At 69.0% G+C, this 115,343-nt stretch carries 79 protein-coding genes and 19 pseudogenes (2 of these 98 running past the window's edge); 51 read left to right on the top strand and 47 right to left on the bottom strand.

Going from position 1 to position 115,343, the window contains the following annotated elements:
• Positions 1-633 carry the 3' portion of an IS5 family transposase gene (locus HUT19_RS40670; protein WP_254886093.1) on the top strand. It extends 159 nt beyond the left edge of the window, so 633 of the gene's 792 nt are visible here — the last part of the coding sequence; the start codon falls outside the window, past its left edge; the stop codon is at positions 631-633.
• On the opposite strand, the pseudogene HUT19_RS40665 reads toward HUT19_RS40670, so the two are convergent.
• Both HUT19_RS40665 and HUT19_RS43845 read right to left on the bottom strand, forming a co-directional pair.
• A pseudogene (locus HUT19_RS40665) lies at positions 590-1,127 on the bottom strand (hypothetical protein). The gene HUT19_RS40670 and the pseudogene HUT19_RS40665 overlap by 44 nt on opposite strands.
• A 59-nt stretch (positions 1,128-1,186) precedes the next feature.
• Complete coding sequence (locus HUT19_RS43845) at positions 1,187-1,444, bottom strand: methyltransferase domain-containing protein (protein ID WP_254886092.1); 258 nt, start codon at positions 1,442-1,444, stop codon at positions 1,187-1,189.
• A gap of 43 nt (positions 1,445-1,487) precedes the next feature.
• On the opposite strand from HUT19_RS43845, the gene HUT19_RS40655 reads away from it, so the two are divergent.
• The 3 genes from HUT19_RS40655 (at position 1,488) to HUT19_RS40645 (ending at position 6,370) form a co-directional block, all read left to right on the top strand.
• Complete coding sequence (locus tag HUT19_RS40655; RefSeq protein WP_176186268.1) at positions 1,488-2,609, top strand: three-Cys-motif partner protein TcmP; 1,122 nt, start codon at positions 1,488-1,490, stop codon at positions 2,607-2,609.
• An 88-nt stretch (positions 2,610-2,697) separates the two neighbouring features.
• Positions 2,698-3,966, top strand: coding sequence for a tyrosine-type recombinase/integrase (locus tag HUT19_RS40650; protein ID WP_368661736.1), 1,269 nt, complete (start codon positions 2,698-2,700; stop codon positions 3,964-3,966).
• Positions 3,956-6,370 carry a site-specific integrase gene (locus HUT19_RS40645; protein WP_254886091.1) on the top strand — a complete coding sequence of 805 codons (2,415 nt, stop codon included), beginning with the start codon at positions 3,956-3,958 and terminating at the stop codon, positions 6,368-6,370. Before HUT19_RS40650 ends, HUT19_RS40645 begins: the two co-directional genes overlap by 11 nt.
• 278 nt (positions 6,371-6,648) lie before the next feature.
• On the opposite strand, the gene HUT19_RS40640 is transcribed toward HUT19_RS40645, so the two are convergent.
• Both HUT19_RS40640 and HUT19_RS43840 read right to left on the bottom strand, forming a co-directional pair.
• The gene (locus HUT19_RS40640; RefSeq protein WP_254886090.1) at positions 6,649-7,182 is read right to left on the bottom strand and encodes a tectonin domain-containing protein; all 534 of its coding nucleotides are present in this window, start codon (positions 7,180-7,182) and stop codon (positions 6,649-6,651) included.
• Between the two features lie 25 nt (positions 7,183-7,207).
• Positions 7,208-7,360 carry a tectonin domain-containing protein gene (locus HUT19_RS43840; RefSeq protein ID WP_254886089.1) on the bottom strand — a complete coding sequence of 51 codons (153 nt, stop codon included), beginning with the start codon at positions 7,358-7,360 and terminating at the stop codon, positions 7,208-7,210.
• Positions 7,361-7,744: 384 nt separating this feature from the next.
• On the opposite strand from HUT19_RS43840, the gene HUT19_RS40635 reads away from it, so the two are divergent.
• Together HUT19_RS40635 and HUT19_RS40630 are read left to right on the top strand one after the other, a co-directional pair.
• Positions 7,745-8,281: a hypothetical protein gene (locus tag HUT19_RS40635; RefSeq protein ID WP_176186266.1), complete on the top strand. Its 537-nt coding sequence runs from the start codon at positions 7,745-7,747 to the stop codon at positions 8,279-8,281.
• Positions 8,282-8,371: 90 nt separating this feature from the next.
• Positions 8,372-9,586, top strand: coding sequence for an IS30 family transposase (locus tag HUT19_RS40630; protein ID WP_254885586.1), 1,215 nt, complete (start codon positions 8,372-8,374; stop codon positions 9,584-9,586).
• Positions 9,587-9,733: 147 nt separating this feature from the next.
• On the opposite strand, the gene HUT19_RS40625 is transcribed toward HUT19_RS40630, so the two are convergent.
• The 4 genes and pseudogenes from HUT19_RS40625 to HUT19_RS40610 all read right to left on the bottom strand — a co-directional run bounded on the left by HUT19_RS40625 (position 9,734) and on the right by HUT19_RS40610 (position 12,507).
• Complete coding sequence (locus HUT19_RS40625) at positions 9,734-10,609, bottom strand: DUF5131 family protein (protein WP_176186264.1); 876 nt, start codon at positions 10,607-10,609, stop codon at positions 9,734-9,736.
• Positions 10,606-10,764, bottom strand: a complete 159-nt coding sequence (locus HUT19_RS43835; RefSeq protein WP_254886297.1) for a DUF5131 family protein — start codon at positions 10,762-10,764, stop codon at positions 10,606-10,608. Before HUT19_RS43835 ends, HUT19_RS40625 begins: the two co-directional genes overlap by 4 nt.
• 39 nt (positions 10,765-10,803) lie before the next feature.
• Positions 10,804-11,068, bottom strand: a pseudogene (locus HUT19_RS40615) (transposase); the annotation flags it as partial.
• Positions 11,069-11,244: 176 nt separating this feature from the next.
• The gene (locus tag HUT19_RS40610) at positions 11,245-12,507 is read right to left on the bottom strand and encodes a tannase/feruloyl esterase family alpha/beta hydrolase (RefSeq protein ID WP_254886088.1); all 1,263 of its coding nucleotides are present in this window, start codon (positions 12,505-12,507) and stop codon (positions 11,245-11,247) included.
• A 224-nt stretch (positions 12,508-12,731) separates the two neighbouring features.
• On the opposite strand from HUT19_RS40610, the gene HUT19_RS42495 reads away from it, so the two are divergent.
• The 5 genes and pseudogenes from HUT19_RS42495 to HUT19_RS44495 form a co-directional block, all read left to right on the top strand.
• A complete protein-coding gene (locus tag HUT19_RS42495; RefSeq protein WP_217712347.1) occupies positions 12,732-13,817 on the top strand; it encodes a sensor histidine kinase in 1,086 nt (361 codons plus the stop codon).
• Positions 13,814-14,455 (top strand): response regulator, encoded by a 642-nt coding sequence (locus HUT19_RS42490; protein WP_368661735.1) that lies wholly within the window; start codon positions 13,814-13,816, stop codon positions 14,453-14,455. The genes HUT19_RS42495 and HUT19_RS42490 overlap by 4 nt, the downstream gene beginning before the upstream one ends.
• 129 nt (positions 14,456-14,584) lie before the next feature.
• Positions 14,585-14,803, top strand: a pseudogene (locus tag HUT19_RS44500) (transposase); the annotation flags it as partial.
• Between the two features lie 76 nt (positions 14,804-14,879).
• Entirely contained in the window at positions 14,880-15,320 is a 441-nt protein-coding gene (locus HUT19_RS40600) for an IS3 family transposase (RefSeq protein WP_176186260.1), read from the top strand.
• A 325-nt stretch (positions 15,321-15,645) separates the two neighbouring features.
• Positions 15,646-15,786, top strand: a pseudogene (locus HUT19_RS44495) (IS5/IS1182 family transposase); the annotation flags it as partial.
• Between the two features lie 822 nt (positions 15,787-16,608).
• On the opposite strand, the pseudogene HUT19_RS43830 reads toward HUT19_RS44495, so the two are convergent.
• The 4 genes and pseudogenes from HUT19_RS43830 to HUT19_RS40585 form a co-directional block, all read right to left on the bottom strand.
• Positions 16,609-16,677 (bottom strand): annotated as a pseudogene (locus HUT19_RS43830) (helicase); the annotation flags it as partial.
• 348 nt (positions 16,678-17,025) lie between these two features.
• Positions 17,026-17,954, bottom strand: a pseudogene (locus tag HUT19_RS40595) (integrase core domain-containing protein).
• 80 nt (positions 17,955-18,034) lie between these two features.
• Positions 18,035-18,260 (bottom strand): annotated as a pseudogene (locus tag HUT19_RS40590) (transposase); the annotation flags it as partial.
• A 171-nt stretch (positions 18,261-18,431) separates the two neighbouring features.
• Complete coding sequence (locus tag HUT19_RS40585) at positions 18,432-19,070, bottom strand: TetR/AcrR family transcriptional regulator (RefSeq protein ID WP_176186258.1); 639 nt, start codon at positions 19,068-19,070, stop codon at positions 18,432-18,434.
• A 205-nt stretch (positions 19,071-19,275) separates the two neighbouring features.
• Between HUT19_RS40585 and HUT19_RS40580 the strand changes: the two genes are divergently transcribed.
• The 3 genes from HUT19_RS40580 to HUT19_RS40570 all read left to right on the top strand — a co-directional run bounded on the left by HUT19_RS40580 (position 19,276) and on the right by HUT19_RS40570 (position 22,967).
• The gene (locus tag HUT19_RS40580) at positions 19,276-20,022 is read left to right on the top strand and encodes an ABC transporter ATP-binding protein (RefSeq protein ID WP_176186256.1); all 747 of its coding nucleotides are present in this window, start codon (positions 19,276-19,278) and stop codon (positions 20,020-20,022) included.
• A 2-nt stretch (positions 20,023-20,024) separates the two neighbouring features.
• On the top strand, positions 20,025-22,505 hold the full coding sequence (locus HUT19_RS40575; protein ID WP_254886087.1) for an ABC transporter permease: 2,481 nt from the start codon (positions 20,025-20,027) through the stop codon (positions 22,503-22,505).
• A 324-nt stretch (positions 22,506-22,829) separates the two neighbouring features.
• Positions 22,830-22,967 carry a hypothetical protein gene (locus tag HUT19_RS40570; RefSeq protein ID WP_176186252.1) on the top strand — a complete coding sequence of 46 codons (138 nt, stop codon included), beginning with the start codon at positions 22,830-22,832 and terminating at the stop codon, positions 22,965-22,967.
• A 114-nt stretch (positions 22,968-23,081) separates the two neighbouring features.
• Here HUT19_RS40570 and HUT19_RS40565 read toward each other — a convergent pair whose 3' ends face one another.
• Positions 23,082-23,537 (bottom strand): MerR family transcriptional regulator, encoded by a 456-nt coding sequence (locus HUT19_RS40565; protein WP_176186250.1) that lies wholly within the window; start codon positions 23,535-23,537, stop codon positions 23,082-23,084.
• 92 nt (positions 23,538-23,629) lie between these two features.
• On the opposite strand from HUT19_RS40565, the gene HUT19_RS40560 reads away from it, so the two are divergent.
• From HUT19_RS40560 to HUT19_RS40540, 5 genes and pseudogenes are all read left to right on the top strand, one after another.
• Positions 23,630-24,580, top strand: a complete 951-nt coding sequence (locus tag HUT19_RS40560) for an NAD(P)/FAD-dependent oxidoreductase (RefSeq protein ID WP_254886086.1) — start codon at positions 23,630-23,632, stop codon at positions 24,578-24,580.
• A gap of 6 nt (positions 24,581-24,586) precedes the next feature.
• Positions 24,587-26,071, top strand: a complete 1,485-nt coding sequence (locus tag HUT19_RS40555) for an MDR family MFS transporter (protein WP_176186248.1) — start codon at positions 24,587-24,589, stop codon at positions 26,069-26,071.
• Between the two features lie 90 nt (positions 26,072-26,161).
• A pseudogene (locus tag HUT19_RS40550) lies at positions 26,162-26,476 on the top strand (class I SAM-dependent methyltransferase); the annotation flags it as partial.
• Between the two features lie 18 nt (positions 26,477-26,494).
• A pseudogene (locus HUT19_RS43825) lies at positions 26,495-27,094 on the top strand (leucine zipper domain-containing protein); the annotation flags it as partial.
• Positions 27,095-27,498: 404 nt separating this feature from the next.
• Positions 27,499-27,898: pseudogene (locus tag HUT19_RS40540) on the top strand (transposase); the annotation flags it as partial.
• Between the two features lie 34 nt (positions 27,899-27,932).
• On the opposite strand, the gene HUT19_RS40535 reads toward HUT19_RS40540, so the two are convergent.
• Positions 27,933-28,589: an IS5 family transposase gene (locus HUT19_RS40535; protein ID WP_176186242.1), complete on the bottom strand. Its 657-nt coding sequence runs from the start codon at positions 28,587-28,589 to the stop codon at positions 27,933-27,935.
• Here HUT19_RS40535 and HUT19_RS40530 point away from each other — a divergent pair.
• Genes HUT19_RS40530 through HUT19_RS40525 form a run of 3 tightly spaced genes read left to right on the top strand, consistent with a single transcriptional unit; the run spans position 28,534 to position 30,721 of the window.
• Positions 28,534-29,100, top strand: coding sequence for a TnsA-like heteromeric transposase endonuclease subunit (locus tag HUT19_RS40530; protein ID WP_368661734.1), 567 nt, complete (start codon positions 28,534-28,536; stop codon positions 29,098-29,100). The genes HUT19_RS40535 and HUT19_RS40530 overlap by 56 nt on opposite strands.
• The gene (locus HUT19_RS43820; RefSeq protein ID WP_254886085.1) at positions 29,097-29,489 is read left to right on the top strand and encodes a hypothetical protein; all 393 of its coding nucleotides are present in this window, start codon (positions 29,097-29,099) and stop codon (positions 29,487-29,489) included. The genes HUT19_RS40530 and HUT19_RS43820 overlap by 4 nt, the downstream gene beginning before the upstream one ends.
• Before the next feature lie 44 nt (positions 29,490-29,533).
• Positions 29,534-30,721 (top strand): DDE-type integrase/transposase/recombinase, encoded by a 1,188-nt coding sequence (locus tag HUT19_RS40525; protein ID WP_254886084.1) that lies wholly within the window; start codon positions 29,534-29,536, stop codon positions 30,719-30,721.
• A gap of 30 nt (positions 30,722-30,751) precedes the next feature.
• Here the strand turns inward: HUT19_RS40525 and HUT19_RS40520 are convergent.
• Positions 30,752-31,717: pseudogene (locus HUT19_RS40520) on the bottom strand (transposase); the annotation flags it as partial.
• Positions 31,718-32,460: 743 nt separating this feature from the next.
• On the opposite strand from HUT19_RS40520, the gene HUT19_RS40515 reads away from it, so the two are divergent.
• The 7 genes from HUT19_RS40515 to HUT19_RS40485 all read left to right on the top strand — a co-directional run bounded on the left by HUT19_RS40515 (position 32,461) and on the right by HUT19_RS40485 (position 40,911).
• On the top strand, positions 32,461-33,306 hold the full coding sequence (locus HUT19_RS40515) for a class I SAM-dependent methyltransferase (RefSeq protein ID WP_217712344.1): 846 nt from the start codon (positions 32,461-32,463) through the stop codon (positions 33,304-33,306).
• A complete protein-coding gene (locus HUT19_RS40510; RefSeq protein WP_176186240.1) occupies positions 33,303-35,660 on the top strand; it encodes a PEP-utilizing enzyme in 2,358 nt (785 codons plus the stop codon). The genes HUT19_RS40515 and HUT19_RS40510 overlap by 4 nt, the downstream gene beginning before the upstream one ends.
• Positions 35,657-36,277: a gamma-glutamyl-gamma-aminobutyrate hydrolase family protein gene (locus HUT19_RS40505; RefSeq protein ID WP_176186238.1), complete on the top strand. Its 621-nt coding sequence runs from the start codon at positions 35,657-35,659 to the stop codon at positions 36,275-36,277. Before HUT19_RS40510 ends, HUT19_RS40505 begins: the two co-directional genes overlap by 4 nt.
• Entirely contained in the window at positions 36,274-37,083 is an 810-nt protein-coding gene (locus HUT19_RS40500) for an NTP transferase domain-containing protein (RefSeq protein ID WP_176186236.1), read from the top strand. The genes HUT19_RS40505 and HUT19_RS40500 overlap by 4 nt, the downstream gene beginning before the upstream one ends.
• A complete protein-coding gene (locus tag HUT19_RS40495; protein ID WP_303332562.1) occupies positions 37,071-37,634 on the top strand; it encodes an adenylyl-sulfate kinase in 564 nt (187 codons plus the stop codon). The genes HUT19_RS40500 and HUT19_RS40495 overlap by 13 nt, the downstream gene beginning before the upstream one ends.
• Positions 37,635-37,729: 95 nt before the next feature.
• Complete coding sequence (locus HUT19_RS40490; RefSeq protein WP_176186232.1) at positions 37,730-38,794, top strand: methyltransferase; 1,065 nt, start codon at positions 37,730-37,732, stop codon at positions 38,792-38,794.
• Positions 38,791-40,911: a beta-ketoacyl synthase N-terminal-like domain-containing protein gene (locus HUT19_RS40485; RefSeq protein WP_176186230.1), complete on the top strand. Its 2,121-nt coding sequence runs from the start codon at positions 38,791-38,793 to the stop codon at positions 40,909-40,911. The genes HUT19_RS40490 and HUT19_RS40485 overlap by 4 nt, the downstream gene beginning before the upstream one ends.
• A 27-nt stretch (positions 40,912-40,938) precedes the next feature.
• Here HUT19_RS40485 and HUT19_RS44115 read toward each other — a convergent pair whose 3' ends face one another.
• Positions 40,939-41,064, bottom strand: a complete 126-nt coding sequence (locus HUT19_RS44115) for a hypothetical protein (protein ID WP_303332561.1) — start codon at positions 41,062-41,064, stop codon at positions 40,939-40,941.
• Positions 41,065-41,590: 526 nt separating this feature from the next.
• Between HUT19_RS44115 and HUT19_RS40480 the strand changes: the two genes are divergently transcribed.
• Positions 41,591-42,061: a hypothetical protein gene (locus tag HUT19_RS40480; RefSeq protein WP_176186228.1), complete on the top strand. Its 471-nt coding sequence runs from the start codon at positions 41,591-41,593 to the stop codon at positions 42,059-42,061.
• Here HUT19_RS40480 and HUT19_RS40475 read toward each other — a convergent pair.
• The 3 genes and pseudogenes from HUT19_RS40475 to HUT19_RS40465 form a co-directional block, all read right to left on the bottom strand.
• Positions 42,033-42,974 carry an IS5 family transposase gene (locus HUT19_RS40475; RefSeq protein ID WP_254886082.1) on the bottom strand — a complete coding sequence of 314 codons (942 nt, stop codon included), beginning with the start codon at positions 42,972-42,974 and terminating at the stop codon, positions 42,033-42,035. The two genes, HUT19_RS40480 and HUT19_RS40475, sit on opposite strands and share 29 nt — an antisense overlap.
• Before the next feature lie 268 nt (positions 42,975-43,242).
• A pseudogene (locus tag HUT19_RS40470) lies at positions 43,243-43,574 on the bottom strand (transposase); the annotation flags it as partial.
• Positions 43,575-43,782: 208 nt separating this feature from the next.
• The gene (locus HUT19_RS40465) at positions 43,783-44,265 is read right to left on the bottom strand and encodes an RICIN domain-containing protein (protein WP_176186224.1); all 483 of its coding nucleotides are present in this window, start codon (positions 44,263-44,265) and stop codon (positions 43,783-43,785) included.
• A gap of 508 nt (positions 44,266-44,773) precedes the next feature.
• Between HUT19_RS40465 and HUT19_RS40460 the strand changes: the two genes are divergently transcribed.
• Positions 44,774-45,307: a phosphoribosyltransferase family protein gene (locus HUT19_RS40460; RefSeq protein WP_176186222.1), complete on the top strand. Its 534-nt coding sequence runs from the start codon at positions 44,774-44,776 to the stop codon at positions 45,305-45,307.
• A gap of 24 nt (positions 45,308-45,331) precedes the next feature.
• On the opposite strand, the pseudogene HUT19_RS40455 reads toward HUT19_RS40460, so the two are convergent.
• A pseudogene (locus HUT19_RS40455) lies at positions 45,332-46,773 on the bottom strand (NF041680 family putative transposase).
• A gap of 370 nt (positions 46,774-47,143) precedes the next feature.
• Here HUT19_RS40455 and HUT19_RS40450 point away from each other — a divergent pair.
• The 3 genes from HUT19_RS40450 to HUT19_RS40440 all read left to right on the top strand — a co-directional run bounded on the left by HUT19_RS40450 (position 47,144) and on the right by HUT19_RS40440 (position 50,347).
• Positions 47,144-48,340 (top strand): IS110 family transposase, encoded by a 1,197-nt coding sequence (locus HUT19_RS40450; RefSeq protein WP_217712216.1) that lies wholly within the window; start codon positions 47,144-47,146, stop codon positions 48,338-48,340.
• Positions 48,341-48,612: 272 nt separating this feature from the next.
• Positions 48,613-48,918 (top strand): Smr/MutS family protein, encoded by a 306-nt coding sequence (locus tag HUT19_RS40445; protein WP_176186220.1) that lies wholly within the window; start codon positions 48,613-48,615, stop codon positions 48,916-48,918.
• A gap of 328 nt (positions 48,919-49,246) precedes the next feature.
• Positions 49,247-50,347, top strand: coding sequence for an amidohydrolase family protein (locus HUT19_RS40440; protein WP_176186218.1), 1,101 nt, complete (start codon positions 49,247-49,249; stop codon positions 50,345-50,347).
• Here HUT19_RS40440 and HUT19_RS44490 read toward each other — a convergent pair.
• On the bottom strand, positions 50,334-50,798 hold the full coding sequence (locus HUT19_RS44490) for a hypothetical protein (protein WP_176186216.1): 465 nt from the start codon (positions 50,796-50,798) through the stop codon (positions 50,334-50,336). The genes HUT19_RS40440 and HUT19_RS44490 overlap by 14 nt on opposite strands.
• 524 nt (positions 50,799-51,322) lie before the next feature.
• Here HUT19_RS44490 and HUT19_RS40430 point away from each other — a divergent pair.
• Entirely contained in the window at positions 51,323-53,119 is a 1,797-nt protein-coding gene (locus HUT19_RS40430; protein ID WP_303332560.1) for a glycoside hydrolase family 9 protein, read from the top strand.
• 966 nt (positions 53,120-54,085) lie between these two features.
• Positions 54,086-54,257: pseudogene (locus HUT19_RS43810) on the top strand (IS5/IS1182 family transposase); the annotation flags it as partial.
• 157 nt (positions 54,258-54,414) lie between these two features.
• Here the strand turns inward: HUT19_RS43810 and HUT19_RS43805 are convergent.
• Positions 54,415-55,385, bottom strand: a pseudogene (locus HUT19_RS43805) (transposase); the annotation flags it as partial.
• Between the two features lie 6 nt (positions 55,386-55,391).
• Between HUT19_RS43805 and HUT19_RS40415 the strand changes: the two are divergent.
• A pseudogene (locus HUT19_RS40415) lies at positions 55,392-55,739 on the top strand ((2Fe-2S) ferredoxin domain-containing protein); the annotation flags it as partial.
• Positions 55,740-55,953: 214 nt separating this feature from the next.
• Here HUT19_RS40415 and HUT19_RS40410 read toward each other — a convergent pair.
• Positions 55,954-56,575: pseudogene (locus HUT19_RS40410) on the bottom strand (putative Ig domain-containing protein); the annotation flags it as partial.
• Positions 56,576-56,615: 40 nt separating this feature from the next.
• Entirely contained in the window at positions 56,616-57,860 is a 1,245-nt protein-coding gene (locus tag HUT19_RS40405; protein WP_176186209.1) for a CdaR family transcriptional regulator, read from the bottom strand.
• A 358-nt stretch (positions 57,861-58,218) separates the two neighbouring features.
• Between HUT19_RS40405 and HUT19_RS40400 the strand changes: the two genes are divergently transcribed.
• The gene (locus tag HUT19_RS40400; protein ID WP_176186207.1) at positions 58,219-59,067 is read left to right on the top strand and encodes a DUF4394 domain-containing protein; all 849 of its coding nucleotides are present in this window, start codon (positions 58,219-58,221) and stop codon (positions 59,065-59,067) included.
• A 425-nt stretch (positions 59,068-59,492) separates the two neighbouring features.
• Here HUT19_RS40400 and HUT19_RS44485 read toward each other — a convergent pair whose 3' ends face one another.
• Entirely contained in the window at positions 59,493-59,834 is a 342-nt protein-coding gene (locus HUT19_RS44485; RefSeq protein WP_368661733.1) for a putative immunity protein, read from the bottom strand.
• Positions 59,835-60,213: 379 nt separating this feature from the next.
• On the bottom strand, positions 60,214-60,798 hold the full coding sequence (locus tag HUT19_RS40390; protein ID WP_176186205.1) for a hypothetical protein: 585 nt from the start codon (positions 60,796-60,798) through the stop codon (positions 60,214-60,216).
• A 329-nt stretch (positions 60,799-61,127) separates the two neighbouring features.
• Between HUT19_RS40390 and HUT19_RS40385 the strand changes: the two genes are divergently transcribed.
• Positions 61,128-62,279, top strand: a complete 1,152-nt coding sequence (locus HUT19_RS40385; protein WP_176186203.1) for a sensor histidine kinase — start codon at positions 61,128-61,130, stop codon at positions 62,277-62,279.
• Positions 62,276-62,932 carry a response regulator transcription factor gene (locus HUT19_RS40380; protein ID WP_176186201.1) on the top strand — a complete coding sequence of 219 codons (657 nt, stop codon included), beginning with the start codon at positions 62,276-62,278 and terminating at the stop codon, positions 62,930-62,932. Before HUT19_RS40385 ends, HUT19_RS40380 begins: the two co-directional genes overlap by 4 nt.
• A gap of 133 nt (positions 62,933-63,065) precedes the next feature.
• Here HUT19_RS40380 and HUT19_RS40375 read toward each other — a convergent pair.
• The 3 genes from HUT19_RS40375 to HUT19_RS40365 all read right to left on the bottom strand — a co-directional run bounded on the left by HUT19_RS40375 (position 63,066) and on the right by HUT19_RS40365 (position 66,386).
• A protein-coding gene (locus HUT19_RS40375; RefSeq protein ID WP_176183254.1) for an IS5 family transposase occupies positions 63,066-63,874 on the bottom strand; the annotation gives its coding sequence in 2 pieces (ribosomal slippage) (positions 63,066-63,524 and positions 63,527-63,874; 807 coding nt in all).
• A gap of 283 nt (positions 63,875-64,157) precedes the next feature.
• On the bottom strand, positions 64,158-65,534 hold the full coding sequence (locus tag HUT19_RS40370; protein ID WP_176178656.1) for an IS1380 family transposase: 1,377 nt from the start codon (positions 65,532-65,534) through the stop codon (positions 64,158-64,160).
• A gap of 132 nt (positions 65,535-65,666) precedes the next feature.
• Positions 65,667-66,386, bottom strand: a complete 720-nt coding sequence (locus tag HUT19_RS40365; protein WP_176186199.1) for a response regulator transcription factor — start codon at positions 66,384-66,386, stop codon at positions 65,667-65,669.
• Positions 66,387-66,916: 530 nt separating this feature from the next.
• On the opposite strand from HUT19_RS40365, the pseudogene HUT19_RS44480 reads away from it, so the two are divergent.
• The 3 genes and pseudogenes from HUT19_RS44480 to HUT19_RS40350 form a co-directional block, all read left to right on the top strand.
• Positions 66,917-68,100, top strand: a pseudogene (locus tag HUT19_RS44480) (AMP-binding protein); the annotation flags it as partial.
• A 636-nt stretch (positions 68,101-68,736) separates the two neighbouring features.
• The gene (locus tag HUT19_RS44475) at positions 68,737-68,958 is read left to right on the top strand and encodes an acyl carrier protein (RefSeq protein ID WP_176187907.1); all 222 of its coding nucleotides are present in this window, start codon (positions 68,737-68,739) and stop codon (positions 68,956-68,958) included.
• Between the two features lie 3 nt (positions 68,959-68,961).
• Positions 68,962-73,329, top strand: coding sequence for a type I polyketide synthase (locus HUT19_RS40350; protein WP_176186197.1), 4,368 nt, complete (start codon positions 68,962-68,964; stop codon positions 73,327-73,329).
• Between the two features lie 85 nt (positions 73,330-73,414).
• On the opposite strand, the gene HUT19_RS40345 is transcribed toward HUT19_RS40350, so the two are convergent.
• Both HUT19_RS40345 and HUT19_RS40340 read right to left on the bottom strand, forming a co-directional pair.
• On the bottom strand, positions 73,415-75,142 hold the full coding sequence (locus tag HUT19_RS40345) for a DUF885 domain-containing protein (RefSeq protein ID WP_176186195.1): 1,728 nt from the start codon (positions 75,140-75,142) through the stop codon (positions 73,415-73,417).
• On the bottom strand, positions 75,129-75,938 hold the full coding sequence (locus tag HUT19_RS40340; RefSeq protein ID WP_217712343.1) for a thioesterase II family protein: 810 nt from the start codon (positions 75,936-75,938) through the stop codon (positions 75,129-75,131). Before HUT19_RS40340 ends, HUT19_RS40345 begins: the two co-directional genes overlap by 14 nt.
• A gap of 335 nt (positions 75,939-76,273) precedes the next feature.
• On the opposite strand from HUT19_RS40340, the gene HUT19_RS40335 reads away from it, so the two are divergent.
• Both HUT19_RS40335 and HUT19_RS40330 read left to right on the top strand, forming a co-directional pair.
• Positions 76,274-83,545: a non-ribosomal peptide synthetase gene (locus HUT19_RS40335; RefSeq protein ID WP_176186191.1), complete on the top strand. Its 7,272-nt coding sequence runs from the start codon at positions 76,274-76,276 to the stop codon at positions 83,543-83,545.
• Between the two features lie 89 nt (positions 83,546-83,634).
• Complete coding sequence (locus HUT19_RS40330) at positions 83,635-84,975, top strand: condensation domain-containing protein (protein WP_176186189.1); 1,341 nt, start codon at positions 83,635-83,637, stop codon at positions 84,973-84,975.
• Positions 84,976-85,051: 76 nt separating this feature from the next.
• Here the strand turns inward: HUT19_RS40330 and HUT19_RS40325 are convergent, their stop codons facing one another.
• The 4 genes from HUT19_RS40325 to HUT19_RS40310 form a co-directional block, all read right to left on the bottom strand.
• Complete coding sequence (locus tag HUT19_RS40325; RefSeq protein ID WP_176186187.1) at positions 85,052-86,266, bottom strand: beta-ketoacyl synthase; 1,215 nt, start codon at positions 86,264-86,266, stop codon at positions 85,052-85,054.
• Positions 86,263-86,511 (bottom strand): acyl carrier protein, encoded by a 249-nt coding sequence (locus HUT19_RS40320; protein WP_254886079.1) that lies wholly within the window; start codon positions 86,509-86,511, stop codon positions 86,263-86,265. Before HUT19_RS40320 ends, HUT19_RS40325 begins: the two co-directional genes overlap by 4 nt.
• A gap of 70 nt (positions 86,512-86,581) precedes the next feature.
• The gene (locus HUT19_RS40315; RefSeq protein ID WP_176186183.1) at positions 86,582-87,583 is read right to left on the bottom strand and encodes a beta-ketoacyl-ACP synthase III; all 1,002 of its coding nucleotides are present in this window, start codon (positions 87,581-87,583) and stop codon (positions 86,582-86,584) included.
• 141 nt (positions 87,584-87,724) lie between these two features.
• A complete protein-coding gene (locus tag HUT19_RS40310) occupies positions 87,725-93,700 on the bottom strand; it encodes a type I polyketide synthase (protein ID WP_176186181.1) in 5,976 nt (1,991 codons plus the stop codon).
• A 420-nt stretch (positions 93,701-94,120) separates the two neighbouring features.
• Here HUT19_RS40310 and HUT19_RS40305 point away from each other — a divergent pair, with 420 nt between their 5' ends.
• From HUT19_RS40305 to HUT19_RS40295, 3 genes are all read left to right on the top strand, one after another.
• Positions 94,121-95,947, top strand: coding sequence for a non-ribosomal peptide synthetase (locus HUT19_RS40305; RefSeq protein WP_176186179.1), 1,827 nt, complete (start codon positions 94,121-94,123; stop codon positions 95,945-95,947).
• Between the two features lie 231 nt (positions 95,948-96,178).
• Complete coding sequence (rfbC, locus tag HUT19_RS40300; protein WP_176186177.1) at positions 96,179-96,784, top strand: dTDP-4-dehydrorhamnose 3,5-epimerase; 606 nt, start codon at positions 96,179-96,181, stop codon at positions 96,782-96,784.
• 111 nt (positions 96,785-96,895) lie between these two features.
• The gene (locus HUT19_RS40295; protein ID WP_176186175.1) at positions 96,896-97,963 is read left to right on the top strand and encodes a glucose-1-phosphate thymidylyltransferase; all 1,068 of its coding nucleotides are present in this window, start codon (positions 96,896-96,898) and stop codon (positions 97,961-97,963) included.
• Between the two features lie 83 nt (positions 97,964-98,046).
• Here HUT19_RS40295 and HUT19_RS40290 read toward each other — a convergent pair whose 3' ends face one another.
• A complete protein-coding gene (locus tag HUT19_RS40290) occupies positions 98,047-99,225 on the bottom strand; it encodes an RNA-guided endonuclease TnpB family protein (protein WP_176187905.1) in 1,179 nt (392 codons plus the stop codon).
• A 179-nt stretch (positions 99,226-99,404) separates the two neighbouring features.
• On the opposite strand from HUT19_RS40290, the gene rfbB reads away from it, so the two are divergent.
• Positions 99,405-100,391 (top strand): dTDP-glucose 4,6-dehydratase, encoded by a 987-nt coding sequence (gene rfbB, locus HUT19_RS40285; RefSeq protein ID WP_176186173.1) that lies wholly within the window; start codon positions 99,405-99,407, stop codon positions 100,389-100,391.
• Between the two features lie 632 nt (positions 100,392-101,023).
• A complete protein-coding gene (locus tag HUT19_RS40280; RefSeq protein WP_176186171.1) occupies positions 101,024-101,968 on the top strand; it encodes an FkbM family methyltransferase in 945 nt (314 codons plus the stop codon).
• Between the two features lie 157 nt (positions 101,969-102,125).
• Here HUT19_RS40280 and HUT19_RS43790 read toward each other — a convergent pair.
• A pseudogene (locus HUT19_RS43790) lies at positions 102,126-102,263 on the bottom strand (IS3 family transposase); the annotation flags it as partial.
• Between the two features lie 148 nt (positions 102,264-102,411).
• Between HUT19_RS43790 and HUT19_RS40275 the strand changes: the two are divergent.
• On the top strand, positions 102,412-103,347 hold the full coding sequence (locus HUT19_RS40275) for an endonuclease/exonuclease/phosphatase family protein (RefSeq protein WP_176186169.1): 936 nt from the start codon (positions 102,412-102,414) through the stop codon (positions 103,345-103,347).
• Between the two features lie 24 nt (positions 103,348-103,371).
• On the opposite strand, the gene HUT19_RS40270 is transcribed toward HUT19_RS40275, so the two are convergent.
• From HUT19_RS40270 to HUT19_RS40225, 10 genes are all read right to left on the bottom strand, one after another.
• Complete coding sequence (locus tag HUT19_RS40270) at positions 103,372-104,250, bottom strand: GNAT family N-acetyltransferase (RefSeq protein ID WP_176186167.1); 879 nt, start codon at positions 104,248-104,250, stop codon at positions 103,372-103,374.
• Positions 104,251-104,323: 73 nt separating this feature from the next.
• Positions 104,324-106,366 (bottom strand): condensation domain-containing protein, encoded by a 2,043-nt coding sequence (locus HUT19_RS40265; protein WP_176186165.1) that lies wholly within the window; start codon positions 106,364-106,366, stop codon positions 104,324-104,326.
• A complete protein-coding gene (locus HUT19_RS40260) occupies positions 106,363-107,349 on the bottom strand; it encodes an aspartyl/asparaginyl beta-hydroxylase domain-containing protein (RefSeq protein WP_176186163.1) in 987 nt (328 codons plus the stop codon). Before HUT19_RS40260 ends, HUT19_RS40265 begins: the two co-directional genes overlap by 4 nt.
• Positions 107,346-107,759: a DUF5990 family protein gene (locus HUT19_RS40255; protein ID WP_176186161.1), complete on the bottom strand. Its 414-nt coding sequence runs from the start codon at positions 107,757-107,759 to the stop codon at positions 107,346-107,348. Before HUT19_RS40255 ends, HUT19_RS40260 begins: the two co-directional genes overlap by 4 nt.
• Positions 107,752-108,354, bottom strand: a complete 603-nt coding sequence (locus tag HUT19_RS40250) for an ankyrin repeat domain-containing protein (RefSeq protein WP_176186159.1) — start codon at positions 108,352-108,354, stop codon at positions 107,752-107,754. Before HUT19_RS40250 ends, HUT19_RS40255 begins: the two co-directional genes overlap by 8 nt.
• Positions 108,344-110,197: an ABC transporter ATP-binding protein gene (locus HUT19_RS40245; protein ID WP_176186157.1), complete on the bottom strand. Its 1,854-nt coding sequence runs from the start codon at positions 110,195-110,197 to the stop codon at positions 108,344-108,346. Before HUT19_RS40245 ends, HUT19_RS40250 begins: the two co-directional genes overlap by 11 nt.
• Positions 110,194-111,111: an aspartyl/asparaginyl beta-hydroxylase domain-containing protein gene (locus HUT19_RS40240; RefSeq protein WP_176186155.1), complete on the bottom strand. Its 918-nt coding sequence runs from the start codon at positions 111,109-111,111 to the stop codon at positions 110,194-110,196. Before HUT19_RS40240 ends, HUT19_RS40245 begins: the two co-directional genes overlap by 4 nt.
• Positions 111,112-111,115: 4 nt before the next feature.
• The gene (rfaE2, locus tag HUT19_RS40235; protein ID WP_176186153.1) at positions 111,116-112,606 is read right to left on the bottom strand and encodes a D-glycero-beta-D-manno-heptose 1-phosphate adenylyltransferase; all 1,491 of its coding nucleotides are present in this window, start codon (positions 112,604-112,606) and stop codon (positions 111,116-111,118) included.
• Complete coding sequence (locus HUT19_RS40230) at positions 112,603-114,237, bottom strand: carbamoyltransferase C-terminal domain-containing protein (RefSeq protein WP_176186151.1); 1,635 nt, start codon at positions 114,235-114,237, stop codon at positions 112,603-112,605. The genes rfaE2 and HUT19_RS40230 overlap by 4 nt, the downstream gene beginning before the upstream one ends.
• Positions 114,234-115,343, bottom strand: the 3' portion of a protein-coding gene (locus tag HUT19_RS40225; protein WP_176186149.1) for a glycosyltransferase family 9 protein. 36 nt of this gene lie beyond the right edge of the window; only the last 1,110 of its 1,146 coding nucleotides appear in the window; the start codon falls outside the window, past its right edge; its stop codon occupies positions 114,234-114,236. The genes HUT19_RS40230 and HUT19_RS40225 overlap by 4 nt, the downstream gene beginning before the upstream one ends.

Below are 115,343 nucleotides of genomic sequence, written 5' to 3'. Positions count from 1 at the left end.
GACTTCCCGCCGTGGGACCGGGTGTATGCGTTCTTCCGCCGCTGGCGTGACCATGGTCTGGTCAAGGAGTTCCACGACCGGCTGCGCGGACAGGTCCGCGCAACGCTGGGCCGCGACACGGCACCGACGGCCGGTGTGATCGACTCGCAGTCGGTCAAGGCAGACGCCGTCGTCGGCGCCGACAGCCGTGGCTTCGACGGCGGCAAACTGGTCAACGGGCGCAAGCGGCACGTCGTGGTCGACACGCTCGGCCTGCTGCTGGGCGTGATGGTCACTGCCGCGGACACCGGCGACCGCACCGCCGCTCACGTGCTGCTCGGGCAGGTCGCCGACATACACCACCGGCTGGAACTGGTCTGGGCCGACGGCGGCTACACCGGCAGCCTCGTCGAGCACTGCCTCGCCGCGTTCTCGCTGGTCCTGGCGATCGTGAAACGCAGCGACGACATGCGCGGCTTCGTGGTGCTGCCCAAGCGGTGGATCGTCGAGCGGTTCTTCGCCCACCTGATGCGCACCCGCCGTCTGGTGCGCGACTTCGAACGCCGCACCACCAGCGCCGAGGCGATGGTCTACTGGTCGATGACCCTGCTCATGACGCGCCGACTTGTCCAGCCGGGCCCTGGGCCAGGGTGAACCGGCCCGGCTGCCGCTCGGCCAGCCAGCCCCGCGCGACCAGGCGCTTCGCCTTCGACCGCAGCGCCTCCACCTTGGTCGGCACCGCGTCCAGACCGAACATCACGGCCAATTCCTGGCAGGTCAGCGGCCCTTGATGGAGCCGGTGCCGGTTCGCGAGGGCCTCGAGGATACGCTGATAGTCCACCGACAGCACCGACCACGCCAGCCCCTCACACCACACCGGCACCCGCGACTTCGGTTTCGCCGCCTGTCTGGGCGCCGAGCGCGTGTCCGCGTCCCGTGAGCCCGGGGGCGGCCTCCTCATCAGCGATGTTGCCGTCGTCCGGAGCCAGGACGGTGCCCACTCGTCTGCGGGCGATCGCCCACTCCTGCCATTCCTGCTCGGCCTGGGCCAGCTCGGCCTGGATGCGATCGGCTTCCTCACGCAACCCGTCGACTCGACGGCGAGCGGCGAGTTCGTGCTGTTCCAGCAGTCCGACGACCGACGGCATCCGCAACCTCCCGGGGAACGACGACATGACACGCCACCACTCCCACCGAGTCACCCACGCTATGCCTGACCAGCGAAAACGCAGCCCTCAGATTCGGAACGACAACAGCCACTTAGGTCAGGTTGCCCCTCGGCGAAACGGTCAATCGCGGCTGGGAAGAGCGGATAGTCAATCTTCGGCGGCAGAGTGACGATGAGCAGCCTCCCCCCGGGTGCCAGGAGCCCGGCGAGCCCGTTGAGCGTCTTCTCCAAGTCTGTGAAGTGGTGGACTGCCTCTTTGATAAGGACGGCATCAAGTGCCCTGGGAGCGATCTTCACGCGGCCAGCCGCCGACCGTGGCGATCCTGAACAGGGGGCACGGATGGGCGTCTTATGGAAGCTGGAGCCGGCGACCGCGGCCAAGCACCGGTTGTACCAGCGATACCTGGACGCCTGGTGGCCGATTTTGCTGCAGACTTCCCAGAGCACCGGCTACTCCCGGCCCCGGGTCACGCTCCTGGACGCGTTCGCCGGCCCGGGCCGCTACGAGGACGGCGAGCCGGGCTCGCCGGTGTTCATCCTGGACCGCCTGCTCGGTCATCACCCGGTCGACCGCATGCACCTCAGCCCCAGGCGGGTGCATTTGATATTCATCGAGAAGGACCGCGCGCGCCACGAGCACCTCGTGACGGAACTCGTCTCCCGCTTCGGGCCGCTCAAGGATCTGCCGGTACGGGTGGAGGTCCGGCGCGGTGAAGCGGGCCGCGACAGCCCCGCAGTTCTCGACGAGCTCGGAGCCTGGGGCCACCCAATCCTGGGGATCTTCGACAGCTGGGGCAGCGTCAACGTGCCGTTGCACGTGATGTCCAGCATCGCCCGCAACCGCTCCAGCGACGTCATCACCACCTTCGGACCCAACTGGTTCAGCCGCCGCGAGGAGCTCAACGCCGACATCCTCGACACGGTCTTCGGCGGCCGCGGCTTCTGGACCGCGGCCGCCGACGAGCTGGGACCCGACGAGAAGTGGCTCGTGTGGCTGCGCACCTACCGGGACGCGCTGCGCCGGGCCGGATTCGGCTACCAGCTGCAGTTCGAACTCGTCCCTCGCACCGGGCAGCCCCTCTACCTCGTTTTCGGCACCGGCAGCACCGCGGGCCTGAAAGCGATGAAGGACGCCATGTGGAAGGTCGACGACCTCGATGGCGAGAGCTTTCGCGACCCCCGTACCCGAGGTGCCAAAGCAGACGGCCAGCTCGACCTGTTCCAGGCGGCGGGTCTGATCGACGACGAGCTGGCCGAACTGGTCGCCCAGCGCTTGAGCGCCGGGGCCACCACCGTGGAGGCAATCGGCGAGTGGCTGCTGACGGAGACCGCCCGCTGGATGCCGAAGCATGCCTTGAAGGCGGCCCGGCAGATGCGGCAGGACGGCGTGATCGCCGTCCAGTCGCCGGGCAAGCTCACGACGAAAAGCCGGATCAGCCTGCAGGCACAGGTTCGGGCATAGGCATCTGGTCCCAGGTGCGGCCCTGAAGGTGCCGACCGGATGCCTTCGGGGTCCGACCGCCCCACTGCTCCGTTGACTGCACTTTCTGGTGGATCTGCTGGCGATCAGTTGGCACGGGCATGAAGCATCTGTCCTTATGTTTGGGAATGCTGAGTTCACTGGTGCGCATCGGGATTTGATGGACGGCCGGACGGATCTGCCGCGGGTCGGCGCCGTGGTTGAAGGCACGGTGACGTCGCTGCCGTACGTGGTGGTCGATGGAGCGAGTCGGGAGATCGAGCCGGTCAGCCGGTACCTGCGGGATCTGCTGCTGGGCGATGTGAGACCGCTGACCTGTCGGAGCTACGGTCACGACCTGCTGCGGTGGTTCCGGTTGCTGTGGGCGGTCGACGTCGGGTGGGAGCAGGCCACCGAGGCCGAGACCGCCACGCTGGTGGGGTGGCTGCGGTCGGCGCCGAACCCGCAGCGGCAACGCCGCCGCGTGGATGCCTTGGCAGCGGGGACGGTCAATCCGAAGACCGGCAAGCCGAATCTGGGGTCCGGGTATGCGCCGCGCACTATTGCGCACAACTTGTCGGTGGTGCACGGCTTCTACTCCTTCCACCTGCACTTCGGGCGGGGACCTGTCGTCAATCCGGTGCCGGACAGCAGATCCCGCCGACGGGCCTTGGCGCACGTGTCGCCGATCGAGTCCGCCAGGCCGCATCGGCGGGCACGGCTGCGGCCGAAGGTCCCGGCCCGTCAGCCGCGGGCGATCCCCGACTCGCAGTGGGAGGAGTTGTTCGCCGCGATGCGCTGTAGCCGTGACCGGGCCCTGCTGGCGTGCTACGTCTCTTCCGGTGCCCGGGCCTCGGAACTTCTGGGTGTCCAGCTCAGCGACGTCGAATGGACCAAGGGCCAGCTGTGGGTGATCTCCAAGGGGACCCGGCTGCGGCAGGCGGTCCCCGTCTCCCCGGAAGCCCTGGCCTACCTGGCCGGCTACCTCGAGGAAGCGGGCCTGCCCGCGGGTGGCGATCCCGTCTGGCGTACCCGGCGAGGCGAGCCGAGGCCGTTGAGCTACTGGGCGACGCGACGGATCCTTCAGCGCGCCGACGAACAGCTGGGCACGAACTGGACGCTGCACGATCTTCGGCACACCGCGGCGACACGGATGGCACGTGACCCGGCGCTGACGCTGGTGGAGGTGCAGACCATCTTGCGGCACGCGCATATCAGCACCACGGCCCTCTACACGGCAGTGCGCCTGGACGACCTGCTCGATCAGCTTGCCGAGCACTACCAGCGGCCGACAGAGCCGGTCCGGTGGTCAGCGAAGTACGACGCCGACGATATTGCGGCGGTATTCGGTGACCGATAGCGCTGTCGGGCCGAACATGCGCCCGCACCTGACCTCGAACCGGATCCGCCGTCATGCTGCCGAGCCCGGCACGTCGCTGCCGGACGGGCATCTCCCCCAGATCGCGCCGGAACCGCCGCCGGTCCCGGACCGGCCTCCACGGCCGCTCGGGGAGCTGTCGTCCGCCACGATCGACCAGATCGTGGTCCTCGTCGCCGATGAGTTCACCGACGTCAGCCGCAACGCCCGGGCCGACTACAAGCACGGGATGCGCCGCCTGCTGCACCTGCTGACCGCCGAGCCGGGGCAGACCTGGCAGGAACGATGGGAGGCGGCCGGTCGCAACCAGCCCGGCCGGGCCGTCGCCGACCTCGCCGACGGCGACCCCAAGTGGCGCAGCCGGCTCACTCGGGCTGCCGGGATCGCCTTCGCCATGCGGCTGATCCAGCCAACCGAGGACGCATTCCGGGCGACCAACCCTCCGCAGTACACCGAGAAGTTCCTGGCCATCAGCCGTGATCCGCTCCTGGAGGAGTTCCGCACTCGGATGCAACGGCGCCCGGTCAGCGCCGACGGACGCAAGAGCGCGATCCGGCATCTGTGCAGGGCGCTGACCGTCTACGGGGTCGTCCTGGCCGATCTGACCCCGGGCGCGCTCGTGCACTACGCCGACGCCCGCCCCGGATGCCGGATCGCCGCCGCCTGGCCGGTGTTGCGCGACATGGGTGTTCTGCCGGCCTGGGTTCCGCAGACTTTGCAGGACGCCAGGATCCGCGGCCGCCAGTCCGTCGATGACCTGGTCGACCGCCACCAGCTACGCAACCGCGAAGTCCGCGACCTGCTGGTTGACTACATTCGCCGCCGTGCCGTCGAGGTCGACTACGGCACGCTGGACAACCTGGTGCGCAACCTGGTCCGGTACTTCTGGAAGAGCGTGGAAGAGATCAACCCGGACCAGGCCGACCTGCGGCTGAGCGAAGAGATCGTCCAAGCCTGGAAGGAGCGACTGCTCGTCCGCCAGGACGGCAAGCCCCGCCAGCACATCGACGGCCCGTTCCTCGCTGTCCGCGCCTTCTACCTGGACCTGCAGACCTGGTCGGCGGCCGAGCCCGAACGCTGGAGCCGCTGGGTGGCTCCCTGCCCGATCCGGGACGCCGATCTGCGCTGGTTCCACATCCGCCGGCGCCGCCTGCAGGAGCGGATGGCCAACCGCACCCGCGAGCGTCAGCCGCTACTGGCGATCCTTTCCGAGCACGTCACCACCGAATGGCAGCGCCTGCGGACTCTGTTGGACGCGGCGAAGCAAGCCGGGCTGGGGGAGCAGTTCGTCGTCGACGGCGTTACCTGGCAGCGCGCCGCCAGCAAGGCCACCGCGCGCCAGCCCGAACTTCTCGGCTCCGAACCGATCCGGGTGATCAACAGGGACACCGGCGAACTGATACGCCTGGCCTACGAGGAGAACAGCGCTTTCTGGCAATGGGCCGTGGTGGAGACCCTGCGCCTGGCCGGCCTGCGTCGCGAGGAACTCGTCGAGCTGACCCACCTGAGCGTCCGTCAATACCAGCGCCCTAACGGCGAGGTCGTCGCCCTGCTGGTGATCAGCCCGTCCAAGAGCGATCGCGAGCGCGTCATCCCCATGTCTGCGGAGTTGTTCCACGTCACCGCGCAGATCATCCGTCGGCACCGTGAGGAGCACGGGACCGTCCCGGTCTGCCCCCGCTACGACCAGAGTGAACGCACCTGGTGCGAACCGCTGCCCTACCTCTTCCAGCGGGTGCAAAGCGGCACCCCGCGGGCGCTGTCGGTCAGCGGGGTGCGCCAGATTGTCCTTAACGCCGCCAAGGCCCTGATCCCCACACACCCGGAGTTCGCCGAGATCCGATTCGCCCCGCACGACTTCCGAAGGCTGTTCGCCACCGACCTGGTCAACAACGGTTTGCCCATTCACATCGGCGCGGCCCTGCTAGGCCACCTCGATATCCAGACCACCCGCGGCTATGTTGCCGTCTTCGACGACGACGTCATCGCCCACTACACCGAATTCCTCGACCGTCGACGGGCCAAGCGGCCGCCGACGGAGTACCGCCGGCCGACCGATGGGGAGTGGAGCGACTTCCAGGAGCATTTTGACAAGCGCAAGGTCGAGCTCGGCTCCTGCGGACGCCCCTACGGGACCCCCTGCGCGCACGAGCACGCCTGCATCCGCTGCCCGATGCTGTCGATCAACCCCAAGATGCTGCCCCGCCTGGACGAGCTGGAGGCCGATCTGCTGGCCCGCCGCCAACGTGCGACTGACGAAGGCTGGCGCGGTGAGGTAGAAGGACTCGACCTCACCCTGAGGTTCCTGCGCAGCAAGCGCGCGCAGGCGCACCGGAGCTCCGTGATGAGCAGGGTGGACCTAGGCATGCCCGCCCTGACCCGGTAGCACTCCAGCTGCGGCGTATGACTCCGGCGGCTCCCAGATCAGCAGCACGCGCGGCTCATGAAGGGCCAGTTCTGGGTGGAGCAGGGGTAGCAGCAGGAGAGGGCCGGTTCGAAGGCATAGGCACGGGCCCGGCGTCCCTCCCGAAGGCTAGATCGTTGTCCGGGAGGGACGCCGGGCTGGGAGAGCCTGGCCAAGCGCGAGGGACGACGCGGAGGGCCGACCAAGTAATCCGTGGGCGCCCCGGCCCATCCCGGCCCGGGGCGCGCACGGAGCCGGAATCAGCTCGGCTGGTCGCCGGTGTACCGGTAGATCTCGCCGGCGCTGGTGACGTGCCACACGGTGCCGTCGGCGCCCGCGGCGATGTCGGTGGCGGATCCGGGGATCTTGACCCACGGGTTGCCGCCGCTGGAGTCGTTGTTGGTGTACCGGTAGATGCTGCCGGCGGGATCGACGCCCCACACGTTCGTCCTGGAGCCCACCGCGATGCGCTTGAGGCTGCCGGGGACGCTCTTCCACGTGGTCGAGCTGTCCTGGTCCCCGATGTACCGGTAGATCTGGTTGCCGGCGTTGACGTGCCACACGGTGCCGTCGGCTCCTGCGCCGATGTCGGTGGCGACGCCAGAGATCTTGAGCCACGGGTTGGCGTCGTTGTTGGTGTACCGGTAGATGGCGCCGGCGGTGTCCACTCCCCACACGTTCGTCCGGGAGCCCGCGTCGATGCGGACCAGGCTCCCGTTGATGCCCACCCAGTTCGTGGTCCCCTGGTCTCCGGTGTACCGGTAGATCTGGTTGCTGCCGTTGACTCCCCACACGGTGCCGTCTGCCGCGGCACCGATGTCACTCAGCCCCCCCGGGGATGTTGATGAAAGGACCGGCGTCGTAGTTGGTGTACCGGTGGACAGCGCTCGCCCGGTCGACGCCCCACACCGTCGTCCTGGACCCCGCGGAGATGGCGCTGAGACTGCCCGCGACCTTCACCCAATCCGCCATGCCGAGTGCACCCCTTTCTCGAACCGGTAGTGGCTGCCGTCCTCCCCACCGGGATGAGCGATAATGCACGCGAACATCTGTCTTGACATCAAATAAGTCAGTACATACGCGTTTAGTCTCCTATCTCGTTGCAGAGACGGAGGCCGGAGCGCCTCGGCCGCCAGCGCTTTGACCGGAAGCGCTGTCCCACCCTGAGGGGATCGACACGAGCGCTGGTCCGTGCCTCCCGCCGGGCCGGCCCTACCAACCGAAGGTAGGCGGGGCCTGCTCCTCCCGGACGGCCAGGCGTTTCTCAGGGGCGTGATGCAGCTAAATATCGCCCTTCCAGGGGGTTTGATGCAGTTAGGTCACCGCGGATCGGCTGTCGGCCACTATCCATGAGACATGACACTTCTCGAAGGAAGACGGCTCTCAGCCGCACTGGCCAGCGTTCTGCTGGCAGGTCTCTTCGTGCTCGTGGCAGGCCCTGTCCCTGCTCAGGCCGCCGCCAGTTCCCGTCTCGCAGCAGAGGGATGCAGCCAGAAGACCGACAACCGTAGTTCAGACAATTGGACAGCGGCCGAATGGAAAATCTGTGTGGGCAACTACGGGGGCCCCAACGGCGAAGCTGACGCGAAGTGCTGGGCTGGCCAGACGATCGGCTGGAGCGCGAGCCCGTGTTGGATCTCAGGCCAATTCGAGATCCTCAAGGGGGGCGACGTCATCAAGTCGGGGCCGTTCTTCCTCGATGTTCCTTTGGACGGGGTAGTCACCTCACGTCCATTCCGCTTCACCTGCCAGGGCTACGGCGAGTACACCTTCCGCACCAGCGGCGCCCAAGCCACGCTCTACGTGACGGACAAGAACGGGAACTCCTACGCCAGGCCCGGGTACCAGTCCGCGCGCATCGCGGATGCCACGGCCACGGTCACCATGTGCTGAGTTGAGTGACTTCGTTCCCTTGAACAGAGAGGGCCCCAGCCCATGCTTGGGTTCTAGGAGTCGTTGCAACACCCCAGCTCAAGGGGTGGCATGGACTTCGAGATCCGTGAGGACCGGCAGCCGCAGGGACCCAGGAAGCTCACTCGTGAGCGGGAGGCATACTTCCGGCTCATGCAGCAGGGCGTGAGCAACACGGAAGCGTGCCGGATTGTCGGGATCAACCGGCGGACCGGGAAACGCTGGCGCTACGGACGCGGCGTGTCCGGCAGCAACAAGGCGGCCCCACCGATCAACTCGGTGGGGCCGCCTTCTGCGCCGTCGCGGTACCTGTGCGAGGCCGACCGGATCCACATCGCCGACCGGCTGCGTGAGAAGGCGACGGTCCGGGCGATCGCGGCCGAGCTGGGCCGCAGTCCGTCCACGATCAGCCGGGAGATCCGCCGCAACCGGCACCCGGGCAGCGGTCAGTACCGGCCCTACGCGGCCCAGGCCCGCGCGGATGCCCGCCGGCCCCGCCCCAAGCGCCGGAAGATCAGCGAGAACCCCGAGCTGCGGGCCGCCGTCCAGGCGATGCTGGACGAGAAGTGGAGCCCGGAGCAGGTATGCCACGCTCTGCGGGCACAGTTCCCCGACCGGCCGGAGATGCACGTGGTCCACGAGACCGTCTACCAGGCCCTTTACGTCCAGGGCAGAGGCCGGCTACGGCGCGAGCTCGCCGGCACCCTGCGCTCGGGGCGGGCCCGCCGCAAGCCGCAGAAGCAGGCCAACTGCCGCCAGCCGCGGTTCACCACCCCGATGGTGATGATCAGCGAACGGCCCGCCGAGGCCGAGGACCGGGCCCTGCCCGGCCACTGGGAAGGCGACCTGATCATCGGCAAGGACGGGAAGTCCGCGATCGGCACCCTGGTGGAACGCGCGACCCGCTACGCCATGCTCCTGCATCTGCCCGGCGACCACGGCGCCGAGGCCGTCCTGGGAGCGCTGACAACCACAGTCCAGACCCTGCCCGCCCAGCTGAAACGGTCCCTGACCTGGGACCAGGGCAGCGAGATGGCCCGCCACGGCGAGTTCACCCTCGCCACCGACATCCCGGTCTACTTCTGCGACCCCGCCAGCCCCTGGCAGCGCGGCTCGAACGAGAACACCAACGGACTGCTCCGTCAGTACTTCCCCAAGGGCACCGACCTGTCCGCCCACGGCCCCGAGCACCTGGCCGCCGTCGCCGACCAGCTCAACCGCCGCCCACGCAAAACGCTCGGCTGGGAAACCCCAGCCGAGCGCCTGCATAAACTGCTCGCGGCCTGATCAACACGACCACGTGTTACAACGACCCCTAGAAACCGCCATGTGCTGCGGGCCCTCCGCCTTCAAGATCAACCTTGCCGATAACCGCTGTACCGTCGGCATATCACGAAGGGCAAGGCCCGAGAGTCACTCAGCGCCACATCCGGGTCACCCCACCACGGCCGCCGCGGCGGGATACTCATCCCAGGTCCGGCCATCGAGCAGACGACCGCCGGCCTTCGGCGTCAGCCCACCGACCTGCTTGAAGAACAGAGCCACCCGAAGCTCGACACACCGGTCTCGAATGTCGCGGACCCAGGCCAAGTCCAGCGGCCGGTGAGCCGAGCCGCTCTCGCCGCCGACGATCACCCAGTCGATCCCCGACAGCTCCAGGGACGGCACCGGCCCCAGCAACGGCTCCAGCGACAAGAACCGGACAGCAGCCGGGATACCCCGCAGCTCGTCAGCCCGCCAGCAGTACTCATCCGACTCGATCGAGGTGCCAACCCACACGTTGGACAACGGCCACGGACTCAAGGCGCCCCAATTGGCGACACGCTTGCGCACGTCCTCACGCACGGGCCTCGGCAGCGGAACAGCACCGTCCGTCGACAATCGCTCCATCTCGACCCAGACCGCGTCCACGAACTTCTGCGATTCCAGCAGGTAACGCAGACGCCGTGGCCTCTTGGTGAGCACCTGGAACTGGTGCTGCGGCGCCAGCGCCATCGTCGCGAAGATCCTGGCCACGAATTCCCTGGGGACACGAGCGTGGCCGATATCGCTCATGGAGTTCACAAACACCTTGCGCGGCCGACGCCACCGCAGCGGATCGAACAAGGAGTCCTCGTGCACCGTGACCCCGAACCCAGGGCCGCTGGTCCGCGGATCACCGTCGCGCTGGTATTTTTCCTGGCCCATTGCCTTCAGCCGCTTCGCCAGGGTCAGCGCATAGCAGTGATCGCAGCCCGGCGAGATGCGATCGCACCCGGTCGCCGGATTCCAGGTGACCTCGGTCCACTCGATAGCCGTTCCGGTACTCACCGCGCACCACCGACAGCGACCGTGCCCATCGGCTTGGTGCAGAGAAGTTTGAAGAAGAAGGCCACGTCGGCCTGCAGGCAGGCGTCCCGGATCCCCGTGACCCACTCCTGCTCCATGGGGCGGAAGCGGGGGCCGGACTCGCCTCCGGCGATCACCCAGTGAATGCCCGTCAGGTCCAGCCCGTCCAAGGGCCCGACGATCTGCGGCTCGAAGGCGCCGGCCACATCGCGGGGCACCCTTCACCTCGACCGGGCCGACGTCGGTCAGCACGGTCTTCGAGCGGGTGCCGTTACGGGAGTTGCCGCTGCTCCGGCCCGCCACGTCGTGCTTGTCACAGCCGAGGTGGCCGGTGATCTCGCCCTCCAGGGCGGACTCCAGGACCCGCTTGGCCAGCTGCTGCAGCAGCCCACCCGCCCCGGTCAACTGCAGCCCGTCAGTACAGGCGCGGTCGACCAGCATCGCGATCAACCGCTCGTCCGACACGGCCTCCGCAGCCGACTCGGCGATCGGCTCGTCCACAACCTCGTGCTCGGTGATGGCCTCGCTCATCAGGCGCCTCCTTGATCATCGGATCCGCCGTCTCTTGGACACTCCCCATGGGTCCCCTTGCTGAGGCAGTTTCAGGGGTGAGGTCGTCAGGAGGTTGAGGAGGGCCGCGTCCATGCCTCGAGATCATTCAGGGCCGCTGTGAAGTTGCCGAGCATCGGGCGCAGGTGGTCCTGGTCGAGCGCAACTAGGCCGTCGGTGTGCGCACCGCCGGGGACCATGACGCAGCGGTGCAGGCCGGCGCGTCCCGCGTGGGCGACCATGCGGTGGTAGACGTCGCCGAAGGCGGCCGGCGGGGTAAGGGCGTCGAGGCTGCCCTGGATGCTGATGAGCGGGCGCCGGATGCTGCCGGTGAGCGCGATCCGTTTCACGGCCTTGTGCACCGCCCGCGGGCGGGACGCGAAGTCGTAGTCGGTGTCGCAGCCGGCACCGGTTCCTTCGGGGCAGAACGGGGTGCCTGCCTGGGCGGGCCCGTCGTAGTCGGGGTCGAGCTCCTCGCGGACCACCCGCTGGAGGAGGTCCCATTGATTCTTGTGGTGCCATTCCCACTGACGCTCGGAGCCCTCGGGATAGCCGGCGGCGAGCATTTCGGCGTGGGCGGAGCGGTCACCCTCCTTGGAACGGGGGTAGGCGCGCAGGGCCGGGGGGAGGGTGGCGAGCAGACCTCCGTCGGTGGTGAAGGTGAGGGAGTTCCAGTCGAGGCCGCCGGTGTAGAGGCCGGGCCGGTGTTCGAGCTGCCAGCGCACGAGGTAGCCGCCCGCGGAGAGGCCGGCGGCGTAGGTGTGGCGCGGAGTACGGCCGTAGTGCTGGCCCGTCACCTGCTTGGCGGCGAGGGTGAGTTCGGTGACCCTGCGGTGCCATTCCATGATGGCGTCGCCGGGGCGGTCCCCGTCCTTGTAGATCTCGGGGCCGGTGTTCCCCTTGTCGGTGGCCGCGTAGGCGTAGCCCTTCGCGAGGATCTGGTCACTGATGATTCGGTCGTTGGCGTACTGCTCACGCAGCCCCGGCGGCCCTGCGACGACGAGCCCGCCGTTCCACTGGTCAGGCAGCCGGATGACGAACTGGCTGTCGTGTTTCCAGCCGTGGTTGGTGTTGGTCTTGGAGCTGTCGGGGAAGTAGCCGTCGATCTGGACGCCGGGGACTCCGGATGGGGTCGTGGTCCCGGGGGCTTCCAGGCCCGCCCAGTCGGCGGGATCGGTGTGCCCGGTGAGCTTTGTGCCCGTGGTGGTCAGATCGGCGAGGCGGGCGGAGACGGTGTACTCGGCCCCGGGTACCCGTATGTCGGCGGGGCCGGTCCGGCCGGCCGCCGGGACGGCCAGGACGGTTGCCATCAGCAGGGGTGCGATGGCCACGGAACGTAGGTACATGGGTCCTCATCTCGTACGTGGTGACGCTGAGAAATCTAGGAATGACAGGTCATCGGGGGTAAGTACGAAAAGGCAGGGGCGGCGGGACCGGAGGGCACATGACCTTCGGCCACACTTCGTAAGCCGGCCGGCCGCCTGGTGCAGATACGTCGCGCGCCCGCGTACGCTGCTGGGACCGTGCGTGCGCATGGGATTGCCGAGGAGGCCCGATGCCGCGTCCCGCGCCCTGGATACCCGCCGTCCTGTACGGGGTGGTGTTCGCAGGGGGGCTCTACTACGCCGCGATCGGTCCTGGCTTCGACGCGCGCACGGCCGCGTTCGCGGCGCTGCTGGGCGCGCTGGCGGCCCTCGACGGGCGGGAGTGGCGGATGCCGGCGGGCGTCGTGTTCGCCCTCAGGACTGCGCTGCTCTGCGCGGTGGCGGCTTTCGACACCTCTGGGCTGTCGCGGGTGCTGTTCGTGCTGATCCCGTTCCTGGGGTTCTTCGCGTTCGGGCCGACCGCCGGGATCGCGCTGGGGGCGGGCTGTGTGGTCCTGTTGGCGGGCGCGTTCACCCTGTGGGTGCCGGGCTGGCAGGTACGCGTCGAGTACATCTCGGACCTGCTGATGTTCGCCCTGGGCGTCGTCCTCGCGCTGGCGACGGCGGCGGTGGTCGTGCGGGAGCAGCAGGCCCGCGACCGGCTGGAGGGCACCCTCGCGCAGGTGGCGCAACTGTCGGCGGCCCGCGAGCGCAACCGGCTGGCCCGCGAGATCCACGACAGTCTCGGGCACCATCTGACGGCGATCGGCATCCAGTTGGAGAAGGCAGAGGCGTTCGCCGCGCTCGATCCGGCAGGCTCCGCACAGGCCGTGTCACACGCCCGCTGGTCCGCGAACCGGGCGCTGGACGAGGTACGGGCCTCCGTGCGGACCCTGGGCCCCGAGGCGGAGTCCGAGCCGGTCGGCCTCTCCTGGGCGCTGGCCGACCTCGTCCATCACCTGGACGTCGGCGGCGGCCGGATCTCCCTGGATGTGTCGGGCACCGAGCGGCGGCCGCTGCTGGTGCTGTACCGGGCGGCACAGGAGGGCCTCACCAACGCCTGCCGGCATTCCGGCGCAACCGAGATCGCTGTGACGGTCCGCTACGACGACCAGGGCGCGCGCCTGTGCGTCACGGACAACGGCAACGGACTGGGCAAAGCCGAGGAGGGCTTCGGTCTGACCGGGCTGCGAGAGCGGGTCCGCCTGGCCGGCGGGGCGGTGGACCTGCGCAGTTCAGACCGGGGCACCACCCTTACGGTGGAGGTGCCGTGGTGAACGGGCCCGTCGCGCAGGAGGCGCCGGAGGTACGCGTCCTCGTGGTCGACGACCAGGACCTCGTCCGCGAGGGCATCGCCGCGTTGCTCGGCATCCAGCCCGGCATCGAGGTGGTGGGCAGTGCACGCGACGGTGCCGAGGCCGTGCAGGAGGCCCAGCAGTGCCGCCCCGACGTGGTGCTGATGGACATCCGGATGCCCGGCATGGACGGCATAGCCGCCGCGGGGCTGCTCCGCTGCCGACTGCCCCAGTGCCGGATCGTGATGCTGACGACCTTCAACGACGACGAGTACGTGGGACAGGCGCTGAAGGCCGGTGCGGTCGGCTACCTGCTGAAGAACCTGCCCGCGGCGGAACTCGCCCAGGCGGTACGTCTGGCGCACGCGGGCGTCGCCCAGTTCGACCAGGGGGTCGTGGCCGCGCTGGCGGCCGGCATCCCCGCGCCCGACCTGCTGACACCCCGTGAGACGGAGGTGCTCCGGCTCATTTCCGCAGGCTCCACGAACAAGGAGATCGCCGCCCGCCTCTACCTGAGCGAGGGCACCGTCAAGAACCACATCTCCCGCGTGCTCAGCCGACTGGGCCTGCGCGACCGCACCCAGGCCGCCCTGTACGCCCGCGAGCACGGGCTCATCTGAGCCGCTTCGTCCGAGCCCCTCGGCGCAGGACAGCATGTCCCCCAAGCGGGGAAAGGGCCAACTGAAGCTTCCCCTTGTCACTGGACACCTGGAGACTGGAACGTGAGGTTCCAGAGGAAGTAGTGCCAGGTGGGTCGTCAGTACTCGAAGCGGTATTCGGAGGAGTTCAAGCGGGACGCGATCGCGTTGGCCCGCTCCTCCGACAAGACGATCACGGAGGTCGCGCGGGATCCGGGCGTGAGTGCGGAGAGCCTGCGCGGCTGGGTCGAGCGTGACCGGATCGACCGCGGGCAGGGCGGGGCAGGCGAGCTGACCAGCGCCGAGCGCGAGGAGCTCAGGCAGCTGCGCAGGCAGAACGCCGAGCAGCAGAAGACAATCGAGATTCTGAAAAAGCCGCGGCCTTCTTCGCCAAGGACAGCGACCGGTGAACGAGGTCTACCGGTTCGTCGCCGCGGAGAAGGCCGTCCACCCGGTGGCCCTGCTGTGCCGCGTCCTGGGCGTGGTCCGCTCCTCGTTCTCCGCCTGGCTGGAGGCCGAGCAGGCCCGGTCGGCGCGAGAGCGGGCCGATGAGGCTCTGGCCCACGAGATCACCGTGATCCATCTGGCTTCGAAGGGCGCCTACGGTGTCCCGCGCGTGCACGCCGAACTGCGGCGACTGGGACGGGCGGTCAACCGCAAGCGGGTGGAGCGGATCATGCGGAAACGCGGCATCGCCGGCGTCACGCGCCGAAGACGCCGCGCGCCGACCCGCCCCGACAAGCAGGCACGGCCGGCCCCGGACCTGATCGGCCGCGACTTCACCGCCGACCGGCCGGGCACGCGGCTGGTCGGGGACATCACTTACCTGCCCACTAGGGAAGGCTGATTGTATCTGGCCTGCTGGCTGGATCCGGCTACCCGCGAGGTCGTCGGCTACGCGATGGCCGACCACCACCGCGCCGAGCTCGTGGTCGACGCGCTGCGGATGGCTCACGGCCGCGGCGGCCTGCAACCGGGCTGCATCACACACAGCGATGGCGAGGACGCCCAGGGCTTCCTTCTCGGGGCCGTAGATGCGGCGGATGTTCGTCAGCTGCTGCTCGCGCGGGGAGTCGGGGTTGACGTTCTCGGGCCCTTCGGTGTCGAGCATCTCCTTGAAAGAAGTGTAGCGGGCGACGCGGACCAGGCATTCGTCCTGGGCGCACTCGCGGGCCGTCCGGGCACCCGTCGAGCACGGCTTCGCCCACCTCAAGAACTGGCGCGTCCTCGGCAAGGTACGCACCGACCCCGCCTGGGCGACCGCCCTGGTCAGGGCCTTGCTGGTCCTCACGAACCGCGAAGTCGCCCGATGACCGACGATCTTCACCAAAGTCACCTGCCGGCGACCAGCACGAGCATCCCGATACCCACGCACACCACCCCCGTAACCAGCAACTTCAGCTTGCACTCCTCTCACTGCCGTGACCCGGCCGGTCGGCGAGTGCCTGCGGCACGGCTGGTTCCGAACGGTGCGGCGCGCGGAGCCCTTGCCCGTCCGCGATGGCGCTGTGAGACTCCCGCCGTACGCTGTGTGGCGGCAGGGGCACGGTATAGACCCCGGCCCAGGCCCCACGCACCGGTTCTGTCCCGTGGACGACCACCCATCAGGAGTGGAATCCCATGCTGCGAGCGAAACGCCGGTTACTGCTGCTCGGCTTAGGCACCGTGGCCGTCATGCTGGGCACCGCCCAGGCACCCGCTACGGCGGCTGGAGTGCCGGCTTGGCCTTCGTCGGACGTGTCCCCCGCCTACTTGTCCTGTACGGTTCCGCCCGGCTACACCTACACCTCGGTTACGAACACCACGACCTGCTCCACCAGCGGTTTTGCCCCGCTCTATAACGTGGTGCAGCCCAGGACAGGCCTGTGGGCCTGTACCGTCCCACGGGGCTTCACGTACACCGCAACCTCGAGCACCATCGTCTGCTCCACCAGCGGACTGAGCACCAGTTACCTCCTCCGGGCAATCTGAGGCCAACCCACTCTGACCTGCGGTGGTCGGGACCATGGTCGGGGGTGGAGCGCCGGGCCTTTCACCGGCCGCACGACCCCAGCCGGGGACAGCACGGCCCCTGCAAGACGCGCTGTGCCCCGCACTGCGGAGTGCGGGGTACATCAGCATTCTTCGGCCGTCGTTTACCAGCGCATGCCCAACTCGTCGAGGTGGGCGCGGCGCTCCGCGCTCAGCTCGGCTGCGCGTCGGCGGGTGTTGTCGAGCCAGCTGCCGAGTTTGACTCTGTCCCGTTCGCGTGTTCGACGTGCTTGCGGGGCACCCTCAGGTGGCCCTCACGGGCATGGAACTGCCGGGCCGCGGCCAGGTTAATCGCCCACTTGTCGCCCTGGGTGCGTTTGGCGGGCTGTTCGTCCTCGCATGCCGGTTCCAGCCCGAGCGCGCTCTCGACCAACCATTGAGAGGTGTGCAAGCTGAAGTTGCTGGTTACGGGGGTGGTGTGCGTGGGTATCGGGATGCTCGTGCTGGTCGTCGGCAGGTTGAACCGCCCCGGGTTCGGTAGAGATCTCAGTTTGTGGTTATGACCTGCGGTTTTGTGGGTTTCATGTAGTGGTTGGCTCGTACTCGACGGGCGGGACGTGGCCTATCTCACCGTGGAGTCTTCGGTGGTTGTACCAGTCGACCCACTCGGCGGTGGCCAGTTCGACCTGGGAGAGCGTCTTCCAGGGCCGTTGGGCTTGATCAACTCGGTTTTGTACAGGCCGATCGTCGACTCCATCAGGGCGTTGTCGTAGGCGTCGCCGACCGAGCCGATGGAAGCCGCGATGCCGGCGGCGTCCAGATGCTCGGCGAGCTTGAACGACGTGTACTGCGACCCGGCGTCCGAGTGACGGATCAACTCGCCCGGCTGAACAGGCGGTTGGTCACGGTCGCGTTGCCAGACGGCCATGTCCAGAGCGTCCAGGACGAAGACGGTCTCCTTCACGGTGGCACATGTCCCTGCCGGTTCAGCTCGCGCCAGACCTTCCGGGCCCCATAGACACGGTAGTGAGACGTGTAGACGTCCTGGATCCGCTCCTTGAGTTCCTCGTCGCGCACGCGGCGGGCGGAGGGAGCATGGAGGCGCTTCTTGTGGGCGTAATACGTGGAAGGGGCGATCTTGCAGTCGTGCTCGGGGAGCGTCCTGCAGATCGGCTCGACCCCGCCGAAGCGGTCCCGGTACTCGTCGATGAACGCTACGAGCGCGTGTGTGGCCGGTCGAGCTCGGCCGCGAAGAAACTCGCCGCGGCCTTCAGAATCTCGTTCGCCCGCTTCAACTCGGCGTTCTCCTTCTTCAGCGCCTTGAGCTGGGCGGACTCCTCCGTCGTCGTCCCCGGCCGCTGCCCGCGTCGATCTCGTGCTGCTTCACCCAGTTCCGCAGCGTCTCGCGGGAACCGATGCCGAGCTTGTCCGCGACCGCCTGTAAGGCGGCCGTCTCGTTCGGGTAGTCGCCGCGGACTTCGGCAACCGTGCGCACCGCGCGACTGCGCAGCTCAAGCGGGTAACGGGAGGGTCATGCCATGACTCAATCCTTACATGAAATCGAGTCTCCACCTCACCCGGGGCGGTTCAGTCTCCGCCCAGCGCGAGGGCGGGCGGGCGCCACATCCAGCAGCACCTTGCCCGGATCATGCACCGCCCGCGGCTTGCGCCACGGCGCCAACGCCGCCGAGATCGCCTGATCCAGACCGGTCTTGCGGACCGTCTCCACCAGCAGCACACCGCCGGCCCGGGAGACCACCCCGCGGCCACCGCCTTCGGTACGAACACGCGGGTAGGACCCGATACGCTTCTTCACCTGGAAAGTGCTTCTTCCACGCGACGACCTGGACCCGAGACAGGTCCCATCGTTGCAGGTCAGGAGCACTCTCCGCGTTTCTGATCATCCACCGGACGCCCTGCCCCGTGAAAGCGCGAGGTTAGTGGCGGCCGAGGGTCGGAGGCCGTCGGCGAGGGTGGCGGGTCCGGATCAGATGCCTCGTTCAATCGAGTCCATGAGCCGTTGTCCGGCTTCGTGGGCTTGTACGGGAAGCAGGCCGCGCAGGGGGCCGTCGATGAGGAGTACGGCCAGGCCGTGCACGGCGGACCAGACGAAGTATTCGGCGCCGGGGCGACGGTCGGGGGGCAGGGCACCGGTCTCGACGAGGTCATCCAGAGCCGCGCTCAGAAGCTGGAACGCGGTCAGGCCGCCGGGGCCGTTGGCGGATTCGTTCTCGGTGTCGTCCATGTCGGTGGTGGAGAACGCCGCGCGAAACAGCCCCGGTTCGGCCTGGGCGAAGGCCAGATAGCTGGTGGCGAGGGTGCGGATCCGGCCGCGGGCGGACTCGACCGGGTTGTTGGCCGGCGGCAGGGCCGCCAGCTCCGTCTCCATGGCGGTGGCCAGTTGGGCCAGCGCGGCCTGGCGGATGGCACGCAGAAGGGCGTTGCGGTCGGCGAAGTGGCGGTAGGCGGCGTTGGGGGCCACGCCCACCCGCCGGGTGGCTTCGCGCAGGACCACCGCGTCCGGCCCGCCGTCGCGGACCAGTTCGAGGCCGGCCTCGATCAGCGCGTTCCGCAGATTGCCGTGCCGGTAGGTGTCGCGCTTCCCTGCGCCGGCCCTGGAAGTCATCGCCACTCCTTTTGTGGACGGCGTCCACATCTCTGTGTAGCCTACGGAACACCCGCACGCCCCATGCTGGCGCCATCATGGCGCATCAATGTGGACATCGCACACAAGTGGCATTGAGCGGCCTGATCAGCCGTCCCGCAGCACTGCGCGGACCGACAGCAGACCGACAGCGGACCGACCATCACCCTTCGATGACGAGGAATCCATGGACGATGCAGTACGGCTTGAGTCGCTGGCCAAGACCTACGGATCAGGCGACGGCACGGTGACCGCACTTCGCGATATCCACGCCTCCTTTCCGAAGGGGAGCTTCACCGCCGTCATGGGGCCTTCGGGCTCAGGAAAGTCAACGCTACTGCATTGTGCCGCTGCCCTGGACCGGCCCTCGTCGGGCCGGGTGTTCATCAACGGGACGGATATCACGGGGCTGGGCGAGACCCAACTCACCACGTTCCGGCGGGAGTCGACCGGCTTTGTGTTCCAGGCGTTCAACCTGCTGCCCTCGCTGACTGCCGAGCAGAATGTGGCGCTGCCGGTACGGCTGGCCGGGCGCAAGCCCGATCGGTGGACGGTCAAGGAGGCGCTCGCCCGGGTGGGGCTGGAGAAGAAGGCGGGGAACCGTCCCAGTCAGCTCTCCGGCGGCCAGCAGCAGCGCGTCGCCATCGCCCGCGCTCTGGTGACCCGCCCTACTGTGCTCTTCGCCGACGAACCCACCGGTGCACTCGACCTCACCGCAGGACGTGAACTGCTGGATGTACTGCGGAAACTGGTCGACGGTCCGGCAGGCGACGGACCGACCACAGTGGTGATGGTCACGCACGATCCGAACGTGGCCTCGTTTGCGGACCGGGTGCTGTTCCTCGCCGACAGCAGCCTGGTCGGCGAACTGATCTCTCCCGCGCCCGAAGCGGTCGCCGCGCGGATGACCGAGCTGGGGGCGCCGAAGTGCTAGGAGTGGCTCTCCAGACCCTGCGGGGTCGCTGGGTGTCGTTCCTCGGCACCGCGGTGGCGTTGGTACTCGGGGTCGCCCAGGTCGCGGCCATGGGCCTCCTGCTGATGACCCTGCTCGATCTGCCGGACCGGCCCGTGGAGCGGTTCGCCAAGGCCCCGGCCGTCGTGATGCCCTCCGACCCGACGTGGGATCCCGCCCACCGCGACCTCGGCGTCCGCTCGTTGCCGGAGGCCAGGGGCGTATCACAGGATCTGCTGCGGAAGGTCTCCGGCACCGGCGGCACCGTGGTGGACCGGGCCTTCTACGCCCAGCTCGAGGGCGGCCCCCGGGAGCAGATCGGGCATCCCTGGCCGGTGGCACGGTTCGGCGGGTACACGGTGAAGGACGGTCGTGCACCCGCCTCCGACAAGGAGATCGTCATCGCCTCCGGCCGGGCACAAACCGGCGACAAGGTGACCGTGCTGACCGCCGCGGGCGTCGGATCGTACACGGTCAGCGGCACCGTCTCTCCGGTCGACTGGGAGGACGCGGTCTTCTTCACCGACGCCGAAGCGGCCCGCCTCGCCCCACGGATCCAGGCTCTGGTGGCACTCGGCGCGACCGACAAGGTGCGCGAGGCTGTCGGTGAGGACGCCGAGGTACTCACCGGGCAGGACCGGCACAAGGCCGACACCAGCGAGGACCGCGACCGCGAGGCGGTGGACAACACCATCACCCTGGTGCCGGTGATGGCCAGTGTGGCAGGCACCACCGCGGTGTTCGTGGTAGCCTCCACCTTCGCCTTCGCAGTGATCCAGCGCCGCCGCGAGGTCGCCCTGCTCCGCACTGTGGGTGCCACCCCCCGACAGGTGCGCCGGATGATACGGAACGAGGCGCTACTGGTCAGTGGCTTCGCGTCGGCCGTGGGTGCGGTACTCGGCCTGTTCGGTGCCCAGTTGCTCGCCGAGATGCTGATCGGGATGGGTGTCTCCCCGCCCTGGTTCCGTATCGAACCGTCGCTGCACTGGACAGTGCTGGCGCCACTCGCGGCCGCCTTTCTGGTCGGCATCCTGGTGGCTCTCTGCGGCGTGGCCGTCTCCGCACGGCGGGCAGGCAACATCCGTCCCATCGAGGCGCTGCGCGAGGCGGCGGTCGATCACTCCGGGATGACCCCGGGGCGACTGCTGCTCGGTGCCATGGGCCTGGTGTGCGGAGTCGGGCTGACTGTCTGGATCGCGCTCGGCGACCCGGCCATGGTCCTCTCGCCCAGCGCCTACGCTCTCTCGCTGCTGGTTCCGGTACTGGCCGCCGCCGTACTCGCGCCCCTCGCCGTCGGACCGTTCACCCGGCTGCTGATGTGGCCACTGCGCCGCTGCCCGGGACCCACCGCCATACTCGTACGGGAGAGCGTGCTGACCTCGCGGCGGCGCACCGCTGCTACGGCCGCGCCGGTCCTGCTCACCATCGGCCTGACATTCTCGCTGCTGGCCACCACCGACACACTCGGTGCGGCACGCGAGAACGGATCGCACGAGCAGGTGAGATCGGACTATGCGCTCACCCCCGATGGCACGCCGGGCATCAGCCCGCAGGTCGTCGAGCAGGTCACCCGTATCGACGGCGTGCAGGTCGCGGCCCCCATCCCCACCACCATCTACACCCACGACGAGGACCGGCTGGAAGTGAACGACGGGCTCGTCGTGGACAGTGCCGCGCTGAAGCGGATGATGCACCTGACGGTGGTCGACGGCTCGTTGGACGCCCTGGACGACAACAGCACGGTCGTGGCGGATCTGTGGGGCATGGACGCCGGCTCGACGCTCAAGGTCTCGATGGCCGACGGCGAAGAGGTGAACCTGCGCATCGCGGCCACCTACCATGCGCAACGCGGCGAAGACGTCGCCTACTTGCCCCAGCGGTTCGCCAAGACCGCCGTCTACGCCCGTGACGGACTCGCGCGACACGCCTACATCGCACTGACGCCCGGCACCCACCGCGCCACCGCGACCACGGCAATCCGCAAGGCGGTCGCCGGAACCGGAGCACGCCTCATCACCAGGGACCAGCTGGTCGCCTCGGAGAGCGCGTACGCACACCACCTGACCGAGGTGCGGCAGCGCTCCGTCACCGTGATCATCGTGATGTTCTGCTTCATCGCGATCCTCAACACCCTGCTGATGGCGACCGCCGACCGGCGACGTGATCTGGCGGTGCTGCGGATGGCCGGAGCAACCCCGAAACAGGTCATGGGGTTCTTCATCACCGAATCCCTCCTGGTGGCCGCCATCGGGGTGGCACTGGCACTGATCGCGACCTCGCTCAACCTCATCGGCCTGTGGGGCGCACTGCATCAGCTGTTCGGCACAGCACCCATCACGGTGCCATACGCGACGATCACCGGCATCACCGTCATGTCGACGCTGCTCGCCGTGGCCGGGACCGTGCTGCCCGTCAGCACGGCACTGCGCGCCAGGACGGTGCGGCTCGTCGGCACCCGCGAATAGCCGCACACAGCACCGTGGCCGCAACAACCCTCCCCCGGTCCGCGCGGGACGGACGGCAGCTCATGAACGGGAGACGGAGCGGGCATGGCGAGAGGACGGCCGCCATCCGCGCGGATGCGACCGTCCACCGCACGATGCGGAGCCCACCGCCCCGCAGGAGCCGGTGACGTCCGCAACCCCTGGTGCCGTGACCGGGACAAGCCGGTCCTCAATGGCCGCGCACGCGCGAGGCCACGGGCGGCAGGCCTTCGCCCAGACGGCAGAGGGTCGGGCAGACACCGCCCGCCACAGCCCGCACCGACTGGAGGGGACCAGGGCAAGCTGGTGGCGGCCCTCGCGCTGCAGGCGTTCTTCTCCCCGGTGGAGAACCCGCAGGTGGTGACGGAGTCCCTGGAGTACCGCCCGCACGTGATCCTCCGGGGCCCGGAATGGATGCGGGTGTCGTTCTCGGGGGTCCGGTAAGGCCTGACATCCCGGTGTCTGTGGAAGCGGCCCGGGCCGCGGAGACCGGGCAGGCGCTCGGTGAAACCCCGCGAGCAGGAAAACCCCTCGCGTCAGCCGCCGCGGCGGCTGACGTCAGTGGGCGTGCCCGCGCAGTTCCACCGAGTGGACCTTCGCGGCCTCCGTTCCCCCGTTCAGCGACTCCACCAGCCGGCTGAAGCCGGGGCACTCGGTGAAGTCGTGCGCGCGGCAGCTCATCGCGTGCTCGATCAGCGTGCGCGACTCCTCGATCTCCCGAATGCGCCGCTCCAGATCCTCGTAGTGGGCGCGCAGCAGGGCCTGGCGGGCGTCAGCGTTCCGTGCGTCGAGGACGTCGCGAAGCTGTTCGAGGCTGAAGCCCGCGGCCTTGCCCCGAACGATCATGGCGACACGGGCGATATGGCGCTTGGTGTACCGGCGCCTGCCGTTCACCCGCTCAGCGGGGGACAGCAGCCCGCTGGACTCCCAGTGCCTCAGCACGTGGGTGCGCAGATCGAACCGTTCGGCGAGTTCACCGATGGTCATCGTCGGCTCCGCGTCACTTGACTTCATGTTGACATTAACTTGCAGAGTTGGGCCCAGGTCAAGCCGATCAGACACGTCACACGACACGACGGGAGCGGACACAGGACATGGACATGGGCATGGACATGAAGAATGTCATCATTATCGGCGGAGGCCCTGCCGGGATGTCGGCGGCATTGACCCTGGGCCGGACTCATCACACGGTGTTGCTGGCCGACAGTGATGACGGACGCAACGCTCCGGCCGAGGCGATGCACAACTTCCTTACCCACGAGGGCACTTCGCCCGCCGCCCTGCGTGAACTGGGCCGGGAGAACCTGACCGCCTATCCACACGTGGAAGTGCGCTCCGTGATGGTGGACTCCGTGCGCCGACTGACCGATGAGCACTTCGAGGCGACCTTGGCCGACGGCACCGTGGTGGAGTCCCGCCGGCTGCTGCTCGCCACCGGGCTGCGGGACGAGATGCCCCCCGTGTCCGGTGCCGCCGAGCTGTGGGGCAAGTCGGCCTTCCACTGCCCGTACTGCCATGGATACGAGGTCACGGGTAAGAACGTCGCGGTGCTCGGCACCGGCGGAGAACGAGTCAGGCTCGCCCTCCAACTCAGCCGCTTCGCCACCGACACGGTGCTGTGCACAGGCGGCGAGCCGCTGGAGCCGACGCTCCAGAACGTGCTGGAGACCAATGACGTCACGGTACGGCCGGAGCCGGTGACCGAGCTGGTCAGTGAGACGGGCCAACTGCGCCACATCGCCTTCGAGGGCGGCGCAACGCTGGAGCGGGACGCCGTCTTCATCAAGACCGTGCTGCACCAGCGTGCCCCCTTCGCCCAGCTCCTGGGCTGTGCCATGTTCCCCGACGCCAGCGTCGAGGTGAACGAGTTCGCCCAGACGAGCGTGCCCGGCGTCTACGCCGCCGGCGACATGGCGCGCCGCGCAACGGTACCCGCGCCCATGGCCGCGGTGATCGCGGCGGCCGCCAGCGGCACCGTGGCCGGAGCGATCATCGACCAAGACCTGCTCAGCGCCGAGTTCAAGCTGCCCAACCCGTTCGTGTCCGGGAGGGTGTGAGAGCGCATGACCGAGAGCATTCCCGCTGGGCCGGAAGAGTCCACCCGCGACACCTCCGGCCAGGAACAGACCCACCGCAGCAACGTACCGCTCGCCTCGATCGCCCTGGTCCTCGGCATGCTGCTGTCCGTGCTCGACCAGACCGTCGTGGCCATCGCGCTGCCGGAGATCACCGCTGACATCGGCGGTGCCGGAAGCTTCAGCTGGGTTGTCACCGCGTACGTGCTGGCGTCCACAGCGACCGGCACCTTCTACGGCCGGATCAGCGACCGCTACGGACGGCGTGAGGTGTTCATCGCCGCCGTCGTGCTGTTCACCGTCTCCTCGCTGCTGTGCGGCGTGGCGCAGTCGATGCCGCAACTGATCGCCGCCCGCGTGGTTCAGGGAATCGGCGCCGGCGCGCTGTTCGTGATCCCCACCGTCACCCTGTCGGAGCTGTACCCGCAGCATCTGCGCGGTAAGGTCCAGGGGCTCACGGGCGCGGTGTTCGCGCTCGCCAGCATCGGCGGGCCGCTGGTCGGCGGCGCCATCACCGACGGGTCCGGCTGGCGCTGGATTTTCTACGTCAACGTACCCATCGGCGTACTGTCCGTCGCGCTGTGCGCCATCGCGCTGCGGCTGCCGCGGGCCGGCGCCACAGACCGTGTCGACTACCCCGGAGCGGTCCTGGTGGTCGCCGCCGTGGTCAGTCTGCTGCTGGTCACCGAGTGGGGCGGTCGCGAGTACGACTGGGCCTCCGTCCAGATCATCGGTCTCGCTGTGGCGTGCGTCGCGCTGTTCACAGCGTTCGTCCAGTGGGAGAAGCGTGCCGCCAACCCGCTGCTGCCGATGCGGCTGTTCGCCAATCCCGCGCTGCGCCTGATCCTGCCCGCCACGGCCGTCCTCGGCATGCTGCTGTACGGGTCGGTGGTGTTCATGCCGACTTTCCTGCAGACCGCGTACGACTGGAGTGCCACCCGAGCCGGGCTCGCCCTGATCCCGTACTTCATCCCGTTCATCGTCGTGTCGGCGATCGCGGGCGGCAAGGCCGGCAAGAGCGGGCGGTTCAAGCCGTACCTGCTGGCCGGCGCGGTGGTGCTGATCGGGGCGTTCGTGCTGCTGGCCATGATCGACCCGGACCGGGACTACCTCTACGCGGCGGGGGCCATGGTGGTTCTCGGTGCCGGATTCGGGCTGCTGATGCAGAACTTCGTGGTGGTATCACAGAACGCGGCCGCACCGCCCGACCTCGCGGCGACCACGGCGGCCAACCTCTCCATCCGGGGACTCGGCATGGCCGTGGGCGTGGCGCTCTTCGGGAACCTGCTGGCCCGCGAGGTCGGCAATAGCCCGGTCTCCCCCGCCGCCACCGCCGAAGCGATTCCGGACGTGTTCGTCTGGGGTGTGCCGCTGGCCGTGCTGCTGCTACTGCTGCTGGTCCTGATGCCCCGCGTCGGGCCGACTCCCGCCCAGGAGAAGACGAACACCGAGGCCGAGCCCTCCACCGCCTGAACCCCTTTCGGAAAACCGACCGTTGCCCACAGGTGAGGAGAGGCCGCACGACGGCCTCCCTTCACCGCCACCACGCACCGGAGACACCCCGTCACCGTGCATCTCGGCGACGCGGCGCACCTGCCGTTGGAAGACCGCACGATGAACCTGGTCGTCACGACCCTCAGCCTGCACCACTGGAACGACGTCCCCGGCGCCGTCAGCGAGGTGGCCCGGGTGCTGAGGCCCGGGGGCCGGTTCGTGGTCTACGACTTCCGCTCGGTGACGGCCACCCTGCCGACTGAAGCCGTGGCCACGTCCCCTCAGTTCGCTGGCGCCGCGGTGGAACACGAGCTGGTCCGGGCCTTCGCCTGGGTCCCCATCCGGCCGTTCGCCCGGCTCGCCGTCCGCCTGTCGGCGGACTGACCGCCCCACCCGCCCTTGATTGCACATGTCGCAGCCGAGATGAGGGTGTCCCGGGCATGCGCTTCGAAGTGGGTCAATCGATATCTGAGCCACGGCGAACTCGAACTGGAAGACCGCTCGTCCACACCGCACCACCAGCCGACCGCGACACCGTCCGAAGTCCTCGCACTCGTAGAAGAGCTGCGCCGGATCCACAAGGTCGTCCCGCTGCCAGGATCACCTTCGAGCTGGCCCAGGCCGGAACACCAATCAGTCGAAGGACCGTGAACAGGCACTTGGCTGATACGAGCATCAACCGGCGCCGGTTCATCGACCCCAATGGCGAGTCCAACCGCCAGCCTCGGAAGATCCATGCCCGACGGCCCGGCCACATGATCCACGTCGATGTGAAGTAGGTGGGCCGCATCCCTGACAGCGGAGGCTGGTGCGCACACGGAGGCGGCAGTGACCAGGCCAAAGCCGTCAACCGGAGAAAGAAGACTGAGCGTGGTGGCTACGTCTATCTGCACTCGGCCATAGACGGGTACAAGCCGTCTCACCTACACCGAAGCACTGCCTGACGAGAAGGCCATCACCGCGATCGCCTTCCTGCACCGTGCCCGCGCCTGGCTGGCCGCCCAGCGGGAGCGAACAGTCAGTCCGGGAGGCGGTCCACGAGCCACCAGGCCGCGCTGCTGGCGGCGAGTTTACCGTCATCGCAAGGGAGGCTGGACAGCAGTGGTTTTCGGGGAACCGGTGCGGCGACAGGTGCGTTGGTGAAGGTCACGGCCCACACGAAGCCTGGCCCCCGGCCGAAGACCACTGTGTCCGAGTGGCCCGGCAGCCAGCGCAACGTGGCGTCGCGGAGCGAGGTGAGGCTGCGGCGCAGGAGGCGTCGCTTGTCGTGGTGTAGCCGATCAAGGTGAGGGGGTGCGCCGGGGGGCGTGTGCCGATGTGGCTTTCGCTCTCTGCCCGCAGGAACGCCCCACCGTGCAACTCTCCGTTGTGAACGGTCAGTTCAACGTGGGAGGTGCAGGGCGGCCCTGTCCCAGCATGACCTACTCCGGCCGCTTGAGTCACTACGTTCGGCGGACGGGCCCTAACTCGTCCGCGGTGTCGCCGAGCGGATGCTCCAGGAGCTGATCGAGGCCGAGGCCACGGCCCGGATCGGCGCGGAGTGGAACGAGCACACCCAGACGCGCACCGCGCTTCGCAGCGGCCACCGCGACAAGACGCTCAGCACCCAGGCCGGCGACCTGGACCTGGCGATCCCCAAGCTGCGGTCGGGGAGCTTCTTCCCCGCGCTGCTGGAGCGACGTCGCCGCATCGACCAGGCCCTGTACGCCGTCATCATGGAGGCCTACGACCACGGCGTGTCCACACGGTCAGTCGACGACCTGGTCAAAAGCCCTCGGCGCGGACACAGGGATATCCAAGAGCGAGTGACCCCGGTTTCGTGGAGTCCCTGAAGCCAGGCTTATGATCCTGGCGCGAAGGAGAACCACGAGCAGTGCCAGCACCACGTAAGTACCCGAACGAGCTCCCGTTTGGGCAGCACGACGAAGCCCTTGTGGCCGTCGCTGCGGCGGATGATGGTCAGTATCAGGTTCAAGGCCCTCGCGCACCAGATGACCAGCATGCCGGTGTATCCGCTGTCCGCCCACACGCGCTTGAGCCGATGATGCCGCCTGGCGGCCCGGGAGAGGAGGTCCTGGGCGGCGTCGCGGTCTGCTGTCGAGGCGGGGGTGACCATGACCGCCAGGATCAGGCCGAGGGTGTCCACCATGATGTGCCGCTTTCGGCCCTTGATCTTCTTCCCGCTGTCATAGCCGCTGGTCGCGGCCTCGACCGTCGAAGTGCCTTTCGCGGACTGTGAGTCGATCACCCCGGCCGTCGGCTCCGTATCCCGGCCCTGGGCTTCACGCATCGCGGCGCGGAGCCGGTCGTGGAACTCGCCGATCAGCCCCTGCTTCCGCCAGCGGGTGAAGAACCGGTACACCGCCTTCCACGGCGGGTAGTCCCCAGGCAGCGCGGGCCACTTCACGCCGTTGTCCACCACATATTGGATCGCGTCGAGTATGTCCCGGTGGCAGTACTCCTCCGGCCTACCGCCCCGGCCATCTGGGTCGCCCATGCTGCCGAGTCGGGGCGCAGCACGAGGGCGCTGGTGTCCGTGTCGAGGTGCCGCGGCTGTTCGCCCGCTACAGCGACGGTACGGGCCTGCTTGGCTGACTGCCCCCAGCCGTCGGGGTGCGGGCGGCGAACGGGCCCGGCGGGCTGCGCCGGTTCTTGAGGCGGCGTGTGCGCAGGCTGGCTTCAGCTACCGGCGTCTTGAGGCGCTGGAGAAGGTGCGGGCGGCGAACCTGAAGTGGCTGGCCGGCTACCGCCACCCCCGCCACCAGGGCCGTCCCGGCCTCTCGGCCTCCGTGCGCGAGGCGTTTGCGCGGCCGCTGATCGAGGGCACCGAAGCGGTCGGCGACCCGAGCGAGGTGATCCCCGCCGTCTTCCATGCCCTGTGGCACGGACAGCTCTTTGCGCCTCTGGATGTCCCGCTCAACGAATGGGTCCTCGTCAGCCCCGGGACAGGCGGTGCGGACGGCCACCGTGGCAGTGCCGGTGGCCCGGGCAACGAGGGCGGGCGGTGAGCGGGCGGCGTGGCGGGCGGCCGGTGCTGAAGGTCGGAGCCCATGTCCGCTTCCGTGAGAGCACCTGGCAGGGCATCGCTCTGGCAGGGCAGCAGATCCACCTGGCCGGTGAGACGAAAACGGACGAGACGGTCGTGGCCGGGCATCTGTTCGCCGATCGGTCCTTCGCCCTGGCGGGTGCCGAGATGCCCCAGGCGGTCACGCAGTGGGGGCTGTTCGAGACCGCACCCGAGAGCGCGCGCCGCAAGGCGCTGGCGTGGCAGCGGCACATCCGCGAGGTGGAGTCCGGCCTGCCCGAGGGGCCCGGCAACGGCGGGGTGCCCGGGCGGAATACGACCCCGGGCGGTTCACGCTCGCGCAGCGTGAGGAGGCCAAGGCCGCCGAGCTGACCGCGATCGGGTTCGGACCGGTCTCCCGCACGACGGTGCAGCGCATGCGCCTGGCCTACCGCGAACAGGGGCTGTGGGGCCTGGTCGACCGCCGCACCACCCGCCGCCCCAGCCCTACCGGGCGCACCGACGAACGCGTCATCGCCGCTGTCGAGGAAGTCCTGCGCCGCCAGCGCGGCCGCTCCAAGGGCACCATCAAAGGCCTGAAGCCCCTGGTCACGCAGATCCTGGAGGACAGGTACGGGCGCGGCACGGTGCCTGTACCGTCCCAGGCCACCTTCTACCGGCTCGTCCACCAGCTCGCCGACCCCGCCGAACATCCCCACCGCCCCGCCCGCACCCTGCCCTCCCCCGCCGACGGGCGGGCATTCACCCCGACCGTGGCGCTGCGCCCCGGCGAACAGGTACAGGTCGACACCACCCGCCTGGATGTCCTGGGCGTCTTCGACGACGGCACCACCGGCCGCCCCGAACTCACGATCGCCGTAGATGTCGCCACCCGCGCCATCCTCGCCGCCGTCCTGCGCCCGGCCGGCACCAAGACCGTGGATGCGGCCCTGCTGCTGGCGGAGGTGGCCGTCCCCCACCCGGCCCGCCCCACCTGGCCCGACGCCCTGCGACTGGCCCACGCCCAACTCCCCCAGCTTCAACGGCTGCTGACCCTGGACGAACGGCTCGAGGGCGCGGCGGCCCGGCCAGAGGTCGTGCCCGAGACGATCGTCGTGGACCGGGGCAAGGTCTACCTGTCCGCGGCGTTCACCGCCGCCTGCGAAACCCTCGGCATCAGCGTCCAGCCCACCCCGCCCCACGCCCCCGCCGCCAAAGGCATCGTGGAGCGCACCTTCGGCACCATCAACGCGCTGCTGTGCCAGCACCTGCCCGGCTACACCGGCTCGGACGTCACCCGCCGCGGGCCGGGCGCCGAAACTGAGGCCTGTTTCAGCGTCGCCCAGCTGCAGGCTCCCGCGGCGGCAAGTGGGAGATCCACACCAACCCCCACGACGCCCGCCAGGTCTGGATCCGCCTGCCCGACGGCCACCTGGCAGAGATCCCGTGGATCCACCGCGACCACATCCACAAGCCGTTCAACAGCGCCACCTGGGAGCACCTCAAGACCGTCACCGCCCGCCACGGCGACCGCGACGCCCACGAAGCCGACCTCGCCGACGCCCTCGACCAGCTCATGCGCGGCGCCCACACCGGCACCGCCAGCCCCGGCGAGCAGCGCCTGATCAGCCGTACCGCACCGCTGAAGACACCCCCGTGGCGTCGGTGTCGGACCACCACAGCCAGACCGGCTTGGGGCTGGCACCGCTGGGCAGGTGGCCAGGCGGATCACCGTCCCCTCGATGATCGGGAGAGTGCCGTCGGCCGCGGCCCAGGAAAAGCGATGGGTCAGTTTGGGATGGAGCCGGTCCCAGGAACGGGCGGTGGCGGTGCTGCCGTAGAGGCGAGTGTCGGTGACGGTCTCGGTGTCCGAGGTGCCCGAGGTGTCGGGCTGGCTGAAGACGAACTCGCCGCCGTGCCGGGGCGGGCGGCCCAGGGTCCCGGGTTGGCGGGGCGGGACGGCCCTGCGCAGGACGCGGTCGGAACGCATCCGGGCGAGCACCTGCACGGGCTGGTCGCCCAGGAGGCAGGCGAGGCGGGGTGCGTCGTACCCGGCATCCGCGATGACGAGGATGTCCGGGTCGCCGCCTGCCACTGCCCGGCGATGATCAGCCGCTCAAGCAGATCGCGCAGCTGCCGGGCGGTGGCAGTCGCGGTATCGTCCCCGGGCGTGAGGCGGAGCGCGTCCAGTGGCGTGGTCCACGAGCTGCGGCCGGGCTCGAGCGCGCAGATGATCGCGTAAGGCCAGCCGGGGACGGGGATGTGCTGGTCCTTGCCCCGCCCGTAGGTGGGGCACAGGATCCGCTGTGGTGAGGTGTGGGCGTCGGGCCGGAGCCAGCAGGTGACGTCGACGGCGAGGACCAGCCGGCCGTCTGCGGCTCGCGGCAAGGGCACCGCGGCCAAGGCCCGCCGGAGCCGGCCGGTGTCGGTACCTCCGCGAGCCACCGCCCCGTAGAGCCCTCCGTGGCCGCGGCGGCGTTCGCCCACCAGCGACAGTTCAGCCAGTGATCTCACCCGTCGCCGCACAGGACAGCATCAGCCGGCTCGAGCAGCGCGTCCGAACGAGCGGTGAGGGAGGAGTAGAACTCGCCCACCTGGCGACCGTCAGCTCTGCCACGCATCGCCGGTCACAAACTTCCATCACATGACGGAAAGTCAGCTCGCTACACCCGGAAACAGACCCCTGACCAGCGGCGATAGCGAACTGCGACTGGAGTACTAAGTCGTGGTTCCGTCATCGGAACAAGGCATGTGTCAAGCCGCACACAAGGCGCGTCCTCATGCTGGTGTCATGCGTGGCGACTCGCAGCACTGAAGAACTCAACTCCACCATTGTTCCCGGTGATTCAGGGCGGCGGGAGCACCCGTACTGCGTTCCCGCGACTCGAGCCCATGGAGACACATATGACACAGGGAGCCGAGCGTTACCCGTGGGGCCGTCGGGCAGCGCGGCTGAAGCTCGGCCGGATCGACGCCCTTCCTCGGACTGCTCGGCGCCGAGAACGCCGAACCGTCGGTCATGTCCACGGCCTTCGACAAGGCCTGCAGCTCCGTTGCCTTGGTCGCCGTACGCCCATCGACACCGCGCAACGCGGGCGAAGCGGCCGACACGCGCTGAAGACGCCTTCGGCTGAGTCGGCGAGCCGTCGGCACGACAGTGCTTCCAGGCTGCTCGTGGACGGCGTGGGCAACCAGGGCCCGGCGGCCGGAAGGATACCGGTGAGGGAGTGGCCCGGCAGAGGGTACCGATGGGGCGCTGTTTCCCGCCCGTCCGCTGCCGACGCCAGATCCGGGGATTCACAAGACCAGCGACCGTCCCACCTCTGCCCTGAAACATCTGTACACCCGCCTTCAGGAGACTGATGTGACCCAAGACCTCGCGATGTCGCCGTCCGACCGCCCGCGGAACGTACCGGCCGCGGTGGCGACGGACGTGGACGGGACCCGTTTCGACTACTCGCCCTACGCGACGAGCTACCGGCAGCGCGCCGACTACGTGCCCGCCGTCGTCACCAGCGTGCTGCGCACCGCCGGGGTGGGGCCGGGCGACCTGGTGTGCGACATCGGCGCCGGCTCGGGACACCTGACCGTTCCGCTGCTCGAAGCCGAACTCCGGGTCGACGCAGTCGAGCCGACCGCCTCCATGCGCGCGGTGGGACAGTCGCGCACCGAAGGCTACGCCGACGTGTCCTGGTACGAGGGCACCGGGGAGGAGTCCGCACGTCCTGCGGGGGTCTACCCCCTGGTGACCTTCGGCTCGTCGTTCGACCGCACGGACCGTCCCGCCGCGCTGCGCGAGACCGCACGCATCCTCGAACCCTCCGGCCACTTCGCCTGTCTGTGGAACCACCGGAACCTGGAGGACCCGCTGCAGGCACGGATCGAGGAAGAGATCCATGAGAGGGTGCCGGGTTTCACGTACGGGATCCGGCGCACCGACCAGACCGGCCTCATCGTGGCGAGCGGTCTGTTCGAGACACCGGTGACGATCACAGGCGAGCAGGTCTTTCGGCTGCCCGCCGAAGCCTGGTGCGAGGCCTGGACCTCCCACGCCACCCTGGGCCAGCAGGCCGGAGCCGGCTTCGGCGACGTGCTGGACGCCATCCGTGAGTTGGTGCGCAAGGAGGCCGGCACGTGGATCGACGTACCTTATGTGACGCGGGCGTGGATCGCGCAGCGGAAAGCGCCGGGCGGGAAGGCCCCGCGATGAGCCAGACCCGCGTCCGCCTCGGCACCAAGGCTGAGTCACTCGCACGCATGACACCACTTCTCACCACGGGCCGGATCCTGCCCCTGCTGTACGCGTCGCTGCGCGACTGGCGTGCCGATCCGGAACGGCTGCTGGACGAGCTGGCCGAGCAGGACTGGGGCGCGGACCCGGTGATCGTACGCAGCAGCGCGGTGACGGAGGACAGCGCGACGGGATCGCAGGCCGGGCGGTTCCGTTCCCTGCCCGGACGGCGGGGTCGACGGGCCGTAGCAGCGGCTGTCGAGGAGGTGTTCGCGTCGTACGACGAGGAACGCGAACTCGATCAGGTGCTGATCCAGCCGCAGTTGACGGACGTCCACGCCAGCGGGGTGGCGTTCTCGTGCGACGCCAGCAGCGGCGCCCCGTACCGTGTGGTGAACTGGAGCGAGAGCGACCGCGTCGACGCCGTGACCGGCGGCCGGGAGAACGGACTGCGCATCGCGTACGGCTCAGCCTCGGTGCCGCCCGCGCTGGCGCCGTCGCCCCTCGTGGGGTCGGTGTGGCGGCTGCTGGACGAGCTGATCGACCTGACGGGCGAGGATTTCCTCGAAGCGGAGTTCGCGGTGTCCGCGACGGGTGTCCTGGTCCTGCTCCAGGTGCGGCGGCTGACCTCGGTCGCCACGCCGGTAGGCGCGGACCGGCACCGCACCGTCTTGGCCGAGACGGCGCGGCTGGTCGCTCAATCGGCCACCGACCGCCCCAGGCTGCTCTCGGGCCGCGCGGTGTTCGGCGTGATGCCCGACTGGAACCCAGCCGAGTTGATCGGGCTGCGTCCCCGGGCGCTGTCCCTCTCCCTGTACCGTTACCTGATCACCGATCAGGTCTGGGCCAGGGCGCGAGCGCGGTACGGCTACCGGGATGTGCGCGGGGTCCCGCTGCTCGTGGACTTCTCGGGGCTTCCCTACGTGGACGTCGCGGCGAGTGTGACGTCCTTCGTCCCGCGTGACGTACCATGCCCTCTCGCCCGGCGGCTGGTCGAGCACAGGCTCGAACGCCTCGTCGCGCAGCCCCATCTGCACGACAAACTGGAATCGCGGATCGTCGTGTCCGCCCACTGCTTCCGCACACGCGAACGGCTGGCCGAGCTGGCCGACGCGGGAATCGGCCGGGCGGAGCGGGACCTGCTGGCCGACAGCCTGAGGCGGCTCACCGACCGAATGGTGAAGGGTCCCCTGTGGGAGGAGGACCTGGCCCGTCTGGATCGGCTCCGCTCCGGGGGCGTCGCACGTGTCCATGCGCCGGGCTGCGGCGGGGCCGTACCCGGCTGCTGCGGACCGGCCCTGTCCGACCAGCTGCAGAGGTGCCGGGAGTACGGCACGTACCCGTTCGCCGCGCTCGCGCGTGCCGCCTTCGTCGCCATGGACATGCTGAACGATTTGGTGGCCGAGGGCGTCCTCTCGGCCAACGACCGCGCCGCCTACGTCAGTGGCCTCGCCCTGGTCACCAGCGAGCTGCGCCGGGACTTCACCCACTTGGGCCGGGACGCCTTCCTCAAACGCTACGGCCATCTGCGGCCGGGTACCTACGACATCCTGTCACCGCGCTACGACGAGGTGCCGGAGGTCTACTTCGACTGGTCGGCGCCGCCCCCGACGGGCGGTGAGCCGGTGGAGACCGAGCCGTTCCGGATGGGCCCACGGCAGATGAGACGACTGGACGAGATCATCACACGTGAGGGCTTCACCTTCGACGCCGCCAGGCTGCTGGATTTTATATCCGCCGCCATCCGGGGCCGCGAGCGGTGCAAGTTCGAGTTCACCTCGCCTCTCAGCGACGTTCTCACCGGTGTGAAGCTGCTCGGCGAGCGGTACGGCTGCGACGCGGACGACATGTCGCACGTCCCCCTCGAGACCGTCGCCAGCCTGTCCGGCCGTCCGGAGCGGGACGCCGGCGTCCTGCACGAGGCGGTGGCTCGCGGTCATGCGGAGTATGACGTGACCCGCTCCCTCACGCTCCCCCCGCTGCTCACCGGAGAGCAGGACGTGTGGAGCTTCGAGATCCCGCAGACCCAACCCAACTTCGTCACCCGGGGCCGCGTGACCGCGCCCGTCGCCGACCTCGACGCAGGAGCCCTGCCGGACGGCTCGATTGCCGCGATCGCCAGCGCCGACCCGGGGTATGACTGGGTGTTCACTCGGGGCATAGTCGGTCTGGTGACCGCGTTCGGCGGGGCCAACTCCCACATGGCCATCCGTGCCCTGGAACTGGGCATTCCCGCCGTGATCGGCGCCGGGGAGGCTCTGTTCCGGCAGTGGTCGCGGGCGCGGGCTCTGGAGATCGACGCGGCGGCCGGTCTGGTGAGGGTACTGCCGTGACCAGGACCATGCCCCTGGTGGGCGTCACTCAACGCAGCCTGCCCGCCAACGAGTTCGGCGAACACCGCTATGCGCTCGACGCCCGCTGGTTCCCCTTCCTGGAGCGGTGCGGGGTCGTGCCCGTGCCGCTGCCCAACTCCGCGGTTCTGGCCGCGCGCACTACCGTCGGCTTCGGACTCGACGGACTCGTGCTCACCGGCGGCGACGACCTGGCCGCGTACGGCGGTCCCTCACCCGACCGGGACAGGACCGAACTGGCTCTTCTGAGCTGGGCCCTGCGTACGGGCCACCCCGTGCTGGGTGTGTGCCGGGGCATGCAGCTCATGGTGCACGCCTTCGGCGGCCAGCTGGCCCGGGTCGATGGACACGTCGCCACCCGCCATGAGGTCCGTGTCGCAGACGGCGGCCCACGGACCGTCAACAGCTACCACCGTTGGGCGGCGTACGTGGCTCCGGCACCACTGGCTCCCACTGCCCGCTGCGGGCCGGTGATCGAAGCCGTTCATCACCAAAGGGCACCAGTCGAGGGAATCATGTGGCATCCCGAGCGGGAGGAGCCCTTCGCCCCCGACGACGTCTGCGCCGTGCGGCGGCTCCTGCGGGGTGAAGACCGATGAGGGCGGTGGTGCTCGCTGCGGGCCGCGGCTCCCGCATGGGCCCGGCCACCGCCGACCGGCCGAAGTGTCTGATGGAGATCAGGGGTCGGACGCTGCTGGAGCGTCAGGTGGCGGCACTGCGCGAAGCCGGTGTCGTGGATACGTCCGTAGTCGCGGGCTGGCGAGCCGAGGCGTTCGCCGAGATCGGTCTGCCGGTCTTCCGCAACGACCGCTGGGCCGAGACGACGATGGTCGAGTCGCTCGCGGCGGCTGAGCCATGGCTGTCCCGCGGCACGGTACTCGTCGTCTACGGCGACATCGTGTTCTCCCCCGCCACCGTGCGCCGTCTCCGCGAGTGCCACGCCGACCTCGCGATCGCCTATGAGCCCGACTGGCAGGCCTTGTGGAGCCGGCGGTTCGCCGACCCCCTCGACGACGCCGAGACCTTCGTTCGTGACGCGACCGGTGCGCTGGTGGACATAGGCGACCGGCCCGCCACCACCGCGGAGGTCCAGGGCCAGTACATGGGCCTGCTGCGGATCAGTCCGGTGGGGTGGGCTGTGATGAGCCGGGCTCGCGACGCCGACCCGGCGGTGCGGGGGCTGGACATGACGGGCCTGCTGCGTCACCTCGTACGACGACGCCTGCTGCCGGTGGCGACGGTGGCCGTCGAAGGGCCCTGGTACGAGTTCGACCACCCGTCGGACGCCGAAACCGGCCTGGAGGTCATCGGTCGGCTCGATGCCGCGTCCCGCCTGCCGCTCCCCGCTCACCGCAGGGAACGCATCGGAAGCGACGCGCTGGAAGAGGGGAGATGGAGCCGGTGACCGAAGCCCATTGCGGGGCCGTATGGATCACGGGTATGTCCGGTGTGGGAAAGAGCACGGTGGCCCGCTTGGTGGCGGACCGTCTCACCGCCATGGGACGGTGCCCCATCCTGCTCGACGGCGACCGGTTGCGTGCGATCGTGCCCGTGCCCATGGGCTACGAGCCACGGGATCGGCTGCGCATGGCGCGGTTCTATGCCCAGCTCACCCATGAACTGGTCACCCAGGGACATCTCGTGCTGTGCGCCACGGTGTCCCTGTTCCACGAGGTGCATGGGTGGAACCGTGCCAACATTCCGGGCTACCTCGAGGTATGGATGCGGGCTCCGATCGAGGAACTGAGGGGCAGGGCCGGGAAGGCGGACTTCTACCCGGATCCCACCACAGGACGACGCGCACTGCCGCACGTAGTGGGCGTGCACACCACGGCCGAGTTCCCCCGCAGCTCCGACTTGGTGATCGACAACCACGGAGCGACCACCGCAGATCTGGCGGCCGACCGAATCGTCGAAGTCCTCACCGCACGCGGTGCGCACCCCGCCGAGCGATGAAACCCCGGCGTCCGCCCGCCAGGCCGGGCGGACGCCCCGAGCGGCATGCCCCATGCCGAGTACACCGACACAAAACCGAGTTGGAGATGAGCAAAGTGAGATCAGCATCGCATGCGACGACCACGGCCAAGCCACTGCTGTCCATGCTCGACGGTTTCCGGCGCACGATGGTGCTGGCCACAGCGGTACGGCTAGGTCTGTTCGATGTGCTGGCCCAACGCGGGCCGATGAGTGCCAAGGAGCTGGGAGCCGCTCTCGTCCTTCGGAAGCGACCCGCGCTCATGCTGGTGACGGCGTGCGTCTCGCTTGGGTTACTGATCCCCGAGGAGGACGGCGAGCGGTTCGGCAACAGCCCTATCAGCTCCAGGTACTTGGTCTCCTCGGAGCCCTTCTGGCTGGGCGGCTTCGTCAGGCTGATCGAGGAACAGCAGTACCCCGCGTGGGGCGAACTGTTCACCGCTCTGCGCGAGAACCGGCCGACCGTGTGGAGCGTACGCGAGAGGTCCGCCAAGTTCGCCACCGCGGGCGTCGACGAGATCGAGTTGTTCTGGAAGGCGATGCGCTCATTGTCGAGGCCCGTCGCCGACACGGTCGCACGGTCTTTCGACTTCGCTCCCCATCGCGGCCTGCTCGACGTCGGCGGCGGCCCCGGAGAACTGGCCGTGCGGCTGTGCCGACTCCACCCCGCCCTGCGCGCCACGGTCTTCGACCTGCCACCGGTGTGTGCCCTCACGGCCGGCACCCTCAAGCAGGCCGGACTGGACGACCGCATCGCCGTACACCCCGGCGACCTGATCGCCGACGAGACCCTTCCCGGCGGCTATGACGTGATCACCTTGAGCAACGTCCTCCACATGTTCGACCGGGACACTAACGAGCGGATCCTCCGCAAGTGCCATGCCGCGCTGGACGGTGGAGGAACTCTGATCATCGTGGAGGCGTTCGTCGAGGACGACGGGACGGGCCCCGCGGATGCCGCGCTGATGTGCCTCAACATGCTGGTGGACACGGTCGGGGGCGGTAACCACACGCGCGCCGAGTACGAGTCCATGCTGGCCGGTGCCGGGTTCACGTTCACGGAGCGGTTGCCGCTGGATCAGCCCGTTCCGTCAGCGGCCAGCGGCCTGCTCGTCGCCCGCAAGGCGGAGGACCGCTCATGACCGCCCGGGCCGTGGACGTCCTCGGCGTCGGCGCGGTCACGGGCTACGGCTGGGGGATGGACCCGCTGTGGGCCGGACTGCTCTCCGGCCGGACCAGCGCGCGGCCGCACACCGGACTGGGTGGTCGTTTTCCCGATCCGTGCTGGATCGCGCGCGTACCCGAACACGCCGCCCCGGAGCCGGCGGGTACCCGCTACACGCGGGCCGTGACCGCCGCCGCCGATGAAGCTATCGTCGACGCGCTCGCCAGGGGATGGCGCCCGGGCGAGCGGGTGGCGGTGGTGCACGCCACCACAGGGGCCGACCGGGAGCGCTTGCGCGCGCGGTACCTGGCTTGGGGAGAGGGCAGCGCCCGGCGCATGTTCGTCGAGCAGACGTGGACGACGAGCGGCAGCGAGGTGATGCGGCGCCACGGCTACCACGGCCCCTTCGTCATCGTAAGCACCGCGTGTTCCTCCGGCTTGCACGCACTGGCCGTCGCACACCGGCTGCTGCTCATGGGGGACGCCACGGACGCGGTGGTCGTCTCCGCTGACATCGGTGCCGACGGCGAGGAGATACGTCTGTTCTCCGAGCTCGGGGCGCTCGTGTACGACAAGTCTCCGGACGACGTCTGCCGTCCCCTGCAGTCGGGAACCAGCGGATTCGTCATGGGGGAAGGAGCCGGCGCGCTGGTCCTGTCCCGGTCCGCACGCTCCTCCAAAGAGGCGTATGCACGGCTGCTGGGCACCGCCATGAGTAATGACGCCTATCACCCGACCAGCATCGAGCCGTCCTTCACCCATGTGCTGCGGGCCTTGGACGCGTCCCTGCGCATGGCCGACGTCTCCCCGGGGGATGCCGGCTACTACGCGGCACACGCCACGGGCACCCGGGAATGTGACAACACGGACCGGGCCGCCCTGGCCCATCTGGGCGACCAAGCCGTCGCCTTCGGCTTCAAGCCCCTGCTCGGCCACACCATGGGCACCGCGCCGATGCTGGAGGCCGTCATCACCGCCAACGCATACCGCGAGGGCTTTCTGCCCGCCGTCACACCGCTGACGCAGCCGCATGCGCAGCTCGCGCCGCGGCCCGGACCACACAAGGGCGGCGTCACCGCCCAGCTGGCCCTTGGATTCGGCGGAAACATAGCGACGGCCGTCTGGGCGGAGGCGCAGAACCGGCCGCACGGCGTGCCGATGGAACGCCGCGACAAGGGACAAGGAACATCCGTGACAACAGCCCATGGGCCCATGCCCGACCCCGTGAAGCTACACAAGGAAAATGTCAGGATGCTGGGAGAGCAGGACGTGGTGGTCGCCGCCTACCCCGGCTCTGGGAACGCGCTGCTCGGCAACATCCTGATGGAACTCGGCTTCGCCCACCTCGACCCCTACACCGAACGGGTCGCCGAGAGCGGTGACGCACAGGTCATCACCGAAACGGTGGACTACCGCCGCAGGCTGTCGGCCGTGGACGCCCATGACCGTCGGACGAACAGCGTCCGGCCGAAGGCCGGCGAACTGCGGTTCTGCAAGAATCACCTGCCACCTCAGGATTTCACCGACGTACCGCTTGCCGGGGCGGTCCTGCTGGTGCGTGATCCGCGTGACGCGATCCACTCCTCCTACCACTGGTTCCGCAGCTTCGTCTCGATGTGGCTGCCGGGCAGCGACAAGGGAAAGGGAGCCTTCGAAGAGTTCCTCGACGGTCTCGGCATCAACGATGAGCCGCCCATTCAGGGCTGGGTCGACCTCTACCGGTCCTGGCACGACGCCCTGCCGGGACTGCGCCGGTCCGCGGTCGTACGGTTCGAGGATCTGAAGGCGGATCCGACGGCGGTCACACTGCGACTGCTGAGCGCCTTCGGCCTGACGCGGTCGCCGGAGGCGGTCGCGCGGGCGGTGGAACGCAGTGACTACGTGCGGATGCGGGCGCACGAGGACCGCGTTGCCGCGCAGGGCGTCCAGGACCGTGGATCAGCCGGGTGCCCGCCGCGCATCATGCGGCGCGGCAAGGTCGGCGAGTGGCGGGAGTGGTACGGCGACGAAACGCTCGCCGCACGGTTCCGGCACCCGGAACTCGTCACGGTCGCGAGCCGGTTCGGATACCAGCTCGCCGACGCGAGCGGGTGAGGGCCCCACCGGGTCACCGCATCCGGCTCAGTGCGCGGACTGGACGACGTCCTCAATGGCCTTGCCGCGCGGACGGGAGATGCCGTGCTTCTCGAAGAGCTCCGGCACACCTGCCAGCGCGGCATGGTGAAGGCGCTCTTCTGGACTCGCCAAGGCATCCGAGCCGAGGGTTGTTCAAATCTGCCCCAGCCTCCCGCTGACCATCACCGACGGCTGACCTACAGCAGACCGGGGCCTGCCCGACCGCGCCTGTCAGGGACACAGTCCGGAGACCCCGGAACCCCCAATCTATCTACCTGTGTCGATCTCATCGGCGCGGACACTCACGACAAACGGGCTGGCAGACACCACCGCCGCCACCCCGATACACAACACGCTGCACCTCGACCCCACCCCGAGGCTCTTTTTATGGACATGCCACACTGCCCACCTCGATCACACCGAACTCAAAAGAATTACCAGTTGAGTTGCAACACTTCCCATCTGAACTGCCGCATCCCAGATCAACAGCATGATGAAGTCAGAGGTGTTCACATAACCGCAGGTCACAGGACTACCTCAGACGCCATCCGCTTTCCGAACGTGATCGTTTGGTTCGGGCTGGGTGGGCATGAACTCCGGCTGGCGGCGACAGAGATGGGCGTGGTTCGTCCGTTCGTCTTGCTTGTGGAGGTGGCTCGTGCCGTCGGTGCTCGGTCTGCTGGAGGCCCGGGAGAAGAAGGTCCGGGAAGAGGTGGCACGGCTGCGGGAGGAGGCCGAGCGGGTGCAGTCTGCGCTCGGCGAGGCGGAGCGGGCACTTCAGCGTCTGGCGGATGCCCGGGTGACGGTGGCCGAGGTGCTGGCGGAGCCGCCTGTCGCGGTCGCGGAGCCGGTGGTGAGTGCGGTGGCGGGGTCGGTGGTGCCCAGACGGGTCGAGGGCATGACAGCGACGGCCCTGCCTCCGGACTACCAGCGGATCATGTCCGTGCTGGAGCCGGATGCGGCCCGGGAGGGTATGCGGTGCCAGCAGCTGGCCGCAGCCCTGGGCCTTCAGGCGGTTCCAGCGAAGGTCGAGGGGCTGCGGTCGAAGACGAAACGCCTGGTGGAGCGGGGGTGGGCACTCCAGGTGCGGGCGGGGGTGTTCACCCCGCTCGGGGCGCCGGCCGACTGAAGGCGCCCGGCCGGCGCCCGGCCAGGCGGCTCCTCATGAGCATGGTCATGGACCACAGCACCATGGCCTCGTGCATGGCGGGCAGCGTCTCGTAGTCGCGCACCAGGCGGCGCGAGCGCATCAGCCAGCTCAGCGTTCTTTCCACCACCCACCTGCGCGGCAGCACCACGAACCCGCTGGTGTCGTCGGTGCGTTTGACGATCTCAAGGGTGATCTGGAGCTTGTCGGCCGCCCAGTCGACGAGCCGACCCGCATAGCCACCGTCCGCCCAGACGAGGCGGATGGAGACGTACATGGTGCGCAGCCGCTCCAGCAAGGGCAGTGCGGCGTGGCGGTCCTGCACGCTCGCCGCGCTCACCACGACGGCCAAGACCAGGCCGAGGCAGTCCACCACCAGGTGCCGCTTGCGGCCGCCCACCTTCTTCCCGCCGTCCCACCCGGACGTCGAGCGCGGAATGTTCGCCGCTGCCCGCAGTGACTGCGAGTCCACGATGGCGGCCGTCGGGTCCGGCGAACGGCCTTCCTTCTGGCGCACCTTGTCGCGCAGCCGGTCGTGGAGCTCGGCAAGCAAGCCCGTCACCTGCCAGCGGCGGGCGAACGCGTGCACCCGCCGGTACGGCGGGAAGTCACAGGGCAGGTCGACCCACTTGACGCCGTTGTCGACTACATAGCGGACCGCATCCGACATCACGCGGTGGCAATAGCCCTCCGGCCGCCCACCCCGCCCCTGAAACCACGCGGGGACCGGCAGCAGCGGCCGGATGACCTGCCACTCCGCCTCCGTCAGGCCGGAGCCGTAACACCGCACGCGGTCCGGCCCGTCCGCCGCGTTGCCGAACCTGTGCGCGAGACAGTCACACGCCAGAGACGGCGCGTTGGACTCCAAAGACGCCAGCACGAAAGACTGCGACACAGGGTGCCTCCTGGTGCTGCTCGGTTGGGATCGCAACCCCGAGCTACCAGGAGGCCCTGCCGCTATGTCCCGACTGCCGAGAGATCACCCGAACAAAAACCGTGTTCGACTGATCAAGCCTGCCGAGCGGTAAGCGGATGGCTTCTGAGGCCGTTTCTTTCGGATCATCGTGCGGACCAGAGGAAGATGCCTGCGACGAGGAGCCCGGCCCGGTAGACGGTGGCGGTCTTCTCGTAGCGCACAGCCGCTTCACGCCGTAGCGGCGGTGGTGGTCGGCGACGAACTGGAAGCGGTTCACCAGCGCGTCTCCCCGGCGAAGTACTTCGCCGCCTTGCGCAGGATCTCGCGTTCCTCCTCCAGCTCGCGGACCTTCTTGCGCAGGGCCGCGTTCTCCGCCTCCAACGGCGTCGGCGGTTCGGCCGGCACTTCCGCCCGGCGTCCCCGCGGTCGGCTCGCACCAGCTGCCCGGACCCAGTTCCGCAAGGTCTCGGGGTTGATCCCCAGATCGGCAGCAACCTGCCTGATCGTCGCCTCGGGCCGCGACTCGTACAGCGCGACCGCGTCCGCCTTGAACTCCGGCGGATAGTTCTTCATGACCACGAGATGTCCGTTCCCAGATCCTCAGGATCCAGTGTCTCGTGTGTCCAGGATCAAGGGTCAAGGCCCGGCGCGGGAGGAATAGGCCTTGCCCTCAGGACCGCAGCGGCCCGGGTGCGTGGAAGCTGCGCCGCATTCGCGGAGCCAGCTCCGGGGGGTGCGGAGCTGGCTCCCTTGTGCTGGACCAGAACGGTGGGTGCCGAGGCAGGCTTCACACTGGGGGTGTGGTGTACCACAGCTGTTGGGCGACACCCGTTTTCTCCTGGTATTCGATGCGGTCGAAATTCTGGGTGGCGGCAAGAACATGGTGCGGGGCCGAAGCCTGCGCGATGAAAACCTGGTCACCGACCGATTCCATCAGCCACTGTTCGGTGGGGTCGAGCGCGTCGCAGGTCACCATGTCCGGGTTCTCACTGACCTGCGCCGGTGCTTGGACACACATCCCGTTGCCGACGTTGACAAGGAGGAGCCCCTGACTGGCGGGTACGAGCCTCCACTGCTGGCAGGAGCCCCCGCCGACGGGTGCCCAGGTGACAGGACCGGCGCCGGAACAGTTGGCGTCCAGCATTCCATGTACCGCCGGGTTGTAGAAAGACAGTACCTGGGTCTGCTGCGCCTGCGCTGCGGGCGCCAGTGCACCCGCGAGGGCAGCCACTGCACTCCACACGAGTACCGCTTTCTTGATGAACGACACGTTTCCCTCCTCGTGCTGAAAACATGGAAATCTTCTGTTAAGTTGCGGCGCCCAAAGGGATCGGGCCTCGTCCGGAGGGCGCGGCGTCGCGCGGCGGACGGATACCTGATCCGCGCTCCGCCCCTTCGGAGGGCGGCGTGGGCCGCGTTGCAGCGCGATCCGGAGGCCAACACGACAGACGCGGCAACAGCAGCCACACACGTCCGGATAGAAAGTCCGCCGTCGTTCACAGCGCCCAAATGGCGCGCTCACGACCAAGTGAAGCGGATTCCAGAGAACCAAAGAATCCCCCATAAGAGGGACATATAATAATATCTATTTCTCTGGGACAGAATCGCACGGAATAGCCTAGCCCCGCCGCGGTGTACAGACCCTGCGGCCGGAGACCAAGCCCATCCACTTAGCTTGTTCTTTATCTACAAGCTCAAGTTGATGTCGTGAGAGCCAGGATGCCGGTGTGGTCGTTAATGGCTTGCTGCGTTGGTCGGCGATCGGAAGACTTCCGCCCATGCCTTCGACTGCACGTGACCTGATGCTTGAACACTTCCGGTGGATCGGTGGTCACGCGAATGTGTGGGCGATCTTTCGGGATGCCAAGGCACTGGCCGCGGTGGTCGCCGCTCTCGTTGAACCGTTCCGGGATGCCCAGATCACGGCAGTCTGTGGGATCGAGTCACGGGGATTCCTTCTGGGCGGTGCCGCGGCCGTCGAGCTCGGCGTCGGTTTCGTTCCCATCCGCAAGGGCGAGGGCCTCTTCCCAGGCGACAAAGTTGTGCGTCAGTCGTCTGCCGACTACCGACGCCTTCGTCACACGCTGCGACTCCAGCGATCGTCGCTGGGGCCGGGAGACCGTGTGCTGCTGGTTGATGACTGGATTGAGACCGGTAGCCAGGCTGCGGCCGCCCAGAGCATGGTCGAGGAGTGCGGGTCCACCTGGGTGGGATGCAGTGTCATCGTCGATCAGCTCACCGGTGCGCCGAAGAACGCCCTCGGCACTATTCGAGGGCTGTTGACTGCGCAAGAACTCCCACCGTACCGATAAAGAACAAGCTGAGCTCAGCTTGATCTACCAAGATCTTCCGGGTTTGCCGATGGCCTTGAGGGTCTCGGGGCGTTTGACGGTCTTGCCGACGTCGTAGCGGGGTGCCCGGTGTTTGTTCTTGGCGCCGGGTGACCGTCCAGGGCCAGCGCCTCGGGGTTTGGGAACATGGGCCGGGCAGGCGAGGTGAGCGCGGATGTTCCTGAACCCGCGGCGGACTCGGGCCGGGGTGAGCCGGTCGGAGGTGGTGGGTTTCTCCCAGGGCCGGCAGAGATCGCTGGCCAGCGGCCGGGCGAGCCGGAGCTGGGTGTGAGCGACGATCAGGAGCCAGGTCCAGCGGTCCGCCGCCTCGGGAGTACGGAGTTTCGGAGCGGTCCAGCCCAGGGTCTGCTTCGCGAAGCGGAAGGTGTGCTCCAGATCGAAGCGGCGGAGAAATGCCTGCCAGAAGCGGTCCACGTCGTCCGGGGTGGCGCCGGTCTTGGAGGACCACAACCACACCGGCGGGGCATCCCGGTCCTTCGACAGATGCTCGACCTTCAATCGCATCAACGTCCCTTCGACCAACGGCAGTTCACCGTCGTGGTCGAGCCAGGAGGAGCGGTGGGTGAGCCGTGGATGGACCCGGGCCCATGCCTGGGTCTCAGCCTTGCCATAGTTGGCGGTGCCGGTGACCGTGGTGATCGCGGGCTCGGGCCAGGTCTCCGGCCTGGTGAAGCGGAACTCCGGACCATGCTTGGGCGGCCTGCCTTGACGCCGTGCATCCTCGGTGGCTTCGGCAAACGCATCACGCGGTCGGAGCGGACCCGGCCGACGAGCTCGACCGGCAGGTCACGCAGGACCCAGGCCAAGCGCGTGACGTCGTAACCGGCGTCGCTGACGATCACGATATGCGGGTCCCCGGTCTGCCACTGGCCTGCGGCGATGAGCCGTTCAACGACTCCTCGGAGCTGGGCGGCGGTGACCGCGGTCGCGTCGTCCGCAGGGCCGAGCCGGACCGCGTCCAGGATCGCGGTCCAGGACGTGGCGCCAGGCTCCAACGCGGCCACGAAGGAGTAGGGCCAGCCCGGAATGAACTGCGACGCCGTCTTCGCCCTGCCGTAGACGTGGCAGAACAGCCGCTCCGCAGAGCACGGCGCATCCGAGCGAAGCCACGGCGACACATCGACCGCCAGGACCAGACGCCCGCCGTCGAAACGCGGCAGCTGGAGCCCGGCCAGCGCCGCCCGCAGCCGGCCGAGGTCGATCCGGCCGTGGTTCAGGCCGCCGTACATCGCTCCGTGCCCACGCCGATGCTCGGGCAGCAGCGTCAAGTCCACCGGGGACTTCACCGCACCGTCCGCACACAGCACCGCGTCCACCAACTCGAACAACTCGTCGCGCCGGGCGGTCAGACACTCGTAGAACTCGCCCCGGAAGCATGACGCCTCCGCGAACGCTTCCCTCCGGACAGCACCAGGCAGCAGACTCACCCTCACGGCCTTCGTCGTGGTCACGTGCACCTTGATCGGAGCACAGGATCAGACGAAGGCCGCCCCCACGTCCGGCGAATCCCCAGGTGAGCGACTCAGTTCGAGACACCATTCGAGGCCGGAAGAAAAAGAACAAGTCGAGTGCGTGTCCTACGTTTCAGGGGCGGGCTCGGGCCGGTCATTCGTAGGATCGGTGGGCCCGGGGCTCCGGGTATGGCTCAGTGCGTGTCGCCGTCGGATGGCTTCAGAAACTTGGCCGCCCGGAGCCCGCGACGACTCGACCGCTGATTGGGATACGCGACTCCATCGCTTCGTAGGACAGTGCCGGCGAGGTCGTCTGCAGGGTGAACGTGACGACGAGCTGGCGGAGGTGACCGTGCCCGAGATCTGGGCCGGGTTAGACATCGGCAAGGAACATCACCACTGCGTGGTGATCGACGAGAAGGGCGAGCGACTCCTCTCCCGGCGGGTCCTCAACGACGAATCCCAGCTCCTGGAGCTGATCATCGCTGTCCTGTCCCTCTCCGAGGACGTGCTCTGGGCAGTCGACATTAACCGCGGCGGCGCCGCCTTGGTCATCGGTCTGCTGCTCGACCACGGCCAGCCGATGGTCTATCTGCCGGGCCTGGCCGTGCACCACGCCTCCGCCGCCTACCGGGGCCAGGGCAAGACCGACGCGAAGGACGCACACGTCATCGCCGACCAGGCCCGGATGCGCCGCGACCTCGGCATCCTGCGGCCCGGTGACGAGGTGGCCGTTGACTTGCGGCTCCTCATCGCCCGCCGCACCGATCTGGTCTGCGACCGCACCCGGCAGATCAACCGGCTCCGGGCCCAGCTGCTGGAGATCTTCCCCGCACTCGAACGCGCCCTGACCTTGACCAACCATGGGCCGGTCATGCTGCTGACCGGCTATCAGGCTCCGGCGGCGATCCGCCGCACCGGCGCCAAGCGCATCGAGACCTGGTTGAAGAATCGCAAGGTCAGAGGCGCCGCCGAACTGGCCCGGACAGCGGTCGAAGCGGCCCAGGCCCAGCACACCGCCCTGCCCGGTGAGAAGGTGGCCGGGAGCCTCGTGGCCCGCCTGGCGAAGGGGGTGATTGCCCTCAACACGGAGATCGCCGAAGTCGACGCCCTCATCGAGGCCCGGTTTCACCAGCACCAGCACGCAGAGGTGATCAACAACCTGCCCGGCATGGGGCCCCGGCTCGGTGCTGAGTTCATCGCCGCCACCGGCGGTGACCTGGCGCCCTTCGGCACCGCCGACCGCCTGGCCACCTTCGCCGGCCTGGCACCTGTTCCACGCGACTCCGGCCGCGTCAACGGCAACATGCGTCGACCCAGCCGTTTCCACCGTGGGCTCCTGAGAGCCTTCTACCTCTCCTCACTGGCCAGCCTCAGGGTCTGTCCGGCCTCGCGGACGTACTACGAACGCAAGCGCAAGGAAGGCAAGAACCACCAGCAGGCCCTGCTGTCCCTCGCCCGCCGACGAGTCAACGTCCTATGGGCCATGATCCGCGACGGAACGTGCTACCAAGAGGCACCTGCGGCTGTCGCAGCGGCTTGACAACGGCATTGGGAAGTCTCTGATCCTCGCGGCCTCTGATCGCTCGGCCTGTACGTGGCCCAAGCGAACTGCCTGGGTCCGGACTTCTCCACCCCTGTCGGCACCCTCCAGGTAGCCGGTGCGCTGGGTGCCCCTCAGCTGGCCGCACCAGCTAACTCTCCCCCAGCTACGGTAGGTTGGCGTGCGGTAGTTCGGACCGCGGCCGCGATCATCCCGTCTTCCCCGACGGAGGATGATGGGCCCTTAAGCATGGCTAAAGGAGACAGGTAAGAGTGATCACTGTAGATCTGCATCCGATTTTCCAGAACAACCGTGATATCGAGCTGACGCTGCGACAGACGATCTTCAAAGCGGTGCATACGGGCGAGGATGCCGTTCAGTTCATTCCGGGCAAAGGATCGGGGCAGCTTAAGCAGCGAGTACTGACGTTCCTTGCGCAGAAGCACATCAAGAAGCTGTACCACGCTGTTGAAACCCTTCCAGGCAACAGCGGCCGAGTCATCGTTCGCATGGCTCCGCCCGGGTCACGCTCCGCTGCCCCCGCGGGCGACGAGGAAGACCATGACTGGGGCATGTGATAAGGGAGTCGGCAAACAGTGAGGCCGCAGCCCGACCCCGCGCGCGCCCTCCGCGATGCGTTACGGCCATATCACCCGTCCCGTCCATGGCGTGAACCAGTACGGGTGAATCTGTATCGATGCCGGCACGACGCCTTCCCCTCGGCGGTCTGCACTCGACGCCCCGTCCCAAAAAAGCCGGACGACGGCGGGAACGGGCCAGGCCCCGCCCTGAGGACCGCGTCCGTCCGAGGTAACCGGCCTTCGAACAGGGCACGCCGTGCTGATCGCAGGCCCGCCGCCGGGCCATCGTGGTGCAGCAAGCTGGAGCTACGGATGGGATACCCGGATGCCGGAATCAACCGAGGCCATGAGTCGGCGCAGTCTGCTGATCACCGGTGGTGCGGTGGCGACCGCCGTCGCCGCGACGGGCGGGGCCAGTGCGCTGGCCAGGGAGGAAGCGGTGCCGCAGGGCTCGCAGAGCGGTGACAACGCCGGCCGGGCAAGGATTGACGTCCACCACCATTTCACCGCTCCGGCCTGGGTCGACTGGGCCGAGCGTGAGGGCCTGCTGCGGCGGCAGGAACTGCCGTGGTGGGCGCGCTGGGATCTGGACTCCACTCTGGCGCTGATGGACCGGGTGGGCATCGCAACCGCGGTCCTCAACCCGACCATGCAGGACCGGTACCGCTCCGCCGCGCAGGCCAGGGAAGGCCTCACTGTCGTCTTCGAGGCACTGGCCGAGCTGGTGGCCGCACACCCGGGCCGTTTCGCGATCCTCGGCCCTGCTGTCCTGGACCATCCCGACGTGACCACGTGGGCTCTCCAACACGCTTTCGACAAGCTCGGTGCCGTTGGAGTCAGCGTGAAAGCCAACTACAACGGTATCTACCTCGGTGATCCCTCCTACGACCGCTTCCTCGCGGAACTCGACGAACGCGCCACGGTCCTATTCACCCACCCGCTCGACCTCCCGGGCGGACCACCCGGCGTGCCCACCGTCCCCGGAATCCCGAACTTCATGTGCGATTTCCTGCTGGATTCCACGCGTGCCGCCGTGAACCTGATCCGTACCAGGACACTCGACCGCTACCCGCACCTGTCAGTCGTCCTGCCACACGCCGGCGGGTTCCTCCCTCAGATCGCCACCCGCATGAAGGCCTTCGGCAGCTTCTGCACCCCACCCCTCGATGCTGCCCGTGTACAGGACTATCTCCACCGCTTCTACTACGACACAGCGGGCCCGCTGGCCCCCTCGGCCACGCTGGTGGCCACCGCCGGTGCCGACCGGATCCTCTTCGGCACCGACTGGCCGGCGGCCTCCGCCGACATCATCACCAGCTACACGGTGCCAGCCATCGAGACCGACCCCGTCCTCACCAACCGCCAACGCCGCGGCATCAACCGTGACAACGCCCTCCGCCTCATGCCCACGCTCAAGCGCACCTAGGGCGTAACGTTTGGATCATCGGATCGTTGGCCTGATGTGTCGTTGACTGATGCGCAGTTGGGCACGGATCGAGCCGTTGCTCCCGGACCGGACGCCGATGCGGGGCGGTCGCATTCAACCCACCTCCGCCGCGTGTCACTTCTACGGCATCGATCGTCTTGTGCATCATTGCCGCAGCTTCGTCAAGTTTACGTTGACGTATGTAGGAAAGAGTCAGGCTTCCGAGAGTAAGGGCTTGACTCTTCTTCTTGCGGGCCAAAAAGTCGACGGTTGCTTCCAAAGAGTTTTGCGCACGGGTCGGCAAGCCCAAGAAGAGATAGCAGGATCCAGCCATTCGATCGTATTCACCGCCGGAGTGATATTCGGCGCCGATGTCATCTGCGTCGATGCGACGAAACTGCTGCTCCGCATTTTTCAAGGCGGCTTGGCAGCGAGCGAGGTCTCGCATCATGGCACACCCTTCCGCGACATGCAGGAGGGCCAGGCCAGACAGAGAGGGGCTGCAGCCTCTTGCCACAGTGGCCGATTCCTGAGCAAGGCCAGGCCTTTTCCAGGATCCTTCTCTCCATATAGGGCCACGTATCCCTTCCGGAGAATTGCGTAGGATTCAGCGCATAGGTCTCGCGAGTTGCGTGCCGCATGAACAGCTTCGTCGAAGTAGGCCATCGGCCCAGCAGTGTCTCGCCGTTGGCTCACATCCCAAACGAGTTGCCCCATGAAGATCGCTGATTCATCCTCAACTTCGTAAAGGGATCGCCTGGCGGGAAAACTCCTCGCGCGCTCTCTCAGATATGCAACCTGTCCATGGAGTTGCCCCGTTGTCCCAAGAAGTGCAGTTGAGGGTGATTGATCATAGGCCGCATCAAGCTGACGGAGTCTTTCACGGATACCTGCAACAGCCACAGCGTCGACATTGGCAGGGTTTTCCAGCACGTAGTCCATGCGTTCACAGGATTCTTCCGGAGGGCGGCCTGGGTGTTCTGCGTGGGCGGCGTGTCCCTCACAGGCGGCGATCCGGTGCCCCCCTACGTACCGGACACCGGCCCGCCGGTGCGGGTCAACCAGGTCGGTTATCTGCCGTTCGGACCGAAACACGCGACGGTCGTGACCGACGCGCCCGGATCGATCCCCTGGCAGGTGAACAACAGCGCCGGCGTCACCGTCACCTCCGGCACCACAACGCCGGCCGCCGGGCTGGACACATCCTCCGGGCAGCAGGTGCACACGCTGGACTTCAGCGCGGTGACGCAGGCCGGCACCGGATACACGCTGATCGTCGACGGGCAGACCAGCTACCCGTTCGACATCTCCCCCACCGTCTATGACCAGCTGCGCTCCGACGCCCTGCACTTCTTCTACCTCCAGCGCAGTGGCATCCCCATCACCGACGCGCTGGCGCCCGGATACGCACGTCCGGCCGGACACATCGGAGTCGCCCCCAACCAGGGCGACACCAGCGTGCCCTGCCAGCCGGGTGCCGGCGATTATCAGCTGGACGTGAGCGGCGGCTGGTACGACGCCGGGGACGAGGGCAAGTACGTGGTCAACGGCGGCATCGCCACCTACCAACTCCTCAGCCTGTACGAGCGGACGCTGACCGCGCCCCGCAGGCGCCAGGGTCCGCCGGGCGACGGCGACCTGCGCGTTCCCGAGCACGGCAACGGCGTTCCGGACATCCTCGACGAGGCGCGCTGGGAGCTGGAGTTCCTGCTGCGCATGCAGGTACCCGCAGGTCAGCCCCTCGCGGGAATGGCGCACCACAAAGTGCACGACGACAGCTGGACCGGACTGCCGATGGCTCCGGACCAGGATCCGCAGCCGCGTCATCTGCACCCGCCGTCCACGGCGGCGACGCTCAACCTGGCCGCGGCCGCCGCACAGGGCGCCCGGCTGTACGTGCCCTTCGATCCCGGCTTCGCCCAGCGCTGCCTGACCGCCGCCCGTACCGCCGCGCAGGCCCACCGGGAGGTCTACGCCAGCAAGGACGACACGACCGGCGGTGGCCCGTACGACGACCGCGACGTCACCGACGAGTTCTACTGGGCAGCCGCTGAGCTGTTCATCACCACCGGCGAGCAGGCGTTTCTGGACGAACCGCGGGCCTCGCCGTATGCGACCGCTGACCCGTTCCCGCCCTCAGGGTTCGGCTGGCAGCAGGTCGCCGCGCTCGGCCGGCTCGACCTGGCGACCGTGCCCAGCCCGCTGCCGGACGGCGACCGGAACGCCGCCCGTGCCTCGGTGGTGGCCGCCGCCGACCGGTACCTCCAGACGGCACAAGGCCAGGCGTACGGGATGCCGCTTGCGGACCACGAGTATGGCTGGGGCTCCAACAGTGTGGTCCTCAACAAGCTCGCCGTCATCGCGACCGCCTTCGACTTGACCGGCAACCGGCGCTACCGCGACGGGGTGCTGGAAGGACTGGACTACATCCTCGGCCGCAACGCCCTCAACGAGTCCTATGTGACCGGCCACGGCCGACACAACTCCCACAACCAGCACAGCCGCCTCTACGGTCACGCGATCGATCCGGCACTGCCGGAGCCGCCGGCCGGTTCGATCGCCGGCGGCCCGAACGTCGGTCTGGAAGATCCGAAGGCGAGCAGGTTGCTGATCGACCGCACGGTCGATCCACCCCGGAAGCCAGCGCCGCAGTTCTGCTACATCGACGACATCCAGTCGTGGTCGACCAACGAGGTCGCCATCAACTGGAACTCGGCGCTGTCGTGGGTCGTCTCATTCGCGGCCGACCAGAAGAACATCGACGTCCAGTGAACCGCCCCCGCGCGGCCAGCATGTTGTCCACGTAGCGCGTCCTCCACGCACCCATCAGCTCCGGAAGCCGCATCGTGCCACCGGCACCGAGCGTGTTCCATATACGTATCCAGATCCTGCCCGATCCGATGCACACCACACGGTGACCAGCGGCAAGTCGCTGTCCTGTCCTCTTCACCACGGATCCGGAGGCGGAAACCCCTATGAGCATAGGCATTCTGGGCACGGACGGGATGGCCACGACTTTGGGCGGCGTGTGGGTCCGCGCCAGGACACGACGTCCTCGTAGGCGGGCGCGACCGCGACCACCGCGCGGATCGGCGTGGTTCCGTCCACCTCCTGTTCGCCCGCCGCCTACGCGTATCGCCCGAAGAACCCGACGGCCCCGCTGCGGCTCATCCAGCCATATGATCATCCCCATACCTCAGCACCCTAGAAGCGCGCGCAAGCGCCACCCTACAAGTCGGCTGGCGGCACACGGAGTTGACATGCAGCCGCTGGAGGTGTTCACGGTGAAGGTCCTGGACGGCTGATGCGGAGCGGAAGCCAGCGGGTCACTCGGACTCCTGCGCGACCTCGGATGCGAGGGCCTGGCGGGACTCCGGACACGCTTTAGTTGCCCAGGCGCGCCACGCGGGCCACCTCGTGACCCTGTTACGAGCTCTGAGTCCTGAACGTTAGTCAACCCTGAAGTAGGGGCCAGGGTCCGGCGCCTGAGCGCCCGGACTCTGGTGTTTAAGCGTTCGTGCTCCGCTAATCGCGCGGGTCCGGGCCCTTTCCTGGCAACACCAGCCCATGGCCAACATGCACATACACGGGGGTCGAGTACCGACACGGTCCGGGAAACGGAAGACGGCGCACGACCGGCATCGCAGGTGCTCAGCAGATGGGATGTGGGACAGAATTCAGCGGACCTTCCAGGCCGACGCTGACGCGGAGGCCCGCATCGACTGACCGACGGTGAGCGTGGACTCCACCGTGTCGGCGAGCTCACCAGCACGCTGCCGGAGCCCGGCGACGGCCGGCACGGATACCGAGCCGACACCGTTCTGCTGCCTGGCATCGGGACGATGAGGCGATCGGCCGTTCACCGGGCGGACTCACAACGAAGATCCACCTGGCGAGTGACGGCGGCTGCCGATCGCTGGATTCTGATCACACAGGGACAGTGAGGTGGACGCTCCTCAACCGATCCCAGTCCTGGACCGCGTCCGCGCCCCGCGACCGGCCGGTGGACATCCGCGGACGCGCCCGGACCACCCTGCGGGGACAAGACACCCCCTGCAGCCATCGGGTCAAGCAGCTGTTGCGAGTGGGGAAGGTTCAGGCCGGCTGAAGGCGATCGCTTCGTCGAAGTTCTGGCGGCTGGCCAGGCAGTGGTGGAGCTGTCCGAGCATGCTGTTGAACAGATGGCGGAGGGCCGCGTGGTAGCGGTCGCCGTTGTTGCGTCGGCGGTTGTAGTGGGCGTGGGCCCCGGGGGAGGCGGTCAGCGCGGCAAATGCCCAGTGCCGCCCGGTCGCGGCCAGGCGACTGTTCTTGATCCGGCGGTGGGTGACCCGGCGGCTCTTGCCGGATTCACGAGTGACCGGGGCGCTTCCGGCATAGGCCTTCAGGCCTCGAGCCTGGCCGAACCGGGTTCGGTCGTCGCCGATCTCGGCGAGTATGCGGGCCCCGGTGAGCGTGGCCAGGCCGGGGAAGCTCGTGATGATCTCCGCGTCGGGGTGCTGCAGGAACAGGTCCTCAGTGTCGTGTGCGAGGTCGTCGCATGCCCGGCAGGCCGCGTCCAGCTGGGCGAGGAGGGCGAGCGTCTGCCGTCCCATGGCCTTCTCAACAAGAGGCGGCTGGCGGGGCCAGGTCCGGCGGAACACCTCCAGGAGCCGGTCGGTCTCCGCCTCGACGCGGCGCTGACGGCCGGCCCTTATGACGGCGGCCTTGAGGCGGCTGCGGGACAGCCGGCCCGCCTCGGCCGGGGTGGGCGCGACCGCCAGGATCGCGCGGGCTTCCCGGGACAGCAGCCGCTCGCGTTTGCCTGCGAACGCCTCGAGGATCGCGGGGTAGTACTCACGCAGGTGTGATCGGAGCCGGTTGTGGGCGCGGGTGCGGTCCCGACCGCGTCCTGCTGGGCCCGCGCGAGCACGGCGATTGCTCTGACCAGGTCGGAGTCGCCTGGCAGTGGGCGGTGGAGTTCGGCATCGGTCCGCAGGATGTTCGCCAGGACGACCGCGTCCTGGCGGTCGGACTTCTTGCGGGAGAGGATGTGCCTATCAGTGACGTGGAATCTGATCGGAGGGGCGATGCTGCTCCTCTCGATCTCACCCCCCTCGCCGAGTGCCGAGGCTGCCACTGCGGCAACCCGCGCAAGCACCTCGACACCGACCACGCCTGGCAACTGGACCGGCTGCGCGCCGGCGCGGCCGAGCACCTTCCAGGGCGTACGACGGACTGCCTCGGCTCCTGCAGCCAGGCCAACGTCACCGTCGTCCAGCCCTCCGGTGCCGGCCGTCGGGTCGGCGGCCGTGCGGTCTGAGTCGGCTTCGCCGTGGGCGACGACCGCACTGACGACCTGCTGCACTGGGCGCAGACGGGCGGGTTCGGCCTCGCCGAACCACCCGCCGCTCTTGCGCGCCCCAGCTCATCCGGCCGCCGCGCGAGGCATGCAGCCGTGAACGCACGCTGGTGAAGCCGGAGTTGACCGTCGTCAGGGCTGTGCGACTCGCCGCGGCCGGCCGTTTGGTGCAGATGTGCCGCACCACGGGCGCGAGCGGGATCCACACGCAAGGATCCCGCACACGACGGGCCGAGCCTGTCGGGTGCAGGATCAGGTGCTGCAGGGGTCAGCTGGTCGTCAGGGCGGTGTCGTCCACGACGAAGCTGGTCTGCAGGGAGGAGTCCTCGACTGAACTTCAGGGTGACCGTCTGGCCCGCCAGCACGGACAGGTCGAAGGTCTTTTGCGCGTACCCGAAGTTGTGGTTGAGGTTCGAGTACGTCGCCAGGGTGATCGAACCGGCGGTCACCGTCAGCTTGTCGTACTGGGTGCTGGAGGTGGTCTCCGAGGTGTCGATGTGCAGGTAGAAGGTGAGTGTGGCCTTGCAGCCGGCCGGGATCGTCACCGACGGGGACAGGGTGTCGGTGTGCGAGGAGCCGTAGCCGTCGAGCCAGGCGTAGTACGAGCCACTGTGGGCGGCCTCACTGGTGTCGTTGGTGATGACGCCGCTGCTCGCGCTCCAGCCGGTGCTGCCCGACTCGAAGCCTGGATTGGCCAGCAGCTGGGAGGAGGTGCAGCCACCGCAGCCGGAGCCGACGGTCCAGGTGACGGACGTCGATCCGGAGGCGCCGGCGGAGTCCTTCGCGGTGACCGTGACCTGGTAGGTGCCCGCGGTGGAGGCCGTACCGGAGATCAGGCCGGTGGAGCTGTTGATGGACAGACCGGTGGGCAGGCCCCAGGCGCTGTAGGTGGTGAGGGAACGGTGGCCACCGGCGGCGCGCCCAACGCGTTCAGTGCCACGTTCCCGACAGGTGCCGGGTGACGACGGCGCTGAGTGTGCGCACGCCCCGTGTCGAGCCGGGGGCGATCCCCGTGAGCTCGCGGACCCGACGCAGGCGGTAGTCCAGGGTGCGGGAGTGGACGTTGAGGGCGGTCGCCGTGGCACCGCGGTGCATGTCGTGGCGGTAGTACGCGTCGAGGGTGGCGAGGAGGTCGGGGCCGGTCTCCAGGCGACGGGCCACCGTGCGGAGCCAGTCGTCGACGAACGGCAGGTCCGTGACGGCGAGTTCGATGAACACATCCGCCAGGGTGTGCTGCGGCAGCCGGGCGGACGCCCGGCGCAGCGGGGCTGCCCGGCTGATCCGCCGGGCGCGGTCCAGAGCCTCGGTCAGCTCCGGCAGCGGTGCGGTGGCCGTGCCGACGGCGCAGGGGCGGCCAAGGGCGCGGGTGAAGTCCCGTACGAGATCCGGCAGGTGGTCGGGGGTGAGGTCGGGTAAGAGGCTGGGAACAATGTGCGGCGGTGCATTTTCCGCTGCCGCGGCGTCGGAGAACAAGGGAAGCAGGGCGATCAGCTCACCGCTCCCGTCGCGGCCCTCCGGTCCCCACATGACCGGTGCCTGGTGGCTCTTCACCAGCGCCTCGATCTCGTTTTCCAGGAAGCGATCGACCGTGGGCCGGTCCGGAAACCGGAACACCGTCACCGCGCAGTGCTCCGGCAGTTCTATGTCGACGGCCTCGGCGAGTTCTGCCGAAATTGGATCTCCATTGAGCAATGATCGGGTCAGCAGGGCGAGCTGTTTGGTATACGGAATACGGCGGCGCAGTACGCGCAGGAATCCCTGGCGGTAGGCAGCGATGCCGCGTTCGCCCTGCGGGGCGAACCAGCCCATCATGCGCATGAGTTCGTCGACATCGCCGCCGCGCTGGGCGTCGATCGCCTCGTTGATCTCACGCAGCATGAGCACGGTGTGCACGCGCAGTACCCGCTGCCGCGCGTCGAGCGACATCCCGGCACCCGCCCGCAGTTCCCCCATCGACGCGATGTAGTCGAGATCGTCTTCCTTCAACTCGCTGTTGTCCATGGAAAGTTCGACAGTACGGCGCCGGAACCACATCGAGTGTTCCAGCGTCTCGGCCCGTGCCTGGGAGTCCTTGTCCAGGAACCCGAACTCCGGGATCTCACGTGTGTATGTCTCGACCTCACGGCGGGCGTTGGTCGACGCCTGCCGGGCCAGCTCGGTGAAGAGGCTCCCCATGAACGCGAGCATGCCATTGCGGACGAACGGCCGACAGACGAGATCCGGACGGTGTTCATCACTCCGCACAAAACGGCGGCAAGTATATCGGCGGGGCTTTTGTCACAGTGCACAAAATTCCCGGATCGGGGCGTTCGCGTCAACCCTTCCGCTTGTGGGGGAGCTGTGAAACGGCCTTAATGAGAACCGCGTGCACGCCCGTAGGAGGAACACCGCCGGAATCATTCCGGCGCGACTCCGATATGACTGCGGTAATCAGTACGGGCGGGAGCATGGGAATTCTCAGCCAGGCGCCTCGCATGGCGCTCGCCCACACGGGAGGGAAACTCCGATGAAAGCAGGTATGAGAAGGAGAATCATGGCGGCGGTCGCGGTCGTGGTCACGTCGACGGCGCTCATGCTCGGTACACCGGGCACCGGCTCGGCCGCCCCCGTCGCCACGCCCAGCCTGCGCGCGTTCGGGATCAGCGGCGATGGCACCCTGATGGCCACGTTCACGACCGACCGGCCGCAGGTCCTCGACTGGGTCAGGGTCGTCACCGGCCTCAGCGGCGACACAGGCCTGATCGGGATCGACTTCCGGGTGCAGGACGGCCTGATGTACGGCGTCGGCAACAAGGGCGGCATCTACACGATCAAGACCCCGTCGACCACCACGGACGTCGTGGTCAGCAAGGTGTCCCAGCTCCAGTACGCGCTGAACGGCGCGAACTTCGGCGTCGACTTCAACCCGGCGGCCGACCGCCTGCGCGTGATCAGCGACTACGGCCAGAACCTGCGGCACAACCTCAACGACCACAAGACCATCCTGGACCTGAACCTCAACACCCCGCCGATCGAGGGCACGACCAAGGGTGTCTCGGCCGCCGCCTACACGAACAACGACCTCGACGCGGCCACCGTGACCACGCTGGTCGAGATCAACACGACCACCGACCAGGTCGTCCTCCAGTCCCCGGCGAACAACGGCACGCTCGCCCCGACCGGCAGCCTCGGCATCGACGCCGGAACCAACGTCGGCATGGACATCTACAGCACCCTGTCCGGCGGGAAAACGGTCGACAACGCCGCCTTCGCCTCCCTCACCCCGAACGGCGCCAGCACCCCCTCGCTGTACAGCATCAACGTCTTCACCGGCCAGGCCACATCCATCGGTCAGTTCCCGCTGAACATCACGGACCTAGCCATCTCCCTCACCGGATCCTGATCCCCGGCCGTCGGCCCACCCTCGCCGCGGCCGGCCACCGCCGGACCGCGGCGAACCGGCGTCGGCGCCGCCAAGAGGCCCGCGTCGAGCACCTACCTCTACGCGATCGCCGACGGCGAGGGCACAGGGGGACCAGTCATGCCAGTTCCAGAGGCCGGGAGCCCCCTTGCAGGGCCACGAAGAAGGTAATGGGGGCGCACCGTCTGAACGTTCAAGGTCACTCAGCGAGGGTGAGTGAACGAAGATCAGTGTCCAGCATGCGGATCAACTCACCAACCCATCCGCCGCCACTCGGCGCCGTCGGGAACCGTTTGAGCACGTCAACGACAACCGGTGTCGCACGATGCCGCGTTTGCTCAAGGTGTTCGGCATCAACGCTCCGACCGTCGTCGGTGACGAGTTCGGCCGCTCTGGCCGCGTAAGCGTCAGCTGCGAGAATGTGCTTTGACCTGGGTGGCCTTGGCCAGCGGATGCAGGTAGGCGGCGCCTGCCGCAGGCATCGCTGCCCGAGCCGCCTCGCGTGCAGCCGCAGTGTCCGCGCTCTTGGCTGCCTTGAGTGCCGCCCACGCTCTGTCGCGCAGAGCCTTCCCTCGCTCACCGCCTCGAGCGAATTCCCACGCGGCGCCGATAGCGTCTCGAGGTCGCACGTCGTCCGGCTGATCGCCCTCGAATACCTCGAGCACCACTTCCGCGCACGCTGCAGCGAACGCGGTGACCTCACGAAGATCTTGCTTACTCAGAGCGATCTCACCCACTTCCCCTGTCATGACTCCGTCCTCGACCATTGCGCTGGACAGCCAGGCGGCTGGGGCGGCTCCGGGCCGGCCCCATGCCGACTGGCCCCCGAGCAGACCGGATCGTGGAAGGCCACCCCGGCCACAACAGGCAGGACCAGTGGACCGACCGCTCTGCCAGATGACCTACTCCGCAGACTGTCGGCCTCGACCAGCGTGAGCACCCCGGAGGACTGTCACACCAGCCCTTCGACCTGCGATTTCAAGTGGGCGGAGGCTCACTGCACGCAGAAAGTGCCTTCCAGCTGGGATGGACAGAGCCTTCGGCAAGCCTCATCGTCCCAGTTCAGAAGGCACTCTCGCGTTCTCGTTCTCGGCCGGCACCCGGACCAACCTCAACCGAGAAGCTGGGTCAGCAGGGCTTGACGTACCCGACCCCGCGCCACTGGCCGTACTTGGTGCCATAGGGGGCCGGAGGCGTGGAGCCCAACCACCTCTTGTTGGCGTCGTACCAGTTCCCCACCCGACCGCGGGTCTGGTTGTTGTACCAGGATCCCCCACTGGTCCAGCCACTTGGCTTCTTATGGAAGGCGCACGAGAACCACTCGCGCTCCGCGCCTGTGTACCCGGAGCCCGAGTAGCCACACAAGGCCTTGTAGGTGCAGGTGTGGGCCGCGGCCGATGCGTCCCCGCTCTTGCCGAGCTCGCGCGCGTACTTCTCACCGGGCAGAGGCAGCAGCAGCCGGCCATCGGCGTAGCGGATCTCATTGGCAGCGGTTTGCCTGCCGCCGTCCCTGGCCAGGACCGCGTCGACTCCGTTCTGTAGCGCTGTGGCCTCCGTTGCTGTCAACCCTGCCGCCACTGCCTGGGCCCGGAAGGCGGAGCGGCTCGTGTCAGCAGAGGCGGTGCCGTCGGCGAACGCTGCTGGAGAGGTGATGACAGCAGCGATCAGAAAAGCGGAGCTGGTGGCCACCGATAGGCGGTTTCCTAATGTCATGCCGCAAGTTCCTCTCACATGGTGGGCAGACCGAGCAGGCATCTGTCTTGCTCGTGGGACAGGTCCCGGACACATCCGATGCGTCAGTGCCCGCAGGGCGGCCACTGGGGTCGTCCTGGTCTGGACTTGGCGCACATGGGAAGGGCTGTGGCGCCGACCCCGGGTGGACCCTGGTGATCCCCGAACCTACGGTCCGCCGCATACGACCCACATCCCGCGCGGGGTTGAACTCCCCTGCAGGCCAGCGCGGTAGCCGCCCGGTTCCTCCAACTTCCGCGGTACCGCAGAAGTTTGACGCCCATCCGCCGACCCGGCCCTACGCTGCTGCGATGCGGATCAGCCCCCTCGCAGTCGACGCGCTGCTCGCTGCGGCGCTGACCAGTGTGGCCGTGCTGCTGGGACCGGAGGCCGCGCGCCAAGGGCAGAATCCGCTCGACGCGAGTGCCTATGCGTTGGTGGTCCTGGTCCACCTGCCGCTCGTGCTTCGCGGCCGGGCCCCCGTGGTGGTCTGCGGGCTCGGGCACGCGACCTGGGTGGCGTACATCACCCTCGGCTACTGGCCCGTGGTGTGCAGCTTCGGCCCCATGCTCGCCGTCTACACGGTCGCTTCCCTGCACCCTGTGCGGATCTCCGTGCCATGCGCGGCGCTGATGGGCGGGGTTTGGATCTACGCGGGCGCAGTGAGCCACACCGACTCCTGGCCGTCCGTTGTCGGGCAGGCCGTGGTCTATCCGGCGGTGCTGTGGCGGTTCGGCGTTCTGGCCCGCCGCTCGGCCGAGCTGACCCGGCAGCTGCGCCGGGAACAGGCCGAGCTGGCCCGGCGCGAGGTGGCCGAGGAACGCGGCCGGATAGCCCGCGAACTGCACGACGTGGTCGCCCACCACATGTCCGTGATCTCCGTGCAGACCGGTCTCGCCCGGTTCATCTTCGACACCGATCGCCAGACCGCGCGTACCGCACTCGACACCATCGACGCCACCGGCAAGGAAGCCCTCGACGAGTTGCGTCGCATGCTCACGGTGCTGCGCACCGCCGCCGACGACGCCCCGGTCGGCCCGATGCCGGGCCTGGCCAGCCTCGACGAGATGGCCGAACGCGTCCGCACCGGCGGGGTCCCGGTCGCCCTGACCGTCGAGGGCACCCCGCGCCCGCTCGCCCCCGGCGCGGAACTGTGTGCCTACCGGGTGGTGCAGGAAGCACTCACCAACGTCCTGAAACACGCGCCCGGCGCGCATGCGGAGGTACAGCTGAGGTATGAACCGCATCAGGTGACTGTTTCGGTCACGGACGACGGAGAGGGGGTGATTTTGGACAGAGTACGAACCGAGGGCGGGCACGGCTTGCTCGGCATGCGCGAGCGGGCCAAGCTTTACGGCGGGCAAATCAGCATCGGCCCGCAGGAGCAAGGGGGCTTCGCCGTGCGGCTGACCCTGCCGACCTCCGCGCGGGCCGCGGCGCAGGGGGACGACGCCACCACATGACCACCGTGCTCGTCGTGGACGACCAGTACCTCATCCGGGCCGGACTGGTGGGCCTGCTGCGCGCCGCACCCGGCATCGAGGTGGTCGGCGAGGCCAGCGACGGCGCGGAGGCCGTGGCACTCGCCGCCGAGACCACCCCCGAAATGATCCTGATGGACATCCGGATGCCCGGCATGAACGGCATCGAGGCCACCGAACGCATCCTCGCCCAGGTATCCGACCCCACGCCCCGGATCCTGGTGCTGACCACCTTCGACCTCGACGAGTATGTGTACGGGGCACTGCGCGCCGGAGCATCCGGGTTTCTACTCAAGGACTCCGGCCCCGAACGGCTGCTCGCCGCGGTGGCCGCGGTCGGCGGTGGTGACGCGCTCTTCGCGCCCAGCGTCACCCGCCGCCTCGTGGAGGCGTACGCGCGCCAGACCACCTGCGAACAGCCCGCGGACCTGGATGCATTGACCTCCCGCGAACTGGAGGTTCTGAAACTGATCGCCCGCGGCCTTTCCAACCTGGAGATCGCTGACCGCCTCTACATCAGCGAGGCGACCGTCAAAACCCACCTCAACCGCACGATGACCAAGCTGGACCTGGACAGCAGGGCACAGGCCGTGGTCGTGGCGTACGAATCGGGTCTCGTGACCCCGGGCGGATAGCGGCCGGGCTCTGGCGGCCCCATGGGTTCGGAGGCTCCATTCGGCCTTGCTGCGGCGGCACTGACCAGCCATCATCACCGTCTCTTTGCCATGCAGGCATCAGACACAGCTAATCCGTAGCTAAGACGCCGTTTCAGTTGGTGAGGCGGCGGTAGCCGATCAGAGCTGCGGCTATGCCGACGAAGGCCAGGAAGTGCTCGGCCTTGCGCTCGTAGCGGCGGTGCAGGCGACGGCATCCAGCGAGCCAGGACACTGTCCTTTCAACAACCCAGCGGTGTCGGCCAAGACGCTGCGAGGACTCGATGCCCTTGCGGGCGATGCGATGACGGATGCGCCGCTGGCGAAGCCATCTGCGTAGGTGCTCGTAGTCGTAGCCCTTGTCGGCATGGAGCTTGGCCGGGCGCCGACGACGCGGGCCACGCCGGGAGCGGATGGGTGGGATTCCACGCACGAGCGGCTTCAGACCGAGGCTGTCGTGCATGTTGGCGCCGGAGATACCCAGCGACAGGGGCAGTCCGTTCCGATCCGTGATGAGGTGGATTTTCGATCCGCTCTTGCCGCGGTCGGTCGGATTCGGTCCCGTCAGTGGCCCCCTTTTGCCGCCCGCACGCTGACCGAGTCGATGGCACACCGCGACCAGTCCAGCTCACCGCGGGCGCCGAGTTCATCGAGGACGACTCGATGGAGCCTGGCCCACACCCTGGCCCGGCTCCACTGGGCGAAGCGCCGGTAAACCGTGGGCCAGGCCGGGCCGAACACCGGCGGCAACTGCCGCCACGTGCAGCCCGAGGTGGCCACGAAGATGATCGCTGCCAGGGTCTCGCGGTCACCAGCCCGTCGCCGGCCCCCGCCCTGCGGGCGCTTCACCTCCGTCGGCGGCACCACCCGCCGGAACAGCATCCATAACTCGTCCGGTACCAACCGCTCAACCAGATCCGTCATGCACGTCTCAACGAACGATCACACCAAAGGAAACGGTGTCTAAGCTTTTGCCGTGGCATCAAGCGACTACATCCTCCAACTCGTGGGGCAGGCGCTGGACGACTCTGACGACAAGCCCTAGCCTCGATCTTTCGCGGGGGTCCGTCGACGGAGTCGGTGGACCCTTTCTGTTTCCGGAGCTGATGGTGGGCAGGCCAGCGGCCCGGTTGTCGCGTCGGGTGGGCGCCGGGTTCCACTGCCCGGGGCGGGTGATGTTGTCGTCGGGACGGTGGAGAGTTGCTGGTCAGCCGGGGGTGGGCAGGATCGCGAGTCGTTCGAGGGCGGCAGTGATCTCCCTGGTCCAGGGCCAGTGCTGGGCGAGGCGGAGGATTCTGCGGCGGCCGGTGGTGACGAGTTGGGCGGCTGCGGAGAACAGGCGGAACCGCAGTCGGCGGGGTTCCCAGAGCCGGGCCTTGCCGGTGAGGGCGAGCATGGGCATCCAGGCCAGCAGGTCGAGGGCAATCTGGACGATCTCCAGCCAGACCTTGTTCTGGGCTGTTGTGTGAAGGGGCAGGTTGCGCAGGCCGGTGGACCGGGCGGCTCGGATCCGGTCCTCGGCCCTGGCCCGCAGCCGGTGACGGAGCTCGAGCTCAGCGATCGGCCGGTTTGGGGTGTTGGTCGCGAAGCACGTGATCCGCATGCCGTCCGCGTCCGTGATCCTCAACTGGGCGCCGGGATGTGGTCGTTCCTTTCGGACGATCAGTCGCATGCCTTCGGGCCAGCCGTCCAGGAGCTTGCCGGTGAGCTCGGCGACCCAGGCCCCGTCACGGGCCTCGCCATCGGTCTTGACGGCCGGGGTCCAGGCTGAGGCTGGGATCTGCAGTACGTGTTCGTGGATCGCCTCGGTGATCACCATGCCGACCGAGTAGGACAGCCATCGGCCTCGTTTCGCGAGCCAGGACACGAAGTCGTGGGTTCCGCCGGCGGAGTCCGTGCGGATCAGCGTCTGCCGCCCTCGCCGGTACTTCTTCGGCAGCTGGGCGAGGGCCAGTTGGGCGGTGGCGATGTGGTCGGCAGCGGTGTTCGAGCCTGCGTTTCCCGGTCGGAGGAGGGCGGCGACCGGCTCACCGGTTCCGCCCGGTCCGTGGTCGACGAAAGCTGTCAGCGGGTGATGGCCGTAGGTCTTCTTCCAGGTCGCTGCTGCGTCCTCCTTGTCAGAGTGGGCGATCACGAGGACGCCGTCGAGATCGATGACGACCTGGCCGTCGGCGTCCGGGGCGTTCTTGCCGGCCAACGACCAGGCACGATGGCGGACTTCAGACCGTGCGGACCGGATGGCATGCAGGGCTTTGTCGCCGGAGGCGGCGAGGGTGTCGATCAGGCGGGAGATGGTCGGGTCGGAGGCGACCGGGCCGAAGACGGCTGGCTCGCACCGCAGCATCGCCACGTCCGCGAGGCAGTCCCCGCCCAGTGCGACCGCCAGGGCGACGTCCAGGAGGGCCTTGCCGGGATCGTGAACGGCCCGAGGTTTGCGCCACGGAACCAGAGCCTGGGATATGGCCTGGTCGAGACCGGTCTTGCGGACCGTTTCGACGAGCAGGACCGACCCGGCCTGGGAGACGACCTGGCGGCCGTCATCCTGGACACGGACACGGGGGTAGGACCCGATAGAGTGCTTCACCTGGGAAGTGCCTCCGGCGGTGGCAGGAACAAGGACCTCGACAATCCTCATTCTTGCTGGTCAGGGGCACTTTCTGCTTTCCTGACCGCCTGTCGGACAGCCCGCTTCACGAAAGCGCGAGGCTAGAGATCTCTACCGAACCCGGGGCGATTCACCGCGCTGGGTCGACACCAGGGCTGGATAGAGGGGTACGAGCCCCAGCCGGCATGCCATCAGTGCCACCTCGACCCGGTTGCGTACGTTCAGTTTGGTCATAATGCTGGACGCGTACGACTTGATCGTGTTCTCGGCGACCCCCAGCCGCCTGGCGATCTCCCGGTTCGACAACCCGTTGCCGATACCGCGGACCACCTCCAGCTCCCTCGAACTGAGGTCGGCCAGTTCGCCGGGCACCGTGGCCGGGTCATGGTTCGGCAGGAGGGTGAAGCGGGAGAACAGACGCCGGATCGCCGACCCGGCGAGGAAGGGTTCTCCATCCGCGACCGACCGGATCGCGGTCGAGAAAACCCAGTCCGGGGAGTTCTTGAGCACATAGCCGTGGACACCGGCGCGCACGGCGCATAACAGGGTGTCGTCGGTCAGCTCCTGCGCCATGAGCATCATTCTGATGCGACGGGTCGTGCCGCCGGGCCGGAGGATGCCGCGGGTGACGTCCAGCCAGCCGGCCGGCGGCAGCGAGGCGTCCACCAGCACCACGTCGGGCCCTTCCGCTTCCACCAGTTGGAGGGCTTCCGCGGAGTTCCCGGCCGTACCGACGACCTGGACGTCGGGGCCGCGCTCCAGCAGCGATCTGATGCCGACTCTGGCGAATTCCTGGTGATCGGCGATCACGACCCGGACGGGCCGGACCACCGTACTGATACTGACCGGGCGCGGAGCGTGGGCAAGTACCACGACGATCCTTTCTCGCCTGACGGGAGCAGCCCGCCGCAGGAGTCGCGCGCCGCGGTCGCGCGCTGGGGCTGGGGCTCGGGTCCCCGACGTTCCGGGGGGTCGGAGCGCTTCGTCCCGGCGACCCTGTGCGTCCTGTTCCTGAGACGATAGCGATGCCGGAGCGCACACATGATCAGGGATCGCCGCCGTTACGCACGTCAGCCGGGAGCCGCCGGGGCCGGTCCCGCACAGCCGGCGCACGTCCGCGCATTGGCCGCCGTCTACTTTCGATGCGGCCGCCGGTCACCAAAGTTGATCCTCGGCGGCCCCAAGGTGGCCGGTCCGGCGCAACAAGTAATGCTGCTTGTTGACTTCCTCCGACGATCGAGCGGAGGATCTACGCAAAATGACGGAAGCTTCCGTGAGCGGTCTCCCACAGGGGGATATCCGATATCCCCACGCCTTCCCGTAAGGCCTGTAACGCAAGGAACGAGGAGGCATTTCCCCCCATGACTTCGGTCAACGATTCCGTGCTCTCTCACGGAAGCCTGGTGGACGTTCTACGCAAGGGCGCCGAAGAAACTCCCGACGAAATCATCTACGCCTATCTGCGTGACGGCACGAAGGTCGAAGAGAGCCTGACCCGCGCGGATCTGGACCGAGCCGCACGGGCCCGCGCCGCACTGCTGCAGGAATCCGGTCCGACCGACCGGCACGCCATTCTTGCCTATCCGCACGACCTCGAATTCATCCGTGCTTTCACCGGATGTCTCTACGCCGGTATCGCCGGGGCCCCGGTGAAGTTCCCCGGCCGCCGCGCCGAATTGGCCCGCCTCGCACCGATCGCGGAGTCCGCCGGGACCACCACGGTCCTCACCACCCGGGCCGCCCACCGCGAGCTGCTCGAACGCTTCCCGGACGCACCGGAGTTGCACGAGCTGAACTGGATCGAGACCGACGACGGCACCGACGGCCGGGAGGAAGCGTGGACCGCTCCCGACATCACCCCGGACCACCTGGCACTGCTCCAGTTCACCTCGGGCTCGACCGGTCATCCCAAGGGGGTCATGGTCTCGCACCGCAACTTCGCCCAGCAGGCCGCGGCGCTGAAGACCGCGCTCGGCTTCGGGGACGACAGCGTGATCGTGTCGTGGCTGCCCTTCTTCCATGATTTCGGGCTGGTGTTCAGTGTCGTTGCCCCCTCCGGCTGGGGGTACCCGCCTATCTGATGTCGCCCAGCGCGTTCCTGCGGCGGCCCCGGCGTCTGCTGGAGGCGGTCTCCCACTTCCGTGGTACGCACGTCGGCGGCCCCGACTTCGGCTACGACCTGTGCGTACGCGGCGCCGCGCACGACCTGGACCAGCTCGACCTGTCCAGCTGGCGGGTCGCGCTCAACGGCGCCGAACCGGTGCGCGACGCCACCTTGCGGCGGTTCACCGAGACCTTCAAGGCCGCCGGGTTCGATCCGCGTGCCTACAGCCCCGCCTATGGTCTGGCGGAGGGCACGCTGGTGGTGAGCGCCAAGCGCGTCACCGACCTGCCCCGCACCGTACGGGTGTCGGCCGCCGCCCTGGCGGAGAGCCGGGTGGTGGGCGCGGACCGGACGACGGACACCACGGCCCTCATCAGCTGTGGCCCCGCCCTCCCGGACACGGTCGTCCGCATCGTCGATCCGGTCGATCGCCTGCCGCGCGGCGAGGAGGAGATCGGGGAGATCTGGGTGCGGGGGACGAGCGTCGCCCAGGGATACTGGCGGCTCCCAGAGGCCACTCGGGAGACGTTCGGGGCCCGTATCGCGGGGGAGGAATCGGAGGGAGTCCACCTGCGGACCGGCGACCTGGGCTTCCTGCGGGACGGGCAGCTGTTCGTGACCGGCCGCCGCAAGGACGTGATCATTCTCCAGGGGCACAACTACTACCCCCAGGACATCGAGTACGTCGCCGAGAGCTGCCACCCCTCCCTGACCAGCGGTTCGGCGGCGGCCTTCGCCCTCGAACGCGACGGGGAGGAACAACTCGCCGTCGTCGTCGAGGTCACCGGAGCGGCATTGGAGGAGACGACCGCGGACCTCTTCGCCCGGCGGGTCAGGGACGCCGTGTGGTCCGACTGCCAACTGCCCGTCTCCGAGCTGGTGATCGTGCGCAGGGGCGCCCTGTCCAGGACCACCAGCGGCAAGATCCAGCGCCGGGAGTGCCGACGCCGGCTGGAGAACGGCGAGTTCAGCCGGCTCACCCTGGCCGTCCTCAGCGGACGCGGGAACCGCCCCGCCCCCGTCGCACCCTCCGCCAACACCTCGTCGGCGGCGCTGCCGTCGCACCTCCTCAAGCCCATGGTGCGCACGCTGCTGTCCCGCATCACCGGGGTCCCCACGGACGGGATAGCCGACGACCAGTCCTTCGCCGAGTACGGACTGTCCTCGGTCGGCGCCCAGCAGCTGGCCGCGGCAATCGAGCCCGTCGTGGGCCGCCCGGTGCCGGTGGAATGGATCCTCAACCATCCCACCGTGGTACGGCTCACCGCGGTACTCGGGCAGCCGGAAGGACACGCCTGAGTGATGAGCGAAGCGAAGAGTACCGACGGCTCGGCGGAGCACGACATCGCCGTCATCGGCATGGCCTGTCGGTTTCCGGGTGGCGTACGCACGCCCGAGGACCTGTGGCGGCTGTCCCTGACGGAGACGGACGCCATCATCGAGATCCCCGAGTCCCGCTGGCGGACCGCCGACCTGTACGCGGCGGACCCGACCCGGCCGGGAATGATCAGTACCAAGTGGGCCGGGTGCATCGAGGACATCGACCGCTTCGACGCGGAGTTCTTCGGTATCTCGCCCCGCGAGGCGGCCCGGATCGACCCCCAGCAGCGGCTGCTGCTGGAGACCGCGCACGAGGCCCTGGAGACGGCCGGAGCCGTGCGGCACGGTGCCGCGGTGTCGGGCGGCGGTGTCTTCGTGGGGATCAGCGGCAGCGACTACGGCAGGCTCCTGGGGCGGGACCTGCCCGCGGTCGACGCGCACTTCAGCACCGGGCAGGCCAGTTCCATCGCCGCGAACCGGCTCTCCTATGTCTTCGGCATGGCGGGGCCGAGCCTGGCCGTGGACACAGCCTGTTCCTCCTCCCTGGTGGCCGTGCACCTCGCGGTGCGGAGCCTGCGTGCCGGTGACTGCCGACTGGCCCTGGCGGCCGGCGTGAACCTCGTACTCGCACCGGACCAGTGGGTCTCGGCGTCCAAGGCGGGCATGATGTCGCCCACCGGACGGTGCCGCTCGTTCGGCGCCGGGGCCGACGGATTCGTACGGTCGGACGGCTGCGGGGTGCTGGTGCTCAAGCCCCTCGCGCTGGCCGAGGCCGATGGGGACCACGTCCTCGGCGTGATCCGCGGCTCGGCGGTCAACCAGGACGGCAGGAGCAACGGGCTGACCGCGCCCAACGGCCCGGCCCAGGAGGCGGTGATCCGGGCGGCGCTGGCAGACGCCGGGATCGGGCCCGAACAGGTCGGCCACGTCGAGGCACACGGTTCGGGCACTCCTCTGGGGGACCCGATCGAGATCGGCGCTCTCGCCGCCACGTACGGCCGGCGGAGCCCGGGCGCCGGTCCCTGCGTGGTGAGTTCGGTCAAGTCCAACCTGGGTCACTCCGAGGCCGCGGCCGGCATGGCGGGACTGATCCGGCTCCTGCTGTGCCTGCGCGAAGGGCAGGTGCCCGCGACGCTGCACACACGCGACCTGAATCCGGGCCTGCCGCTGGACGGCACCAGGCTGGTGGTCGCCCAGCGGACGGAGCCGTGGTCGTCCGGGCCCCCTCGTGTCGGATCCGTCAGCTCCTTCGGCTTCGGCGGCACCAACGCGCACATCGTCGTCCAGGAGGCCGCCCCAGTTCCCCACCGGACGCCCGAGCGGCATCCCGGTCCCCTCGTGCTCCCGCTCTCGGCCGTCGGCGACGAAGCGCTGCGCGCGCTCGCCGCACGCTATCTGCAGGCGGTGGACGCCGAGACCGACGACCCGGGACGTATCGGCAGCCTGTGCTACAGCGCGGCGGCGGGCCGCAGACACCGCCCGTTCCGTGCCGCGTTCACCGGTGCCGACCCGGCCGAACTGCGCGAGCAACTGGAGTCGTTCAGTTCCGGCGGTGCCCTTCCGCGCTCCCTGTCCCGGGCCACCGGGACACGCTGGCGGGACACCGTCTTCGTCTTCTCCGGGCAGGGTCAGAAGCTGACCGGGGCCGGTACGGCGCTGCTGGTCGAACCGGCCTTCACCGAGCACGCACAGCGCTGCGCCCGGGCGTTCGACGGGCCGCTGGGCATCTCGGTCCTCGATCTGCTGACGCGGGACGACGCCGCAGCGGAGCGGGAACTGTCACGGACCGATGTCGCCCAGGCACTTCTGTTCACCGTACAGAGCGGGCTGGCCCTGCTGTGGGGCCGGTTCGGACTGACGCCCGCTGCGGTCATCGGGCACAGTGCCGGCGAAACGGCGGCAGCGCACGCCGCCGGACTGCTCGACTTCGATGCCGCGGCCGCACTGGTGCTGGCCCGGGGCACCACGATGCAGGACGCCGACGACGGAAGGATGGTCGCCGTCTCGGCACCCGCGGAGGCCGTCACCCCGATCCTGGACAAGTACTCCGGCACGGTGGTGCTCGCGGTGGAGAACGCCCCGCGCAGCGTCGTGGTGTCGGGTCCCGCCACGGCCGTCACCGAACTCACCCGTGAACTGCACTGGGCCGGCCACCCCTGCCGTCCGCTCCCGGGCCGCTTCGCGTTCCACAGCCCCGTCATGGCCGACGCCGCCACCGCACTGGAACGTTCCGGGGCCGGCGCCGCCACCGGCCCCGGAGGCACCCCGCTGTTCTCCTCCGTCACCGGATCGCTCCTCGACAGCACACGGCTGGACGCGACGCACTGGGCCCGTGGCCTGGCGGGCCCGGTCCGCTTCCGGGAAGCGGTCCAGGAAGCGGTCCGCTGGGGCTTCACCGCCTTCCTGGAGATCGGTCCGCGACCGACCCTCGGCAGCGCGATCCGCGCCAGCGCCGCGCAGGCCGACGCGACGGCAGAGGTCGTGCACGCGGCGTGCCCGGAGGACGCCGACCTCAAGGGCCCGCGCGGTGTGCTTCCCGACCTGTACGTACGGGGAGCTGACATCAACTGGCAGGTGGTCTACGCCGGGGGCCGCTTCCTGCCCGGCACGCCCACCTACCCTTGGCAGCGGGAATCGCACTGGGCGGTGGGCACCTTCCTTACCGCGGTCCGCCACGACCGCGCCACACCGCAGGGACCCGCGGGGCAGGGCCGGAGCGCGGGCGCCCCCACTCGGGTTCCGGACCGTCCCCCGCACGACAGCACCGACCTCATCCGTGTCCAGGAACCTTCCTCGTCGGCGTCCTCCGTCGCGGCGGCGCCTTCCGTTTCGGCCGATGGGCAGCGCGCGTCGGCGCCCGTCGTGCCGGCCGGCCGTTCCGTCGGCTCCCTCGTCCGTGCACAACTCGACGTCATGCAGCAGCAGCTGGCTCTGCTCGGGCGGTCCCGACAGGCACCGGGGGCCACTGTCGGCAACGGGGTCAGGGCGCTCCCGCCGCACAGGGCCGTCCCCGCACCCGTCCCCGTCCTTTCGTCGGGGCCCGACTCGCCGGGGCCCGACTCGCCGGGGCCCGACTCACCGGGGCCCGACCGCTGGCCGGTCTGCGCTCACCAACGCGAACTGTGGGAGCTGTGCCGCAGGTCGGGTCCGGAGGACGTCGCCTACAACGAGACCGTGGTGCTGGCCTTCCGGGGCCGTGTCGCGACCGAGCCGCTCCGCCGCGCATTGCGCGCCGTCCGCCGGCGTCACCCCGCGCTGCGCGCCGTGTTCACACCCGACGGGACGCATCTCGTCGTCGCCGACTCCACCGGTCAGGACATGCTCCGCACGGTGGCCAAGGACGACTCCTCGGCCGACGCGGCGGTACGCGAGTTCGCCGACGCACCGTTCGATCTCGCGGCCGGCCCGCTGTTCCGCACCCTGCTGGTGCGCCGCGGTGCGGACCGCAGTGATCTGGTGCTCTCCGCACACCATCTGGTATTCGACGGCACGTCCGTGAGCACGGTCCTCGCCGATCTCGCCACCGCCTACGAACAGGCAGTGGACGGTGCGGATCCCGTACGGGACGCCGTGCCCCAGCAGCCCGGTGCCAGCACAACGCAGGAAGGCGCGTCCGAGGAGCTGGTGGCGTACTGGCGCGGCCGCCTCAACGGCCGCCCCGCCCCCCTGTGGGCGACCGGCGCCGAAGCGGCCGCATCCGTGCGCCCCGGCCCGCCGACACGGCAGACGTTCCGCATGGAGCAGGGGGTGTGGGACGCGTTGACCGCACGGTGCCCGGCCCTCCGCAGCACGCCCTTCATGGTGGCGTTCAGTGCCTTCACCGCAGCGCTGCACAGGCTGTCCGGCCGCGACGATCTGGTAGTCGGGGTCCCCGTGGACCAGCGGCAGGATGAGCGGGAACGCGGCTGGGTGGGTCACTTCGTGAACTACGTGCCGGTGCGCAGCCGGAGGACCGGGCCGGTCTTCCTCCCGCACCACCGGCGGACGAGCCGGGCCCTGCTCGAGGACATGGGCCAGGCGGACCTCCCGCTGCACGGCATGCTGGAGGCGCTGGAACGCGAGGGGGCCGTGACGGATCCCTGGGCGGCCCGGCGCGAGCTGACCTCCGTGGTCTTCGACCTCAATCCCACGGTGCCCGAGGTGGCCTTGGGCGGGGCACGCGGCGAGATCGTGCTGCCGCCGGTGAAGGAGGCCAAGTTCGATCTCTTCTTCGACGTCATCCCCGTCCACGGCGCGATACACGTGGACGTCATTCACCGTGCCCATGTGCCCGTGGACGACGTCCGCCGGCTCTGGACGCACTGGCACGAGCTGATCCGGCGGGTCGCGTGCGACACCACGACGAGCTGAGCGACACGGCGCCGGGCAACACGGCGGAGCCGGTGTCACGGAGTCGCACCGCGGCACCGGCCCAGGTCAGGCAGGTCAGGTCAGGTCATCCAGTGGGCTCCGCACCGGCCGGCAGCGCGTCGAGCTGCTCGCGCAGGGTGTCCAGCCCCATGGAGCCCATCTCCAGTGCCTGCCGGTGGAAGGTCGGCAGGTCGAAGGTATCGCCGTGCCGCTCGCGCGCCTCGTCCCTGGCCCTGAGCCACAGCCGCTCGCCCAGTTTGTAGGCGGGAGCCTGACCGGGCCAGCCGAGGTACCGGTCGATCTCGTCACGGGCCTGGCCGGGGTCGACGATCGTCCGGCTCAGCAGGAGTTCCAGGCCCAGTGCGGGGCTCCAGCGTTCCCCTTCGTGGAATCCGCAGCCGGCCGGAAGGTCGAGTTCGAGGTGGATGCCGAGGTCGATGACGACCCGTGCGGACCGCAGCAGCTGGGCGCCGAGCATGCCCAGCAGTTCGCCGTCGTCGAGGTGGCCCAGGTCCCGCATGAGCCGCTCGGCGTACAGCGCCCAGCCCTCACCGTGGCCCGGCACCCAGCACAGCAGTCGCTGGAACGAGTTGAGCCGGTCCGAGCATCGCACCGCCGTGCCGATCTGGAGGTGATGGCCGGGTGCGCCCTCGTGGTAGACGGTGGTGGCCTCCCTCCAGGTCGGGAACACGTGCCGGTCCGCGGGCACCGACCACCACATCGTGCCCGGCCGGCTGAAGTCCTGGGTGGGCCCGTTGTAGTAGGCGCCCACGCCGCCGCCGGGCGGGGCGATCCGGCAGTCCAGCGTCATCAGCTCATCGGGGATGTCGAACTCGCGGTCCCGCAGGGCCGTCAGTGCCTTCGCCGACAGCGACCGCATCCACTCCAGCAGCTGTTGCCGCCCACGCACCTGGTAGCGGGGGTCGGCGTCCAGCACGGCGGCCGCCGCGGCCGGTGTAGCACCACGGCGGACCCGGTCGGCGACCTGGCGCAACTCCGCCTCGACGCGCAGGAACTCCTCCCAGCCCCATGCGTACGCCTCCTGGAGGTCCAGCCGTGCGCCGGTGAACTGCCGCGAGGCGATCCGGTAGACGTCCGCGCCGACGGCGTCCCCCTCGGGCGCCCTGGAGGCCAGTTCGTCGCGCAGGAACGCGGCGAAGCCGGCGTACGCGCCGGCGGCGGCGCGGGCGCCGGAGTCGAGGGCGGCGAGCAGCATGCTGCTGGTGCCGTTCTGCCGCGCGGGGTCCGTGAACGACTCGAAGTAGGACGGCGCTCCGCGGAGTCCCGCCCAGGTCTCGCACTGTTCGGCGACGCGGACCACCTGCCGTGCCGCGGTCACCGTGCCGGTGTCGGCCGCGCGGTCCAGTGAGGCCCGCAGACCGGTCAGTGCCTGCGGCACCCTGCCCAGCCGGACCGCTACCGCGGACCAGTCCTCCTCGGTGCCGGTGGGCATCAGGTCGAAGACCTCCCGCAGGTGCTGCACCGGGCTGAACGTCACGTTGAGGGCGCCCAGGTCCAGCCCGGCGTCGTGCACCTCCCGTGTCACGCCGCCCCGTTCGGCGAAGACGGCCTGTGCGACCCGCTCGGTCGCGTCGGCCGGCCGCGCCGCCTCGATGTGCCGTACCGCCCGGGCGCTCAGCTCCGCCCGGGCCAGGTAACCGTCCGGGGAGTAGTCGGTCAGGTCCTGTTCGTTCCCGGGGATACCGAGGTACGTCGCCATGATCGGATCGAGGGCGGCGTAGTCGGCGACATAGGCGTCGCTGAGCGCGTGCACCCCCCGCTGGCCCGGACGTCCGCCGTCACGGTTGGACATGACGTGTGCTCCTCCCGTTTCCGTCCGCCGCGGCGGGCGCCGGTGCCCGGCCCAGGCGATCGATGATCACCTCGATGACGCGGTCGTGCGAGGGCAGCAGATAGAAGTGGTCACCGCCCGGGAACGTGAGGAGTTCGCAGTGGGCCGAGGTGTGTTCGGACCAGGCAGCGGCGTTCTCCAGCGGGACGAGCGGATCCTGGTCCCCCACCAGAACGGTGACCGGGCACGCGATCCGCCGTCCGGGCGGGCAGTGGTAGGTCTCGACGGCCCGGTAGTCGCTGCGCAGCGGCGGCAGGATGGATTTCAGCAGATCGGCGTCTGCGGCCACCCTCGGGTCGGTGGCGGTCGACTGACGGAGGTGGGCCGTCAGATCGGCGTCACTCATCAGGTGGACCAGCGGGGCGGTGCTCCGGGCGGGCCGGGCGGGCGCCGCCCTGCCGGACGCGAAGAGCCGCGCCGGGCCCCGTCCGGTGGCCTCCTGGAGCAGACGGGCGGCCTCGAAGGCGATCACCGCCCCCATGCTGTGGCCGAAGAACGCCGGCGGCCGGTCGTCGAGGCGTGCCAGGTCCGCCGCCACCCCCCGGGCCAGCTCCCGGACGTCGTCGACGAGTGCGTCCCGCACACGGTCCTGCCGCCCGGGGTACTGCACGCAGAGGACTCTGAACCGCGGGGACAGCGCCGCCGAATACGCACGGAACGAACTCGCCGAACCTCCGGCGTGCGGAAACATGACCAGCGTTCCCTCTGACCCCTGACCGGTATGGAATTCCCTGAGCCATGGGACCCGTTGCGGCATTTGATGTCAACTCCCGGTCGATAGGGCATTCGGTGCCGACGGCACGGCGCACCAAGAATAATCACGGGCCACCACTCGACGGGGACCGTACTTTGGTGGGGACCGGCGCACACGAAAGTGGGTCGGGCGGCATTCATTGGCGTTCGTGCCACGGCAAGGTGGTGCGGATTCGTTGACTCGACCGGCGCAGCCCGGACAAGCTGATTCCCCCGAGGAAGGCACCCCGCCCGGATTCCCGGCACCGGTCCGAGTGAATTCCGTTCATTCCTCCGCACATCGGTGTGCGCAGCGAAGAATGTCCCACAGGAGGCGCGCGCCATGGGAAGGCTTGCCGAATGACCGATGATCATGTGGCCGTCACCGAAGCCGCGGTGCCCCGGCAAGCACCCCGAGTTCTCCCCGCTCCCCTGACCCAGCAGCATCTGTACCGGCTGCACAGGGCGGCACCCGCGGCCGGCGCCGTGGTGCGCTGTTACGCCCTGCCCACGTCGGCGGACGACACCTTGGTCCACGAGGCGGTCCGGGCGGTCGTACTCCGGCACGAGGCGCTGCGCACCCGGTTCGCCGAGCACGACGGGACGGTCGGTCTGCTGGTCGACGGGTCCGCGCGGCCGGACTGGCGGGTCATCGACGTCGCGGACGCGGCGGCGGCACGGCGGCAGCTCACACGGGAGGCGGCCCGGCCGTTCGACCTGCACGCCGCTCCCCCGTTCCGGGCCGTCCTGGTACGCGCGCCGGATACTCCTCCCACGCTGCTGCTCGTCGCGCACCACACCGTCGCCGACAGGCGTTCCATGGAGATCATTGGCACCGAACTCGCCGACGCCTACGGTTCCCTGGTGGACGGCGGGCGCGCCACGGCATCACGACCGGCGCGCCAGTACGCGGACTTCGTCGCCTGGCAGGAGGAACGGCTGGGCGCCGCGGAGGCCAGGGCGGAGCTGGACTTCCGGCAGAAGCAGCCGGCCGGGGAGCCGGGTGGCCTGCGGCTGCCCTTCGTGCGGCCGTACGCCGCGGAGGGCTTGGCGCTGGACGCCGAACCGTTCGCCTTTCCGCTGCCGGGCGAGGCCGTGCGCGCGCTGGACACACAGTGCCAGGAGGCCGGCACCTCCGTGTCCACCGGGCTGCTGACCGTCTTCGCGGTCCTGGTCGGCCGGTACGGCGGCCCGTCCGACGTCCGGCTGGGAGTCGTGGCCGCGGACCGGGCGGACGACCGGTTCCGGGACACGGTGGGCCGCCTGGAGACCATCCGCGTACTGCGCTGCGAGCTGGCCGACGCGCCGTCATTCCGGGAGGCGCTGCGGCGCACGGCCGCGGTGGCGGCACAGGCCGGGGGGTACCGGACCCTGCCGTTGGAGAGCCTCGCGCCCCCGCCGGACTCCGGCGACGCGACCGCACTGTTTCCCGGGTACACCGTGGCGTTCGCCGAGACCGGCGCCCGTCGGCCGTCCCTGCCGGTTCCCGGCGGGGCGATCACGGAGCTGGGTGCGGCGCCGGACTCCGGATCATTCACCGGTCCGTACGCCCTCGGTCTCGAAGTCGTCCTGGACGGCGACGAACCCCGCGCCGTGCTCCGCTGCCCCGGTGGTCTGCTCCACGGACTGGCCCTCCAGCAGTTGGCCGACTCCTACTGCCGGCTGCTGACCGGCATCGCGAAGGACCCCGACCGGTCCGTGGCCGCCCTGGACATCCTGGACGAGCGGGAATCCGCCCGGCCGGCGCCGCCGTCGGCCGAACCCGTACAGGACGAGCCCTGCTGCCACGACCTCTTCACGGAGCAGGCGCGGCGGCGCCCGGACGCCATCGCCGTGATCCACGAGGGGACCACCCTGACCTACCGTGAGCTGGACCGGCGCAGCAATCGGCTCGCGCACCGGTTACGTGCACTCGGTGTGGGCCCCGAGACACTGGTCGGCCTCTCGATGGACCGGTCGGCCAACCTCGTCGTGGCGATCCTGGGCATCCTCAAGGCCGGCGGCGCGTACGTCCCGCTCGATCCGTCCTCCGCCCCCGCCCGCCTGCGCTACATCGTCGAGGACTCGGGGATCACCCACCTGGTCCGGGCCGGCGAGGGCACGGGGCCGGCCGACGGGTTCGGCGGCCGGGTGGTCGACGTGAGCGAGGAGGCCCTGAGCGACGCCGCGGGTGCCGGACGCGCCCCCGAACGCACGGCGACGGCGGACAGCCTGGCGTACGTCATCTACACCTCCGGGTCCACCGGCCACCCGAAGGGGACGCTGATCCCGCACCGCAACATCACGCGGCTCTTCAGCTCCACGCGGGCCTGGTTCGGCTTCACCGAACGGGACGTGTGGAGCCTGTTCCACTCCTACGCGTTCGACTTCTCGGTCTGGGAGATCTGGGGAGCGCTGCTCCACGGCGGCACGCTCGTCGTGGTCCCGTACGAGGTGAGCCGGTCCCCCGAGAAGATGCTGCGGCTGCTGCGCCGCACCGGTGTGACCGTCCTCAGCCAGACGCCCTCCGCTTTCCACCAGTTGATGAAGGCGGAGGCCGCGGACCCCGTCGGCGAGGACGCCCCCCTGGCGCTGCGCTACGTCGTCTTCGGCGGCGAAGCACTCGACCTGCCGGCGCTGCGCCCCTGGATGCTGCGGCACGGGGACGAGCGGCCGCAGCTGGTGAACATGTACGGCATCACCGAGACCACGGTCCACGTGACCTACCGGCCCGTCACCTTCGAGGACACGGCCGCCGACCGGCCCAGTGCCATCGGGGTCCCCCTCCACGACCTCCAGCTCTACGTGCTCGACCCGCACGGCCGTCCGGTGCCGCAGGGCGTCGCGGGAGAGCTGTACGTCGGCGGTGCGGGGCTGGCACGGGGCTATCTGGACCGGCCGGAGCTGACCGCCGAGCGGTTCCTGCCGCACCCCTTCGGCGGTGGGCCGCACGCCCGCATCTACCGCACCGGTGACCTGGTGCGGCAGTTGCCGGGCGGGGACATGGAGTACTGCGGGCGGCTGGACGACCAGGTGCAGCTGCGTGGCTTCCGTATCGAACTGGGCGAGGTCGAGGCCGCGTTGTCGCAGCACCCAGGCGTGGAGGACGCCGTGGTGGTCCTGCAGTCGGACCCGCCGGGCGGCGACCACCTCACCGGGTACCTCCTCACCGCGGACGGCGAACTGGACGAGAACGCGCTGCGGGCCGAGCTGGCGGACCGGCTGCCCGACTACATGATCCCGGCATTCCTGGTGGTCCTGGACGCGTTCCCGCTGACCGTCAACGGCAAGGTGGACCGTGCCCGGCTGCCCCATCCGAAGCAGCTGCGGGCCGCTCCCTCGACGGACCTCGTCGCCGGACGCGATCATGTGGAACGCACCCTCGTGCGGCTGTGGGCGGAGGTCCTCGGGCACGACCGGATCGGCATCGACTCCCCCTACTACTCGTCCGGCGGCGACTCCATCCGGAGCATCCAGATCCTGGCCTCGGCCCGCGAACACGGGCTGGACTTCGACATCGCCGAGCTGGCGCGCCGGCAGACGATACGGGAACTCGCTCCGGTCGTGCGTAGGGTCTCCGCGACCTCGCAGGCCCGCTCGGACGCCCCCTTCACCGCGCTGAGCCGACACGACCGGGCCAAGGTGCCCGAGGGCGTGACCGACGCCTTTCCGCTGTCCGCCCTGCAGGCCGGCATGATCTACCACAGCGAACTGACGGCGGGCAGTGGCGCGGACGGCACGGAGCAGCTCTACCACAACGTCACGAGCTACCACCTCCGTGCCGCGTACTCGGAAGAGGCGTGGCGCCGTGCGGTACGGAGCGTGCTGGCCCGGCACGAGATCCTGCGGGTCTCCTTCGACCTGGACACCTTCGACGAACCGATGCACCTCGTCCACGAGGACGTTCCCCTGCCGCTGTCCTTCGAGGACCTCAGCCACCTTTCTGCGGAGGCGCAGCAGGCGGCGGTCGAGGAACGGTTCCGTGCCGAGCGGCGGCGGCCGTTCGCATGGCGGACCGCGCCGTTGATCCGCTTCCACGTGCAGCGGCGCTCAGCGGACACGTTCCAGCTGCTGGTCGTCGAGCACCACGCGATCCTGGACGGCTGGAGCGAACGGTCGCTGCTGGCCGAGCTGTTCAGCCGGTACCGCGACGAGGTGACGGGCACCGCCGACCCGCGGCCAGCCGATCCTCCCAGGTCGCGCTTCCGCACCTTCGTCGAGCTGGAACGGGCGGCCCGTGACAGTGCGGACGAGCGGACGTTCTGGGCCGCCGAACTCGCGGGAGCGCGACGGACGACGCTGCCGCGATGGCCGCGGCCTGCGGCGGCGGACGCGGCCATGGCCTGCGCGGACGTGCCTTTTCCGGCATCGCTGTCCGACGACGTCCTGGAACTGGCCGATCTGCTCGGGGTGCCCGTACGGATCGTGCTGCTCGCCGCGCACCTGCGCGTGCTGGCCGTGCTCGGTGGCAGCGACGACGTGCTCACCGGCGTCGTGTACAACGGCAGGGTCGAGGAGCAGGACGGCGACAGGGTTCTGGGCGTCTTCCTGAACACCGTCCCGATGCGCGGCCGGCTGCCCGGCGGGAGCTGGCTCGATCTCGTCGGCCACACCGCCGCAGTGGACCAGCGGCTCCAGGAGCACCGTCGGTTCCCGCTGGCGGAACTCAGCTCGCTCGGCGCGGACGCCCCCGTCCTGGAGACGTACTTCAACTACACGCACTTCCACGTCTACGACTCGGTCGGCGGGTACGACGACCTCCAGGTGCTGGACGAGAAGTGGGCCGCGCACTCCAGCTTCCCCTTCGGTGTCGAATTCTCCCTCGACGGGACCGCCGGGGCGCTGGTGATGGCCCTTCGGTACGACTCAGGCCGTTTCGCAGCCGAACAGATCGGCCTGTTCGGCGACTACTACCTCAACGCGCTGCGTGCCATGGCGGCGGACCCCGGCCTGCCGTACGCGCACACCCCGCTGCTGTCCGCCGGCGAACTGGAGCAGCAGCGGAAGTGGAACGACACCGGTCGGCACTTCCCCGGTGACCAGGTGCTGCACCGGATCATCGACCGGCAGGCCGGACGCACGCCGGACATTCCGGCGGTCCGCTGCGAGGGAGAGTCACTCACGTACCGGGAGTTGACGGAGCGCGCCAACCGGCTCGCCCACCGTCTGCGCGAGCTGGGTGCCGCACCGGGCCGTTTCGTCGCTCTCCACCTGGACCGGTCACCGGAGCTGATGATCGGGCTGCTCGCCGTGCTCAAGGCGGGAGCCGCGTACGTGCCGGTCTCCCGTGAGGACCCGGCCGACCGGGTACGCGAGCTGCTGGAGGAGGCGGAGCCGGTCGTGGTGTTGAGCACCGTGGCCGGCAGGGACCGTCTGAACGGCACGGGAGCCGTGGTCGAGTGCGTCGACGGCCGTGATCCGCGGTGGGCGGCGTACCCGCCGGACGACGTCCCGGACACCGCGGGACCGCAGGACCCGGCCTACATGATCTTCACATCCGGCTCCACCGGCCGTCCGAAGGGAGTGGTGGTCCCGCACCGCGCGATCAGCAACCGGCTCCTGTGGATGCAGCACGCGTACCGGCTCGCCGAGCGCGAAAGGGTGCTGCAGAAGACTCCGTACACCTTCGACGTCTCGGTGTGGGAGTTCTTCTGGCCACTGATCTCGGGCGCCACCGTGGTGCTGGCCCGGCCCGGCGGCCACCGCGACCCGGAGTACCTGGCCGGGCTGATCGAGCGCGAGGGGGTGAGCACGGTCCACTTCGTCCCGTCCATGCTGCAGGCGTTCCTGGATTCCCTGGACGACCGCGAGATCGCCCGTTGTGCCGGGCTGACCAGGGTCTTCTGCAGTGGTGAGGCGCTCGTCCACGATCTGCAGCAGCGCTGTATGGGATTCCTGGACGCCGATCTGCACAACCTCTACGGCCCGACGGAGGCCGCGGTGGACGTGACCTTCTGGCACTGCCGCGCCGACGGGCCGGAGGTCGTGCCCATCGGCCGCCCCATCGCCAACACCGAGACCCTTGTACTCGACCGGGACCTGAACCCGGTGCCGCTCGGCGTGACCGGTGAACTCCACCTCGGCGGCGTGTGCCTCGCCGATGGGTACCACCGCCGGCCCGAGCTGACCGCGGAGCGCTTCATATACCTCAGCCGTCCCGACGGTACCCGTCTGCGGCTGTACCGCACCGGTGACCTCGCGCGGTGGCTCCCGGACGGCGTCCTGGAGTTCGCCGGCCGGGCCGACGACCAGATGAAGATCAACGGCATGCGGGTGGAACCGGGCGAGATAGAGGCGGTACTGGGCGGTCACCCGTCGGTACGGGCCTGCGCGGTGCTGCTGGAGTCGGACCGTCTGACCGCCTATGTGGTGCCGGCATCCGGCGGCGAGCCGGACCTGACGGCCTGCAAGTCGTTCCTCGGGCAGAAGCTGCCGAAGCATATGGTCCCCTCGGCGTGGCGCCGCATCGACCACATGCCCCTGACCTCCAGCGGCAAGGTCGACCGCAAGGCCCTGCCCGCGCTGGGGGCGCCCATGACGGAGGCTCCAACCCTCCGTGTCCCGCCCCGGGACCCCTGGGAGGTACGGCTGCTCTCCGTCTGGGAGGGCCTGTTCGGAACCGGACCGATCGGCGTCGACGACGACTTCTTCGAACTCGGGGGGCACTCCCTGTCGGCGCTGCGCCTGGTCTCCCTCATCCGCGCGGAGTTCGGCACCCGGCTGCCGCTCTCGGCCGTGCTCGACTGCCCCACCGTGGCGGCGCAGGCCGCGCTGCTGCGCTCGCCCGAGGAGGGCACCCAGCGGAACACGTCGCTGGTCACGCTGCGCGCCGGCGGTACCCGACGCCCCCTGTTCCTCGTCCATCCCATCGGTGGGAACGTGTTCTGCTACCGGGAACTGACGGCCGCCCTCCCCGAGGACCAGCCCGTCCACGCGTTCGCCGCCCGGGGTTTCGAGCCCGGGGCCGACCCGCTGCCGACCGTCGGGGCGATGACCGAGCGCTATCTGATCGAGCTGCTCCGCGTCCAGCCGCACGGCCCGTACCGGCTCCTGGGCTGGTCCCTCGGCGGCCTGGTCGCACGGGAGATGGCCGCGGAACTGCGTGCGGCCGGTCAGGAGGTCGAACTCCTCGCCCTCCTGGACACCGGCCACCCGGGCGGAGCCGGCCGGCCCGCGACCGCGGAGGCCGGGGAGTTCGACGAGGAATCCCTGATGCGGCACTTCGCGGAGGACCTCTGCCGGGCGGCCGGACTCCCCCCGCTGCCGCTGGAACGCGCCGCGGCGCGCCCGGGGGCCGGCACGGCGGACGGCGCTGCCGCGCCGCCGGCTCGGCTGCTCGGCGCACTGCGGGCCGCCAAGGCCCTCCCCGACCTGGGGCCGGATCAGTTCGAACGCGCCTACCGCGTCTTCCGGGCGAACGCGCACGCCCTCGCCGGGTACGAACCGGCCCCGTACCCGGGGCCCCTGCTGTACTTCCACTCCGCCGACGCGGAGGGCGCGGCCCGTGCGGAAAGCTGGCGCGGCAGCACCGACGGTGCGTTCACCGCCCGCCCAGTCCACGCCGATCACTACACGATGCTGCACCCACCGCACGTCGAGGCCGTCGCCCGCGATCTCACGGACTCCATGGACGACGGGTCCGACCCGTACTGACCGCTCCGGGCCGGAGAGCAGCGGGGGAATCGGAACCATCGGGAACCGAGGGAATCGGTCACCAGCGGAATCAGGAAGCGAGGAGCACCGTGGCACTGACGGCGAAGAGCGGCCTGGGGGGTGCGGCGATACGGCCGCCGGCCACCGCGGCACAACGGCGGCTGTGGGCGGCGGAGCAGCTGACCGGGGGCAGCGGAGAGTACAACGTCCCGGTGGCCCTGCGGTTGCACGGCCCGCTCGACACGCCCGCCCTGCTGCGCGCCCTGCACGTCCTGCTCACCCGGCACGAGTCGCTGCGCAGCACCTTCGACGTCGGCCTCGGCGGCACACTGCGCTGGACGGCGCGCGCACCGGAGGACTACCCCGTCGAGCAACGGGACTTCTCCGGCGAGAGCGACCCGGTCGACGCGGCGGTCGGGTACGCGGACGAGCTCGCCCGGCGGCCGTTCGACCTCGGCCGCGAAGTCCTCCGCACCGGGCTGCTGCGCCTGGCCGACGACGACCACATACTCGTGTGCGTCGGTCACCACGTGGTCTTCGACGACTGGTCGGTCGCCGTCCTCTTCCGGGAGCTGGAGGTCCTGTACGCGCTGGCCGTCAGAGGAGTCGCGCTCTCGTCGGCGCTGCCCGCCCTGACGTATGGCTACATGGACCTGAGCCTGGACGAGCGCCGGAACCTGACCCGGGGTCGGCTGGACACGCACCTGTCCTACTGGCAGGACCAGTTGTCCGACGCCCCCGCTCTCCGCCTGCCGGCCGGCCGGCCGCGGCCGGCCACCCGCACCGCGCACGCCGGCCGGCACCGCTTCACCCTGTCCGCCGAGCTGACCGCCCGCCTCACCGCGGTGGGCCGGTGCTCCCGCGCGACTCTGTTCATGACCCTCCTGACCGGGTACCACGCCCTCCTGAGGAAGTGGACGGGGCAGACGGACATCACCGTCGGCACTCTCGTCACGGGGCGCACCACCCCCGAGCGGGAAGCACTCATCACCTGCATGGTCAACACGCTCGCCATCCGGTCGACAGCTCCTCGCGAGGCCACGTTCGCGCAACTCCTCGGCGAGGTGCGCGAGCGTACGCTGGCGGCGTTCGCGCACCAGGACGCACCCATCGACGAGGTCGTCGCCCGTCTTCCGGACCGTGGCGGCGACCCCCTCGTCCAGGTGATGTTCGAGTTCCAGAACACCACCATGGATGTCGCCGCGCTGCACGGAGGAGCCGGAGAGGTACCGGCGTTCCTGGGCCTACGCACCGTCGCCCAGCCCTTCAACCACCTGACCGCGCGCTACGACCTCGAACTGGCCGTCGGCACGACGCCGGACGGGCTGGTCGGGAGCATCGTCTACCCCTGCGACCTCTTCACCGAGGACACCATCGCCGCTCTCGCCGAGGACTACACCGCCGTCCTGCACGCCGTCGCATCGCCGTAGGCCCTGTTGTCACCGCCACGTCGTGAAGGTGACACCAGGGCCTTGGGGGCTTGTGCGCGGTTCCGCGACGGAACCGTCATGGGGCGGCGAGTGCGAGGACCGCGTTCTGTCCGCCGAAGCCGAAGGAGCTGCTCAACGCCAGACCCACCTTCGCCCGGGTCGGCTCTGACACCAGCGACAGGTCGATGCACGGGTCCTGGGTGGTGAGGTTGGCCGTGGGCGGAACCGTCCCGGACTCGATGGCCATCGTGGTGTAGACGGCTTCGATCGCGCCGGCCGCTCCCAGGAGGTGTCCCGTCACCCCCTTGGTGGACGTGGTCGACGGGTGGCCGACGAGAACCCTCCCGAGTACGTCCGCCTCGATGCGGTCGTTGAGCCGGGTGGACGTGCCGTGCGCGTTGACGTGATCGACGTCGGCGCCCCCCGCCCCCGCATCGGCCAGCGCCGCGCGGAGCGCCGCCTCGGCGCCCTTGCCCTCGGGATGCGGTGCCGTCGCGTGGTGGGCGTCGGCGCTCGCCCCGTAGCCCACGACACGGCTCCTCATCCGTGCGCCGCGTGCTCGCGCGTGCTCCGGGCGTTCGAGCACCAGGACGCCGGCTCCCTCTCCGATCACGAAGCCGTCCCGGTCGACGTCGAAGGGACGTGATGCCGCCTCCGGCTCGTCGGTCCGTTCCGAGAGCGCGCCCATACGTGCGAATCCGCCCACCATCAACGGCGTGATCATGGCCTCGCTGCCGCCGGCCAGCACGATGTCGCACCGGTCCAGCGCGAGCAGGTCGCGGGCTACCCCGATCGCCGTGGTCCCGGAGGCGCACGCGGTGCTCACGACCAGGTTCGGTCCGGTCGCGCCGAATTCCATGGCCACCTGGCCGGCCAGCATGTTCGGCAGCTGCATCGGCAGCAGGTACGGCGAGAGCCGCTTGAATCCGTCCCGGACGAGGGTGAGGTGCTGTTCCTCGACGGTGCCGATCCCACCGTCGGCGGTCCCGAGCACCACGCCGACCCGTGCGCCGTCCCAGGAGGACGGGGTCAGTCCCGCGTCGGTGATCGCCTCACCGGCGGCCACCAGAGCGTACTGGGCGACACGGTCCAGGCGCAGCGCCCGACGGGCCCCGAGCAGGGCGTCCCCGTCGAAGTCCGGGACCCGGCACGAGAGGTGTGGCGGGATGCCGTCGAGGTGGGGATCGACCGCCGCGGTGGACCTGCCCTCGCACACCCTGGCCCAGTTGGCCCCGGCTCCGATACCCGCCGGGGTCACCAGACCGACCCCGGTGATGGCCGCGTCGGTCATGAGACGCAGTTGCTCTGTTCCGACATGAGCTGGGTGATGTCGTCGACGGTCCAGGCGTCGGCCAGCTCGTCCTCGTCGACGCTGACGCCGAGGTCCTGCTCGATGAGGAGCGCCAGCTCCACCAGGGCCAGTGAGTCCAACTCGATGTCCTCGATGGTCGCTTCGGGGGTGACCAGTTCCTCGGCGACCTTCAACTTGCCGACGAGGAGACCCTTGAGTATTTCGAACATGATCGCTTCATCCATTCTGATCACATGGGACGGTTGTTGATCGTGCATCCGCACTCGGCCTGCACGTCGACGACCGCGCGGACACTCACAGCTGAGGCCAGACCAGCGTGGTCGCCCCCCACGTCAGGCCGCCCCCGAAGGCCGTGAGCAGGAGGTGGTGGCCCGGCTTGAGTTCTCCCCGCTCGGCGGAGTGGGCGAGCAGGACGGGCAGGGAGGCCGCACCGATGTTCCCCACCTGCTCGATGTTGCTGAGCGGCTGGTCCTCGGCGAGACGCAGTCGCTCCGAAACGGCGGTCAGGATGCGGGCATTGGCCTGGTGTGCCGCCAACCGGTCGACGCGCTCCGGCTCCCATCCGGCCGCGAGGGTGGCCTGCTGACACGCGGTGGTCATGCACTGCACAGCGTGCCGGAAGACCTCCTTGCCCCGCATCCTGAAGAACTCGTCGCCCGGGCCGGTCGGCAGACCGGACTTCCGTTGGCGGGAGCCGCCGGCCGGTACCTGGATCAGGTCCTCGTGCACCCCGTCGCTGCCGAGCACGAAGGCGCCGAGCGCGCCCCACTCGTCCGGGTCGCCCCTGCGGAGCACCACGGCTCCCGCACCGTCCCCGAAGACCACCGCCGTGCCGCGGTCCGCGGGGTCGATGATGGCGCTGTACACCTCCGTCGCGATGACCAGGACGTGGTCCGCCGTACCGGCGGCGATGAGCCCCGCGGAGGTTGCCAGCGCGTAGAGGAAGCCCGTGCAGACGGCGGCCACGTCGAAGGCCGGAACGCCTTCCATACCAAGCCGGGCGGCCACCGCGGGCGCGGTCGCGGGGCAGGGCTTGTCGGGCGTGGTGGTGGTGAGCACCACCATGTCCACGGTCTGCAGGCCGGCGGACTCGAGCGCCCGCCGCCCCGCCTCTACGGCGAGGTCGGACGCGGCCGTTCCCGGTGATGCAATGTGGCGTTGCCGGATTCCGGTCCGCTGGCGTATCCAGGCGTCCGTGGTGTCCATCCGGGCGCTGAGATCGTGGTTGGTCACCACGTCGGGGGGCAGCCACGCGCCGATACCGGCCACTACGGCCGCAGGGTGTGGGGCGGTCATGGGCTGGTGACCGCCGTCGGAAGCGTTGCGGTCCCGGCGCGACGCGCCGTGCCCTTGACTACTGTTTCGTCGATTGGATCACTTGTTCCCATCTCAATCCTTCCGAGCGGTCCCTGCATTACCGAATGCGAAAGCCGGGCCTCAGGCTCCGCCGTCATCGGCGGTCTCGTGGAGCAGTTCGAGCCAGCGTGTCCAGAGCCGCGTGATGTCGTCCGCGGGCACCTGGTCGCGGTACACGATCTCCACGAACACCTTGTCCTCCATCGGGACGACATCGAAGAGCAGATCGAACATCGCCTCCACGGTGGACGGCAGGCTCACCCGCGCCTCCAGATCACCGATCCTCGGCGGCGGCAGCGGGCGGTTGAGGTTGAACACCACGGAGGTGAGCTGCTGTCGCGCGAGCCAGGGGTCGTCCAGCTCGCCCCGCTCGGCCAGCTCGTCGAGGACATCGCCCAGCGGCAGGGTGCCGTGGGAGAGGTCCTCACCGAGCGACTGGCTGAACTGCTGACGGTGCTTCGGGAGGTCGGTGTCGATGTGCCGGCTGCGAACCGGGACGTAACTGACGAAGTGGCCCACCAGTTCCTGTTCCGTCACCCCCCGGCACTGGTCGACCGGGGTACTGACCACCAGGTCGTCGTGTCTGGTCACTTCGTGCAGTGCCGCCGTGAACGCGCTGAACACCGCCATGAACGGTGAGCACCGTAGTTGTGGGCACCGTTTCACCAGCGCCGTCCACAGGACGGCGTCGAACTCGAAGGCCTGCCGGGTCGCCGGAGCGCTCGCCGGGCGGTCCTGGACGGCCCACGCGGGTGCGGGGGGCGCCGCCAGACGCTGCTGCCAGTGGTCGAGCGCGGCTTCCCGTTTGTCGGCGGCCGGTTCCGGATAGGCCGGCTGCACCCGTCCGGGCTGCACCCTTGCCAGAGCCCGCCCCTGGGTGACGCGGGTGTAGCCGTCAGCCAGGTCGTTGAGCACGGCGACCATGGAGGTGCCGTCGAAGACCACGTGGTGGCCCGAGACGAGCAGGTGGTGGCGGTCCTCCGAATGCCGCAGCACCATGGCACGGAACAGCGGCCCGGTCCGGAGGTCGAACGGCGTGTTGGCGCGCTCGTCGATCACGGTCTGGGGACTGTCCTCGGGTGCCACCGTGTGGACAACCGTCGTGCTCGCGGCGTCATGCTCCACGACCAGGTCGCGGCCGTCGGCGGAGCAGACTGCGCGCAGCGCCGGATGCCGTTGCCGTACCGCGGTCAGCGCGGCGTCCAGGGCCGGCAGGTCGAGTTCGCCGGTGAGTTCCAGCACCGCTGTCTCGTTGTAGACCACGGATGACGGTCCGAGCCGCTGGCTGATGTCCCACACCTCGCGTTGCTGGGTGGACATCGGCCAGCGCTCCGCTGCGCGGACCCGGGGTGTGGTGGCGACCCCGTCCAGGAAGTCCGCCTCACGCAGCGCGTGCAGACCCCGGTCCACCGCGTCGATCAGCCGCTCGGCGTCGTCGTCGGTGTGCGCGGTGGACATGAAGAACGTCCTGCCCTCCCACATGTAGACACCGTCCGCCAGCAGGCTGTGGTACAGCATCTCCAATGGCAGGGGGTGGTACAGATTGGACTGTCCGCGGTACTGGAACCGCCACAGCGAGCCGACGGATGCCAGCGTGTACGCCACCCCGTGCTGGGTGAACAGGTCGGACAGCGCACCGACAACCCGCGCGGTCCGGTCGTTCACGTCGCGGTAGACGGTGTCCTCGTGCTGCTCCAGGTACTCCAGGGCGGCCTTGGTCGCCGCCATCGCCAGCGGGTGCTTCTGGAACGTGCCGCCGAAGAACGTGGTCTCCGCGGTCGGAGCGCTCCGGTCGCCGTAGTCCCAGTTGCCGCCGTCGAGCCCGTCCATGAGGGACTGCTTGCCGGCGATGGCCGCGACCGGCAGACCTCCGCCGAGCACCTTGCCGTAGATAGCCAGGTCCGGCTTGATCCCGAACAGCCCCTGGGCGCCACGGATGTGCATGCGGAACCCGGTGATCATCTCGTCGAAGATCAGCACCGTGCCGGTGTCCTCGGTCAGCCGGCGGAGCTTGTGCAGGAACTCGGCCGGCTGCGTCACGGGGTTGCGCGCCTGTATCGGTTCGACGAGTACCGCGGCCAGCTCATGACTGTGGGAGGCGATGTAGTCCAGGGCGGCCTGGTCGTCGTACGGCAGGACGACCACGTCCTGCAGCGCTCCGGGCGACACCCCGTCCACGATCGGCCGGACGCCGCCGAGTTCCTCGCCGCGCAGGCCCAGCACCCCGTCGGTGATGCCGTGGTAGGACTTCTCGAAGTAGGCCACCTTCCGCCGACCGGTCGCGAGCCGCGCGAGGCGCACCGCGCCCATCACCGACTCCGAACCGGAGTTGCAGAAGGAGACCCGGTCGTGCCCGGTGATCCGGCAGAACTGTTCGGCGACCTGGTAGGTCAGTTCCACCTGCGGCCCCAGCATGAAGGAGCGCTTCAGCTGCGTGGCGATGGCGTCCTGGACGAACGGCGGGTTGTGGCCGAAGAAGTGCACACCGAAGCCGAGGCAGTAGTCGGTGTACTGGCTGCCGTCGGCGTCCCAGAAGTGCGCTCCCCTGCCCCGGTCGATGATGATGGGGAAGTTGAGTTCCTTCAGCTCGGGACGGAAGGTCCCCCAGGGGCGGCTCTCCACCATCCGGCCGCGGTGCAGGCCGGCGAGCCGTTTCGACCGCGGGCTGCGTTCCTCCATCCGCCGCACCAGGGAGTCCACGTAGGACTTCTGCCGAGGGCCGAGCCGGGCTCCGTCTGCGGCCGGAGCGGGCGCCGGAGACCTGCGGGCCGCGGGGGCCTCGCGCTGTGACACGGCCTGGAGCACGGGCGGTGGTGCTGCCGGCGGTTCGTCGACGGGTGCGGCAACCTCGGTGAGGGGGGTCGGCGTGCCGCCGAGGACCGCCAGTTGCTGCCGCATGATGGCGAGTTGGTCGCGGACGACCGCGTCGAGGCCGGTGGCGGCGGGCAGTACCGCGGCCTCCTGTGGCGGTACGGCCAGGACCTGGGGTACGGCGGCCGGGGCCTGGGCCACAGCGACCGTGGCCTGGGGACCTCCGAGGGGTTCCACGTCGAAGGTGCCGGACTCCGCGAGCGCGTCCGCGAGGTCACCGACGGACTGGTACTTCTCGAACAGGTCGGTCGCCTTGAAGGACGTACCGTGGCGGTTGTTCAAGGTGTTCACCAGTTGGAGCAGCAGGATGCTGTCCGCGCCGAGTTCGAGGAAGAACGACTGCGGGGTGATCCGTTCCCTCGGGTACTTGAGGATCGCGGCGATTTCCTCCGTCACCTCCGCCAGGGCGTGTTCCTGCGATGCGGCCAACGTGCTCCTCCTGAGCGGTTCCTGTGCTGGTTCGGTGGCTGTGGGAGTAGAGGGGACGGTGGGGGTGGTGGGGGCAGTGGAAGTGGGAATGGTGGAAGTGGCGAGAGTGGTGTGTGTCCAGCCGTCCAGGGCCCAGTAGCGGCGGCCCTGCCACGGATAGGACGGCGTGCTCGGCAGGAAGCGCCCGTCCGGGTACACGGCCTGCCAGTCGAGTTCGGCACGGCGGACGTACAGCTCGGGCAGCACGGCCCGCGCGGACGCGGCTCCGTCGTCGCCCTCACCGAGCGCGTGCAGCACGCTCGCCCGGACGCCGACGGCGGCTGCGCTGGTGTGCACCGGGCCGAGCAGCATCTGTTGCGGACTGATCTCCAGGAAATTGGCGAACCCCGCGGTGGCGGCCTGCTGCACGGCGGACCGGAGGAGAACCGGGTTGATCACTCCCCGGCCCCAGTGCTCGGCGGTCATCTGCACGGAATCGAGCAGAGCGCCCGTGATCGAGGAGAACATCGGGACGGAACCGGGTGCGGTCGCGGCACCGACGCCACGGCGGGCGAGTTCCTCGCCGGCGGGTGCGAGATCGGGGTGGTGGGAGCCGAACCTGATCGACAGCAGACGGGCCCGCAGCCCGTCCGCCCGGAGCTGGGCGGCCAGTTGCTCGACCGCCTCGGCCGGGCCGGACAGCGTGACGTTCCGCGGCCCGTTGTCCACCGCCAGCACGATGTCGTCAGGGCAGCGCGCGAGCAAGTCGTCGATCTCCTGCGGTGCCGCGGAGACCGCCACCATCCGGCCGTCGACGGCGGCGTGCTGCATGACCGACCCGCGAGCGGCGACCAGCTCCACCGCGGCATCGAAGTCGAGCATGCCGGACACGTACGCGGCGGCCGGTTCGCCCGCGCTGTGCCCGATCACGGCCGCGGGCCGCAGGCCGAACGAGGACCACAGTCCGGCGAGCCCGCTCTGTACGGTGAAGTGCAGCGCCTGCGCGATGTCCGTCCGGGTCAGCGCGATCTCATCGGCCTCGGGACCGCCCTGGCTCAGGTACTCGAACAGGGACACACCCAGTAGGGGTGCGAACGCGTCCGAGCAGCGGTGGCAGTGCTCGACCAGCGTCGGCTCCGAGAGGAGCGCCGAGCCGAGCCCGCTCGTCTGCGGCCCCAGTCCCGGGCACACGTAGACGGTGTCGCGCCAGACGAGCCCCTCCACCGTGTCGGGCACTCCTCCGTCCGCCAGGAACGATTCCAGGGACCGGCGCAGCTCGGCGCGGTCCCGTCCGCTGAACGCGCCGCGCACGGGGTGGTGGGCGCGCCGGGCGGCCGCGCTGTAGCACAGGTCCCCCGCCGCCGTGCCGTCGTCGGACAGCAGGGACGCATACCGTTCCGCCAGCTCCCGCAACGGCTCCTCGCCCTTGGCCGACAGGGGCAGTACCAGCCCGGTCGGCGCGGGCGCCGGGGATCGGTGCGACACCGGATCCGCCTGCTGGACGAGCACGTGCGCGTTCGTGCCGCCGAATCCGAACGAGCTGACCGCGCCCGTCCGGCGATCAGGTCCGTCGGACCAGCGTGCGGTCCGACGGGCCACCGCGAGCCGCGTCCCGTCCGTCGCCAGCCGGGGGTTGAGTTCCTCGGTGTGCAGGGAAGCCGGGACGTATCCGGCGCGCAGACAGGTCACGAGGCGGATGATGCCGGCCATTCCCGCGGCCGCCTCGGCGTGCCCGAGGTTGGACTTCACCGAACCCACGTAGCAGGGCGGGCTTCCGGCCGGCACCTTGCCGTACGTCGCGGCGAGCGCGGCGAACTCGATGGGGTCTCCGAGGGGCGTGCCGGATCCGTGCGCCTCCACGTAGCCGACCTCTTCGGGCCGTACCCCGGCGTCCGCCAGCGCGGCGCGGATGACCGCCTCCTGCGCCGGGCCGTTGGGGGCGGTCAGCCCGTTGCTGGCCCCGTCCTGGTTGATCGCGCTGCCCCGGATCACCGCGTGGATCTCGTCGCCGTCCCGCCTGGCCCGGGCCAGCGTCTTGAGCACCAGCACCCCGCAGCCGTCCGCGCGGACGAAACCGTCGGCCTCCGCACCGAAGGAGTGGCACCGTCCGGTCGGCGACATCATTCCCGCCTTGGACACGGACACCCAGTTGTCCGGCGCGAGCACCAGGTTGACGCCGGCGGCCAGCGCCAGTGGGCAGTCCCCCTCGCGCAGCGCACGGACCGCGAGGTGCACGGCCACCAGCGAGGACGAGCACGCGGTGTCGACGGCCATGCTGGGGCCGCTCATGTCCAGCAGGTACGAGAGCCGGTTGGCCGCGACGGAACTGGCCTGTCCGGTGACGAAGTGCCCGCCGAGTTCGGTCATCCGACGGCCCAGCAGCCGCCCGTAGTCGCTGCCGCTGATACCGACGTACACCCCGCCGTCGGACAGTTGGCCACTGGTCGGCGGCACCCCGGCGAGTTCCAGCGCCTCGTACGCCGTCTCCAGCAGGATCCGCTGCTGGGGATCCATCTGCTCGGCTTCCCGTGCCGTGATGCCGAAGAACTCCGCGTCGAACCGGTCGATCCCGTCGATCGAGCCGATCCACCGCGTGCTGATCCGGCCGGGCTCGGTCGGATCGGGCGAGTACAGACCGCGCAGCTGCCGGGATTCCGGCACCTCGTCGATCGCGTCGACACCATCGACCGACAGTCGCAGGAGGTCCTCGGCCGTCCTCACCGCACCGGGGAAACGACATGCCATGCCGATGATCGCGACATCGCGGTCAGCCGTCATCGGGTCCATTTCCTGTACCGCCTCTTCCGAACGACCAGACCTCGGTGAACTCCTCGGCGGTGGGGTGGTGGAGCGCGGCCTGCGCGCGAAAAATGCCGCCTGTGGAATCGACTGAACGCTTTCTCAGGATTTCGGTCAACGTTGCCCCATCACTCGGCACGACACGCAAGTGCAATCAAGCTATGAACCTTCTTCGGCAATCGTCAAGGAGACGCCACCTAACGACCTGCCGCGGTCGAACCTTCGTATACGCACCAATAGACGAAAGTACCTCCGGCGACCGCACTATTCCCTGGGCTTCTTGACCGCAATAGGGGTCGACCATAGATTGGGGCGGGTTTCCAGTTGCCATCGAACCCTATTCCACGGTGGTCAACCGAATTAGGGGATGCATTCGTCCCCGGACTGAAGGGCGATAGCGTGCAGTCGAACAGCGCCAGCGCACTGGCCCATCTGAGCGGGATCCGCGAGGACGACGATCGTACGGCGATCATCGCGGCCGATGGCGTGCACACCTACGGCGATCTGCGCCGCCGCGTCACGCGGTACTCGGACGTACTCGCCTCCGTCGGCCTGCGTCCCGGCGACGCCGTGGTGATCAGCATCGAGCACGGACCGGACGCGGTCGCCGCGATGTTCGCCACGCTGGAGGCCGGCGCCGCCTTCGTGTGGCTGAACAGCGACCAGCCGGCCGCGAGGAACCGCATCGTGGTCCGCGACTGCGGAGCCAGGTACCTGCTGGCCGACAGCAGCCAGGGGGGCAAGCAACTGGTCGCCGATCTGGCCGAGCTGAACCTGGGCCTGTTGCGGACAGGAGAGTCCTCGGAGATCTTCATCGAGCGCATCAGCCGCGACCGCGGTCCGGCCACCCTGCCGGCGAACACCACGACGGTGGTGTACACCTCCGGCTCGACCGGGGCCCCCAAGGGCATCGTCCTGACGTTGGGCAACATAGACCAGCTCACCGAGTGGTACGCCGACGAGGTCGGCCTCGCCCCGGGTGCGAAGCAGCTGCAGCTGGCGCAGTTCACCTACGACGCGGCCTGCGTGGAGATCTTCTCCGCCACCCGGAGCGGCGCGACCCTGATCATGCCGCCCCCCGAGGTCAAGTCGGACGTGCGCGAAGTCGTGGAGTGGGTCCGCCGCCACGGAGTGACCCACATGGCGAGTGCGCCCAGTATCTACCGCGCCCTGGTCGACGCCCTGGACAGCGTCGGCGGGGCCGCACTCGACCAGGTGCGGGCGCTCACCGTCTCCGGCGAGGAACTGCGGCCGGCACTGGTGGCGAAGATGCGCGCGGCCTTCCCCCGGGCCGACATCTACAACATGTACGGCCAGACCGAGAACATCCTGGCCACGTGCCACCGTGTCACCACGGACGACGAGAAGGCGTCCACGGTGCCGGTGGGCCGTGCCCTCCCGGGCCGGGAGGTGGTGCTGCGCGACGGCAACGGCGACAAGGTCGCCGACGGCGAGCTGGGCGAGGTGTGGGTGCGCAGCCGGTTCCTCGCGCCCGGCTACCTCAACAACCCCGAGTTGACCGACGCGGTCTTCTTCCCGGACCCGCAGGGCGAACCCGGGGTCAGGATCTACCGCACGGGCGATCTGGCTCGCAGGACAGCAGACGGCGAGCTGGTCTTCCACCGGCGGATGGACCACCAGGTCAAGATCCGGGGCGTACGGGTGGAGCTCGGCGAGGTCGAGGCCGTCCTGCTCAACGTGCCGGGTGTCGTGCACGCCGGAGTCGTAGCACGGGAGGTCGACGAGGGACGGCACCAGCTGGTGGCCTACGTGCAGGCCGGCGCCGGCGCCGAGGTGTCGTCGGACCGGCTCAGGACCACGCTCGCGCAGCGGCTGCCGAAGAACATGGTGCCGTCCCGAGTCGTCGTGCTCGACCGGATGCCGCTGACGGCGTCCGGGAAGATCGACCGGAAGCAGCTGCCCGACGTGACGCCCGAGAGTACGGGCTCCGCCCCGGGCGACGCCGCCGTCGGCGGTGCGACCGCGCAGCAACTGGCCCTCATCTGGTCGCAGGTCCTCACCGTGCAGCCGCAGGCCGAGGACGCGGATTTCTTCGCCCTCGGCGGTGACTCCCTGACCGTGCCGCGGGTCCGCGACGCCATCAAGGCGGGCTTCGGCGTCGACGTCCCGCTGAACTCCTTCTACGAGTGCCCGCAACTGGACCAGATGGCCGCACGGATCGACTCGCTGGTGCAGCAGGCGCCGGTGAATTCGCTCGGCAACTGAACGCAGCAGCGCAGGAACCCGCCGTGTCAGAGACGGTCAGCCTCCACCGGCGGCGGGCTCGCGTTCCCCGCCCGCCGCCGGTGGTCCGGCCGAACCGGGCAGCCTGGATCTCGTACAGGCCGCGAAAGTGCCCGTGGGGCAGTTCCAGCAGTTCGGCGGCCGGCTCGCGGATCTGGTCCTCACCCAGGAGGTGCCCCTAACCGGTGCGAGAGCAAGAAAGGATTTGGCTGCATGACGCCGTTGGCGATCTCAGGGGCTTGGATGGTGGAACCGAACGTCCTCTCGGACAGCCGAGGAAACTTCCACGAGTGGTTCCGCGGACCGGAATTCCGTGAAGCTGTCGGATACCAACTGAGCCTGGCTCAGGCTAACTGCTCTGTCTCCAAGCGTGGCACGCTGCGCGGTATCCACTTCGCCAACGTTCCGCCGGGCCAAGCCAAGTACGTCAAGTGTCTTCGCGGAGCAGTACTGGATGTGATCGTCGATGTGCGAACCGGTTCGCCGACGTATAAGCAGTGGAACTCGGTACGTCTAGATGATCACAATCACCGCGCCGTATACCTCAGCGAAGGCCTCGGTCACGCCTTCATGGCACTCACCGACGATGCGATGGTGATCTACCTGTGTTCCGAGAGCTACGCCCCGCAGCGCGAACATGGCACCAACCCGTTGGATCCTGAATTGGCCATCGCCTGGCCCGAGTCGATAGAGCCTCTACTCTCGGACAAAGATGCAGCGGCGCCGAGCATGGTTGAAGCTGAACGCCAGGGCCTGTTGCCCTCCTACGCCGAATGCGTGGCGCTCGATGACATGCTACGTACTCGTGAAGCGCTTTGACACAGTGTGCCCTTTTCAACCTCAGCAGGGCTGCTGAAGCGGCTCGTACTGCGTTACCAGCCGAGAGCATTGCCTGCGTCGCCGGAGCGGTTCGCCTGAGAAGGAGGGCATATGAGGGCTCTCGTCCTGTGTGGGGGTGCGGGCACACGGCTTCGGCCGATCACACACACCTCAGCCAAGCAATTGGTTCCCGTAGCCAATAAGCCTGTGCTCTTCTATGGTCTTGAGGCCATCGCCCAGGCCGGCATCACCGATGTGGGCATCATCGTCAGCGGCATCGACACTGAGATTGAGCAGTCGGTGGGGGATGGCTCGAAATTCGGCATCGAGGCAACCTATATCATACAGGAAGTTCCGCTGGGTATTGCGCATGCAGTGCTGGTCGCGCGGGATTTCCTTGGAAGCGAAGACTTTGTATTGTACTTGGGTGACAATTTCATCGTGGGCGGTATCACCGGTCTCGTGGACAAGTTCCGTACTGAGCGCCCTGATGCCCAGATACTGCTGACCCGCGTGCCCGATCCCACAGCCTTCGGTGTGGCCGAACTGGATGGCAAGGGCCGCCTGACGAGCCTGGTGGAGAAGCCAAAGGAACCCAAGAGCGACCTCGCGCTCGTCGGCGTCTACTTCTTCACCGTCGCGATCCACGAGGCGGTGCGCTCCATCGACGTTTCCTGGCGTGGGGAGTTAGAGATCACCCACGCCATCCAGTGGCTGGTCGAGCAGCGCAAGGATGTGCGCTCGACGACGATCACTGGTTACTGGAAGGACACGGGCAACGTCATCGACATGCTGGAGGTCAACCGATCAGTGCTGGAGGAGATCGAGCCACGCATCCAAGGTGACGTAGACGAAGTCAGCGAGATCATCGGCCGGGTAGAGATAGCTGAGGGCGCCAGGGTGCGCCGTTCACGCGTCGTAGGACCGGCAATAATCGGAACCGACACCGTCGTGGTCGATTCTTACATCGGTCCCTACACATCAATCTCCGAAGGGTGCCGCATTGAGGACAGCGAGATCGAGTTCTCCATCGTGCTGCGCGATGCCTCGATCAAGGAAGTACGCAGAGTCCATGCGTCCCTGATCGGACGCAGCGTCGAGGTCAGTCAAGCCCCGCCCGTCCCGCATGCCCATCGTCTTGTTCTCGGCGACCACAGCAAGGTGGAAATCTCTTCTTGACTCCTCCCCCTCGTAAAACGAGGGGGATTCCTAGCTCACGTCGCCTGCGGCCCGGCGGGCACGCAGGTCTTACACGATCAGCACTAGCCGGGTTGAAGACCAGCCCGGACGAGCATGACGCGGGCGGAGTTCTTGTCCCGTGGTCGGGAGACTCCGCACGCGGTGCACGTATACGTTCGCTCCGAGAGAGGCAGCGCGTGCTTGGTTCTCGCTCCGCAGTCTGCGCAATCCATGGTGGTGTGCGCCGAGTGCACCAGGTGCACGATCCGGCCGTGCTTGCGGCTCATCTCGACCAGGGCCGCCTTGGTGGCGCTGATCGCGGCATCGGCCGCCTTGCGGGCCATGGTCGACTTCGCCAGGAACTTCGGGCGGAAGTCCTCCACCGCCAGGGCGTCATGGTCGCGGACCACGGACTTGGCCCACTTGCGGCCGGTGTCCTGTCGCTGCCGGGCCACCTTCTTGTGCACCTTCGCCGCCTGGCGGCTCGCGGTTCGGTAGCCTTTCGATGCTGCCTGCCCCCGCTTCGGCTTCCGCCTGGCCATCATCCGCTGGTACTTCGCCAGGCGCCGCGCGGCTGTCCTGCCGTGCTGCCGGTGGGAAAGATCATGGGCGTCGGATGTGGTGGTCGCGGTCTCCTTGACGCCCCAGTCGATACCGATCACGCGACCGCTTTGGGGCAGCTGATCGGTCACAGCGGCCGTCACGAACGACGCGTACCAATGTCCGATGCTGTCGCGGAACACGCGCACGCTGGACGGCGGCTTGGGCAGGTCCCGCGACCACACCACGGTCAGGACGATTCCGCCGGCGAGGTGCAGGCGGCCGTCCTTGAGGCGGAAACCACGCTTCGTGTAGTTCATGCTCGGGGCGGCCTCGCGCTTCTTCTTCCAGCGCGGCATCCCGGCCCGCTGCCGCATCGGCAACCGGGCCTTGATGTCCTTGAGCGCTTTCGCCCGCGACTTCCCGAAGTCTCGTATCAGCTGCTGCTGCGGCACCGAAGCACCCTCACGCAGCCAGGGCGTCGCCCGCCGTGCCTCAGTCAGCATCCGGTCCAGATCAGCCGGACCACACGTCACCTTGGCATCCGGATGCGCCCGGTTATGCAGATGGAAGGCCTTGGACTTCGCGACACACTCATTCCAGAGCCAACGGCACCGGTCCCACTCCGCTTCCAGCGCTCGCCGGGCCGTGCGGGACAGGCGAAGACGAAAGGTGTATCGGGCGCACCCGGCATCCTCGCTCGTCTTCGCTACGGAAGTCATGAACACCAACCTAGCGGGGAGGTATGACAGTTGCGCCCTATTGATCTTTGTGGTGTCCCTTACCTGCGGGAACGGCAGACGCCGAATCGCCCTGACGGCGATTCCGCTTTTCCCGCCCTGCTCCGCAGGAGTCCGATTCCTCACCGGCCTGAAGGCCGGTGCATCCTCGGAGGCTCCCGGTGACTACCACCAAGATCCTCGTGACCGGCGGGGCTGGCTTCATCGGCTCCCACTACGTCCGCACCCTCCTCGGGCCACACGGTCCTGGCGACGTGGCAGTCATCGTGATCGACAAGCTGACCTACGCGGGCAACCCGGCAAATCTTGATCCGGTGCGCGAACACCCTTGCTTCGATTTTGTGCGGGGGGACATCTGCGACGTCTCCCTCGTCGAGCAGTTGGTCGACGAGTCCGACCAAGTAGTGCATTTTGCCGCTGAGTCACACGTGGACCGCGCGATCTTGGGAGCGTCCGAGTTCGTGCGGAGCAACGTTGTGGGGACGCAAGTGCTACTGGACGCCGCCGTGCGAAGCGGCCTGTCCACCTTCATTCATATCTCCACGGACGAGGTATACGGTTCCATCCCCGAGGGGTCCTGGCCGGAGGACCACCCACTGCGCCCGAGCTCCCCCTATTCGGCATCGAAGGCTTCGAGCGATCTGATCGCACTGTCCTACTACGGCACCCACGGCCTGGACGTACGTATTACACGATGTTCGAACAACTACGGGCAATATCAATTTCCCGAAAAGGTCATTCCGCTGTTCATCACCAACCTGCTCGACGGCAGGAAAGTACCGCTTTACGGGGATGGGCTCCACACGCGAGACTGGCTGCACATCGACGACCACGTGAAGGGGATCGACCTGGTGCGCACCAAGGGTCGTCCTGGAGAGATCTACAACGTCGGCGGTGGCACCGAGCTGACCAACAGAGAGTTGACTGGGCTCCTGCTCGCGATGTGTGGAATGGGTTGGGACATGGTGAAGCACGTCGTCGATCGCAAAGGCCATGATCGTCGCTATTCGGTTTGCGACCACAAGATCCGCAACACATTGGGTTACTGCCCCCGAAAAGATTTCGAAACCGGGCTCGCAGAGACCGTCGCTTGGTATCGCAGCAACCGTGCCTGGTGGGAACCGCTGAAAGAAAGGCTTGCTCTGTGATCCGTCCGTGGATGGTGGTCGGAGCGGGCGGAATGCTCGGGGATGTAGCGGACGTGTGGTCCGCCAGCGCCAGCCGCACACGATGTGCGGCTGTCCGGCTCCCACAGGGCCGAGGGCTCCGCGCGGCTCCCGCTTCAGCTGCTTCAGGCCGAGGGCGCCGGCGTCGTCGACGAGGTGCTCGTCCAGCAGGTCCACCCAGCTGACCGCCGGCTTCCACCCGTCCACGGTCCGCGTCTCGAGGATCGCCTGACGGGCGTTGAGGGCGGCGAAGACGCCCAGCCGGGCCCGCGCACGCTCGGTACCGTGGGGCCCACTTCGCCTGGACCACCAGTATGCGCAGCTGCCCGTCGACCTGTTGACCCCCGGTGAAGTCGGCTCCACGCTCCCGGGGTTCCGGCTTCGCGACGCTGCCCAGGAAAGCAATCGAGCAGATCGGGCGGCTCGGGCCGGACGGCTCCGAGGGAGCACCGTCGTGGATGGTCATCGGGGTTGTACTCGTGGCTGATCGGTGCGAGCGTTCACCCCTCGGCGCCGGTCCGCCGATCGTGACCGTCGAAGCCGCGCGCGACAGCGCCGCGAGACGATGGTCCTCCTACGCGTCGGCAGGCCGCCGACGGAGAGGAATTGCACAGATGGTCGTCTCGAACACCCCTGCCGTGCCGGTCACGCTCTCGTGGCGGCGGCGCCTGACCTTCGTTGCCGGCTATGTGATGCACAAAACCGTGCTGCTGCCCCGCGACGTCCGTTCGCCACGCCTGCGCATGTTGGTCTACGAGGCTGCGTACTCGATCTGTCGGCTGCTGGGCCGTCGGCCGTTGCGGATGGCGTTCCTCGACATCACGCGGATCGACTCGGTCTTCGGTACCTTCCACCTGCGCCCGGGTACCATGGACGCCGCGTGTGCGTCGCCCGCGTTCGAACGGCCCGACGTCGATGCGCTGCTGGCCGAGTTCGACCGCGCCGTCCGCATGCGCCGCGACGTGGTGTTCGTCGACGTCGGCGCCGACCTCGGCACCTACTCGGTGACCGTCGGCAACCATGTGCGCGCCCACCCGGTACGGATCCTCGCGTTCGAGCCGTCGTCCTCATCGGCGGCGCTCCTGCGTCGCAACATCACGGCCAACGGGCTCGACGACGCGGTCGACGTGCGACAGCGCGCGCTCGGGGACGGCTCGGTGACCACCGCGACGCTGAGTTTCGACGTAGACGAGCCCGGCTCCAGCGGGTTGGACTCATCGGCCATCGTCGTCCGGAACGGCCACGTCGTTGAGGAGCACGTGCCGGTCTCCACCCTCGACGCCGAGCTGGCCGACGTGGCGGAGCTGGACCTGCTCGTACTCAAGATCGACGTCGAGGGTCTCGAGTGCGCTGTGCTGCAGGGGGCCCGTGTCTCGGTGGCGCGGGCCGCTGAGACGGTGCTGCTGGTAGAGGACTTCGTTGACACCCGCGTCATCGAACACCTGCACGCCGACGGGTGGTTGCTGATGATGAAGGTGACGCCCTACAACAGCTTCTGGCGCCGGCCCCGCACCACCGGCGACACGACGACCACAGACGTCGGCAACGTCATTGGGTGAGCGCCACGGGTCCGTCGTTTGGCGAGGGCCTCGGGTGCGGGTGCCACGCCACGGTTCCACCTCCACTCACGGCGCTCCAGCCGCAACCCGGTCGAAAAAGGTATGCCTGATGACCACCGCACACCTTGAGTCTCGGCCGGCGGTTCCGGAAAGCCTGGCCGTTGCCGATCGGGAGACAGGTGATGTCTCCCACGTACTTGGTGTTCGGCTCCTGGACGGCAAAGTCTCGCTGGAGCAGGTCCGGCATCGGTGTCGCCGACGGCTCGGGAATGGTGGTACGGCGTGCCCGCACAACGGGACACCAACGGCGGCCAGGCGGACGTGCTGTTGAGCCTCACCATCCGCGGCGACCTTCCGCGACCTGACCGTAACCAGCAGGGGCGCGCACTTGTTCATAGGGCGAACACGGGAACCCGTGCTGTGCCATCGTCGTTGGCGGGGGTATGACATCCCGAGCGTTTGTGGTCGCACTGACCGCCGCCCTGCACGGCGATCGTCTCCGTGTCGATCACCGCTACCCGATGACGATGATCGCCGCGACCCGCCCGTACCTCACCGTCGCCACCGCGGCGGCCGCCGTGGCGCTGGCACCGGTCAGGCGTGCACGGTCCACCGCAGCGCTGCTCGGTCTCATCGCGGGCGCAGCCGTGCCGGGCCTGCTCCGCCGCGCGCGCCGCCGCCCGATGGCCGTCGGGAGCGCCGACGATCTCACGATCCTCGCGTCGAATGTTTTGCACGGCCGGGCTGACACCAGTGCCCTCGCCACACTGATCGAACGCGCACGTCCCGACTTCGTCGCGCTCTCGGAGGCCGGCTGGGACTTCCACGACAAGCTCATGCCGCTGATCGACGGAATCGGCTACCGCGCCTGGGTGTCGATCCTGCCCGGTGAAGTCGACGGCGTCGGCGTCGTCCTGCTCGCCGGGCCCCGGGCCGGCGACATCGACGTGACGTCCGGCCCGGAGCTGCGCTACCGCCACCTGCGCGCCACTGGTGGCATCCTCGGCCGGCGCAGCTTCATCGCCGCGCACACCGACGCCCCGAACATCGTCACCCGAGTGCGCACGTGGCGCTCGGACATCGGCTATTTGGCCCGTTGGGCGCACGAGCCGGTCACCCCGATCATCGCGGGCGACCTCAACGCCACCGCTGACCACGCCCGCTTGCAGGAACTCGTCGGCCCCTGCCGCAGCGCCGCCGACGGGTCGGGCCAGGGCCTGGTGGCCACGTTCCCCGCCAGCCTGCCCCGCTGGGCCGGCATCCACATCGACCACGTCTTCGTACCAGCCGCCACAGCCGTCACCCGCTACGAGCTCATCGACGTCGCAGGCAGCGACCACCGAGCGATCCTCACCAAGATCCGCCTGCCCACCGCCTGAGCAGCCCCGAGCGCGACGCGGATGTCAGCCCGGGGCGCTCACCACGATGCGATGCCCCTCCGGTAGCCGGAACGCGAACTCGCGATTCCCCCACGGTTTGTCGGCGGGCGGCTCGATGCCGGTGACGCCCGAGGCCGCTACCGCCTGGTAGAGGTCGGCGAAGCCGGCGCTGACGTCGAGGCCGAACTCCAGCGGAGCACACTCCTGGGCCGGACGCCGGACCAGGCGTACCCCGGGCCCGGTGCTCCACGGGCCGAAGACGAGCCCGGCCATGTCGGCGGGCTCGCCCACGGTGAAAGACACCCGGGCCGCCAAGGCGGTACGCAACAGCTCCACCGTGGCCGACACATCGGCGACCTGGAGCACCGGATCGAGGTGGAGCACCGAGATCGGGTCCGACTTCTTCGCACGACCGAACACGATCGTCTCGTGCGGCTGCTCCCGGTGCTCGTACCGCTGGGACAGCCGGCCGCGTTCGGTCAGGCCGGTCTTCCGACACACCGCCATCGAGCGGGTGTTGGTCGACTCGACCCAGGCTTCCACCCGGTCGTGCCCGACGTGCCGGAAGGCGTAGTCGATGACCGCGGTGGCCGCCTCGGTGGCGAACCCCTGTCCCCACGCCTGTTCGGCCAGGATCCAGGTCAGACCCGGGATGGCCACGCCACCAAGCAAACCGGCCATGCCGATCACCAGCTTGTCATCGGCTCGGCGCAACGCCCACAACGTCGCATCGGGTCTCGCCTGCTCCTCAGCGAGCAGCTGGCGTGTCTGCGCCACCGAGCCGGTCGGGATGGAGGTCCACCATCGCATCACCGCCGCGTTTCCGTACACCGTGTGCAGCGCTTCGGCATGCTGGCCCGGGTCGAGTGGCAGCAGTTCCAGCCGAGCGGTCTTGAGATTCATTGCTCCCCGTTCTTCGGCGCGATGGCGGCGACGCAGGCCCGGTGCCGCCGACGCCGACACGCGTCGGTGGTGCTCATCGAGCGACCGAGTCGTGGTGCGGGGTGCAGAGTTCTGCTACGGCGTGCAAGGGCCACGGTCCGAGGAGATCGTCCGGGGTGGGTCCCACGAATCCCAGCTGCGCCAAGTGCTTCACCACCGCAGGTGCCAGAGCGGCGCTACCGCCCTGCTGGCCGTACGAGGAGTCCAGATCGACCGGGGCGTCGCCCAGAACGACCGACAGAGCCGTCACCATTGCCCGGTGGCGCGCCTCGACGGCCTGACGGTTTGGGCCACTACGAGTTTCCGAGGTGGTGTCCGAGCTGAAGGTCGCCGTGCCAGACGCGGCGAACTCGGTGGATGTCGAAGCCTCGGGCTCCGGCAACTCGTCGCACCACACGAACTCGTGCGGGCACATGAGGTCCGCTTCTTCGCGCAGCACGGCCAGGATGTGTGCCCGGACCGTCGCCTGGCTGCTCGGCGCCCCGACGAGGCGAGCCATGAGGGCCTGCTCTTGCGCAGAGCGTTCCACGACGCTGACCAGAGCAGCCTCGACCCCCTCGACCGAACAGAGGATTCGTGCCAGCTTTGCCGTGTTCACCCAACTGTGATCGACGTAGGCCCAGCCCTCACCGTAATGTGCGGTCGGCAGTCCGAATCGTTCGACGACCTCCGAGACGGTGGCGTCGGCCAGGTCCGGCTCGTCCGCCCAGGCGATGAGGAACTGTTCCATGCCGATCAGCAGCCTGTCGATCTGGTCCGGCTCGATCACGGACTTGTGCGCGATGAGGTCCAAGACTACATCGCCATTCATCGGGTAACTTCTGAGAGCGAGGTCGGTGTACTCCTCGGGCATCACACAGTCGCCCCTTTTCATCGACCTGCTCGGTCGCGCTTCTGCGGGCCAGGCTGGGGTGTCCGGGTTCTGCAGCTTCTCCTCGAACCGGTCGCCGCAGTCGAAGACTGTGCCCAGCCGGATCGAGATGCCACGCTGTGACTCGACCCGCGCTTTCAGGTCACGAAATTGCAGGTAGGAGTACTGCGCGTGCCGAGCCCCCGCGAAGATCCGCAGTTTGGCGTCGGCCATCAGTTCCGCGACGGTGAGATGCGGAAGCGGGTGCACAGCTACCCACGCTTCCTGGAAGAAGCAACCGACGGATTCCCTGACCTCCCGAAATCGATTTGAGAAGGTCGTCCTGACAACGGCCCTGGGGTTTCCGGACAGGGCGGAGACAGCCATGATGAACGCCGTAGAAATCCGGGATGACGCGCTGAAATCCGGCCGTGCACATATCGTTTTCAGGGCTGAGAAAAGTTGGGGCGAATGGAGGCTTACTCGCCGATAAGGATCGCCGGCCGCCATGCGCGGATCGGTATTCCTCATGGAACGAAAGCGGGGGAACTGGGCGCCCGGCGCAGAGAAAAGGATCTCTTCGCAATGCCGCAAGGCCTTGGCGTGCACAGAATCGTGCATTCCCGATCGTTGTTGCCGTGCGAGCGCGAGCGGCTGGATGCTCGTCTGCCGTCCGTTCGCCGGAGTCGGGTACTCTGCATCCGGGGAACTCAGATATTTCTCCAGGTCCGCTCGAATGGGAGGAATGCTCGCCCCATCAGCAGAGATGTGGTTCAGGATCAGGACGAGCGTGGCGACACGTCGATCCTGCACCGTGAAACCTATTCGCAGTGGAAGGTCCACGGCCTGATCCATGGGTGGCGTGACAAGGGCATCGAAGACCGCTTCGATGTCTTCCGGCTCATTTCCTTCCCGTCGGAACGGAAGTGGAACCTCGAACCGATCAAGGACCAGCTGAAAGGGAACACCGGACCGATCTGTCGGATAGAGAGTGCGGAGCGCCTCGTGCCGGAGCATCAGCTTCCCAATGGCGGAAAGAACCACGCTCTCCGCGACCCCCGAACCCGGCATTCGGACGATCACTTCGACCTTCGCGCTGTGGGCGACGGGAAGCGGTACGTGGTACACGTACCAGTACAGCTCCTGAGACCACATCAGTGGCGCCCGCCGCACATCCGCCGGGAACGACATCCGTGGATCCGTGGGATCCGGCCGCTGGATCGTCATACTCCAGGTCCCGGCTGCGGGTCCTGCCGTTCCCACCGCACCTGCTCGTCGTCGAGCTCGGCCCCGGTGATGCCGGTGCCCGACAGGTAGGTCTCGACCAGCTGCCGCACCGTGTCGTCCGGGGTGAGGACGACCTCGCCGTTCTGGACGCGCACCTGCCGCAGACCGCGCTCGCGCATGAATGAGACGATCTGCTCCTCGAAGTTGTGCTGCCGCCGCAGCAGCCGCTCCTGATGGTCACCGCTCAGCTCTGGGTGCAACACGTCAAGGATCAGCACCACCCGGTCCTCGGTGCCTCGGTGCCACACCTCGTGCTCGAACGAGTCGTCGAAGACGAGGCACTTGCCCTCCTCCCACCGCATCTCCTGATCAGCGACCCGGATGCTCACCCCGGCCGGGATCTTGATCGGGAGGTGGATGCGGAGCAACCCGTTCGTCGGCCCGCAGTGCGGCATGATGTGCGTGTCCGGGGTGACCCGGGACACCGTGATCACTCCCGGGCTGAGCACCGTGACGTCCGGGATCCTTTCCAGGATGCCGGTGATGACCGGGAAGCGCGCGCATATCCGGCTCTGCCAACGGCCGTCACGGTACAGGTGCGCCTGCTTCCAGTCGCCCCTGCGGATGAGGCCCGCATCGTCGGTGGTGGACACCACCGGGTCGAGCGGGGTGTCGAGCACCTGCTCGATCTCCGCCCGGATCTGCGGGTAGCTCTCCTCCAGGTACGAGGTGAACCAGAACTCGGCGGGGTCGTGCAGCGGCTGCGCGCTCAGCCCGGGGATGTGCTCCCTCGCTCGTTGCATCGGCTGGTCCCAGACGCCCTGCCGCACCGCCGCGGCCGCGCATTCCCTCGCCTTCTCGGTCTCGCCCGCGTAGTGCCAGGCGTCGATCAAGCCCCCGTAGTACCGGCGCACCATCTGCTCCAGGTACGCACGCGCACCGACGGTGCTGGAGGTGCCCGCAGTCTGGTTCGCGGTCATCATGGCCTTCCCTTCTCCGGCGCGCCCGCCGACCAACCGGTTCCACCGAGCACGGCGCGGCTGCCGTCCGCATCGACCACCGTCACGTGGATCTCCTCTCCGACGGGCAGCGACCAGTCCCGGGGCAGGGCGATCTTCGATCGCCGCACCCACGACCCGCCGGTTCCCTGGAAGCTGAGGTAGAGGAAGCGGTCCCCGGCCGTGCCGAACACGAACGGGCCACCGAAGTCGACCTCGCCGGTGTCGGAACCACGACGTTCGCGCACCGCGAGGTCCACGGTGTAGCGGCGGGCACCGTCCGCGGAACCGACACCTTCGACGAGTTCCCCCGCCTTGTCCTGCAAGCCGACGCCCGCCGGGTGCTCGGTCGGGCGCGTCCAGGTCACCACAGCACGCACGGTCCGGTCAGCCATGGTTCACCCGCACGTCGGTCGGCTCGCTCGCTGACGGGATGAGGTCGAGGTCGTCGGGGACCGAGAACCCCAGTTCCTCGCAGCAGAAGCGCTCCCACTCCGGAGTGCGCTCGGCCAGGAGCACGTCCTCACCTGGCCAGATCGAGGAGGTGACGGTGAAATCGTCGTGCACGTAGACGAGTGCGCCTGGCTCCGGAGAACCGTCGTCGACGCTTCTCTCCGCCTCCCGGGGCCAGCCAGGGTAGGCGCGCACCGTGCCCACCGGGTAAGCCCGGCAGTAGGGCGTCCAGTTGCCTGACTCCTGCCCGGCGCTCTGGCGCAGCATCGCCGCAGCCGCCCGATGACCGGCAGCCACGGCGATCTCGTAGGGCGTCCGCTCGTCCCCGGTCGTGGCGGTCGGGTCGGCTCCGGCCGTGAGGAGAGCGGCCACCGTCGCCGGGTCACCGCTTCCTGCGGCCCGGTCGAGCGCGCTCCACCCGTGCTCGTCGCGCGCCGCGAGTTCCGCTGCTGTCGGCGCCAGTTCCTGGATCGCACGGCTGTCGCCGGTCCGGCACGCTTCGGCCAGTGCGTCCCGACGTCGTTGCTCAGCTGCCATGGAAACTCCTCGGATCGATGTGCTCGCTGTCATGCCCGCTCCTGCCCGCCGGTGGCCCCGGTCTCGGCGGCGCTGGGCCCGTGGTCGCCAACCGGTGATAGAGCGCGTCCGATCGCAGCAGCTCGGCGTGTTTCCCCACTGCTCGGACCGTGCCCTCGTCGAGCAGGATCACCAGATCGGCCTGGCTCGCCACCGACATGCGGTGGCTGACCACCAGCACGGCGCGGACCTTGGCCTGGTCGACGAGCGTGCGCAGCAGGGTCTTCTCGCTGTCCGCGTCGAGTTGCGAGGTCGCCTCGTCGAGGAGAATCACATCGGCGTGGCGCAGCAGTGCACGGGCCACCGCCAGCCGTTGCCGCTGGCCACCGGAGATCGCGACCGCACGCTCTCCGATGGCGGTCTCCAGACCGTGGGGCAAGGTCTCGACCCAGTCGGCGAGCCCGACGGCCCGCAGGGCGGCGAACAGTTCCTCGTCGTCCGAGCAGTCCGTGCCGTAACGCACGGCCTCCCGAATGCTCACACCGAGCAGGGGCGCGTCCTGCTCGACGTAGGCCAGACGGTTGCGGAGTTCGTCGCGCCGCAACGCCCTGACATCGACTCCGTCCATCAGCAGGTGCCCCTGGCGGACCTCCAGGAACCGCTCGATCAGGTTCAGGACGGTGGTCTTGCCGATTCCGGACGGACCGGTCAGCACGGTGAGACCATGCGGGACGTGCAGCGAGACACCCTTGAGCACCGGGTGGTCCTGGTACCCCGCCCAGACGTCGTCGAGCACGATCCCGGCCGCTGCCCGGACCTCAGCGGGACCGGGTGCCGACGCGGCGGTCGCCTCGTGGTCGTCCGGCTCGGCCGGGACGGTGCGGACCTGGTTCACCCTGGCCAGTGCGGCCAGGCCCGCCGTGATGGCGCTCGCGGCGTTCGTGAGTACCGCCACCGGTGTGCGCAGGACGGTGATGTACAGCATGAACGCGACGAGGTCGCTGACCGACATCTCACCCGAGGCGATCTTCGCGGCACCCATGCCGAGCGCGGTGATGAACATGACGTCCATGAGGAACCAGCCGGTGCCGTCGACGACCGCGTTCCAGCCCGCAGCTCGGGCTCCCTGCCGGTAGGCCGACTCGGCCTGCCCGATGATCTGGTCCACCTCGCGTGCCTCAGTGCCGGAGGCCTTGACCGTGCGGAAGGCGACGAGGACCCGCTGCAGCCCGCTGAGCATCTCGCCGACCTGAGCCTGGGCCACCTCGGTCGCCCTGGACAGCCGGCGCAGGACCAGTCGCTCCGCTCCGATACCCACGGCCACGATGGCCATCAGCACCAGCACCATCGTCAGGTCCGTGAGCGCCATCAGAACCACCGTCGCGACCAGGACCATCGGGGCGACCGCGCCACGGACCAACGCTTCGGACAACGCGTTCTGCAAGAGCGTGGTGTCGCTGCCGACCCGGGAGAGCACGTCGCCGATCGGCATGCGCTGGACGGTGGTGACCCGCGCCCGCAGAAGCGCGCCGACCATGCCGGATCGCGCACCGAGCACCATCCGCAGCCCGAGCTTGCCCAGCAGGTAGCTGCTCACCGTGACCAGGCTCGCGGAGCCCACGGCCACCGCGGCGAGCATCAGCAGGGCAGGCACGAAGCTCGCGCCGGTCGACACCGAGTCCAGCAACCACTTCACCGCCTGGGGCTGGATGAGCACGGTGGTGTAGGACAGCAGATCCAGCACCAGCAAACCGGCCAGCTCGAACCGCAGGCGGGGACCGAACCGCAGCAGGGCGAACAGCTGCGACCAACCGGGACCCGGCGGCTGGTCCGCCCCTGGGCCGGTGGGGGTGGGAGGATTCACTCGTACCTGACCTTCCCGTCCTCGAGCTCGACCGCCGACGCGTCGACCTCGCGCAGGTGCCGGGTGACCAAGCTTGCTGTCCCGCTGTCCGCGATGAGCCGCAGCACGCCGTCGACCATCTCGGCGCGTGCGATGCCGTGCTCGGACATGTACGCGCGGATGCGTTCGTCGAACGCGGTGCGGGCGGAGAGGATCCAGTCCCGGATGCTGTCGTCCAGGTCGGTGTGCGAGACGTCCAGCAGCAGCACGACCCGGGGTTCGATGCCCTCGTGCCACACCTCGTGCTCGAAGGAGTCGTCAAAGACCAGACACTCGCCTTCCCGCCACCGCAGGATCTGGTCCCCGACCCGCATCCGCGGTCCCTCCGGCACGACGAGTCCGAGGTGGACCCGTTGCCGGGCGTTGGACCCCCCGCAGTGCGGCTTGATGTGCGTTCCGGGATGGAGCCAGGACAGGGTGACCACTCCGGGGCCACCGTCGCTCGCCTCCGGGATGGCTTCGATGACGCCGGCGGTGACCGGGAACCGGTCGCAGGCGTCGGCGAACCGCTGCCCCGCTTCGTAGAAGGTCACCTGCTCCCACCGGCCCCTGTCGAGCAGCGGCTCCTCCACCGGCAGGAAGCCGCGCGCCGCCGGGTCGGTGACCGAGTCCAGCTCGGCGCGGATGCGCGGGTAGCTCTCACGCAGGTAGTCGGTGAACCAGAACCGCGCCGGGTCGTAGACCGGGATCGGCGGCAGGGAGGGCACGTAGTGCGTCGGGCGCTGGTCGGGGTGGCGCCAGACGCCTTGGGCGACGGCCAGCTCGGCGCACGCCCGCGCGGCGGCCTCGTCGCCCTCGGCGAGCAGGTCGGCGATGAGGTCGGAGTACCGCTGCCGCGTCCGGTCCGTCCGCCGGGCTCCGGTGGTTGGCTCCATCAGTTCATACGCCTTTCCGGTCCGGAACGGTGCGGCGGTCGGCGGACAGTGCGTGGATGTCTCGGATGATCGTGGTGGTGGAGCGGCCGTCGACAGTGCTCAGCAGCTCGACACGGCCGCCGAGCCGTTCGACCAGCGGCGCTTCTGGCAGGTCCGCGACGGTGTAGTCGTCACCCTTGACGTAGACATCCGGCCGCAGCCGCTCGATCAGCTCGGTTGGGCTGTCGGCGCCGAAAGGCACCACGACGTCGACGCAGCCCAGCGCGGCCAGCACCCGCATCCGCTCCGCCAGCGGGATCACCGGCCGGGACGGCCCCTTGAGCCTGCGCACGCTGCCGTCGGTGTTCACACCCACCACGAGCAGCTCGCCGAGCGCCTTCGCCCTGCTGAGCAGGGAGACGTGCCCGCCGTGCAGGATGTCGAAGCAACCGTTGGTGAACACCACCCGGCAGCCGCGGCCCGCCACATCGGTGAGCCAGGCGGGCAGCTCGCCGCTGGGCAGGATCGTGCCGGTGCCTGCCAGCCGTCGCCGCAGTTCCGCCGGATCGCAGTTCGCCGTGCCGGGCTTGTGCACCACGGTGCCCGCCGCCGCCGAGGCGAACTCCGCTGCGGATGCCGGGTCGGCGCCGGCGGCCAGCGCCAGCGCGATCGCCGCTGTGAAGGTGTCCCCCGCGCCGACCGTCGTCTCGGCTTCGCGGCCGGCCGCGTAGGTCCGCACGCTCGGACGCCCGGCCTGCAGCACCACCGCGCCGTCCCGATCCAGGGTGACCGCGACGAGCTCCGCACCGCTGCGCTCCAGCAGGAGGGCCTCGTGATCCAGGATCTGGCGCACTCGCTCGCCGGGCGAGGCGAGCTGGGGTTCGCCCAGGAGCGCGACGGCCTCGGCATAGTTCGGCTTGACGACGGCCGGGCGGAGCGGTCGGAAGGCGGTCGGCGTCCGCGAGTCCACGGCGAGCAGCGGGCGACGCGTGGAGCGGGCCAGCGGCGTGGTGACCGGCTCGATGAAGGTGCCGTAGCCGTAGTCGCAGGCGATCACCAGGTCGCACCGGAGAAGCTGGTCGGCTAGCCGGGCGGCCAGTTCGGCCGCGGCGGCCGTGCCGATCGGCTCCTTGCTGCCCTCGTCCAGCCGCAGCAGCATCTGCTGCTGGGTCAGCACCCGGCGCTTGACCACCGTCGCTCGGCTCTCGTCGGTCACCAGGTGTGCCGTGTCGACCCCGGCGGCGGCCATCGCCGCACACAGTTGATGGCCGGCAGCGTCCGAACCGACGACGGCGAGCAGCCGTGGTTCGGCGCCGAGCGAGCGGAGGTTCGCCGCCACGTTCGCCGCGCCGCCGCACTGATCGTGCTCGCCGATCAGATCGAGCACCGGCACCGGCGCCTCCCTGCACATCCCGACGGGCACGCCGGTGAGGTACCTGTCCACGATCGCGTCTCCGACGACCACCACCCGCAGCCCCCTGACCGCGGCCAGCAGACCGAGCAGATCGCCGCTCACGACGCAGTCCCCCGCTCGCGCCTGTGCACGACCATGTGTGGCAGCACCAGATGGTCGAGCCGCGCGTCCAGCAAGGTCCGCACGGCGTCCTGCGGGCTCTCGACGATCGGCTCGCCCTGGGTGTTCAGACTCGTGTTCAGCACCATGGGCACCCCGGTCCGGTCCTCGAACGCGCGGATCAGGTCGTAGTAGGCGGGATTGTCCTCGCGACGGACCGTCTGCAGGCGCGCGGTGCCGTCCACGTGCGTCACCGCGGGCACCCCCGGCTTGAGCACCGGCGCGGCGCGCAGCATGAAGGGGCTGTCGGCCACGCCGAACCACTCGGCCGCCCGCTCGCTGCGCACCGACGGGGCGAACGGCCGGAAGTGCTCCCGCAGCTTGATCTCCCCGTTCAGCCGGTCCCGCATCGTGGGGCTGCGTGGGTCGGCAAGGATGCTGCGGTGTCCGAGCGCGCGGGGTCCGATCTCCGCGGCCCCGTCGAACCAGCCGACGGCAGCGCCCTCGGCGATCAGATCCGCCGCGCGGCTGACGTAGTCGTCGACGGCCTCCACCGAGAGCTCGTCGCGGTGCTCGCTCAGGGCGCGCTGCACGGCCTGTTCCGGGTACTGCCGGACCGAGTACATCAGTTCGGTGTTCGCGTGCGGCTGCCGCGGGTGGCCCAGGACGTGGTGCCAGTACCACAGGGCGGCGCCGATCGCGGTCCCGTCGTCGCCGCAGGCGGGGTGGAAGTGGATCCGCTCGAACGCGGACGCGGCGAACGCCGGCTCCGTGCCGACCACGTTCAGCGCGGTGCCGCCGGACAGGCACAGGTTCGGTCCGATCCGGGCGCGCGCGGCGATCGGGCCGAGCTGGGTGAACAGCTCCATCAGCTGGATATCCAGGCCACGCTGGATGTAGTGCGCCAGGCGGGCGTTGAGCTCCCGGTCGCCGACCTTGATCGGCACGGGGTCCCGGTCGGCCAGGGCGATCAGCTCGTCGATCCGGGTGATGCCGGTGAGGTCGACCTCGGTCGGCTCGTCGGCCGCGCCGTACGGTGCCAGCCCCATGACCTTGCCCGCGCCGACGATGCTCGAACCGAACATCGCCTCGGCCACGTAGCAGTAGCCGACATTGGCGGTGAACCAGCTGTCGAAGTCACGCCGCATCGGCATCAGCTTGGAGCCCCGGCCCAGATAGGCGCGGCAGCCCAGGGGGTCGATGGCCACCGACACCGCGGTGTCGAACGGCGAGGTGTAGAAGCTCGCGGCGGCGTGCAGCAGGTGGTGCTCCGGGTTCACCGTGCACGGGATCTGCCGGCCGTGGATGCTGACCCGCGCGTTGCGTTGGTCCACCCAGAACTCCAGCCAGGTCTCCTTGAGGTCGGACCCGTGCAGCAGCGCGATGTCCGGCGAGTCCATGTTGTGCAGGTTGCACAGCAGCACGTGGTCCACATCGGACAGCGAGAGCCCCGCTTGGTCGAGCAGTTCGGCGAGGTCAGCTTCCCGTAGTCCCGGGTGTTTCTTGATCCGGGAGAACCGCTCGGTGGTGACGAAGCCCGCCACCCTGCCCTCGCAGAGCAGGACGGCCGCGCCGTCGTGGTTGAAGTTGACCGCCAGGATGGTGCGGACCGCGTCCGGTTGCCCGCTGCTCACGATACGACCTCGATTCTGCGTTCGCCGGTCTCACCGAGCCGCCGGGCCACGGCGGTCCACACCCGCTCGACGGCCAGGTCGGTCAGGCATCTCGGGTAGGGCCCGTCGGGCGACGTGTAGGACAGGGGGCAGCCATGTGCACAGACTCGGACGGAGACGTCCTCCGCCGGGTTGGTGACCGACTGGCAGGGGTAGCGCAGCGAGACACCCGTGTGGTGCGGGTACACCCGGGTCCAGAGGAACTCGGTCCCGGTCGGGCCGTAGACGACCACGGTCGGCGTGCGCACTGCCGCGGCCACGTGCGCCAACGATGAGTCGTTGCCGACCAGCAGGTCCATCGCGGCCAGCAGGTTCGCGGTCGCGTCGAGGGAGGTACCCGTGACCACCTCGACGCGCGCCCCCGGCTGCGCCCCGGTGACGGCCGCGGCCAGGCGGCGCAGGTCGTCGCGTTCGGCCTGGTCACCGAGCAGGTAGCAGGTGGCGCCGGTATGCCGGACCATCAGCCGGCAGAGCTCGGCGTAGCTGCCGAGCGGCCACCGCCGGTTCCAGTGCGGGGCACCACCAGGGTGCACGGCGATCCTGGGCGAGCCGGCGACCAGTTGCGGTGGGGGTGTGGCACTGCGCGGCAACGCCGGTACCACCGCGTGCGCGCGGAGTCTGCCGTGCAGGCCGAGTGCCTCGGCCAGCGCCGACGCGTGGTCGAAGAGGTCCGGTCGGCCGAACACCGGGCGAGGTAGCCGGAGCGGGTGCGTGAGGTCGCCCTCGCGCACCCCTGGCCCCGGCAGGCCCAGGCGGACCCCGATCCCGGCCTCCCTGGCCTTCCTCGCGCCCAGTCCCCTGCTGTCGGGGTCGATGAAGCACACCTGAGCCCCGCGCGCGGCGAGGCGCTCGGTGAACTGCGCCCAGCCGTCCGCGTCCTGCTCACCTGGATCCGGGCAGGGCAGCACGGCCGTGGCGTAGCTGTGCCGCGCGAAGAACTCGCCGAACCGGGCCGCCAGCGAGCTGCCGGTCACGACGGTGATCGTCGCCGCCGGGTAGGCCCGGCGCAACAAGGCGAACGCGATGTTGCGCTGCACGAGGTCGCCGAGACCCGGCGCGGCGAGCCG

It is taken from the genome of Streptomyces sp. NA02950, assembly GCF_013364155.1.
Lineage (GTDB): Bacteria > Actinomycetota > Actinomycetes > Streptomycetales > Streptomycetaceae > Streptomyces.
This window is presented reverse-complemented; position numbering and strand designations above follow the sequence as displayed.

Excerpts from the sequence above, each read along its gene's own strand:
- HUT19_RS40655 (WP_176186268.1), top strand. The coding sequence starts at position 1,488 with ATGGGCGTCTTATGGAAGCTGGAGCCGGCGACCGCGGCCAAGCACCGG.
- HUT19_RS43840 (WP_254886089.1), bottom strand. The coding sequence starts at position 7,360 with ATGGCGGATTGGGTGAAGGTCGCGGGCAGTCTCAGCGCCATCTCCGCG.
- HUT19_RS40635 (WP_176186266.1), top strand. The coding sequence starts at position 7,745 with ATGACACTTCTCGAAGGAAGACGGCTCTCAGCCGCACTGGCCAGCGTT.
- HUT19_RS40630 (WP_254885586.1), top strand. The coding sequence starts at position 8,372 with ATGGACTTCGAGATCCGTGAGGACCGGCAGCCGCAGGGACCCAGGAAG.
- HUT19_RS42495 (WP_217712347.1), top strand. The coding sequence starts at position 12,732 with ATGCCGCGTCCCGCGCCCTGGATACCCGCCGTCCTGTACGGGGTGGTG.
- HUT19_RS40585 (WP_176186258.1), bottom strand. The coding sequence starts at position 19,070 with ATGACTTCCAGGGCCGGCGCAGGGAAGCGCGACACCTACCGGCACGGC.
- HUT19_RS40580 (WP_176186256.1), top strand. The coding sequence starts at position 19,276 with ATGGACGATGCAGTACGGCTTGAGTCGCTGGCCAAGACCTACGGATCA.
- HUT19_RS40565 (WP_176186250.1), bottom strand. The coding sequence starts at position 23,537 with ATGAAGTCAAGTGACGCGGAGCCGACGATGACCATCGGTGAACTCGCC.
- HUT19_RS40560 (WP_254886086.1), top strand. The coding sequence starts at position 23,630 with ATGGACATGAAGAATGTCATCATTATCGGCGGAGGCCCTGCCGGGATG.
- HUT19_RS40555 (WP_176186248.1), top strand. The coding sequence starts at position 24,587 with ATGACCGAGAGCATTCCCGCTGGGCCGGAAGAGTCCACCCGCGACACC.
- HUT19_RS40530 (WP_368661734.1), top strand. The coding sequence starts at position 28,534 with ATGTCCCGGTGGCAGTACTCCTCCGGCCTACCGCCCCGGCCATCTGGG.
- HUT19_RS40535 (WP_176186242.1), bottom strand. The coding sequence starts at position 28,589 with ATGGGCGACCCAGATGGCCGGGGCGGTAGGCCGGAGGAGTACTGCCAC.
- HUT19_RS40525 (WP_254886084.1), top strand. The coding sequence starts at position 29,534 with ATGCGCCTGGCCTACCGCGAACAGGGGCTGTGGGGCCTGGTCGACCGC.
- HUT19_RS40510 (WP_176186240.1), top strand. The coding sequence starts at position 33,303 with ATGAGCCAGACCCGCGTCCGCCTCGGCACCAAGGCTGAGTCACTCGCA.
- HUT19_RS40500 (WP_176186236.1), top strand. The coding sequence starts at position 36,274 with ATGAGGGCGGTGGTGCTCGCTGCGGGCCGCGGCTCCCGCATGGGCCCG.
- HUT19_RS40495 (WP_303332562.1), top strand. The coding sequence starts at position 37,071 with ATGGAGCCGGTGACCGAAGCCCATTGCGGGGCCGTATGGATCACGGGT.
- HUT19_RS40485 (WP_176186230.1), top strand. The coding sequence starts at position 38,791 with ATGACCGCCCGGGCCGTGGACGTCCTCGGCGTCGGCGCGGTCACGGGC.
- HUT19_RS40460 (WP_176186222.1), top strand. The coding sequence starts at position 44,774 with ATGCCTTCGACTGCACGTGACCTGATGCTTGAACACTTCCGGTGGATC.
- HUT19_RS40440 (WP_176186218.1), top strand. The coding sequence starts at position 49,247 with ATGCCGGAATCAACCGAGGCCATGAGTCGGCGCAGTCTGCTGATCACC.
- HUT19_RS44490 (WP_176186216.1), bottom strand. The coding sequence starts at position 50,798 with ATGATGCGAGACCTCGCTCGCTGCCAAGCCGCCTTGAAAAATGCGGAG.
- HUT19_RS40405 (WP_176186209.1), bottom strand. The coding sequence starts at position 57,860 with ATGGGGAGCCTCTTCACCGAGCTGGCCCGGCAGGCGTCGACCAACGCC.
- HUT19_RS40400 (WP_176186207.1), top strand. The coding sequence starts at position 58,219 with ATGGCGGCGGTCGCGGTCGTGGTCACGTCGACGGCGCTCATGCTCGGT.
- HUT19_RS44485 (WP_368661733.1), bottom strand. The coding sequence starts at position 59,834 with ATGACAGGGGAAGTGGGTGAGATCGCTCTGAGTAAGCAAGATCTTCGT.
- HUT19_RS40390 (WP_176186205.1), bottom strand. The coding sequence starts at position 60,798 with ATGACATTAGGAAACCGCCTATCGGTGGCCACCAGCTCCGCTTTTCTG.
- HUT19_RS40385 (WP_176186203.1), top strand. The coding sequence starts at position 61,128 with ATGCGGATCAGCCCCCTCGCAGTCGACGCGCTGCTCGCTGCGGCGCTG.
- HUT19_RS40380 (WP_176186201.1), top strand. The coding sequence starts at position 62,276 with ATGACCACCGTGCTCGTCGTGGACGACCAGTACCTCATCCGGGCCGGA.
- HUT19_RS44475 (WP_176187907.1), top strand. The coding sequence starts at position 68,737 with ATGGTGCGCACGCTGCTGTCCCGCATCACCGGGGTCCCCACGGACGGG.
- HUT19_RS40350 (WP_176186197.1), top strand. The coding sequence starts at position 68,962 with ATGAGCGAAGCGAAGAGTACCGACGGCTCGGCGGAGCACGACATCGCC.
- HUT19_RS40345 (WP_176186195.1), bottom strand. The coding sequence starts at position 75,142 with ATGTCCAACCGTGACGGCGGACGTCCGGGCCAGCGGGGGGTGCACGCG.
- HUT19_RS40340 (WP_217712343.1), bottom strand. The coding sequence starts at position 75,938 with ATGCCGCAACGGGTCCCATGGCTCAGGGAATTCCATACCGGTCAGGGG.
- HUT19_RS40335 (WP_176186191.1), top strand. The coding sequence starts at position 76,274 with ATGACCGATGATCATGTGGCCGTCACCGAAGCCGCGGTGCCCCGGCAA.
- HUT19_RS40325 (WP_176186187.1), bottom strand. The coding sequence starts at position 86,266 with ATGACCGACGCGGCCATCACCGGGGTCGGTCTGGTGACCCCGGCGGGT.
- HUT19_RS40320 (WP_254886079.1), bottom strand. The coding sequence starts at position 86,511 with ATGGATGAAGCGATCATGTTCGAAATACTCAAGGGTCTCCTCGTCGGC.
- HUT19_RS40315 (WP_176186183.1), bottom strand. The coding sequence starts at position 87,583 with ATGACCGCCCCACACCCTGCGGCCGTAGTGGCCGGTATCGGCGCGTGG.
- HUT19_RS40310 (WP_176186181.1), bottom strand. The coding sequence starts at position 93,700 with ATGACGGCTGACCGCGATGTCGCGATCATCGGCATGGCATGTCGTTTC.
- rfbC (WP_176186177.1), top strand. The coding sequence starts at position 96,179 with ATGACGCCGTTGGCGATCTCAGGGGCTTGGATGGTGGAACCGAACGTC.
- HUT19_RS40295 (WP_176186175.1), top strand. The coding sequence starts at position 96,896 with ATGAGGGCTCTCGTCCTGTGTGGGGGTGCGGGCACACGGCTTCGGCCG.
- HUT19_RS40290 (WP_176187905.1), bottom strand. The coding sequence starts at position 99,225 with ATGACTTCCGTAGCGAAGACGAGCGAGGATGCCGGGTGCGCCCGATAC.
- HUT19_RS40280 (WP_176186171.1), top strand. The coding sequence starts at position 101,024 with ATGGTCGTCTCGAACACCCCTGCCGTGCCGGTCACGCTCTCGTGGCGG.
- HUT19_RS40275 (WP_176186169.1), top strand. The coding sequence starts at position 102,412 with ATGACATCCCGAGCGTTTGTGGTCGCACTGACCGCCGCCCTGCACGGC.
- HUT19_RS40270 (WP_176186167.1), bottom strand. The coding sequence starts at position 104,250 with ATGAATCTCAAGACCGCTCGGCTGGAACTGCTGCCACTCGACCCGGGC.
- HUT19_RS40265 (WP_176186165.1), bottom strand. The coding sequence starts at position 106,366 with ATGACGATCCAGCGGCCGGATCCCACGGATCCACGGATGTCGTTCCCG.
- HUT19_RS40260 (WP_176186163.1), bottom strand. The coding sequence starts at position 107,349 with ATGATGACCGCGAACCAGACTGCGGGCACCTCCAGCACCGTCGGTGCG.
- HUT19_RS40255 (WP_176186161.1), bottom strand. The coding sequence starts at position 107,759 with ATGGCTGACCGGACCGTGCGTGCTGTGGTGACCTGGACGCGCCCGACC.
- HUT19_RS40250 (WP_176186159.1), bottom strand. The coding sequence starts at position 108,354 with ATGGCAGCTGAGCAACGACGTCGGGACGCACTGGCCGAAGCGTGCCGG.
- HUT19_RS40240 (WP_176186155.1), bottom strand. The coding sequence starts at position 111,111 with ATGGAGCCAACCACCGGAGCCCGGCGGACGGACCGGACGCGGCAGCGG.